Source organism: Moheibacter stercoris, from assembly GCF_040545805.1.
In the GTDB taxonomy this organism is placed as follows: Bacteria; Bacteroidota; Bacteroidia; order Flavobacteriales; family Weeksellaceae; genus Moheibacter; species Moheibacter stercoris.
Map to the genome: position 1 here is coordinate 1 of NZ_JBEPMO010000009.1, position 111,010 is coordinate 111,010.

The 111,010-nt window shown below is 35.4% G+C and carries 105 protein-coding genes, 1 tRNA gene, 1 other RNA gene and 1 riboswitch; of the genes, 69 read left to right on the forward strand and 38 right to left on the reverse strand.

Annotated features, from left to right (window positions below; translation table 11 throughout):
- Positions 1-528: 528 nt before the first annotated feature.
- Together ABID46_RS08440 and purM are read right to left on the reverse strand one after the other, a co-directional pair.
- Positions 529-1,110, reverse strand: coding sequence for a hypothetical protein (locus ABID46_RS08440; protein ID WP_354509024.1), 582 nt, complete (start codon positions 1,108-1,110; stop codon positions 529-531).
- Positions 1,107-2,096 carry a phosphoribosylformylglycinamidine cyclo-ligase gene (gene purM, locus ABID46_RS08445; RefSeq protein ID WP_354509026.1) on the reverse strand — a complete coding sequence of 330 codons (990 nt, stop codon included), beginning with the start codon at positions 2,094-2,096 and terminating at the stop codon, positions 1,107-1,109. The genes ABID46_RS08440 and purM overlap by 4 nt, the downstream gene beginning before the upstream one ends.
- A gap of 174 nt (positions 2,097-2,270) precedes the next feature.
- Between purM and ABID46_RS08450 the strand changes: the two genes are divergently transcribed.
- The 4 genes from ABID46_RS08450 to ABID46_RS08465 all read left to right on the forward strand — a co-directional run bounded on the left by ABID46_RS08450 (position 2,271) and on the right by ABID46_RS08465 (position 4,963).
- A complete protein-coding gene (locus ABID46_RS08450) occupies positions 2,271-2,783 on the forward strand; it encodes a hypothetical protein (RefSeq protein ID WP_354509028.1) in 513 nt (170 codons plus the stop codon).
- A 251-nt stretch (positions 2,784-3,034) separates the two neighbouring features.
- Entirely contained in the window at positions 3,035-3,589 is a 555-nt protein-coding gene (locus ABID46_RS08455; protein WP_354509030.1) for a hypothetical protein, read from the forward strand.
- Positions 3,590-3,698: 109 nt separating this feature from the next.
- Positions 3,699-4,229, forward strand: coding sequence for a hypothetical protein (locus ABID46_RS08460; RefSeq protein WP_354509031.1), 531 nt, complete (start codon positions 3,699-3,701; stop codon positions 4,227-4,229).
- A gap of 113 nt (positions 4,230-4,342) precedes the next feature.
- Entirely contained in the window at positions 4,343-4,963 is a 621-nt protein-coding gene (locus ABID46_RS08465) for a porin family protein (protein ID WP_354509033.1), read from the forward strand.
- Positions 4,964-5,044: 81 nt separating this feature from the next.
- Here the strand turns inward: ABID46_RS08465 and lat are convergent, their stop codons facing one another.
- Positions 5,045-6,349, reverse strand: coding sequence for an L-lysine 6-transaminase (lat, locus tag ABID46_RS08470; RefSeq protein ID WP_354509035.1), 1,305 nt, complete (start codon positions 6,347-6,349; stop codon positions 5,045-5,047).
- Between the two features lie 103 nt (positions 6,350-6,452).
- A complete protein-coding gene (locus ABID46_RS08475) occupies positions 6,453-7,388 on the reverse strand; it encodes a UDP-3-O-(3-hydroxymyristoyl)glucosamine N-acyltransferase (protein ID WP_354509037.1) in 936 nt (311 codons plus the stop codon).
- A 171-nt stretch (positions 7,389-7,559) separates the two neighbouring features.
- Here ABID46_RS08475 and ABID46_RS08480 point away from each other — a divergent pair, with 171 nt between their 5' ends.
- Positions 7,560-8,210: an OmpA family protein gene (locus ABID46_RS08480; RefSeq protein WP_354509039.1), complete on the forward strand. Its 651-nt coding sequence runs from the start codon at positions 7,560-7,562 to the stop codon at positions 8,208-8,210.
- Between the two features lie 71 nt (positions 8,211-8,281).
- On the opposite strand, the gene ABID46_RS08485 is transcribed toward ABID46_RS08480, so the two are convergent.
- Positions 8,282-8,488 (reverse strand): hypothetical protein, encoded by a 207-nt coding sequence (locus ABID46_RS08485; RefSeq protein WP_354509041.1) that lies wholly within the window; start codon positions 8,486-8,488, stop codon positions 8,282-8,284.
- 149 nt (positions 8,489-8,637) lie between these two features.
- Between ABID46_RS08485 and fumC the strand changes: the two genes are divergently transcribed.
- On the forward strand, positions 8,638-10,023 hold the full coding sequence (gene fumC / locus ABID46_RS08490) for a class II fumarate hydratase (RefSeq protein WP_354509042.1): 1,386 nt from the start codon (positions 8,638-8,640) through the stop codon (positions 10,021-10,023).
- Positions 10,024-10,092: 69 nt separating this feature from the next.
- Here fumC and ABID46_RS08495 read toward each other — a convergent pair whose 3' ends face one another.
- From ABID46_RS08495 to ABID46_RS08510, 4 genes are all read right to left on the reverse strand, one after another.
- Complete coding sequence (locus ABID46_RS08495; protein WP_354509043.1) at positions 10,093-11,424, reverse strand: dicarboxylate/amino acid:cation symporter; 1,332 nt, start codon at positions 11,422-11,424, stop codon at positions 10,093-10,095.
- Between the two features lie 120 nt (positions 11,425-11,544).
- Positions 11,545-13,194, reverse strand: coding sequence for a S8 family serine peptidase (locus ABID46_RS08500; RefSeq protein WP_354509045.1), 1,650 nt, complete (start codon positions 13,192-13,194; stop codon positions 11,545-11,547).
- A gap of 69 nt (positions 13,195-13,263) precedes the next feature.
- Positions 13,264-15,480 (reverse strand): penicillin-binding protein 1C, encoded by a 2,217-nt coding sequence (pbpC, locus tag ABID46_RS08505; RefSeq protein WP_354509047.1) that lies wholly within the window; start codon positions 15,478-15,480, stop codon positions 13,264-13,266.
- A 144-nt stretch (positions 15,481-15,624) separates the two neighbouring features.
- Entirely contained in the window at positions 15,625-15,948 is a 324-nt protein-coding gene (locus ABID46_RS08510; protein ID WP_354509049.1) for a hypothetical protein, read from the reverse strand.
- Between the two features lie 101 nt (positions 15,949-16,049).
- Between ABID46_RS08510 and ABID46_RS08515 the strand changes: the two genes are divergently transcribed.
- Both ABID46_RS08515 and ABID46_RS08520 read left to right on the forward strand, forming a co-directional pair.
- Positions 16,050-16,451, forward strand: coding sequence for a hypothetical protein (locus tag ABID46_RS08515; RefSeq protein ID WP_354509051.1), 402 nt, complete (start codon positions 16,050-16,052; stop codon positions 16,449-16,451).
- A gap of 102 nt (positions 16,452-16,553) precedes the next feature.
- Positions 16,554-17,840: an adenylosuccinate synthase gene (locus ABID46_RS08520; protein ID WP_354509053.1), complete on the forward strand. Its 1,287-nt coding sequence runs from the start codon at positions 16,554-16,556 to the stop codon at positions 17,838-17,840.
- A gap of 54 nt (positions 17,841-17,894) precedes the next feature.
- On the opposite strand, the gene ABID46_RS08525 is transcribed toward ABID46_RS08520, so the two are convergent.
- Positions 17,895-18,215, reverse strand: a complete 321-nt coding sequence (locus tag ABID46_RS08525; protein ID WP_354509055.1) for a hypothetical protein — start codon at positions 18,213-18,215, stop codon at positions 17,895-17,897.
- Between the two features lie 122 nt (positions 18,216-18,337).
- Between ABID46_RS08525 and purB the strand changes: the two genes are divergently transcribed.
- The 9 genes from purB (at position 18,338) to ABID46_RS08570 (ending at position 28,952) form a co-directional block, all read left to right on the forward strand.
- Positions 18,338-19,768: an adenylosuccinate lyase gene (gene purB / locus ABID46_RS08530; RefSeq protein WP_354509057.1), complete on the forward strand. Its 1,431-nt coding sequence runs from the start codon at positions 18,338-18,340 to the stop codon at positions 19,766-19,768.
- A gap of 88 nt (positions 19,769-19,856) precedes the next feature.
- Positions 19,857-20,246, forward strand: coding sequence for a DUF1398 domain-containing protein (locus ABID46_RS08535; RefSeq protein WP_354509059.1), 390 nt, complete (start codon positions 19,857-19,859; stop codon positions 20,244-20,246).
- 69 nt (positions 20,247-20,315) lie between these two features.
- A riboswitch (purine riboswitch) is annotated at positions 20,316-20,413 on the forward strand.
- Between the two features lie 60 nt (positions 20,414-20,473).
- The gene (locus ABID46_RS08540; protein WP_354509061.1) at positions 20,474-24,208 is read left to right on the forward strand and encodes a phosphoribosylformylglycinamidine synthase; all 3,735 of its coding nucleotides are present in this window, start codon (positions 20,474-20,476) and stop codon (positions 24,206-24,208) included.
- Positions 24,209-24,210: 2 nt separating this feature from the next.
- Entirely contained in the window at positions 24,211-25,335 is a 1,125-nt protein-coding gene (locus ABID46_RS08545) for a DUF695 domain-containing protein (RefSeq protein WP_354509063.1), read from the forward strand.
- A 53-nt stretch (positions 25,336-25,388) separates the two neighbouring features.
- Positions 25,389-26,114, forward strand: a complete 726-nt coding sequence (gene purC / locus ABID46_RS08550; protein WP_354509065.1) for a phosphoribosylaminoimidazolesuccinocarboxamide synthase — start codon at positions 25,389-25,391, stop codon at positions 26,112-26,114.
- Positions 26,115-26,176: 62 nt separating this feature from the next.
- Positions 26,177-27,667, forward strand: a complete 1,491-nt coding sequence (gene purF, locus ABID46_RS08555; protein WP_354509067.1) for an amidophosphoribosyltransferase — start codon at positions 26,177-26,179, stop codon at positions 27,665-27,667.
- 70 nt (positions 27,668-27,737) lie between these two features.
- Positions 27,738-28,295, forward strand: coding sequence for a DinB family protein (locus ABID46_RS08560; protein ID WP_354509069.1), 558 nt, complete (start codon positions 27,738-27,740; stop codon positions 28,293-28,295).
- A 134-nt stretch (positions 28,296-28,429) separates the two neighbouring features.
- Complete coding sequence (locus ABID46_RS08565) at positions 28,430-28,663, forward strand: hypothetical protein (RefSeq protein WP_354509071.1); 234 nt, start codon at positions 28,430-28,432, stop codon at positions 28,661-28,663.
- Positions 28,653-28,952 carry a type II toxin-antitoxin system RelE/ParE family toxin gene (locus tag ABID46_RS08570; protein WP_354509073.1) on the forward strand — a complete coding sequence of 100 codons (300 nt, stop codon included), beginning with the start codon at positions 28,653-28,655 and terminating at the stop codon, positions 28,950-28,952. Before ABID46_RS08565 ends, ABID46_RS08570 begins: the two co-directional genes overlap by 11 nt.
- A gap of 98 nt (positions 28,953-29,050) precedes the next feature.
- On the opposite strand, the gene gldG is transcribed toward ABID46_RS08570, so the two are convergent.
- From gldG to ABID46_RS08585, 3 genes are read right to left on the reverse strand one after another with little or no spacing between them, the layout of a single operon-like run.
- Positions 29,051-30,727: a gliding motility-associated ABC transporter substrate-binding protein GldG gene (gldG, locus tag ABID46_RS08575; protein WP_354509075.1), complete on the reverse strand. Its 1,677-nt coding sequence runs from the start codon at positions 30,725-30,727 to the stop codon at positions 29,051-29,053.
- A 19-nt stretch (positions 30,728-30,746) separates the two neighbouring features.
- The gene (locus ABID46_RS08580; protein ID WP_354509077.1) at positions 30,747-31,475 is read right to left on the reverse strand and encodes an ABC transporter permease subunit; all 729 of its coding nucleotides are present in this window, start codon (positions 31,473-31,475) and stop codon (positions 30,747-30,749) included.
- Positions 31,472-32,008 (reverse strand): CopD family protein, encoded by a 537-nt coding sequence (locus tag ABID46_RS08585; protein WP_354509079.1) that lies wholly within the window; start codon positions 32,006-32,008, stop codon positions 31,472-31,474. Before ABID46_RS08585 ends, ABID46_RS08580 begins: the two co-directional genes overlap by 4 nt.
- 80 nt (positions 32,009-32,088) lie before the next feature.
- On the opposite strand from ABID46_RS08585, the gene ABID46_RS08590 reads away from it, so the two are divergent.
- Complete coding sequence (locus tag ABID46_RS08590) at positions 32,089-32,622, forward strand: GNAT family N-acetyltransferase (RefSeq protein ID WP_354509080.1); 534 nt, start codon at positions 32,089-32,091, stop codon at positions 32,620-32,622.
- Here ABID46_RS08590 and ABID46_RS08595 read toward each other — a convergent pair.
- Complete coding sequence (locus ABID46_RS08595; protein WP_354509082.1) at positions 32,619-33,443, reverse strand: SAM hydrolase/SAM-dependent halogenase family protein; 825 nt, start codon at positions 33,441-33,443, stop codon at positions 32,619-32,621. The genes ABID46_RS08590 and ABID46_RS08595 overlap by 4 nt on opposite strands.
- A gap of 68 nt (positions 33,444-33,511) precedes the next feature.
- Here ABID46_RS08595 and ABID46_RS08600 point away from each other — a divergent pair, with 68 nt between their 5' ends.
- The 5 genes from ABID46_RS08600 to ABID46_RS08620 all read left to right on the forward strand — a co-directional run bounded on the left by ABID46_RS08600 (position 33,512) and on the right by ABID46_RS08620 (position 37,681).
- Positions 33,512-34,492: a PhoH family protein gene (locus ABID46_RS08600; protein WP_354509084.1), complete on the forward strand. Its 981-nt coding sequence runs from the start codon at positions 33,512-33,514 to the stop codon at positions 34,490-34,492.
- A 15-nt stretch (positions 34,493-34,507) separates the two neighbouring features.
- Positions 34,508-34,672: a C1orf53 family protein gene (locus tag ABID46_RS08605; RefSeq protein WP_354509086.1), complete on the forward strand. Its 165-nt coding sequence runs from the start codon at positions 34,508-34,510 to the stop codon at positions 34,670-34,672.
- Positions 34,672-35,103: an SPOR domain-containing protein gene (locus ABID46_RS08610; RefSeq protein WP_354509088.1), complete on the forward strand. Its 432-nt coding sequence runs from the start codon at positions 34,672-34,674 to the stop codon at positions 35,101-35,103. Before ABID46_RS08605 ends, ABID46_RS08610 begins: the two co-directional genes overlap by 1 nt.
- A gap of 131 nt (positions 35,104-35,234) precedes the next feature.
- Entirely contained in the window at positions 35,235-36,329 is a 1,095-nt protein-coding gene (locus ABID46_RS08615; RefSeq protein WP_354509089.1) for a DUF7452 domain-containing protein, read from the forward strand.
- 257 nt (positions 36,330-36,586) lie between these two features.
- Positions 36,587-37,681, forward strand: coding sequence for a DUF7452 domain-containing protein (locus ABID46_RS08620; RefSeq protein WP_354509091.1), 1,095 nt, complete (start codon positions 36,587-36,589; stop codon positions 37,679-37,681).
- Between the two features lie 40 nt (positions 37,682-37,721).
- On the opposite strand, the gene dnaG is transcribed toward ABID46_RS08620, so the two are convergent.
- Positions 37,722-39,656 (reverse strand): DNA primase, encoded by a 1,935-nt coding sequence (gene dnaG / locus ABID46_RS08625; RefSeq protein ID WP_354509243.1) that lies wholly within the window; start codon positions 39,654-39,656, stop codon positions 37,722-37,724.
- A gap of 159 nt (positions 39,657-39,815) precedes the next feature.
- Here dnaG and ABID46_RS08630 point away from each other — a divergent pair, with 159 nt between their 5' ends.
- Both ABID46_RS08630 and ABID46_RS08635 read left to right on the forward strand, forming a co-directional pair.
- Positions 39,816-42,557 carry a S8 family serine peptidase gene (locus tag ABID46_RS08630; RefSeq protein WP_354509093.1) on the forward strand — a complete coding sequence of 914 codons (2,742 nt, stop codon included), beginning with the start codon at positions 39,816-39,818 and terminating at the stop codon, positions 42,555-42,557.
- 23 nt (positions 42,558-42,580) lie between these two features.
- Entirely contained in the window at positions 42,581-44,335 is a 1,755-nt protein-coding gene (locus ABID46_RS08635; RefSeq protein ID WP_354509095.1) for an amidohydrolase family protein, read from the forward strand.
- Between the two features lie 4 nt (positions 44,336-44,339).
- On the opposite strand, the gene ABID46_RS08640 is transcribed toward ABID46_RS08635, so the two are convergent.
- From ABID46_RS08640 to ffs, 4 genes are all read right to left on the reverse strand, one after another.
- Positions 44,340-44,726: a DoxX family protein gene (locus tag ABID46_RS08640; protein WP_354509097.1), complete on the reverse strand. Its 387-nt coding sequence runs from the start codon at positions 44,724-44,726 to the stop codon at positions 44,340-44,342.
- A 120-nt stretch (positions 44,727-44,846) separates the two neighbouring features.
- The gene (yidC, locus tag ABID46_RS08645) at positions 44,847-46,733 is read right to left on the reverse strand and encodes a membrane protein insertase YidC (RefSeq protein WP_354509099.1); all 1,887 of its coding nucleotides are present in this window, start codon (positions 46,731-46,733) and stop codon (positions 44,847-44,849) included.
- Positions 46,711-48,360 (reverse strand): CTP synthase, encoded by a 1,650-nt coding sequence (gene pyrG / locus ABID46_RS08650; RefSeq protein WP_354509101.1) that lies wholly within the window; start codon positions 48,358-48,360, stop codon positions 46,711-46,713. The genes yidC and pyrG overlap by 23 nt, the downstream gene beginning before the upstream one ends.
- Before the next feature lie 209 nt (positions 48,361-48,569).
- Positions 48,570-48,668, reverse strand: an RNA gene (ffs, locus tag ABID46_RS08655) — signal recognition particle sRNA small type.
- 119 nt (positions 48,669-48,787) lie between these two features.
- On the opposite strand from ffs, the gene lnt reads away from it, so the two are divergent.
- The 5 genes from lnt to ftsY all read left to right on the forward strand — a co-directional run bounded on the left by lnt (position 48,788) and on the right by ftsY (position 52,272).
- A complete protein-coding gene (gene lnt / locus ABID46_RS08660) occupies positions 48,788-50,452 on the forward strand; it encodes an apolipoprotein N-acyltransferase (RefSeq protein ID WP_354509103.1) in 1,665 nt (554 codons plus the stop codon).
- 163 nt (positions 50,453-50,615) lie between these two features.
- Positions 50,616-50,852, forward strand: a complete 237-nt coding sequence (gene rpmB / locus ABID46_RS08665) for a 50S ribosomal protein L28 (protein ID WP_354509105.1) — start codon at positions 50,616-50,618, stop codon at positions 50,850-50,852.
- Positions 50,853-50,863: 11 nt separating this feature from the next.
- Positions 50,864-51,046 carry a 50S ribosomal protein L33 gene (gene rpmG / locus ABID46_RS08670; RefSeq protein WP_354509107.1) on the forward strand — a complete coding sequence of 61 codons (183 nt, stop codon included), beginning with the start codon at positions 50,864-50,866 and terminating at the stop codon, positions 51,044-51,046.
- 9 nt (positions 51,047-51,055) lie between these two features.
- Positions 51,056-51,205 carry a DUF4295 domain-containing protein gene (locus ABID46_RS08675; RefSeq protein ID WP_354509109.1) on the forward strand — a complete coding sequence of 50 codons (150 nt, stop codon included), beginning with the start codon at positions 51,056-51,058 and terminating at the stop codon, positions 51,203-51,205.
- A 110-nt stretch (positions 51,206-51,315) separates the two neighbouring features.
- A complete protein-coding gene (gene ftsY / locus ABID46_RS08680) occupies positions 51,316-52,272 on the forward strand; it encodes a signal recognition particle-docking protein FtsY (protein ID WP_354509111.1) in 957 nt (318 codons plus the stop codon).
- Positions 52,273-52,625: 353 nt separating this feature from the next.
- Here ftsY and ABID46_RS08685 read toward each other — a convergent pair whose 3' ends face one another.
- From ABID46_RS08685 to ABID46_RS08700, 4 genes are all read right to left on the reverse strand, one after another.
- Positions 52,626-53,753 carry a T9SS type A sorting domain-containing protein gene (locus ABID46_RS08685; protein WP_354509113.1) on the reverse strand — a complete coding sequence of 376 codons (1,128 nt, stop codon included), beginning with the start codon at positions 53,751-53,753 and terminating at the stop codon, positions 52,626-52,628.
- A 152-nt stretch (positions 53,754-53,905) separates the two neighbouring features.
- Positions 53,906-55,264 carry a peptidylprolyl isomerase gene (locus ABID46_RS08690; RefSeq protein ID WP_354509115.1) on the reverse strand — a complete coding sequence of 453 codons (1,359 nt, stop codon included), beginning with the start codon at positions 55,262-55,264 and terminating at the stop codon, positions 53,906-53,908.
- Entirely contained in the window at positions 55,254-56,159 is a 906-nt protein-coding gene (locus ABID46_RS08695) for a peptidylprolyl isomerase (RefSeq protein WP_354509117.1), read from the reverse strand. Before ABID46_RS08695 ends, ABID46_RS08690 begins: the two co-directional genes overlap by 11 nt.
- A gap of 3 nt (positions 56,160-56,162) precedes the next feature.
- The gene (locus tag ABID46_RS08700) at positions 56,163-57,020 is read right to left on the reverse strand and encodes a hydroxymethylglutaryl-CoA lyase-like TIM-barrel protein (RefSeq protein ID WP_354509119.1); all 858 of its coding nucleotides are present in this window, start codon (positions 57,018-57,020) and stop codon (positions 56,163-56,165) included.
- Positions 57,021-57,220: 200 nt separating this feature from the next.
- Here ABID46_RS08700 and pepT point away from each other — a divergent pair, with 200 nt between their 5' ends.
- From pepT to ABID46_RS08720, 4 genes are all read left to right on the forward strand, one after another.
- On the forward strand, positions 57,221-58,462 hold the full coding sequence (pepT, locus tag ABID46_RS08705; protein ID WP_354509121.1) for a peptidase T: 1,242 nt from the start codon (positions 57,221-57,223) through the stop codon (positions 58,460-58,462).
- Positions 58,463-58,583: 121 nt separating this feature from the next.
- The gene (locus tag ABID46_RS08710) at positions 58,584-59,246 is read left to right on the forward strand and encodes a head GIN domain-containing protein (protein WP_354509124.1); all 663 of its coding nucleotides are present in this window, start codon (positions 58,584-58,586) and stop codon (positions 59,244-59,246) included.
- A 32-nt stretch (positions 59,247-59,278) separates the two neighbouring features.
- Positions 59,279-60,013, forward strand: coding sequence for a M15 family metallopeptidase (locus ABID46_RS08715; protein WP_354509126.1), 735 nt, complete (start codon positions 59,279-59,281; stop codon positions 60,011-60,013).
- Positions 60,014-60,090: 77 nt separating this feature from the next.
- On the forward strand, positions 60,091-61,038 hold the full coding sequence (locus ABID46_RS08720; RefSeq protein WP_354509128.1) for a LysR substrate-binding domain-containing protein: 948 nt from the start codon (positions 60,091-60,093) through the stop codon (positions 61,036-61,038).
- A 305-nt stretch (positions 61,039-61,343) separates the two neighbouring features.
- Here ABID46_RS08720 and aroC read toward each other — a convergent pair whose 3' ends face one another.
- Positions 61,344-62,402: a chorismate synthase gene (aroC, locus tag ABID46_RS08725; RefSeq protein WP_354509130.1), complete on the reverse strand. Its 1,059-nt coding sequence runs from the start codon at positions 62,400-62,402 to the stop codon at positions 61,344-61,346.
- A gap of 96 nt (positions 62,403-62,498) precedes the next feature.
- Between aroC and ABID46_RS08730 the strand changes: the two genes are divergently transcribed.
- From ABID46_RS08730 to ABID46_RS08740, 3 genes are all read left to right on the forward strand, one after another.
- Complete coding sequence (locus ABID46_RS08730) at positions 62,499-64,826, forward strand: ATP-dependent helicase (RefSeq protein WP_354509132.1); 2,328 nt, start codon at positions 62,499-62,501, stop codon at positions 64,824-64,826.
- A 68-nt stretch (positions 64,827-64,894) separates the two neighbouring features.
- Positions 64,895-65,032 (forward strand): hypothetical protein, encoded by a 138-nt coding sequence (locus tag ABID46_RS08735; protein ID WP_354509135.1) that lies wholly within the window; start codon positions 64,895-64,897, stop codon positions 65,030-65,032.
- Positions 65,033-65,272: 240 nt separating this feature from the next.
- Positions 65,273-65,695, forward strand: coding sequence for a T9SS type A sorting domain-containing protein (locus ABID46_RS08740; protein WP_354509137.1), 423 nt, complete (start codon positions 65,273-65,275; stop codon positions 65,693-65,695).
- 171 nt (positions 65,696-65,866) lie between these two features.
- Here ABID46_RS08740 and ABID46_RS08745 read toward each other — a convergent pair whose 3' ends face one another.
- The 4 genes from ABID46_RS08745 to ABID46_RS08760 all read right to left on the reverse strand — a co-directional run bounded on the left by ABID46_RS08745 (position 65,867) and on the right by ABID46_RS08760 (position 70,691).
- Positions 65,867-66,622, reverse strand: coding sequence for a T9SS type A sorting domain-containing protein (locus tag ABID46_RS08745; RefSeq protein WP_354509140.1), 756 nt, complete (start codon positions 66,620-66,622; stop codon positions 65,867-65,869).
- A 58-nt stretch (positions 66,623-66,680) separates the two neighbouring features.
- Positions 66,681-68,348: a T9SS type A sorting domain-containing protein gene (locus tag ABID46_RS08750; RefSeq protein ID WP_354509142.1), complete on the reverse strand. Its 1,668-nt coding sequence runs from the start codon at positions 68,346-68,348 to the stop codon at positions 66,681-66,683.
- An 87-nt stretch (positions 68,349-68,435) separates the two neighbouring features.
- Positions 68,436-70,106: a DUF6029 family protein gene (locus ABID46_RS08755; protein ID WP_354509144.1), complete on the reverse strand. Its 1,671-nt coding sequence runs from the start codon at positions 70,104-70,106 to the stop codon at positions 68,436-68,438.
- A gap of 93 nt (positions 70,107-70,199) precedes the next feature.
- Positions 70,200-70,691 (reverse strand): TlpA family protein disulfide reductase, encoded by a 492-nt coding sequence (locus ABID46_RS08760; RefSeq protein ID WP_354509146.1) that lies wholly within the window; start codon positions 70,689-70,691, stop codon positions 70,200-70,202.
- 58 nt (positions 70,692-70,749) lie between these two features.
- Here ABID46_RS08760 and ABID46_RS08765 point away from each other — a divergent pair, with 58 nt between their 5' ends.
- Complete coding sequence (locus ABID46_RS08765; RefSeq protein WP_354509149.1) at positions 70,750-71,871, forward strand: Omp28-related outer membrane protein; 1,122 nt, start codon at positions 70,750-70,752, stop codon at positions 71,869-71,871.
- Between the two features lie 109 nt (positions 71,872-71,980).
- Positions 71,981-73,444 carry a hypothetical protein gene (locus ABID46_RS08770; RefSeq protein ID WP_354509152.1) on the forward strand — a complete coding sequence of 488 codons (1,464 nt, stop codon included), beginning with the start codon at positions 71,981-71,983 and terminating at the stop codon, positions 73,442-73,444.
- Here ABID46_RS08770 and ABID46_RS08775 read toward each other — a convergent pair.
- From ABID46_RS08775 to ABID46_RS08795, 5 genes are all read right to left on the reverse strand, one after another.
- A complete protein-coding gene (locus ABID46_RS08775; protein ID WP_354509154.1) occupies positions 73,441-74,691 on the reverse strand; it encodes a CinA family nicotinamide mononucleotide deamidase-related protein in 1,251 nt (416 codons plus the stop codon). The genes ABID46_RS08770 and ABID46_RS08775 overlap by 4 nt on opposite strands.
- A gap of 108 nt (positions 74,692-74,799) precedes the next feature.
- Positions 74,800-75,669 (reverse strand): lipoyl synthase, encoded by an 870-nt coding sequence (gene lipA / locus ABID46_RS08780; protein WP_354509156.1) that lies wholly within the window; start codon positions 75,667-75,669, stop codon positions 74,800-74,802.
- 89 nt (positions 75,670-75,758) lie between these two features.
- Positions 75,759-76,739 carry a tetratricopeptide repeat protein gene (locus tag ABID46_RS08785; protein WP_354509159.1) on the reverse strand — a complete coding sequence of 327 codons (981 nt, stop codon included), beginning with the start codon at positions 76,737-76,739 and terminating at the stop codon, positions 75,759-75,761.
- A gap of 15 nt (positions 76,740-76,754) precedes the next feature.
- Positions 76,755-77,771: a UDP-glucose 4-epimerase GalE gene (galE, locus tag ABID46_RS08790; RefSeq protein WP_354509162.1), complete on the reverse strand. Its 1,017-nt coding sequence runs from the start codon at positions 77,769-77,771 to the stop codon at positions 76,755-76,757.
- A gap of 71 nt (positions 77,772-77,842) precedes the next feature.
- A complete protein-coding gene (locus ABID46_RS08795; RefSeq protein WP_354509164.1) occupies positions 77,843-78,955 on the reverse strand; it encodes a DegT/DnrJ/EryC1/StrS family aminotransferase in 1,113 nt (370 codons plus the stop codon).
- Positions 78,956-79,111: 156 nt separating this feature from the next.
- On the opposite strand from ABID46_RS08795, the gene ABID46_RS08800 reads away from it, so the two are divergent.
- The 21 genes from ABID46_RS08800 to ABID46_RS08900 all read left to right on the forward strand — a co-directional run bounded on the left by ABID46_RS08800 (position 79,112) and on the right by ABID46_RS08900 (position 99,638).
- Positions 79,112-80,359, forward strand: coding sequence for a 3-deoxy-D-manno-octulosonic acid transferase (locus ABID46_RS08800; protein ID WP_354509166.1), 1,248 nt, complete (start codon positions 79,112-79,114; stop codon positions 80,357-80,359).
- Positions 80,360-80,414: 55 nt separating this feature from the next.
- The gene (locus tag ABID46_RS08805) at positions 80,415-83,501 is read left to right on the forward strand and encodes a UvrD-helicase domain-containing protein (RefSeq protein WP_354509169.1); all 3,087 of its coding nucleotides are present in this window, start codon (positions 80,415-80,417) and stop codon (positions 83,499-83,501) included.
- A 22-nt stretch (positions 83,502-83,523) separates the two neighbouring features.
- Entirely contained in the window at positions 83,524-83,757 is a 234-nt protein-coding gene (locus tag ABID46_RS08810; protein WP_354509171.1) for a hypothetical protein, read from the forward strand.
- Positions 83,754-83,909, forward strand: coding sequence for a hypothetical protein (locus tag ABID46_RS08815; protein ID WP_354509173.1), 156 nt, complete (start codon positions 83,754-83,756; stop codon positions 83,907-83,909). The genes ABID46_RS08810 and ABID46_RS08815 overlap by 4 nt, the downstream gene beginning before the upstream one ends.
- Positions 83,910-84,115: 206 nt before the next feature.
- Positions 84,116-85,909: an excinuclease ABC subunit UvrC gene (gene uvrC / locus ABID46_RS08820; RefSeq protein ID WP_354509177.1), complete on the forward strand. Its 1,794-nt coding sequence runs from the start codon at positions 84,116-84,118 to the stop codon at positions 85,907-85,909.
- Positions 85,910-85,944: 35 nt separating this feature from the next.
- Positions 85,945-87,033, forward strand: a complete 1,089-nt coding sequence (locus ABID46_RS08825) for a DUF3298 and DUF4163 domain-containing protein (RefSeq protein WP_354509179.1) — start codon at positions 85,945-85,947, stop codon at positions 87,031-87,033.
- Between the two features lie 105 nt (positions 87,034-87,138).
- The gene (locus tag ABID46_RS08830; protein WP_354509182.1) at positions 87,139-88,383 is read left to right on the forward strand and encodes an aminotransferase class V-fold PLP-dependent enzyme; all 1,245 of its coding nucleotides are present in this window, start codon (positions 87,139-87,141) and stop codon (positions 88,381-88,383) included.
- Positions 88,384-88,536: 153 nt separating this feature from the next.
- Entirely contained in the window at positions 88,537-89,064 is a 528-nt protein-coding gene (locus tag ABID46_RS08835) for a DUF2911 domain-containing protein (RefSeq protein WP_354509184.1), read from the forward strand.
- Positions 89,065-89,434: 370 nt separating this feature from the next.
- The gene (gene tssD, locus ABID46_RS08840; protein ID WP_354509186.1) at positions 89,435-89,821 is read left to right on the forward strand and encodes a type VI secretion system tube protein TssD; all 387 of its coding nucleotides are present in this window, start codon (positions 89,435-89,437) and stop codon (positions 89,819-89,821) included.
- A gap of 87 nt (positions 89,822-89,908) precedes the next feature.
- Positions 89,909-90,304: a type VI secretion system tube protein TssD gene (gene tssD, locus ABID46_RS08845; RefSeq protein ID WP_354509188.1), complete on the forward strand. Its 396-nt coding sequence runs from the start codon at positions 89,909-89,911 to the stop codon at positions 90,302-90,304.
- Between the two features lie 34 nt (positions 90,305-90,338).
- Entirely contained in the window at positions 90,339-92,201 is a 1,863-nt protein-coding gene (locus ABID46_RS08850; RefSeq protein WP_354509190.1) for a type VI secretion system Vgr family protein, read from the forward strand.
- Between the two features lies 1 nt (position 92,202).
- On the forward strand, positions 92,203-93,276 hold the full coding sequence (locus ABID46_RS08855) for a PAAR domain-containing protein (protein ID WP_354509192.1): 1,074 nt from the start codon (positions 92,203-92,205) through the stop codon (positions 93,274-93,276).
- 178 nt (positions 93,277-93,454) lie between these two features.
- The gene (locus tag ABID46_RS08860; RefSeq protein WP_354509194.1) at positions 93,455-93,739 is read left to right on the forward strand and encodes a hypothetical protein; all 285 of its coding nucleotides are present in this window, start codon (positions 93,455-93,457) and stop codon (positions 93,737-93,739) included.
- Positions 93,740-93,742: 3 nt separating this feature from the next.
- The gene (locus tag ABID46_RS08865; RefSeq protein ID WP_354509196.1) at positions 93,743-94,372 is read left to right on the forward strand and encodes a hypothetical protein; all 630 of its coding nucleotides are present in this window, start codon (positions 93,743-93,745) and stop codon (positions 94,370-94,372) included.
- Between the two features lie 8 nt (positions 94,373-94,380).
- Positions 94,381-94,707: a hypothetical protein gene (locus tag ABID46_RS08870; protein ID WP_354509199.1), complete on the forward strand. Its 327-nt coding sequence runs from the start codon at positions 94,381-94,383 to the stop codon at positions 94,705-94,707.
- A 3-nt stretch (positions 94,708-94,710) separates the two neighbouring features.
- Entirely contained in the window at positions 94,711-95,943 is a 1,233-nt protein-coding gene (locus ABID46_RS08875) for a hypothetical protein (protein WP_354509201.1), read from the forward strand.
- A 46-nt stretch (positions 95,944-95,989) separates the two neighbouring features.
- Positions 95,990-96,526: a hypothetical protein gene (locus tag ABID46_RS08880; protein ID WP_354509203.1), complete on the forward strand. Its 537-nt coding sequence runs from the start codon at positions 95,990-95,992 to the stop codon at positions 96,524-96,526.
- A 10-nt stretch (positions 96,527-96,536) separates the two neighbouring features.
- Entirely contained in the window at positions 96,537-97,607 is a 1,071-nt protein-coding gene (locus ABID46_RS08885) for a hypothetical protein (protein WP_354509205.1), read from the forward strand.
- A 2-nt stretch (positions 97,608-97,609) separates the two neighbouring features.
- Positions 97,610-98,137: a hypothetical protein gene (locus ABID46_RS08890; RefSeq protein ID WP_354509207.1), complete on the forward strand. Its 528-nt coding sequence runs from the start codon at positions 97,610-97,612 to the stop codon at positions 98,135-98,137.
- A gap of 376 nt (positions 98,138-98,513) precedes the next feature.
- On the forward strand, positions 98,514-99,092 hold the full coding sequence (locus ABID46_RS08895) for a hypothetical protein (RefSeq protein WP_354509209.1): 579 nt from the start codon (positions 98,514-98,516) through the stop codon (positions 99,090-99,092).
- 81 nt (positions 99,093-99,173) lie between these two features.
- A complete protein-coding gene (locus ABID46_RS08900; RefSeq protein ID WP_354509211.1) occupies positions 99,174-99,638 on the forward strand; it encodes a tetratricopeptide repeat protein in 465 nt (154 codons plus the stop codon).
- On the opposite strand, the gene ABID46_RS08905 is transcribed toward ABID46_RS08900, so the two are convergent.
- Entirely contained in the window at positions 99,616-100,047 is a 432-nt protein-coding gene (locus ABID46_RS08905; RefSeq protein WP_354509214.1) for a MarR family winged helix-turn-helix transcriptional regulator, read from the reverse strand. The two genes, ABID46_RS08900 and ABID46_RS08905, sit on opposite strands and share 23 nt — an antisense overlap.
- A 132-nt stretch (positions 100,048-100,179) precedes the next feature.
- Between ABID46_RS08905 and amaB the strand changes: the two genes are divergently transcribed.
- The 3 genes from amaB to ABID46_RS08920 all read left to right on the forward strand — a co-directional run bounded on the left by amaB (position 100,180) and on the right by ABID46_RS08920 (position 103,833).
- The gene (amaB, locus tag ABID46_RS08910) at positions 100,180-101,709 is read left to right on the forward strand and encodes an L-piperidine-6-carboxylate dehydrogenase (RefSeq protein WP_354509216.1); all 1,530 of its coding nucleotides are present in this window, start codon (positions 100,180-100,182) and stop codon (positions 101,707-101,709) included.
- 105 nt (positions 101,710-101,814) lie between these two features.
- Complete coding sequence (locus tag ABID46_RS08915; protein WP_354509218.1) at positions 101,815-102,783, forward strand: SPFH domain-containing protein; 969 nt, start codon at positions 101,815-101,817, stop codon at positions 102,781-102,783.
- 123 nt (positions 102,784-102,906) lie between these two features.
- A complete protein-coding gene (locus tag ABID46_RS08920; RefSeq protein ID WP_354509221.1) occupies positions 102,907-103,833 on the forward strand; it encodes a hypothetical protein in 927 nt (308 codons plus the stop codon).
- Here ABID46_RS08920 and ABID46_RS08925 read toward each other — a convergent pair.
- Complete coding sequence (locus ABID46_RS08925; protein ID WP_354509224.1) at positions 103,819-104,316, reverse strand: hypothetical protein; 498 nt, start codon at positions 104,314-104,316, stop codon at positions 103,819-103,821. The genes ABID46_RS08920 and ABID46_RS08925 overlap by 15 nt on opposite strands.
- A gap of 79 nt (positions 104,317-104,395) precedes the next feature.
- Between ABID46_RS08925 and ABID46_RS08930 the strand changes: the two genes are divergently transcribed.
- The 3 genes from ABID46_RS08930 to ABID46_RS08940 all read left to right on the forward strand — a co-directional run bounded on the left by ABID46_RS08930 (position 104,396) and on the right by ABID46_RS08940 (position 107,631).
- Positions 104,396-106,264: a RecQ family ATP-dependent DNA helicase gene (locus tag ABID46_RS08930; RefSeq protein ID WP_354509226.1), complete on the forward strand. Its 1,869-nt coding sequence runs from the start codon at positions 104,396-104,398 to the stop codon at positions 106,262-106,264.
- The gene (gene fmt, locus ABID46_RS08935) at positions 106,265-107,215 is read left to right on the forward strand and encodes a methionyl-tRNA formyltransferase (RefSeq protein ID WP_354509229.1); all 951 of its coding nucleotides are present in this window, start codon (positions 106,265-106,267) and stop codon (positions 107,213-107,215) included.
- A 131-nt stretch (positions 107,216-107,346) separates the two neighbouring features.
- Positions 107,347-107,631 carry an HU family DNA-binding protein gene (locus ABID46_RS08940; RefSeq protein ID WP_354509231.1) on the forward strand — a complete coding sequence of 95 codons (285 nt, stop codon included), beginning with the start codon at positions 107,347-107,349 and terminating at the stop codon, positions 107,629-107,631.
- Positions 107,632-107,696: 65 nt separating this feature from the next.
- Here the strand turns inward: ABID46_RS08940 and pdxH are convergent, their stop codons facing one another.
- Positions 107,697-108,341: a pyridoxamine 5'-phosphate oxidase gene (gene pdxH, locus ABID46_RS08945; RefSeq protein WP_354509233.1), complete on the reverse strand. Its 645-nt coding sequence runs from the start codon at positions 108,339-108,341 to the stop codon at positions 107,697-107,699.
- A 51-nt stretch (positions 108,342-108,392) separates the two neighbouring features.
- On the opposite strand from pdxH, the gene ABID46_RS08950 reads away from it, so the two are divergent.
- Complete coding sequence (locus ABID46_RS08950; protein WP_354509235.1) at positions 108,393-108,944, forward strand: YqgE/AlgH family protein; 552 nt, start codon at positions 108,393-108,395, stop codon at positions 108,942-108,944.
- Here ABID46_RS08950 and ABID46_RS08955 read toward each other — a convergent pair.
- The gene (locus ABID46_RS08955) at positions 108,941-109,777 is read right to left on the reverse strand and encodes an aminotransferase class IV (RefSeq protein ID WP_354509237.1); all 837 of its coding nucleotides are present in this window, start codon (positions 109,775-109,777) and stop codon (positions 108,941-108,943) included. The two genes, ABID46_RS08950 and ABID46_RS08955, sit on opposite strands and share 4 nt — an antisense overlap.
- A gap of 11 nt (positions 109,778-109,788) precedes the next feature.
- Entirely contained in the window at positions 109,789-110,172 is a 384-nt protein-coding gene (locus tag ABID46_RS08960; RefSeq protein ID WP_354509239.1) for an START-like domain-containing protein, read from the reverse strand.
- A gap of 319 nt (positions 110,173-110,491) precedes the next feature.
- Between ABID46_RS08960 and ABID46_RS08965 the strand changes: the two genes are divergently transcribed.
- Both ABID46_RS08965 and ABID46_RS08970 read left to right on the forward strand, forming a co-directional pair.
- A tRNA-Met gene (locus ABID46_RS08965) sits at positions 110,492-110,565 on the forward strand.
- 58 nt (positions 110,566-110,623) lie between these two features.
- Positions 110,624-110,866, forward strand: coding sequence for a GIY-YIG nuclease family protein (locus ABID46_RS08970; RefSeq protein WP_354509241.1), 243 nt, complete (start codon positions 110,624-110,626; stop codon positions 110,864-110,866).
- The last annotated feature ends 144 nt before the right edge of the window (positions 110,867-111,010 follow it).

Below are 111,010 nucleotides of genomic sequence, written 5' to 3' on the forward strand. Positions count from 1 at the left end.
TAACCGCAGAGAATTAAGAGAATTTCGCAGAGAACGCAAAAATTCATAAATTTCATCAGAAAGTGGACCGAAGAAATATTTCGCAAAAGAGCAAAGTTTCGCAAAGTTTTCATCAGAATTAATTTGGCTCCCTTTAGGGTTGGGGAAAACAAATTAATTCATCTAAAATAATCATTGTGAACCTTGTGAAAAACCTTGTGCCTTTGTGGTATAAATCTAACCGCAGAGAATTAAGAGAAACTTGCAGAGAACGCAGAAATCATAATTTTCAATGAAAAATTTTCCTATAGAAATTATACCGCAAAGTTTCGCGAAAAAGCAAAGTTTCGCAAAGTTTTCATCAGAATTAATTTGGCTCCCTTTAGGGTTGGGGCAAGCAAATTAATTCATCCAAAATAATCATTGTGAACTTTGTGAAAAACCTTGTGCCTTTGTGGTATAAATCTAACCGCATAGAATTAAGAGAAATTCGCGGAGATCGCAGAGAAATAAAAAAGCCACCTTAAATAGATGGCTTGGTATTATAATTTATTGAGAAATCAAATTATTTGGATTTCTGACCAAAGCTTCTAATTTTTCAAAATCTCCACATTGACCGAAATTTCCAGTTGAAATTTCAGTTCCTAATGTATAATCCAATCTACAACCAAAACAAACTTTACTCATCCCTATAATTTCTTCATTTTTATAAAATAAGAAAATATCACGGTATTCAGGAATGCAAGCCGCAGCATAGCCTTCATTACACTCTTTCAAGCTAAAAATTGTATTTAAATCAGATTCAAGTGAATCTTTAATTTCAAATCGGGAATAACCATATTTTATTAATTCCTCTCTAAAATTTGATACCGAATCCATTTTAATGGGATACCTTCTTTCATAGATATCCACAAATTTCAATATTGAATCAGACTTCTGTTCTTGGTTTTCACGATATTTATGAATATCTATATCAATAAAAAAGTACTCTACTTTATCAAAATCAAAATATGGTTTATTTGGCCCTGAATACGAATACACATCAAATCCATCATCAGTACTAGAATTATTTTTAGAAGAATTACAACTAAATACAATTAAAGCTAAAAATAGAAGAACTAGATTTCTCATTTCAGAACTATCTCCTCCTCGCCTTTCTCAATCTGACCAATGAACATCGACCCTTCGATCAAATTCAAAACAGTTTCTACATCTTTCTGATCACAAACAACGACCATTCCGACGCCCATATTGAACGTTCCGAACATTTCGTCTTCTGCAATTCCTCCGCGTTTCATCAATTCTTTCATCACAGTTGGAACCTTAACGTTCGATTTTTCAATAACCGCAGTTAATCCTTTTGGCAAAATTCGAGGAACGTTCTCAATCAATCCGCCACCCGTGATATGAGCAATTCCGGTTAATTTTACCTGTTCTTGAATTTTAAAAATATCGTTTTGGTACAATTTCGTCGGAACCAAAAGTGTTTCCCACAAAGGTTTTCCTTCGAATTCCTCATTGAAATCAGGGAAGATTTTTCGAACCAAGGAGAAACCATTGCTATGAAATCCGCTTGAAGGCAATCCGATGATGGCTTGACCTTCCGCAATTTGTGAACCGTCAATGATTTCGTCTTTTTCGACAACACCCACACAGAATCCGGCAACATCATAATCCCCTACTTTGTACATTCCGGGCATTTCCGCAGTTTCTCCTCCGATTAATGCCGTTCCTGTTTCTTTACAAGCTGCAGCGATTCCGCCTACGATTTCGGCCGCAACATCAGAATCCAACTTTCCACAAGCCAAATAATCCAAGAAAAACAAAGGTTTTGCACCGTGACACAAAATATCATTGGCACACATCGCAAAACAATCAACTCCAACGGTGTCGTATTTTTTAACGTCCAATGCGATGCGAAGTTTCGTCCCAACTCCATCGGTTCCCGATACCAACACCGGATTTTTATATCCAGAAAGTTGATAAAATGCACCAAAACTTCCGATTCCATTTAGAACATTGGAATTATGGGTTTCAGAAACTGCTTTTTTGATTTTGGAGACCGTTTGGTAACCTTCTTCTTTGTCTACGCCTGCCGATTTGTAGGTATTACTCATGATTTGTATAAAATTGTGTGGCACAAAAATAGGCAAATTCCCTTACAGAACAGGAAGAAATCAGATAGAAATTCCGTTAAAAAAATACCTAAGATTCGGTATTTGTAACCTGAATTTCCACAATTATATTAGCAATTTACATTCTTAATAATAAAATTTAAAACCCATTTATTTATGAAACAATTTTTATTAGTTAGCATTTTGTCTCTAATCGGATTTAATATGGTGAAAGCACAAAACAATTTTGAAATCGGAGTAATTTTTGGAACAACTGTTAATGAGGTATATGGAAGTAGAAGTGGTAACATTGGTGGAGGTGTTGCCTATTATTTTCAACCTGTCCAAAATCTACGTGTCGGACCTATGGTTTTATTTGATCATTTTTTGAGTAATGACGAATATGGTTTAGATGCGTCTTTCTTAGATATTGCGGCGTCTGCCAAATACAATTTCATTCCTGCGTTATTTGGAGGTTTGGATTTAGGATATGCGGTTGCTTTGGATGAAGGAATGGAAGGAGGATTAATGGTTCGCCCAAGATTTGGATGGAGTACAAGATTGACTGATTTATACATTGCTTACAAAGGAATTTTAGCAGAACAAAATTACTACGAGGGCAGTGAATATAATTTTTCTGCAGTGAATAGTTTATCATCAGTAACACTTGGATTGAATTTCAAATTTTAATCCTAAAAATATCTATAAAAATACTTATAACTAGGTATTTTACAAAATAAAGGAAAACATTACTTTTGGTTTTCTCATTTACTAAAACTTAAGTTCCAACCAATTAAATTAGAGGTTGGACTTAAGTTTTTATTTTTTCTATCCTTTTTATCAAATAATAGTTCAAAAACTGTTTACAAGTTCAACAGTTTAATTTCAATATCTATTTTCAATTTTTTATTTTTGATAATCAACAACTTAAAATATCAATTATGAAAAAATTTTTATTGGCTACCGCAATTGCGGTTATGGGTACAATTAGCTTAAATGCTCAAAACACTAGTATGGAAGCTGGACCTTATTTGGGAATTCCTGTTGGAGATTCAGATGGTTTTAGTTTCAACGCTGGCGCGACATTCGGCTATTATTTCAACGTAATTCCAGACCGACTTAAAGTGGGTGGTGTCGTTGGAATTGATCATTTCTTCGGAAAAGAGTATGAAATTGGAAACCTAAAAATTGATGGTGAAGATGCTACATTTATTCCCTTAGCTGCATCTGCGAAATTTAACTTTACGGAACGATTTTTTGCCGGATTGGAATTAGGCTATGCCATTGGAGTTTCTGACGGAGCTGGTGATGGTGGATTTTTGGCTCGTCCACGAATTGGGATGAGTTTACCTATGTTGGATTTATTCCTTTTCTACAAGCACATCAATTTTGCGTATTCCGATGATTATTGGAATTGGGATGATGATGGAAACTGGAATTTTGATAATAACTGGTCAGTTGGATCTATTGGAATTGGAGCAAATTTCAGGTTCTAATATTCAAGTTAATAAGAGTAAAAACCGTCTGATTGAGACGGTTTTTTTATTTTTTTTAACAAATGGCATCGTATTTGTAAAAATAATGGTCGAACTAAAAACAAAAAGTATGAAAAAGATCATTTTATCTGCTGTATTCTCGGTTATCGGGTTAGCAGGATTGAATGCGCAAAGTGGTAGTTTTGAGATTGGACCTTATTTAGGTGCTCCAGTAGGAGATGCAGATGCCTTAAGTTTCAATACTGGGGCAACATTTGCTTACTATGTAAATCTAGCGCCAAAATGGCAATTAGGAGGCTTGGTTGGAATTGATCATTTCTTCGGTAAAGATTACCGATGGGGAAATTATGAAATCGAAGGAGAAGGCGCAACATTTATTCCGTTGGCTGCATCTGCGAAATTCCAAATCAATGAAAAATTATTTGCTGGTCTTGATTTAGGTTATGCGATCGGTATTTCTGATGGCGCGGGTGATGGAGGATTTTTAGCTCGCCCAAGATTCGGCTTTAGTTTACCTATTGTTGATTTGTATGCCTATTATAAAGCTATCAACTACAAATGGGATGGTCCTGGAGATGTAGATTGGGATGATAGTTATAATGTAGGTTCTGTTGGTGTAGGAGCTGCTTTTAAACTATAAAATAAACGATAAAATAATTAAAATGCCATGTAAGTCATGGCATTTTTTTTTGCTCTAAAATGTTTTTGGCATAGCATTTGGAAACATATAGTCAAAACCATAAAAAAACGGTTATGAAAAAAGTATTTTTAGTTGCTGCATTAGCAGTATTTGGAATGAGCCAATCAGATGCTCAGGTAAAATTCGGAGTTAAAGCTGGACCTCAAATCACTAATTTAATCGGAGATGATGTAAGTGATGATAAAGAGGCCAAAGTGGGAGTAAATGTTGGAGGATACGCAAACATTCGCTTTTCAGAACAATTGGCTTTTCAACCTGAACTTTTGTTTTCTTTGCAAGGAAATAAACAAACAGAAAAAGAAGAAGTTTTAGGAACTACGACAACTTTGGAATCAAAAAACAATTTAAGTTATATCAATGTTCCTTTAATGTTAAAATGGTATGCGTATGAAGGCTTAAACTTCGAATTCGGACCTCAAGTTGGGTTTAACGTTGGTGCAAAAAATGAAACCACAATGAAAATTTCTAACAACAATGGTACAATAACAACTGAATCAGATGGAGATATCAAAAATATCGAAACTGTTGACTTTGGTTTAAACATCGGTGCTGGTTATGAATTGCCAATGGGCTTAAACTTTGGTTTACGTTACACTCATGGTTTAACTAACATCGTGAAAGATTTTGACGCCAAAAATTCAGTAATCGCTTTAGGAGTAGGTTACACATTCTAAGAGAAAAATAAAAAACACAATCCAATCCAAATAAAAATGCCCGAATCATCGGGCATTTTTTGTATCAATAAGTGAAAATATTTACGACAACATTTTGTCCATAATTTCTACTGCTTTTTCTAAATCTTCTCTTCTTACATTCAAGTGTGGACGGAAACGTACCGATTGCTCACCACATGAAAGAACGATTAATTTGTTTTCAAATGCTTTGTTGATAAATGCATTTCTATCGGCATCTGTTGGTAAATCAAACGCTAAGAACAATCCTTTTCCACGAACATTGGTGATTTGCGGATATTTAGTCGCTAATTTTTCCAATTCCGATTTCAAGAATTCTCCTTGAACACGTACATTCTCCAATAAATTTTCTTGTTCGATCACTTCCAAAATCAATTTGAAACGTACCATATCAATGTAGTTTCCACCAAAAGTAGAATTAATACGGCTAGATTCTTGGAATACGTTATTTGCTACTTGATCGATTTTTTCTTTGTTAGCCAAAATACCACAAACTTGGGTTTTCTTTCCAAATGAAATGATATCTGGAATGATGTCATAATTTTGGAATCCCCACATTTTTCCTGTCAAACCAATTCCTGTTTGAACCTCATCTAAAATCAAAAGGATTTCATTTTCATCACAAATTCTTCTCAATTCTTGGAAAAATTCATTTCTGAAATAATTATCTCCTCCTTCTGCTTGAATCGTTTCGATGATGATACAAGCGATTTCGTTTTCCTGATTTTTTAAAGCTGTTTCAATTTGGCTAATCGCTAATTTTTCTTGCTCGATTGTCACCGCTAAATTTTCCTCTGTAATTGGGAAATATAATTTCGGATTGATAATTCTTGGCCATTCGAACTTAGGGAAATACATATATTTTCTTGGATCTTTTGTATTGGTCAAGGTCAAGGTATATCCAGAACGACCATGGAAAGCTTGTTGAAAATGGATTACTCCACCAGCTTCTTTGTCAATTCCTTTGGATTTATTCAATCGAGTTTTCCAGTCAAAAGCTGTTTTCAACGCATTCTCAACTGCCAAAGCTCCTCCTTCCACAAAGAAAGTATATTGCAATTCTTGAGGAATTGCTACACGACTAAATGTATCAACGAAATCTGCATATTCTTTGGTGTAAACATCGGAAACCGTTGGTTTGTTAACGGCCATTCTCCCCAAAAATTCAAGGTTTTTGATCAAATGCGGATGATTGTATCCGATTGATGCAGAGGCAAACATGCTGAACATGTCCAAATATTCCGCTCCATTTTCATCCACGATATAAGATCCATGTGACTTTTCAATATCCATCACCAATGGATATCCATCTGCCAAAATATGTTTTCCTAATCTTTCGTGAACATTCATTACTTCTGTTGTATTCATTCTTTCTATGTGTTATTTTGATAAGATTTTTTTGCGAATTGCAAACTTAAGAAATTAAAGACAAATTCTTTCTTTCAATTCTTAATTCCTGATTATTTGATTGTTAATCTTTTTTACGATTGAGATATTCATTGATCAGAATCTGATTAGCAGCCATTTTTTTGTAAATGCTTCTCGATTCTTCTGCTGGCGATCCAAAATAAGATTTTCCCGTTTTCAAATCATGACCAACTCCAGATTGTCCCATGACCACTACTCGATCGCCAATGGTAATACCGCTTTTCACACCAACTTGCCCCCAAAGAGTTACTTCGTCGCCAATGACCACGCAACCAGCAATTCCGACTTGAGAAGCAAACAAACATTTCTTTCCAACAATCGTATCATGCCCAATCTGAATTAAATTATCCATCTTGGTTCCAGCACCAATTGTTGTAGAAGCCGTTACACCACGGTCAATCGTACAATTTGCTCCGATTTCCACATCATCTTCAATGACAACATTTCCAACCGATTTCAATTTATCGAATCCCGTTTCACGTTTTTTATAATAAAATCCGTCTCCACCCAAAACAGTTCCTGAATGGATGATTACATTGTTTCCAATTTTGGTATGGTTCCCAATCGAAACATTGGCATGAATCAAACAATTTTCTCCAATTTCCACATGTTCACCTATGAAAACATTGGGTTGAATATGCGTTCCTTGACCAATTTTGGAAGTGGAAGAAATCGCTTGATGAGCAGGTTGAAAAGCGTTGAAATATTGACCGATTTTTACAAAATCACGAAATGGATCGTCGGAAATCAACAAAGCTTTCCCTTCTGGACAATCTACTTCTTTGTTGATTAACACAATAGTAGCTGCACTTTCTAAGGCCTTATCATAATATTTTGGATGATCAACAAAGACGATATCTCCTGGTTCCACCACATGGATTTCGTTGATACCATGAACGGGAAAATTCTCATCTCCAACAAATTTTGCATGGATGATTTCGGCTATTTCTTTAACGGTATGAATTCTTGGGAATTTCATAAAACTAAAATTTGTATTTACATGGTCTTGAACAGACCAAGATGCTTTTGAAAATTTTGAACAAAGATATTTTTTTCTTTTCGGATTGTTTCTTTTAAATTCGAATTATAATTCAACTGATTGAATTTTAGAGAGAAAAATATTCAAATAAAACTTAAACAATTCATTATTATGAAATTAAACAAAGGAATTTTAGCCGTATTGGTAGGCTCGACATTGTTTTTAACCGCTTGTAAATGTGAGAAAAATCCGAACATGGCAACAGCTCCAGTTGCAGAAACCGAGAATGTTGGAGCTGCGGAAACAACGGTTGCGAAAATTGATGCAGATGGAAATTACATTTATGATTTAGGTAACAACATCGACATCAATTTACCAGATGGATCCAAAATGAATGTGGGTGAAAACAGTTCTGAAAATAAATTATTTACGATGTTAAATGACACCAATTTTGCGGTAAGTGATGACAAAACGCAAGGATGGGTTACCCTTGATCGTGTTTATTTCCCAACTGGAAAAGCTGATTTGTCTACCAATTCCGATGCGCAAGTTGCCAATTTGGTAACTTTATTGAAATTGTTCCCAACTGCAACCGTAAAAGTGGGTGGATATACCGATAGCACAGGAGATGCTGCTGTAAACAAACAAGTTTCAACAGATCGAGCAAAATCTGTGGCAGATAAAATCATAGCTGGCGGAATTGATGCTTCAAGAATAGAATCTGAAGGTTATGGTGCACAACATTTCGTTTGTGAAGCCAATGATACGGACGAATGTAAAGCACAAAACAGACGTGTAGATATTCGTATCACGAAAAAATAATGGAAAATTTATTCCAAATAAAAATCCCGACTCAAATGAATCGGGATTTTTTATATCGTTTATTTTAAATCTTAATTTTTGCTGTACAATAAAGTTACACCTTCTTGCTCTGGCAATGTTGGTCTTACTTCTAAATGCAAACCAGATTTTCTCTCTTTAGCTTTCATGCCAAACCACCCTGATAACCAAAATGGAATTATTGATGAGAAGAACAAAATTCCCCAAAATCCACAACATGCCATGAATAAGAAAAATACAAATCCGAAAAACTGTGCCATAACTTTATCTTTATTATCTGTACAAAAGTAAAAATTTTAATTCATTTTCAAAGCAAAACTGAAAATTATCAGATTTGAATTATAATAATAGAAGGTTTAGTAAATTTGTGCATTAATTATCAAACAGATAGAATTACAAAAAAATCGAGATGGAATTTAGAATAGAAAAAGATACGATGGGCGAAGTAAAAGTGCCTGCCGATAAATATTGGGGAGCACAAACAGAACGTTCAAGAAATAATTTCAAAATTGGTCCAGCTGCATCCATGCCTCGCGAAGTGGTGTATGGTTTCGCTTATTTAAAAAAAGCAGCTGCTTATGCCAACAATGAATTGGGCGTTTTACCAACCGAAAAAAGAGATGCTATCGCTCAAGTTTGTGATGAAATCTTAGCGGGAAAATTGGATGATCAATTTCCTTTGGTTATTTGGCAAACGGGTTCTGGAACGCAATCCAACATGAATGTCAACGAAGTGATTGCCAATCGTGCGCAAGTAATTGCAGGAGGAAAAATTGGTGAAGGCGAACCTGTTTTGAAAGCAAATGATGATGTAAACAAATCACAATCTTCCAACGATACGTTCCCAACCGGAATGCACATTGCATGTTACAAAGCGGTAATCGATAAAACGATTCCAGGTGTTGAGCAATTAAGAAACACCTTGCATAAAAAAGCAGAAGAATTTAAAGATGTTGTGAAAATTGGTCGTACGCACTTGATGGATGCAACTCCTTTGACATTGGGTCAAGAGATTTCAGGTTATGTTTCTCAATTGGACCATGGGTTAAGAGCTTTAAAAAATACGTTGGCGCATTTGTCTGAATTGGCTTTGGGTGGAACAGCAGTTGGAACCGGATTGAATACACCAAAAGGATACGACGTTGTAGTGGCTAAATACATTGCTGAATTTACCGGATTACCATTCATAACTGCCGAAAATAAATTCGAAGCTTTGGCTGCACACGATGCGATCGTTGAATCTCACGGAGCTTTGAAACAATTAGCAGTTTCTTTGAACAAAATTGCAAATGACATCCGAATGCTGGCTTCTGGTCCTCGTTCAGGAATCGGAGAAATTTTCATTCCAGAAAACGAGCCTGGATCTTCTATCATGCCAGGAAAAGTAAATCCTACCCAATGTGAAGCTATGACAATGGTCGCTGCGCAAGTGATGGGAAATGATGTTGCGATTACCATTGGTGGAACACAAGGTCATTACGAACTGAACGTTTTCAAACCGATGATGGCATATAATTTCTTGCAAAGTGCCGAATTAATTGGGGATGCTTGTGTTTCGTTTGACGAACACTGTGCCCAAGGAATTGAACCAAATTACAAACGAATCAAAGAATTGGTTGATAATTCCTTGATGTTGGTTACGGCTTTGAATACCAAAATCGGCTACTACAAAGCTGCTGAAATTGCTCAAACTGCACATAAAAACGGAACAACATTGAAAGAAGAAGCAGTTCGTTTAGGATATGTTTCTCCAGAAGATTTTGATGCTTGGGTACGTCCAGAAGACATGGTTTAGTCCACACTAAAATGAAGATAGAAAAAATCCCGACTCTTAAAAATCGGGATTTTTTTATTCTGTTTTTACTTATTCTTTTATCTCTTCATGAAACCGATTGAAAACCTGGCAAGTCACCAAATCTCCCATCACATTGACCGAAGTTCGGAACATTCCCAACAATCGGTCTACTCCAATAATTAAAGCAATTGCTGTAATTGGAATTCCAATAGTTCCCAAAACAGAACCTAATACAATTACACCTGCTCCGGGCGCTGAAGGTGTTCCAATGGATGCCAAAATTGTGGTTGTAATGATAATCAAAGTTGTAATTAAGTCTAATTCCAAACCATAAACTTGAGCTATAAAAATCGTGGCGATAGCTTGAAATACTGCGGTTCCATCCATATTCAATGAAACTCCAATCGGAATGATAAAACGACTTACCGATGGATTGATCCCCATTTTTTCTTCAGCTGTTTTCAAGGTCAAAGGCATAACGGCAGCGGAACTCGCTACGGAGAATGCCAACAACAAAGTGTCTTTGGCATCAATAAAAAATCGTCTGATATTAATTCTTGCAACAAACAACAAAATGCAACTATAGACAACCACCACCAATAAAAGTCCAATCAAAACGGTCACCAAGAACATAGAAAGTCCGGTGATGGTTTCCAATCCAACGGTTGAAGTCACTTGACACATCAGTCCAAAAACAGCAATCGGCGTAAGTTTCATCGCCCAACGCGTAATCGCCATGGTGATTTCTTGAACCGAATACATCAGTTTCAACAAAGGAACAGCTGTATCTGAAGGAATATTCGCCAAGGAAACTCCGATGATGACAGCAAAAATCACAATACTCAACATATCTCCCGAAACCAAAGCTTGAAGTGGATTGGCGGGCAATAAGTCAATAATCATTGTTGGAATATTTCCTAAATTGGTTTGGGCTTCGGTATTCTTAACTGCATTGGGGTCGATAGCCATATCGGGTGTAATCAAACTTGTAGCATCCATGTAGGCACCTGGATTCAGAATGTTGACCAAAATAACGGCTAAAATCAAAACGCTTGACGTAGTCATCAAATAATACAACAATAATTTCGGCCCGAATTTCTTCAAATGATCGGCACTATCGCCACCAGCAATTCCTTGTACTACTGAAGTAAACATTAGAGGAATCATAATCATTTGGACAATTCGAATGAATAAATTCCCCGGAAAAGAAATCCAACTTACTAGTGAATCTAAATTTTCTTGACTAATCCAACTGGGTTGGGTAGAAAAGTAAGCACCAAAGGCAACTCCTAAAACCATCCCAATTAAAACGCGTAACCATAATCTTCTTTGGACAAAAGATTGCAAATACTCATACAATTCTTTGGCAGGAAACACTCTACCACCTATTGTTGGAATCATTTCTAAATTTTAGTGAATTGACAAAACTACAATCGTTTAGTCGATAAAAAAATGATTCGTTAAAATAAAAATTCCCCAAAGGAAAACCTAAGGGGATTTAACTATAGAAAAAATTTTACCTTATTTCTTTTTACCGTAACGCTCGTAAGCCAAACGTACTGCTTTGTTCACGTCGATTACACCACCTGTAACAGACAAATCAGAAAATTTACGCTCGTCATTCTCCGAACCAATTTTTGAAATTTGATCTGATTTATTCACGGTTTCAAACAATACTTCTTTTACTTGCTCCGCTTTCATGTGTGGGAAATAAGCCCAAATCAAAGCCGCAGCACCTGCCGCTACTGGAGAAGCCATAGAAGTTCCTTGCGCATAACGATACGTATTGTCTTGGATAGTTGAATAAATTTCAGTTCCAGGAGCAAAAATATCTACCTTCATAGTTCCGAAATTAGAAAAACGCGCTTTCAAGTTTTTAGGGTCTCTTGTACTCGCACCAACTGTAATCCAATGTTTGAACAAATTTTTCATTTCATTGTCATTGAAATTTGTTGGATAATTGTATCCATGATCCAAATCTTTGTTGTCATTTCCTGCAGCATGGAACATCAACACACCTTTTTTATCAGCATATTTGATAGCATCCATGACAATTTTCTTGTCTGGAGAAAATCCTTTTCCGAAACTCATGTTCAAGACTTTCGCACCGTTGTCAACCGCATAACGAATACCCAAAGCAACATCCAAATCACGCTCGTCACCATTTGGAACCATACGTACAGACATTAATTTCACGACATCACCTGCAACACCATTCATCCCTAAACCATTGTTTCTTTCCGCACCAATGATACCAGCAACGTGTGTTCCGTGAAATGCGTCCGGACCTTCTACTTCATTGTTTCCAAAACCTTTTGGGGTTGAAGCAGTTCTTCCATCCGTTGGATCAAAATCCAAATTAAAAGCATAGTTGATTTCTCCTTCATAACGGTCTTTCATTGCAGCAAAACGCTTTTCAACGCGCTCAATGATTTCTCCAATTGTATGACCTTCAAAATCTACGTTTTTACTTAACAAAAGTTCGATATGCTCTCTTTCTGTTTTTCCGATTTTAGAAGAATACAAAGTTTCCTTTACGTAATCTTTTGATAATTTGGTCGATTGGAAAGTAGATTTCAAACCATTCAAAGCAGGTAAAATCTGCTTTTTGTCGTTTTCTAGATTTTCCAAATTCGCTTTCGCACCATAATATTTTTCTGCCCAATATTTTCTTGCACGCAAATACTCTTGGTACTGAGCTGGCATTTTTTGCATGTTTTCCATATTGGCCTTCTTGTTGGAAGATGCAAACAAAGGCATATAACGTTTTACTACACGTGTCGCTTCGTAAGTTTCATCGTTATAATCTTCGTTTTTGCCATTCACATTGAAATCCCAACCATGGATATCGTCAACATAACCATTTTTATCATCGTCTTTTCCGTTGTTGGCTACTTCTTTTGGATTTACCCAAATATTATTTTTTAAATCTTCATGATCGATTTCAATTCCACTATCCAAAACACCTACCACAACCGTTTTGGGTGTTAATCCTTTTGATTTTAAAAATTCAATTGCGGCATCTGTTCCAATACCATAAATTCCAGTTTCAGCAAAATTTTGATGCTGCCAATTTCTTTTTTCTAATTCCGCTTTGTCAACTTCTGTTGTTTGCGCAAAGCCTTGTAAGCTCAATGCCAGAACAAACAGTGACACGATAATTTTTTTCATAACGATGTTTACTTAATATTTGACTAATCAATTAGTTTACTAATTTCTTATTTTGTTACACAAATTAAATCATTTATTGACAATTGTGAATGTTTTTTGAACGCTATTTCCTTTTGAATCGGTTACAACGACTTTATGCGTTCCAGGTTCTGGTTGAAGGGCTAATTTATGAATGTTTTGCGTTGTACCGATATATTTTCCATCCAAATACCAAAAAAGCGGTAGTTCTGGCTGTGTATAAGCCATTTCAATTACCATGGGTTGAATTTGTCCCGTAAAGTCTTTGGGCAAATAAATCTTGGTGAAATTTTTTGGATAAATAAATTCGATTGGTCTTTCGTTTAATTCTCCTTCACATCCTTCTAAATAATTAGGAATGGTTTGATATTTGGGATGATTTTTCTGATAATAAAATCCTTCAATGGGTGGCAAAACAAACCAAGATTTCGATTGAATCTTTGCTACCGGATAACAATCACTATTCACTCGATATTGACCACTTTCATCCACATGAATTTTTTGATGATAAGGACAAACTTCAGCATTTATAGCCATTGAAGGCGCAGAAGTTCGTACGTAATGGGTACAATTTGGCCCCAATAAAAATCCAGATTCACGACAAGTTTTCACTTCTGTCCAATTTCCTTCAGGTTTCTGAAATCGTTCCGTTAACGTCAATCGATTAAATACATCAAACATAATAGGTGCCGCAGCTTTTACACCAATAATTCCTGGACGACCTTCTCCATCTGCATTTCCAACCCAAACTGCTACTACATATTCAGGTGTCATACCGACCGACCAAGCATCTCGAAATCCATGGCTCGTACCCGTTTTCCATGCGATATTTTTACCCGAATATACTTGCCAACCAATTTCAGATTCAGGCCGAACCACATTTTGTAAGGCTTCAATCGTTAGATAAGCCGATTCTGCATTGATCGGATACTTTGTTTCTTTACTCGGATTATTTTGAATCGAATGAATTTTTGGATCGAATTTTTCAACCGTTGGATGATTTATTTTATAGGCTAAATTCCGATAAGCAGCAGCCAATTCCCAAAGTGTCACTTCGCCACCGCCCACAACAAGAGAAAGTCCATAATGTTTGGGAGTTTCGGTAAACGTTGTAAAACCTAATTCTTTTAAACGATGATGAAATTTCGGAACGCTGTATTTTTCCAACATATGAACCGCTGGAATATTCAATGATTTTGCCAAGGCTTCATCCGCTGGAACAGCACCTGAATAATTCTTATCGTAATTTTCGGTAATGTCCATTGGTGTGTCCGAAAGCAACATTTTGGGCAACAACTGACCATCTTGCATCATAGCTGTGTACAAAAAAGGCTTTAAAATGCTTCCACTACTTCTTTTTGCTTGAACAATATCAACCTGATTGGAATAATTATCATGTTGATCAAACGTATTTCCTATATAGGCTTTTACATTTCCAGATTTCACTTCCACCACCAAAACGGCTATATTATGAATTTCATTGGCAGAAAGTTCCGCTTTATGTTGATTGACTAGCTGACTTAATTGCTCTTGTACATGAGAATCCAAAGTTGATTTTAAACGCTTCCCTTTGAAGGACTTAATAGATGTATGCAGTAAATGAGGTGCTAAATCTGGAAGTGCATTGGGCTTTCCTGGCAATGGTTCCAATAATGCCAATTGATAATCATCTTCACTTAGAAAACCTTCGGACCATATTTTTTTTAATAAGCGATTTCGTTTTGCTAATAATAATTCTTGGTTTTTTCCAGGAAAAATCAACGAAGGTGCATTGGGTAAAACAGCTAATGTAGCCGATTCACCCCAAGATAATTGATGCGCTTCTTTGGCATAATAACGCCATGCAGCTGCATCTAGTCCTACAACATTCCCACCAAATGGCGCATGCGAAACATAATAATTCAAAATGGTGTTTTTGGAATGCGTTAATTCCAAACGAGTCGCTTGAATCATTTCCAAAATTTTCTGTCCGTAAGTTCTTTTCGGATTTTGTTTGGCCAAACGTATGGTTTGCATCGTAATGGTGCTTCCTCCACTAACAATTTCATTGGAATTTAAATTTTGTCGAAATGCACGAAATAATGAAATCGGATTTACCCCAGGATGCTTCCGAAAATAGGCATCTTCAAATTGAGTAATGCAAATTTCAAATCGTTTGGGAACTGAATCATTGGCAGGGAAACGCCATTGTTCATCATTGGATATGGTTGCTCCCAATAATTTTTGATCTTGACTATACAACAAAGTAGAGGTTTCTTCCTTGAACAAAGGTCTAGGAAGAGAAAAAAACAAATACCATATCAAAAAAATCCCGCTTATAATCCATATGGGAATTTTAAATCTTTGATAGGTTCTTTTAAGTTGTTTTCGCATGGAGATTCCTCTCCTTCAAAAATAATTCGATTTTTTTGATTATTTAGAATTCGCTAACAAATAGGCTTGAACCAATTTTCCTTCCTCGGCACTCAAACTTGTTTTTGGAAGCATTCGATCCAAAACATTGTTCCATTTTGAGGCATCTCTTGAATTGGGTTCAAATAGTTTATGACATTGTGTACAACTTGATTCAAATAGATTTTGACCTTGTTGCAACTGATCGGAACTAAAATTAGCCAAAGCGATTTCTTTTGTTACACCATGATCTACTTTATTAACAGCACCAACAGCCTTTGTAGCACAAGCAACAAATACTAACAAAGAACAAATTAAACTAGAAGTCTGAATGAATGATCTCATAGGATTTTGATTTTTCCTTAAATTTAAAAAAGAAAAGCTAACAAATGTCATGAAATTCTAATTTTATCCCTAATTTAGAATAAACATAATTTCTCAAACAAATGAAAATCACCTCCTTAATCTTTCTCATATTTCTAAATTCTTTTCTATTTTCTCAGGAAATTCAATCAGAGTTGATAGGTAAGTTTGAAGCAGAAATGATTGAAGTAAAAAAAGAAACCGAATACTATGTACTCATTCACAGATTTGAAGACGGCTTTTTTGATTCTTTGTTGATGATTCATGAAAAAGGAAAAGGAGTTCAACACTATGCAGGAACTGGAAAATGGTGGACAAAAGGAAATCAACTATTTTTGGAGTATCATCAACCCGATTCCGAAGATATTATTCTTGAAGAATTAGAATTTGAAATCCTAAACGATCAAGAAATCCGCATCATTTCAAAAGATAAAGAAAGACCGAAAATTTTACGGGATTATATCGAACATAAAATAGAGCCCTAAATTCTTAATAACTTCCAAAATATTGTTGACTTTTTTATTTGTGCCTCCCATCTTTAAGGCCTATTTTTGTTGCACAATATTCACACAAATTAGTATACAATAATGTCAACATACGTTGTAGTAGGTCTTCAGTTTGGAGACGAAGGAAAAGGAAAAATCACCGATGTACTTTCAGCAAAATCAGACTATGTCGTTCGCTACCAAGGAGGTAACAATGCAGGTCATACGGTTTATGTAGGCGAAGACAAATTCGTTTTGCACCTTTTACCATCGGGAGTTTTACAATCCCAAGGAAAATGCATCATCGGGAGCGGTGTTGTCGTGAATCCGCAAAGCTTTTTGGACGAAGTTTCTTCTTTGGAAAGTCGCGGAATTACCAGCGATCATATTTTTATCGATCGTCGCGCGCACATCATTATGCCGTACCATATTTTACTTGACACCTATCGCGAAGAAGCGGCAGGAAAAGATTCCATCGGAACAACGAAAAGAGGAATCGGACCTTGTTACGAAGACAAAGTGGCCCGTGTGGGAATTCGTGCGATCGACTTATTGAATCCAGAAGTTTTAAGAGAAAAATTAGAAATAGCTTTACCTGTAAAAAATGCTTTGTTTGAGAAATTATTTGACAAACCAGCATTGGATTTAGAGGAAATTTTGCAAAACTATTTGGAGTACGGAGAAAAAATCAAACACAGAATCATCGATGCAGTTGTCGAAGTAAACGATGCCATTGATGATAATAAAACGGTTTTGTTTGAAGGAGCTCAAGCTTTGATGTTGGATATTGATTATGGAACTTATCCGTATGTAACTTCCTCTTCACCTTCAACTGGTGGTGTTTGTGTAGGCGCTGGAGTTCCACCAACAAAATTGCAAAACTTAATTGGAGTTTCGAAAGCCTATTGCACACGCGTTGGAAATGGACCATTCCCAACCGAATTGGACAACGAAGTTGGAGAACATATCCGTAAAGTCGGACACGAATTTGGTGCTTCAACTGGGCGTCCTCGTAGAACAGGATGGTTAGATTTAGTAGCTTTACGTCACGCTTGCCGCATCAACGGAATCACGCATTTGGTGATTACGAAATTGGATGTTCTGACCGGATTTGACAAAATCAAAGTTTGTACAGCCTATGAAACAGAAGATGGTGAAATCAAACAAAACTTCACTGCTTCAACTACGAAATTGGAACAATATAATCCAGTTTATGAAGAATTAGACGGATGGAAAGAAGACATTTGTGGAATTAATTCCTTCAACGAACTTCCAGAAAAAGCTCAAGATTACATTCATTTTATTGAAAAATATTTAGGAATCGAAATTTATTTGGTTTCAGTTGGACCCGATCGTTCACAGAACATCATCAGAAAAGAATTATTTTAATTCCAAAAAAATACAATTGAAAAAGGTGGCTTGAAATTCAAACCACCTTTTTTTTTATTGATCCAATTCTTCTTGTCTTCCCTTGATTTCCAATTGCAACAAAACTTTTGCCGCATCGTCTTCATTGAAACTTAAATTTCCTGCAACGAAAACACCTTTGTTACAAGTTTGGGTATTTTGAATGCCATACACCGTTGATTCATCATCGGGATTGGTCATTCCTTCGTATCGATAAATGTAAATGATTTCAAAAATTTCCGGATTATGAATGATTTCTGCCGATTCAAGATTGTAATCGGTTTCAAATCCTTCTCTTTTTAATTCTTCCAAAGCTTGTTCGGCTCCAGCGTATCGGTATTGTCTTTTGGCTTTCATAATTATTAGATTAGAGTTTTAAATTACAAAAATATAACTAGCTAAACCACAAAATCTGTGCTAAATACTTTTGAACCTCTTTTTGAAATGCTACTTTTGCATTCACAAATCACACAATCATTATGCACAACAAATACCAAAATCCGCTCGAATCTCGTTACAGTAGCGACGAAATGCTTTATACTTTTTCTCCTGGTATGAAATTTTCAACTTGGAGAAAATTATGGTTGGCATTGGCTGAAATCCAAAAAGATTTGGGCCTGGATATTTCGGAAGAACAATTACAAGAAATTCGCGACAACATTCACAATATCGATTATGAAGTAGCCGCGAAATACGAAAAGCAATTCCGTCACGACGTCATGGCGCACGTTCATACCTTGGGCGATGTCGCTCCGAAAGCAAAAGCTATCATTCACCTTGGCGCAACTTCTGCATTTGTGGGTGACAATACCGATTTGATTCAAATCAGAGAAGGTTTGTTGATCGTGAAAAAGAAATTGGTCAATGTCATCAAAGGATTGAACGATTTCGCGATGGAATACAAAGATTTACCAACTCTTGGTTTTACGCATTTCCAACCTGCTCAGCTAACAACTGTTGGAAAACGTGCGACTTTATGGTTGCAATCGGTTTTATTGGATTTTGAAGAATTGGAATTCAGAATTGATACCTTACGTTTCCGTGGAGTGAAAGGTACAACTGGAACAGCAGCGAGTTTCAAAGAATTATTTGACGGCGATTATACCAAAGTGAAAGAATTGGACAAACGACTTTCTGAACAATTCGGATTCAAAAAAGTATTGGGTGTGACAGGTCAAACTTACGATCGTAAAATCGATGCAGAAGTTTTGGCAACTTTGTCCAATATTGCGCAATCAGCACATAAATTCACCAATGATTTGCGTTTGTTGCAAAACTTAAAAGAATTGGAAGAACCATTTGAAAAATCCCAAATCGGATCTTCTGCAATGGCCTACAAACGTAATCCGATGCGAAGTGAACGAATCTCTGCTTTGGCGAAATTTGTGATCTCTTTGGCTTCAAGTCCAGCGATGGTGGCTGCAACGCAATGGTTTGAAAGAACCTTGGATGATTCTGCCAACAAACGTTTGAGCATTCCGCAAGCATTTTTAGCGATTGATGCGATTTTAATTATTTGGAACAACATTTTGGACGGAATGGTAGTTTATCCGAAAATCATCGAAAAACACATCAACGAAGAACTTCCGTTTATGGCAACCGAATACATCATTATGGAAGGTGTGAAAAATGGCGGAGACCGTCAAGAATTACACGAATTAATCCGTGAACACAGTATGGAAGCTGCCAAACAAGTGAAACAAGAAGGAAAACAAAATGATTTGGTAGAACGAATTTTGGCGGACGAACGTTTCAACATTGACAAAGAAAAATTGCAACAAGTCTTGGACCCGATGAATTTCATTGGTTTCGCTCCGATTCAAACCGAAGAATTTTTAGCGGAACACGTGCAACCGATTTTGGATGCCAACAAGGATTTAATTGGACTTCAAACGGATTTGAAAGTATAATTCGATAGAATAATCAATTGATACAAAGGATGATTTCACAAGAAGTCATCCTTTTTTAGTATCTTTCTATCCTTAAAATCCCCGAACTATGTTTACCCTAGAGGAAATTCAATCGGCTCATCAAAAAATAAAATCAGGCAGTGATTTTCCCCAATACATCCAAGACTTAAAAACGATTGGCGTTAAAATCTATGAAACTTTTGTGCGCGATGGTCACACCGAATATTTCGGAAAAGATGGAAATCGAATTTCCTCATTGCCCAAATATGACCCTATAGAGATTGCGGAAAATTGTCAATATACCAAATTTCGTGAGATTCTTCGTTTTCATCAAGAAGGAAAATCCGATTATTTCACCTTTTGCAAAGAAGTAGCCGAAGCTGGAATTGCTAAATGGATGGTAGATGTAGATAAATTAAACTGCATTTATTTCGATTCCAACAACACCTTGATTTATGAGGAAGAAATTCCTGAATAAATTAACTAAAAATGATGTTTTTAAATTTCTTTTACCCAAAAATATATTGTACTTTTGCCAAGTATAATTTTGTGTGAATTCACTTTCATTTGTATAAGCTCGAGATAAGGTCGAGCGTTTCTACAACAGGCCGTAAATCTGTTTCTACAAGTGGAGTGTATGTAATTCGTTTTTCATACTCTTCATTTGTAATGTAACTTAAAAAGAATAAGTTTTTTAACAAGAATATGAATAAACGAATTTTTATTCAAAAGAAATCCCAGTTTGACGTTCATAGTAAGAAAGTCACGAAAGAAATACAAAACCTTGTCACCGATATTGAGTGCAAGGTTTTTGTCATTTATGACCTTTTCGAAATCACTGACAGTCAACTAGAAGAAACACTTTTTCAAGTGTTTGCAGATCCCGTAACAGACATCGTTCATCATGACTTAAATAGCATTTGTCATCCTGAGCTTGTCGAAGGGAAGGCTCAGCATTATTTCGCTGTAGAACCACTTCCAGGTCAGTTTGACCAACGTGCCGATTCGGCCGATCAATGCTTGCATTTATTGGGCGTTGCCGAAGCCAAAGTGAAATCGGGTTATCTCTATATGTTCGAAAATGTGTCAGAATCCGATTTGGAAAAAGTCAAAAATTATTTGATAAATCCAATTGAATCTCGCGAAAAAGATTTGAACGAATTATCTTTCAACGAATCTACCGAAATCAAACCAGTTCCAACGGTTCAAGGCTTCATCGATTTCGATTCGAATCAATTGGAAAACCTCCACAAAGAATTTGGTTTCTCAATGGGAATGGACGATTTAGAATTCATTCAAGATCATTTCAAATCCATTCAACGAAATCCAACCGAAACCGAACTAAAAGTTTTGGATACTTATTGGTCAGACCATTGTCGTCATACCACTTTTGAAACCGAAATCACCGAAGTGAAATTCGAAAATCAGTTTCAAGAAACTTTACAAAGAACTTTTGACTATTACCTGAATTTGCGTCAAGAACTCGGCATCACCAAACCCATCCGATTGATGGATATGGCAACGATAATGGGAAAATATTTGAGCAAAACAGGGAAAGTAAACAATATCGACGTTTCAGAAGAAATCAATGCTTGTTCCATCGTTGTCCCGATTGATGTGGACGGTGTGGAAGAAGAATGGTTGCTTCAATTCAAAAACGAAACCCATAATCACCCTACCGAAGTGGAACCGTTTGGTGGTGCTTCGACTTGCGTTGGTGGAGCGATTCGCGATCCTTTGTCGGGTCGAGCCTACGTTTTCCAAGCGATGCGTGTAACAGGTTCTGCTAATCCTTTGGAGAAAATCGAAGATACCCTTCCCGGGAAATTGCCGCAACGTAAAATCACCAAAGAAGCTGCGAACGGATACAGTTCCTACGGAAATCAAATCGGTTTGGCAACGACTTTTGTCAAAGAAATTTATGACGAAGGCTACAAAGCCAAGCGTATGGAAGTCGGATTTGTCGCAGGTGCGGTGAAAAAAGATTGGGTACGTCGTGAAGAACCTTTAGCGGGTGACAAAGTCATCTTATTGGGTGGTAGAACCGGACGTGATGGTGTAGGTGGAGCAACGGGTTCCTCCAAAACGCACGACGGACAAAAAATAGAAGAATTAAGTTCGGAAGTACAAAAAGGAAATGCCATCGTGGAACGAAAAATCCAACGATTGTTCCGCAACAAAGAAGTTTTGGCTTTGATTAAAAAGTGTAATGACTTCGGTGCGGGCGGTGTTTCGGTTGCCATTGGCGAAATTGCGCGTGGCGTAAACGTCAATTTAGACACACTTCCGTTGAAATATTTGGGCTTAAACGGAACCGAAATCGCTTTGTCTGAATCGCAAGAGCGTATGGCGGTTGTGGTGGAAGCCAAAGATGTGGAGAAATTCATCCAATTCGCAGAAGTAGAAAACTTGGAAGCTACAATGGTGGCCGAAGTTACGTCTGACGATGTGATGACCATGTGGTGGAAAGGAACCAAAATTGTTGAATTAGACAGAAAATTCTTGGATACCAACGGCGTTCGCAAACAAGCGAAAGCAAGAGTTGAAAAAGGTGAAACTCTAAACCCATTTGAAGCCAAAGAATTCAACAAAGAAAATTTCATCCAATTATTAAAAGAATTGAACCACGCTTCCCAAAAAGGAATGGTGGAAATGTTTGACAATAATGTTGGTAGAAGTACGATTTTAAATGCTTACGGAGGAAAAACAATGAGTTCTCCCGAAGACATCAGCGTTCAGAAATTCCCAACTGATGGATTTACCCATGCGGTTTCGATGGCGAGTTTTGGATACAATCCCGTAATCAGCCGATGGTCTCCGTACCACGGTGCTTATTTCGCGGTTTTGGATTCGGTAGCGAAAATCGTTGCAGGTGGTGGAAATTACCAAGAAATCCGATTGACCTTCCAAGAATATTTTGAGCGTTTGCGTGAAGATGCAGACCGTTGGGGAAAACCATTTGCGGCTTTGTTGGGTTCGATTGAAGCACAAAGACAATTGGAAATTCCAGCAATTGGAGGAAAAGATAGTATGAGCGGAAGTTACCAAGATATTGACGTCCCTCCTACTTTGATTTCCTTTGCGGTTAGTCCGAATCATTCTAGCAAAATCAAATCGGCTACTTTGCAAAAACAAGGTTCGAAACTATCTGTTTTGATTCCCAATTTGACGGAAGATCATTTGGTTGAGGAATCGAATATGAAATCTGTTTTCAATTTCATCTATTCGAATAATGCTAAAATCCATTCGGCAGCGACGGTAAAATTCGGCGGAATTGCAGAAACATTGGCCAATATGGCGTTTGGAAACGAAATCGGATTCACTTCGACTCCGCTCAGTGACCAAATTGAGTTGATGAAATTCTATCCGGCAGCGATTATTCTCGAACATTCAGAAGAACTAAATATTCCAACAGAACTTCAAGCAAATTATCAATTCTTAGGAACTACGAATTCCTCATCCGAATTGAACTTCAACGGAATTTCGGTATCGATTTCTGAAGCAAAAAATGCTTGGAATGGAACGTTTGAGGAGTTATTCCCCACCAATGTACGAAGTACGAAGAACGATAGAAAGAATTTAGAAATTTTGACTTCTGATGTTAAAAATCCTAAATCCAAAATCGTATATCAAAAATCGAAAATCGTAAATCCAAAGGTTTTCATTCCTTCTTTCCCTGGAACGAATTCCGAATACGATTCCGCCAAAGCATTCCGAAAAGAAGGCGCAAACACGGAAATCATCGTATTCAAAAATTTATCAGAAAAAGATATTGAAGAAACGGTAGATGCTTACGCAAAAGCCATCGACAATGCACAAATAATGTTCATCCCAGGTGGATTCTCAGCAGCCGACGAACCGGACGGATCGGGGAAATTCATCGCCACCGTTTTGCGAAACGAAAAAATCAAAGACAGCGTACATCGTTTGTTGGATCGCGGTGGATTGGTTTTGGGAATTTGTAATGGATTCCAAGGTTTGATCAAATCGGGCTTATTGCCGTACGGAGAAATTCGTGAATTGGAAGAAGACACACCGACCTTGACGTTCAATGAAATTGGGCGACATATTACGCAGATTGCAAGAATTCGCGTAGCAGATTCGCATTCGCCTTGGTTAAAAGGAATGGCTGGACAAGAATATTGGATTCCATTCTCGCACGGCGAAGGTCGATTTGTAGCCGATGAACCGAATTTGCGTAAATTGTATGAACAAAATCAAATTGCTACGCAATACATTGATTTGGATGGAAATATTTCATTGGAAAGACCTTACAACCCAAATGGTTCTGTTAATGGAATCGAAGGAATTGTGAGTCCTTGCGGAAAGGTTTTCGGCCGTATGGGGCATCCGGAGCGTTTTGAAGAAGGATTATTCCAAAACATTCCCGATATGGAAGTGATGAATATTTTTAAGAACGGCGTAGAATATTTTAAATAAAATTGAAACTAACTTTAACCATCATACAAATTCTTATGTTTAGTTCACTATTTGGGCAAAAAGACGATTCAATTCGTAATTATGAAGACTTTTGGAATTGGTTTCAAAAGAATGAAAAAACCTTTTTCAATGTTGTCAAAAACAACGGCGATATTGAAGGGGACTTTTTAAATGTGATTGCTCCAAAATTAGATGAATTAAAAGATGGATATTGGTACTTAACCGGAATGTATGATGATAATACAGTCGAATTAATTATCACGGTTGATGGCTATCCAAAAAATGTAGTTTTTGCTGAAGAACTGATTGAAAAAGCACCTAAACTAAATGGATGGAAGTTCACTGCATTGAAACCTGCATTAGATATTTCGAATGTAGGAATTCAAATGGGAGATTATAAATTCAGTGGAGAGAATATATTTTTTTATGATACCCTTGATCCTAATTATCCTGATGAAATAAATCTAACATTTGTTCATAACGAACTTACAAATGATAACAGATCGGAAATTTCTAATGGCATTTATATTTTTCTCGATAATTATTTAGGTGAACTGGATTTTTTAAATTCGATAGATGTTCTTGAATTTGTTCGAAAAGAAGATGCTACGAAAGAAATAATACCTGTTTCTAAATTAAAAGATTACTTGAATTGGAGGAAGAAAGAATTCATCGAAAAATACAATTCGACAAGACATAATACCGAAAATGACACTTATGCCACCTTGGAAGCCCAATTAAAAAGTGGCAACAAATTGATAGCACTAGTGAATTTAGATTTATTAAGATGGGATGAAAAGCCTTCTCATCCTTGGCTTTCAGTGATTACAATTCAATATGATGGTTCACAAACAAATGGTTTACCAAATACAGATGATTATGAACTATTAAATCAAATTGAAGACGATATTCTAGACGAATTAAAAGATATTGATGGATACTTAAATATTGGTAGACAATCCGCAGATGGAGAACGTGAGATTTATATAGCTTGTAAAGACTTTAGAAAACCATCAAAAGTTTTGTTAGCTATACAAAAAAAATATGCTGATAAATTTGAAATAGAATACGATATCTATTTAGACAAATATTGGAAAAGTTTAGAAAGATTAAATCCTAATAATTAAAATAGCGAAAATCGAGTTTCGAAATTCGACAATCGAAAAAACACCTTAGAACAATGAGCCACACAAAAAAAGACTTTATTTACGAAGGAAAAGCCAAACAGGTTTATTCAACTGAAGATCCAAATTTGGTTATCGTATATTACAAAGATGATGCAACAGCTTTTAACGCTCAAAAGCGCGGAACGGTTGCCGACAAAGGAGAAATGAACAACAAGATTTCGACTTTAATTTTCAATTATTTGATTGAAAAAGGAATCGCAACGCACTATATTGAAACCTTGAATGAGCGTGAACAATTGGTGAAAAAAGTGGACATCATCCCGTTGGAAATGGTCGTTCGCAATTATGTTGCAGGTTCTATGGCACAACGTTTGGGATTGGAAGAAGGAGCGAAATCTCCTGTGACCATCTTTGACATTTGTTACAAAAAAGACGAATTGGGCGATCCATTGATCAATGATCATCACGCAGTTTTGTTGGGTGCAGCAACCTATGAGGAATTGAAATTTATGTACGAATTGACCGATAAAATCAACGAAGCTTTGAAAGAATTGTTCTTAAAAGCGAATTTGATCTTAATCGATTTCAAAATAGAATTCGGAAAAGATTCCGAAGGAAACATCATTTTAGCAGACGAAATCAGTCCAGATACTTGTCGTTTGTGGGACAAAGATACGTTGAAGAAATTGGACAAAGACCGTTTCAGAAGAGATTTGGGAGAAGTTTCAGAAGCTTATCACGAAGTTTATAATCGTTTGTTAGAAGCTTTAGGGAAATAGAAACTTAAACACGAAGTTCACAAGGAAAACACAAAGACCAGTTTCTGGTTAATAAAAACAAAATGAAAACGCAAAACATAACATCTAACCACCAAAATAATTTCTACCAAAGAAATATCCTCAAAAAAACTTTCCAAGATAGCTTGGACAGTATGGAAGAAGAATGCGGTGTATTTGGGATTTATTCGCCCAACAATATCGACACCTTTTCCTTGGCGCAATTTGGGATGTTTGCTTTGCAGCACCGCGGACAAGAAGCGGCGGGCGTTTCGGTTTTGAAAGATAGTGTCATCAAAACTTTCAAATCGACTGGTTTGGTATTGGATGTTTTCAAACAAATCGAAGAAATCGAGGATTTCCAAGGAAATGCAGCCATCGGTCATACGCGCTATACAACTGCTGGCGGTGGAAGCAAGAAAAACATTCAACCTTTGTATGCGGTGAATTATTTTGGAAAACCGCATTTTTCGATTGTACACAATGGAAATGTTATCGAAACAGACGAATTAAAAGAAGAATTGATCCAGGAAGGACTTCCATTTTTGGCAACTTCTGACACTGAAGTCATTTTGCGTTCGATTCAAAAATATTCCGATTTAAGTGTTCAAGAAGCGATTCAGAAAGGATTGGCAAAAATAAAAGGAGCTTATTCGGTTTTATTATTGACCAAAAATTCTTTGGCAGCTTTTCGTGATCCGAATGGAATTCGTCCGTTGGTGATTGGGAAAATTGGGGATGACACCTATGTTTTCAGTTCGGAATCTTGTGCTTTGGACGCTGTGGGAGCCGAATTCATTCGTGATGTAGAACCAGGAGAAATTGTAGTCGCTGACGAAAATGGTTTGCATTCTTATCCGCTGAATCAACCTTCCAAAAATCGAATTTGTGCGTTTGAATACATCTATTTCGCACGTCCTGATTCCACCATTCAAGGAACCGATGTTTATGATTTGAGAGTGGAAAGCGGCCGAAAATTATACGAACAATCGCCAATTGATGCCGATGTGGTGATTGGTGTTCCCGATTCTGGAGTTCCTTCAGCTATCGGATATTCAGAAGCTTCGGGTATTCCATTTGAGCCGATTTTGGTTAAAAACCGCTATATGAGCCGTTCGTTTATCGTTCCTTCGCAAGAAATGCGGGAACGAATTGTGAACTTAAAATTGAATCCGATTGCCAACAAAATCAAAGGAAAACGTTTGGTGATTTTGGATGATTCGATTGTTCGTGGAACAACGAGTAAATTACTGATCAAAATTTTAAAAGAAGCAGGAGCAAAGGAAATTCACTTCCGTTCGGCTTCACCGCCGATTATCGCACCTTGTTTCTTGGGAATCGATATGCCAACGAAAGCCGATTTAATTTCGGCAAATATGACCCAAAAAGAATTGGTGAATTATTTAGGAGTAGATAGTTTGGATTTCTTAACAGTCGAAAATCTAATTGACATTCTAGGTTCTACCGATCATTGTTTTGGTTGTTTTACAGAAAAATATCCGGTGGAACGAAACCATAAATCAGAGGATTATTATCAATCCAAGATTGAATATTAATTTAACACATTATTATACAACACATTCTTTTAAAAAGGTTTAAATTCAATTGAGTTTAAACCTTTTTGCTATGAAATACATTTTTATAATTTTTATTTCTCTATCCATTTTTAGTCAGGCACAATTCACACTTGAACCAAAAGAAGGATTTTCGCCAGAGATTGGAATTTTGGTTTCGATGATGGAAGATTTGAAAAATCGAATAACCATCAATGTTCAACATTTAAACCAAGAAGAAACCGATTTTTTATTGGATGATAAAGCTAATCGCATTGGTGCGTTGATTATGCATTTAGCTGCAACTGAAAAATATTACCAAGTGAAATCTTTTGAAAATCGAAATTTCAACAAAGAAGAACGTAAAATTTGGCAATCTGCATTGGATTTAGGAAAACCTGCTCAGAAAGAATTTCAAAACAAACCTATCTCCTACTATTTGGACATTTGGAATGAAGTCAGAGCAGAATCTTCGCGACTTTTGGCGACCAAAAACGATGCTTGGTTGAAAGAAATGATGGGAACGACTACGATGAATAACTATTGGGCTTGGTTTCACGTGATGGAGCACCAAGCAAACCATATGGGTCAAATTGCGATGATAGCGAGTCGACTTCCGAAACGGAAATGATTAATTTGTTTGCCTAGAAAACCTCCTCTTCCGCCACCAAACCCCATCATAAATTATTGACTATCACTATCGAGTTTTATAAAAACTATCATTTCCCATAAATTCCTTACATTAGCGTAGCCAAATATTTTATTATGGATGCTGTCAGACAATTTGTTGAAGTTAAAAACAATACTTTTCAGATTACGTTACCGGAAGGATTTAATGCCAAAAGGGTGGAAGTTATCATTTTACCGTCTGACGATAAAGATTCGTTAAGCGATGATTTGAAAAGTTTGCTTGATACCCGTTTAGAAGATTATCAAAATAATCCGGATGATGTGATGGATTTCGATGAACTTTTGAATCAATTGGAAAGTGAAATATAAAATCGTCAATCGGCCTTTTGTAAAGCAAGACATTTCTGACGCAATAAATTATTACAAAAAGATTTCTCCAAGATTAGCCAAAGCTTTTCTAATAAGAATACGGGAAGCCAGAAATTTTATAGCTGAAAATCCTCTTGCAAATGATGTGATATACAAAGATGTGCGTGTCCGGCTTATACGACAATTTCCTTATCAAATTCATTATCTGGTAGATGAAGACAAAATGAGAATTATTGTTTTAGCCGTAGTTTTTGCCAAAAGAGAGGATTTGGATTTTCGTAAAAGATAATTTTATGTCTGATGAAACTATTTTGAATCTTAAAATTTTACTACAAAGAACACGAACACCAAGTTTCACTATGGGCACAAGGAAAATGCTAATCAATCCTAAGCTGAAAACCTCTTCTTTCTCCACCAAATCATACCAATTCCAAGAATCCAAATTCCCAAAACAGGAATAATCAAATTGGTCATTTGCCAAGACGATTTCTCCAATTTTACTTTGGTTTCATTTAAGGTTGGAATCTCTAATTTACGGTTTTTCAGATTTAGGAAATCCGTTTCCCCTAATAAATAATCAATCGAATTCGTCAAGAAATTCTGGTTATCATAGGAAACAGGACGTTGTTTAGGATTGTCGGGACGAAGCGAATATTTGTCTTCTCCCAAACGCATTGGTCTTCCCATTAACACATGGTTTTTGGCCACATCACCGTCAGAAATTACCAATAATTTCCCTTCGGTTGTTTCCGATTTAAAATTGGGAAATTCTTCGCGTTCATAACGCGCTGCAAAAGCCGATTTTAAGTTTCCTTGCGCCAAAACAGCCAATGGAATTCTTCCCATTTCATATTCTTGCGGATTGATTTCGTCAACCTCAGCTAACTCAATAAAACTCATGGAAGGCTGCAAACTCGTATAAGGAGAAGTGGCCAACAAGACTTCATGTTGTACATTGGGATTTTCCAAAAGTTCGATTGGATTGGCAAATTCAAACTTCACCGAATTGATGGATTGGGTAATCGGGTTTTCGTCTGCTTTGAATCCACGAACAAAATAAGGCCAAGTATAGGAATTGTAACTGATGTTTCCAGCAGTCGTTTCACCGTCGGCCAAGACAATTTTGGAAGCTTCTAAATCTTTTACAATGGCAGGGATGATTCGAATTCCATAGTTAAAAAAGAATTCATTCAACTTCATATCGCGAGGAAAAGCCACGATTTTTCCACTTCGAAAGATACTGTCCATTTCGGCATCGACCATTTCGGTTAAGAACATCATTTTCCCACCGTTCATGATGTATTGATCCATCACCAATTTGTCCATATCCGTAAACGGCAAAGTCGGTTTAGCCACCACCAAAGCATCATAATTCAATAAATCCTTTAAATCTTCTTGCTGCAAAGAATAGGTGGAATCTTGTACAGGCTTTAAGAACACATCGACATTATAATTGTCTGCCAATGCACGACCCAATCCGTCCATATGCAATTGACCTAATTCGTCATGATGAACAAGAAATCCAATATTTTTACGATTGACTTGCGTGATTTTACGCAAATCTTCCATGAACAAATATTCCAATTTTTCAGTGGAAGCCAAGGCTAATTGCTCAAAAGGTAAGGCTGGATCATTGACCAAAGTTTCCATCCATGATTCTTTTCCGTCAAAACTTATTTGCGCATACGGATATACATTCAAAATACCTTTATCGGTACGAACTGGCGCTGGTGCCAATCCATTTTCTTGCAAAGTTTCCATCGAAAAATCTTTGGACGGATCTAAAAATTGATAGGATATTTTGGGATTGATGGTTCGAAATTCATCCAACAAAAAGGAAATTTCATTTTTTAAAGTTCGGTAATCACCTGAAAGTTCACCACCCAACAAGACATTAATTTTCAAAGGCTTTTCAATTCCTTCCAAAATTTCATGTGTAGTTTCGCTCAAACTATATCGCTGGTCATAGGTCATATCGAATCGTTTAAAAACGAATTCCGATAGAACCAAAATTCCAATTAGTATCGTGATAAGCAAAGCTATATTTCGTGTTGTCTTTTTCATAATTTTCCTACTGAAAACTTTATTTTTTTCTAATCAAATTAGCATTCGTCAACGCCAAAAAAACACCAATTAAAACGAAGAAATAAATCAAATCTCTCGTATCCAGAATTCCTTTTAGCATTTGTTGGTAATGTTGATACATTCCAATTTTTTGCACATAATAATCAGCCGTTCCCAATAAATTGTAGGAAGCCAAACTTTCAAATGCATAGAAAAAGAAAAAACATAAGAAGATCGCGGAAACATAAGCTGCAACCTGATTTTTGGTCAAGGAAGAAGTGAAAATCCCAATCGCTGCAAAGCTAGAACCCAATAAAAACAATCCTAAATAACCGCTCAATAATGCACCATAATCCAAAATTTGATCGGATACGATGAATTGCTCCATGGTATAGACAAATAAATATGTTGGTAAGATTGCGAACAACAATACGACCAAGATCGGTAAAAATTTCCCCCAAACGATTCCACAAATTTTAATGGGTTGGGTAAATAACCATTGCAAAGTTCCGTTGTTTTCTTCCTCGGAAATAGTTCTCATCGTCAATGCTGGAATAAGAAAAAACAATACCCAAGGAGCAATAAAGAAAAAACTACTCAATGTAGCGGTTCCGATGTTGAAAATGTTGAATTCATTGTCGAAAAACCAAAGAAATAACGTACAAATTAACACAAATGCCGAAGCAGATATGTAGGCCATATAGCCCATGAAATAATTTGCCAGTTCTTTTTTAAATATTTTGATCATTTCTTTCGATTTACTAAACGAACAATTAGCATAATTAGTACACCAACTGTCACAAAACTAATTAAAATCCAATACCAATTTGTGATGATTCCACCTTTTAGGATTACCGCAAAAATAATGATGAACAACAATAATGTTGCTACTTCATTCATCATTCTCAATTTCACAGACTTCATTTTGTACACATCTGCCTGAATTTCTTTCAATGTTTTCCAACTCCAAAGATGGTAACCGATTAACAACAAAATAGCCGTTAACTTGATATGCATCCAGGCTTGTGACAACAAAGTTTGATTAAGAAATAACATGGTAATTCCCGTTACCAAAACCAAAATTCCTGCTGGAACCGTAATGATGTTCCATAATTTTTGTTCCATCACTCGAAATTGTTTCCGCAAGACAGATTGTTCCACATCTTCTTTGTCTTGGGTTTCGGTATGATAGATAAACAATCGTACAATGTAAAACAATCCGGCAAAATAACTCACAACGAAAATGAGATGAATTGCTTTGATGATTGGGTAAAATTCCATTCTGATTTGCTTAAAATGCCTGACAAAAATACAATTAGTTGTTCGTTAATTTCCATTAAATTTGGTAGAAAATAAGATTCATGAATTTTTCTATCCAACCACAACTTGAAAATGAATTGGCGAAATTAATTCCACTAAAGGATACCGATTTTGAAGAAGTTTACCAAGTTGCTTCAGATCCCAAAGTTTGGGAACAGCATCCCAATAAAAATCGATACGAACGAGAAGTCTTCCAAACCTTCTTTCAAGGAGCACTGGAAAGCGGCGGAGCTTTTAAAATTTTGGACAAAAAAACCAATGAAATCGCTGGTTCGTCAAGGTTTTACGATTACAATCCAGAAGAAAATTCCATCTATATCGGATACACTTTTTACGGAACGAAATTTTGGGGAACAGGAATTAATCATTCCGTTAAAAGATTGATGTTGAACTATATTTTTCAGTATGTAGACCATGTTTTGTTTCATGTAGGCGCAGCCAACGAACGTTCAAGAATTGCCATGGCACGTTTGGGTGCAGAATTAATTGATGAACTTGATGTTGCCTATTTTGGTGAACCTACCAGAAGAAATGTAGTCTTTCGAATCAAAAAATCGGATTGGGTGAAATCTTAAGAAAATTCCACATAGATTTCCGTTCCTTTTTTCAATCCGTACAAACTACTTGCTGCACCACTTGTGTTGGGATTTCCTTTGTACATGGAGATTTCCAAGAAACCAGATGAACCAAAGATGGCCATTCCTTTGCCCATATCATCCATTTCTTTGTCGAAATCTTTTACAATTTCGCGGTAATTTTTATAAATCGTGGTGAATTCATTGTTTCGATAACGAACCACGAAATTTCTCATTTTTCCAATTTTATCGAAAAACTTTTGGGAAATATTGGTGATTGCATTGCCGTAATTATCAATATAAATTACCGTTCCAATGATGGTTTTATCATCTTTCACCACTGCTTTCAAACGATACAATTCATTGAATTGTTTCATACGATTTCCGACAACCGATAATTTTCCACCTCTTGCCAAATGACAGGCAATCGGCACAAAAACATCACGCGTAGGGAAAATGGAATCGACCTGAAGTTGTGGAATGTTAATTTCAACAATTTCATGTGGCGTAATTTCTGCACTGATCAAAGACAATATACCGTTGTCACTCGCAATGAAATAATGATCATCTATAAAGGCAGCAATCGGTTTTTTTTGAGGAGTAATAATATCGTCTACGCCTACAATATGAATGGTTCCTTCTGGAAAATCTTTGTATGAATTTTTGACAATAAATGCTCCTTCACCAATATCAAAAGGTTCGACTTCGTGAGAAATATCGACGATGACTACCTCTTCCAATTCTTTGTAAATTCTTCCTTTGACAGAAGCTACAAAGGGATCTTTGTTTCCAAAATCGGTTGTTAAAGTGATGATTGGCATGAAATTCAGTTCGAAGGAACAAATATATTACGTATTTTTGTCATATATCGAATTTAAACAAAAGACATTTGACAGAAATAAATTTAGAATTAGCTGATGTAAACATTCAAGAGTTTTATGGAGCTAATAATGTGAATTTTAAACACCTCAAAACCCGTTTTCCGAAATTAAAAATTGTTGGAAGGGGAAAAAATATATCTGCTGTTGGAAATGAGCAATATTTACTAGAGTTTTCAGACAAACTTTCTCAAATCGTTCAACATCTTCAACACTATAACCGACTAAACGAAAAACAAATCGAAGAAATTTTGGATACAGATTCTCCTAAAAATGGAACACGTATAAAAGTAGACGAAGTGATTGTCCATGGTGTGAATGGGAAATTAATCAAAGCTCAAACGCCAGGACAACGCGAATTGGTCGAAAAAGTTCAACGAAACGATATGGTTTTTGCCATTGGTCCAGCCGGAACAGGGAAGACTTATACAGGAGTTGCTTTGGCGGTTCAAGCTTTGAAAAATAAAGAAGTCCGCCGAATCATTTTGACTCGTCCTGCTGTGGAAGCAGGTGAAAGTTTGGGTTTTTTGCCAGGTGATTTGAAAGAAAAGTTGGATCCGTATTTACAACCACTTTACGATGCGCTTCGAGACATGATACATTTTGAGAAGCTCAATGCGTATTATGAAAAAGGTGTGATCGAAGTTGCGCCATTGGCGTTTATGCGTGGACGAACCTTGGACGAAGCCTTTGTGATTTTGGATGAAGCACAAAATACCACCTATTCGCAGATGAAAATGTTTTTGACTCGTATGGGTAAAAATGCGAAATTCATCATCACAGGAGATCCAGAACAAGTCGATCTACCCGCAAAACAAAAATCGGGATTGAAAGAAGCCATGCGCATTTTGAAAGATGTGGATGATATTGGCATGGTTCAATTGACTGAAAAAGATGTGGTTCGACATAAATTGGTGGGGAAAATTCTTCAGGCTTATAAAAAGGTGGAACAAGAACAGGAAAAAGAGAATGATCCTAAGCAATCTAATTAACGTTTCATTTTCAATATGAATCCAAAACTTCAAGAAGGCGACTTTTACAAAACACCAGAAGGATACATTGTTTTTACCGAACAATACCATCTAAGACGAGGCTATTGCTGCAAAAGTGGCTGCCGACATTGTCCGTATGGATATGATAAAAAGACTGATTCATTCAAAAAGAAAGATTAATGATGAAATATTTTGTTTTATTTCTAGTAGTTGGAATGTTCTGTTTCGGACAAGAAACCATCAAAGTTCAAGAAAATGATAATTTCACGGTGGAATTACCCGAATCCTTGAATAATATTTTAGAATCCAAAGAAAAATCAGAGGATACAAAAAACGATCCACCGAAACCTGAACCTGAATTCTGCAAGGGTGCAAGTATTCAAATTTTTTATTCCAAAAATCGACAAGAAGCAGAGAAAATTGTCAATGATTTCAATGGTAAATTCCCTCAACTAAAAGCATCTTTGTCCTATGTTTCTCCTGATTATAAAGTCAAAGTTGGAAGATATAAAACAAGAGAAGAAGCTAGTTCGGATTTGAATAAGATTAAAAAAGATTTTCCACTAAGTCTAATTTCTGACGAGAAATTCAGGTGTTCTGTATTCAAATAAAGTTTAACAAACATTCATCCAAAGGCTACTTTAATTTCCTCAGGGAAAACCCTTATTCATATTTTGGAGGTATACCCATATACCTAAAAATTAGGGCCATCATAGTTTTGTAGAAATTAAAAACAATTTCTATGAAAAACCTTATTACCCTATTAACTTTCTTATTCTTTGCCCAAATAATGGTAGCGCAAGAAAAGATTATCATTCACAAAACTTCTACATCCAACATTTCGGGCCACAAAACCATTTTGGATCACCCTTCTTTGAATAATAATCCAGATGCTATCCTATTTTCTTCGCATTGTTATTCTTGCCTAAATACCAATAAAAATAACTTAAGTAACAATGCGCTCATCTACGATGATTATATTCAAAGATGGATTATTTTCAATGTAGATATAAGCCAAATGCAAGAAGATTTAACCTTCTTTGTTTATATTGTTCAAGATCCTAATTATGGTTTTACCAGATTAAGTCAGACCAACTCCCCTTATTTTAATCTTAGTCACCCATTAATTAATAATATTGAAGATGAAGAAGTTGCAGCTATACATTTGAGTAAAGGAGAAGTATTTCCGCATCGAATTGGAATTTCTTTTGATTATGATGTCAATAGACATCGTGTTATCACAGAAAATCAAGAAAACTTTCTAGAATTAGAAACCAATGTCATGGTTATTATCGACGGTGAAGAAGGTATAGCTGGATTTAAACACATTTCAAGACAAAATAACACAGACTATGTGACGTATCTTGACCATCCTTTATTGAACTTAAGACCCAACGCAAGATTTGTCTTTACACATTACAAATTAAATATCCCGACGTCAGAATACAATCAGTATTATGATAAAACATTAACTGCAGTTTACGATACGTTTCATGAAAAATGGGCAATTGCTGCAGAGGATTCATCACCTGTTCCGATTAATATGATTTTTAATGTGTTTGTTGATGAATATGTTCACATGGATACAGATGAATCCTTATCCAAGAATACAATTAGCGTATCTCCCAATCCAGCATCTCAATTTGTACGAATTGATTCCAAAGATCCTGTCCAAAAGATTTCCTTTATCAACAGCGCTGGACAAATTTTGAAAGAAGTTAATGCTGGGGCAAATTTATCCAATAACATATCCATTGCTGACTTGCCAAAAGGAGTCTACATTCTAAAAATCCAAACCGATCGAACAATATCCACTGAGAAATTAATCATACAATAATCAGAATCTCTCGTGCAATTTTAATCCAATGGATTCTATCCTATTTATGTGTGTGTGTATTGAGTAGTCAAGGTTCGGATTTTTAAATCCGAGCTTTTTTTTTAATAATTAAAAGCATAATGTTGATGTAAGTAGGTTTCAAAACTAACACATTTAAACCCAATCAGGGAAAACCCTTACCTCTAATTTGGAGGAATACCCATAATCTTAAAGTAGTACGCTAAAGTAGCTTTGTGGGAAAATTAAAAACAATTTCTATGAAATACTTTTTTACCCTATTAATTTGCTTGTTATGTACAAAATCACTTTTAGCACTAGAGAGAATATTCATTCACAAAACTTCTGTTGATAATATTCAAGATTTCAAAACTATTTTGGATCACCCGGACTTGAATTACAATCCAGATGCCAATATTTTCGTATCACATTGTTGGTCTTGCCTAAATGCAAACCAAGCAAATCTAAACACAAACGGAGTTTATTTCAGCGAAGATCTACAACGTTGGCTGATTTACAATGCAGACCAAAGCCCTATGCCAACTGATGTTAGTTTTTTCGTTTATCTAAGTTCTGGCAATTATGGAACGGTTCGAACTTGTGACTCCAATGCCAATTTTTTCAATATCATTGATGATCCTTGGATTGATAATTCAGAGAATAAAATTACGGCAGCAATTCATGTGAGCAGTGGAGAACTTTTCCCTCATCGAATTGGCGTTACCTATGATTACATCAATAATCGTCATCAAGTTTATACAGAAAATCAGCAAAATTTTCAAGCTCATCAAACAAGAATTATGTTTATGACCGATGGACCAGAGGATGTAACTGCATTTAGACATTATACAAATTCAGGAAACACACCAAACGATATCACCTTTATTGACCATCCCTTATTAAACAACAAACCCAACGCAAGATTTGTATTTACCCATTACAAATTAAATTACGAATCCCCTCATTATCAATATTATAATAAAGCATTAACAGCATTCTATAGTCCTTTTCAAAACAAATGGGGAATTGCAACCGAAGATTTTTCGCAAATGCCTCACGACTTAATTTTTAATGTATTTGTCGATGAAAAAGATTATATGAATACAGAAGAAATAATCGCCGAAAACAAAATTAGCATTTCGCCCAATCCAGCTACTCAATTTGTACGAATTGATTCCAAAGAACCAACTCAAAAGATTTCTTTTATCAATATAGCTGGACAAATAGTAAAAGAAGTAGACGTAAATGATAAATTGTCAAACAAAATTTCAATTTCAGACTTACCAAAAGGAACTTATATTGTAAGAGTTCAAACCAATCGAAATCTATATACCGAAAAATTATTGGTAAACTAGTTGACTAAATTTGAGCCTCTTGAAAATCAAGGGGCTTTTTTTACACCACTCGATTCAAGGCTTTGAAAATTCTGGCGCGAGTTTGAGTCAAAATCATAATTTTTTCCAATTGTTCATTGCGAACTTCACCCGATAAATCTTCGCCATTGAGAAGTTTTGCATATTCCTTTATTTTATCTTCAATGTATAAAGTCTTGTAGCGCAATATTGTATCGGTAATGTTTTTAGAAATATGTTCTTCTTTGGGTGCGATGAAAATATTCAATTTCTTTTCCCAGTTCTCACTGATGAAATACTTTTCCATCAAGGCTTCAGAAGCAACTTGGGTTTTATTTTCGTCGAACATTTTCACGAAAAAATCACCCGTTCTCAATTCATCATTTTCATAACCCAATTTGACATCTTCCAAAATCGTTTGGTATAATTGATTTTCTAGCGAAAGTTCATTGGTATCAAATTGACGGATGATCTCCTCAATAACGGTTGTTTCATATTTTTCACCTTCATCATTTTCCAATTCAACAATCAGATTCCCAAATTGCATAATTAGACGAATGATTTCTTCTTCCACCACTTCACGCGGACGAATCGTTACCTCTTGGGTTTTGACAACTTCCAGTGGTCGATTGGGTGAATCCTGAACTGGTTTTGGAGAATTATCTTTTGACTTTCGTTGTATCGTTTGTTCCAATTCCTTGAACAAAACCTCCTCGCGAACATCCATCAACTTGGACGTTTCCTGAATGTACAATTCTCGCTGAATAACACTTGGAATCAACCCAATACTCTGAATGATATCTCTTATTAATTCTGCCTTTTTAACCGGATTATCCTTGGCTTCCTCAAGCAAAATTTTTGCTTTGAATTGAATGAAATCGGTAGCATTTTGGTTGATATACTCCAAAATTTCATCCGAATTATGTTTGCGCGCAAACGAATCCGGATCATCGCCTTCTGGGAACAACAAGACTTTCACGTTCAATTCCTGCTCCAAAATCAAATCAATTCCACGGAAAGAAGCTTTGATTCCAGCTGGATCACCATCATACAAAATCGTGACATTGGGCGTCAAACGTTTGATCAAACGAATTTGATCTGGCGTCAATGCCGTACCCGAACTCGCCACCACGTTTTCAATTCCAGCTTGATGCAAAGAAATCACATCGGTATAACCTTCCACCAACAAACATTCGTTGTTTTTCAGGATGGCTTGTTTGGCTTGGAAAACACCATAAAGAATTTTACTCTTATGATAAATTTCGGATTCTGGAGAATTGAGATATTTCGCAGCCTTAACATCACTTCGAAGAATTCGTCCACCAAATCCTAAAGTTCTTCCCGAGAAGCTATGAATTGGGAAAATTATACGCTCACGAAAACGATCGATTCCATGCTCAGTTTCCTTATAAATGGATAAACCCGAAGCTTCCAAAATATTTTTGCCATATCCCTTTTTTTCGGCAGCTTCGGTAAACGCATTTCTTTTTGCAGGCGAATAACCAAGTTCAAATTTCTCAATGGTCGCTTTTGTAAAACCACGTTCCTTGAAATAGGACAAACCGATGGATTGTCCTTCTTCGGTTTCCGTAAGCTGTTCAATAAAATATTTTTTGGCAAATTCTGAAACGATGTACAAACTTTCGCGAAATTGAGTTTCCTCTTTTTGCTGATCTGTTTGTTCACGATCTTCCTCAATCTCAATATTGTATCGTTTTGCTAACCATTTCAAGGCTTCCGGATACGTAAATTGTTCATGTTCCATCAAGAAGGTAACCACGTTTCCTCCTTTTCCAGTTGAGAAATCCTTCCAAATTTGCTTAGCAGGTGAAACCATAAAAGAAGGAGACTTTTCGTCCACAAAAGGAGAAAGCCCTTTCAAGTTGCTTCCTGCTCTTTTTAAACTGACGAAATCTCCGATTACTTCCTCTACTCTTGCAGTAGAAAAAATAGTATCTATGGTTTGACGACTTATCACGAAGTAAAAATACAATTAATTAGGAATTTTCCTTCTTTGACCCAATGAATTACCTAATGAATTTTCAGGTAAAATCCTGAATGCAAATCTTCTATCTACCAAAAAATAATCGTAATTTCATTTTCACTTTTGTTCCAAACAAAACTTAATAAATCTACCATGAGCAACTTACCTAGAAAAATCATTGCAGAAGGAGCATTCCAAAGATTTTCAAAAAATAGCGAGCATATTGAAGATGTAAAAGAAGGGATTGAAAAAACGCGTTCGGGCGAATCAACGCTTGTAGAAATTCAAAGCAATCCCGATATTTTGAAAAAAAGAATTGATCGTGAACCTATGCCAGTTGCGATGGCTGTGGAACGTATCAATGGAACTCCTAACTTTCAAGACATTTTGGTGTTGCGGAAAATTTTCAAATTGGCCGATTCAGTTGGGAAAATCGTCATCAGAACAAGTCCAAGCAAATCGGTTGGATTTGGAACGGGTTTCTTGATTGCTCCTGGTATTGTGATTACCAATCACCATGTTTTCCCCAATTCGAAATCCGTCGAGCATTCTTTTATTCAATTTAACTACGAACTAAATGATCAAGGTCTACCCAGAACGGTTAAAACCTATCATTTTGATCCCGATAAATTATTTGTCACGTCCTCTTTGGAAAAAGACGAAAAAGATCCAACATCTGGACTTGATTTTTCCATTATCGCCTTGAAAGAAAAATCCATTGAAAACGAAATACCCATCACCGAAATTCCTCATGCCACTTTGGATGAATCTTTGGGAAAAATTGTGGAAGGAGAAAATTGTGTGGTCATTCAACATCCACAAGGAGATTATAAAAAAATTGTCTTGAAAGACATCAGAATGTTGACACTCTCTGAAGACTTTTTAATCTATGAATCTGACACACTTCCAGGCTCTTCTGGCGCCATGGTCCTTGGATTGGGAACTGGGGAAGTTGTAGCATTGCATCATAGTGGTGTTCCTCGCAAAAATGAAAAAGGTGAATGGCTACGAAAAGATGGTGACATTGTCCGTGCTGGCGATCCCGATGATGCTATTGATTGGATTGGGAATGAAGGAATTCGGGTAAGTAGCATTCTGAAGACGCTTAAAGCCATGAAAGTGCCGCGAAAAATGCAGGCTTCCTTGAATAAAGTACTTCGAATAAGTACTACAATTGATGAAAAAGACGATACCAACAAGCCAAAAGAACCAACACCAGATCCTTTGATTGTCGTGGATGACCAAACGAAAATAAAACCAAATGAACCTCTTCAGCATTTGCATTTTTTCGAAATTGAATTGGCAGATAATGAATTTCTTCAACTTGATTGGAAAGAAAATTACAAGAAACTAATTCCTGAAATTGTTTCCAATGAAGCTTTATTTCCGATGTCAACCGATTCGGAACAAAGAAAATTATTCTACATCGGCATAAGATCCAATAAAAATCCATGGGAAATTGCAGCGTATTTAGAGGATTTGCCACAAATTGAAATCGCGACGCCAGATCTTCCTGTGGTAACCGATATTGCAAAAGAAAACCTGATAGGAATCCAAAATTCAGATGTTGAAAGTACCAAAAATCGATTTGCTCAATGGAATGAATCGGAATTTCTTGGTAATTGGAAAACTTCGCATTATACCAAAGATTTCATTTCCAAAAAAGATCATGAATCCATTCGAAAATGGAACCGAAAAGCTGTCAACCTTCCAGATTCTCTAGAGGAATTAAAAGATTGGAACAAAATTTCTGAACATTTATCAGAAATCAAACTTATTCAATTGGATACCGGTTATACAACTCATTCCAAAGTTTTGAATGGCTATAATTTGATAGAAGATGAGGATTTTATGGATGGAAATGATGCCAAAGACGAAATGAATGATGGTGTCTTACAATTTCCTGGACATGGCGCCCGAACGGCTAGTATTGTCATTGGCAATCAAAAATCCTCTTTTGAAAATGATGGGAATTTTGGCGTTTTGTACTCAGAAGGACCTCAACGATTTCAATTGATTCCCTATCGAATTGCACAATCTGTGGTGCTAATTGGACGTGGAAAAAACTTGGTAGATGCTGCCAATCACGCCATCAATTCGGGAGCAGACGTGATGTTTATGTGCATGGGAAGTTATCCGAGACCGATGATTTACGAAGTAGCGAAATCAGCCTATGATCGAGGTGTTATTTGGGTTTGTGCTGCTGGCAATGAAGTGGAAATGGTCGTTGCTCCTGCTCTTTATCCGGGAACTATCGCCGTTGCTGCCTTCAATCCCAATCAGCGTCCATGGAAAGGAAGCAGTTATGGAAATACTGTCGATATTGCAGCTCCAGGCGAAGATGTCTATGTACCCTTTGAAGACGAAAGTCTCAAAGAAATTATGGCCTATGGAAGCGGAACGAGTTATGCTACACCTCATGTCGCTTCGGCAGCTGTGTTATGGAAAGCCAAACATCAATCCAAATTGACGCAATACAATTATCCTTGGCAAATTGTGGAAGCTTTTCGCTATTGTTTGAAACAATCTGCCTCTAAAAACAAACCAGCACATTGGGATTCAAAAAATTATGGCGCTGGGATTTTGGACATTCAAGCCTTGTTGGACGAACCTTTGCCGAAAAAAGAAAGTTTGGAATATGCCTATGCTAACAACAAAGGAAAACCAAGTTGGGATTTAGGACTTCGCGAAGGTGTTCATTATTTATGGCAAACTTTGGTTCGAAAAATTAAACCCGGACCAGAATCCTATATGCCGGAAATGATGTTAAGTCCAAGAGCTCAAACTGCTCTTTCATCTTTGTCAACGCAACCGATTCAAACTGTTTTTGAACGAACCTCGGAAGGTTCCTTGGATTCCCCTATTTTAAAAATGTATTTTGAAAGCTACGAATAACCTTATACTAAAACGTTTACTTTATGTCTACCCAATTTTTTGATTTTCATTTTCATCCCTTATTTAAAAAATTCATCACACAATATGAAGCGCATTTTCCTACGCAAAGAAAGACGTATGAATTAGAAGCCAGAATCGAATTAAAAAATTTCATAGCAGACAAAGTGGATGATTGGTTTTTACACATCCTTCAAAGTCAATCAGCCTTGAATGATTGTGTGCGTGGTGGAACCAAATTGGGCGTAGCGGCTTTGGCAAATTTGGAATTTGGTTTTGCCGATAGTAAAGGAATGTTTGCTTCCATTTTAAAAAGCAATTTCACCAAACCCATGGATCGAAAATATTTCGACATGGTTCAAAAAGGGGAAATTTCGTATTATCGGATGATGTTGAAAGAGTTGGACTTGTATCGAGCTGTTTCTAAGCAAAATCCGGAAATACAAATGTTAACTAGAAAGAAACATCAAACTATTTACGATTCAAAAGCAAAATTGAATTTATTGGTTTCCTTGGAAGGTGCACATAATTTGTTTCGATTGAAAATTGGGCAAACCATTCAACATGATTCTGCAGCTGTATTTTCGGCGTATGACCAAAAAGATTCCTTTACCAAAAGCATGAATGAAGGCCCAAAAATTGGCATCAATCCCGTTCAAAGTCTGCAAAATTTCATGCAATTGCTTTGGGACAATGATATGGATATGTTGTATATGACCGTTACCCATTTGACCCATGTTTCGGAACAAAATTTGGCAACGCATGGATTTGGGATGAAAATGCTGAAACATCCTTCTTTTTATCCGGCTGGAAATGGATTAACTTCTTTAGGAAAAGAATTCATCAAAGCCTTGGGAGATTTGAAATTAACCAATGAAAAGGGAGAGAAAATTTCAGCTCCTGTTTTGGTAGATCTTAAACATTTGGGATTGAAATCTCGGCAAGATTTGTATCAATTCCGAAAAGACAACAAGATTGAATTACCACTGGTCGCTTCGCATATCGGTGTGACCGGATATTCCACGAACGAATGGAAGCAAGAACTCAAACCCAATTCAGCCAAAATTTACAATTACCAAGGAGTACGTTCGGTTGAAATTGAAATGGAGCGCAAATCTTGCGGAAAATGGGGTTCGTTTGTCAACCAAAATTTTAGTTTCAATCCTTGGTCGATCAATTTGATGGATGATGATATTGTCAAAGTTTTGGAAAGCAACGGACTTATTGGGGTAAGTTTGGACGTAAGAATTTTAGGGTTTCAAGCCCAAATCGGGTTGAATACAGGTGATGCAAGTGAATATATTTCCACTGCAGATTTCCAAACTCATTTTCCACATATCAATCTTCAAAATTTACCAGTAGAAAAATTAGAAACCATGGCGATTCAGGAAGAAAGTTGGCTGATTCCAACCAAGGAAGATCGTCATCCGCTATGTTTTTGTTTCAATATTATCCATATCGTAACCGTTGGTTATTTACGTGGCCCAGAGGGAATCAATCCTTGGAATCATATTTCAGTAGGATCGGATTATGATGGACTGATCGAACCGATGAAAATTTGTCACAACATTCAATCCATTGACGATTTGGAATACAATTTATTGAAATGGTTGCCAACCGCTGCCAAAGCCTATTACGATGAAAATGGCGGAGTTGAATTCCTTCAACATGAATTAAAAAATCTCACCTATTTGAAATCGATTGTCAAGAAAATTATGTACGAAAACGGAGAACGTTTTGTCAACAATTGGTTAAAAGGACAACCCGGCGCGAGCGAATAAGATTTTATCCTTGCAATAAATACAAAAGAAATACAGTCGGAATCAAATAAATCACAATGGTTTGAGCTCCCGGATAATCTTTTGCCAAACGCTGACCAAGAAATAACATCAAGAAAGTGATGGCCGATAAAATTCCGCTTATTAAAGCCCAACAGGTATTTCCACTGGTACAAAGCATGAAAATTCCAATAATTGCCGTAACACCCGAAGCAATTTCCAACAAAGTAATCAATCCCAAAGAAATAGGAACCATGTTTCTGATGGGCGTATTGGCAAAATGACCTTTCAGCCATCCTAAATTTCCTTTCCAATCCAGTATTTTGTCAATTCCAGATTGTAAGAAAACAATTGCTAATAAGACTAAAATAATACTTTCAACTAAATGTTCCATGGCTATACTTCTAAGTTTAGTCAAATTTAGGGGAATTTTCACGAAAGGCAAATTCGTTTCAAAGCAAAAAATATCGGACTCCTTTTGAGAGTCCGATGGTATGGTTAAAAAAGTTCAGAATTATTTTTTCTTGTTCTTTTTCATTGCTTCTTGTTGTTTTTGGGCTTCTTGCGCTTGTTCCATTAACTTTTGCATTTTAGAACCCCATTTGCTTGGCTTTTTAGGCTTTGCTTTGTTTTCTTGAATTTTCTCATGAATTTTCTTGTCATCGATCATCACATTTTTGATGAATAAAACAATACCAATGTTGATCACGTTCGATACCAAATAATACCAAGATAAACCAGATGCATAGCTATTCAAGAATACGAAGAAGAATACTGGCATCAAGTACATCACGTATTTCATCATACGCATATCTGGCATTCCTTCTTGTGGTGGTTGATTGAAACTATCCATAGATCCAGAAACCTTGAAGTAAATCACCATCGCAATGATATAAGACAAAGCCAAGATACTGATGTGTCCATCCATTAATGGAACCCAATCTGGTAAACTAATTGGCGAGTCATATGCCGTTAAATCTTCTGCCCAAAGGAAAGATTGTCCACGTAAATCAATGACGTTGGGGAAGAAACGGAACAAGGCATAGAAAATTGGAATTTGAATCAAGGCTGGTAAACATCCAGAAAGCGGATTTACACCTGCTTTTCGATACAGTTCCATAGTTGCTTGTTGACGCTTCATCGCGTTTTCTTGTCCTTTATGTTTTTCATTGATTTCGTTTAATTCAGGACGTAAAATACGCATCATCGCACTTTGACGATATTGTTTGTACATGATTGGGGATAAAACCAATTTCACAACAATGGTCATCAACAAAATAACCCACCCGTAATTCATTCCTGTTTTGGCTAACCATTGGAAAATGTTTAGGAAGAAATGCTTGTTGATCCATCCTAAGAATCCCCATCCAAATGGAATAATTTCGTCGAAATTTTTCCCTTCATATTTGTCTGAAGCCAATAATCGATAATCCAATGGAACAAAATCCCATTGCATTTTATAGTTCAATTCGCTACCAGAAATTGGCAAAAATGCTGCGAAATTATATTCTTTGCTGTGTTCAGGATCGATTTCATAATCAATTCCAACGGATCCACCTTTTGGGGTTTGGAAACCTTCGTCAAATGATAAGATTGTGGAAAAGAATTGTTGTTTGAATGCAATCCAATCAACGCTTTCTTTTTCTGACCATTCGTCAGCTCCAAATAATTCATATTCGACATCAGAAGTTCCTTTGAAACGGAAGTAAGTTTGAGCCCAATAGCCTTCTTGTTGTTTTCCTTTTTCGGTAGAAGAAGCTTTTAAATTCCAATCAACACCAATGTTTTTTTCAGAGGTAATGTTATGAATTCCTTGCGATTTGATTTCAAATCCAACGGTATAATCTTTCCCAATTGTATACACATACTCCAACTTCCCTTGATCAATTGGCGCGGTCATGGTTACAATGGTCACATCTCCTGTTTTCTGAACAGAAGGAGAGAAAGACAATTCAGAGGTATTGATATCTCTACCTGCTTTGTCTTTGATACGTAAATTGAATTTGTTGTTATTTTCACCGATTAGATACATCGGTTTTTTATGGTCTGCTGCATTTTTATCAAAAGCAGAAAAGTCTTTCAATAACAATTCGGAAATATATCCACCTTTTCCAGAAAACTTCACTTTGAAATGTTCGTTTTCTGTCTCAAAATCTTCTGCTTTTACAACCACAGGAGCTGTTGCAGTAGAATCAACTTGTACAGTTGGAGTTTGAGATTGCAATTGAGCAACTGCTTCTTGTGCTTCTTTTTCTTTTTGTGCTGCAAGTTGTTCTTGTCTCGCTTTTTCTTTTAATTCTTCCTCGGAAGGTTGATTAAAATACATGAAACCAAACATGAAAACTCCCATCAAAATGATGGCAATCAGCGTGTTTTTATCAAATTTTCTTTCTTGTTGCATGAATGTTTTCGTTTTGTTTATGCATAAATGCTGCTTCAATAAATTTCACAAACACAGGATGCGGATTGGCTACCGTACTTCTGTATTCTGGGTGAAATTGTACCCCTATATAAAAAGGCAAATCTTTGTATTCTAAAATTTCGACAAGTCCTGTATCTGGATTTTTCCCAACTGGCATGAATCCTTCTTTTTCAAAACTTTCTAAATATTCATTATTAAATTCGTAACGGTGTCGATGACGTTCTTCAATCAATTCTTCTCCATACATTTCAAATACTTTGGATGATGGTTCCAATTGACATTTCCAATTCCCTAAACGCATCGTTCCACCTTTGTGGGTAACATTTTTCTGACCTTCCATCAAATTAATGACTGGATGTGTCGTATGTGCATTAACTTCCGAAGAATCTGCATCTTCTAAACCTAATACATTTCTAGCAAATTCGATGGTCATAATCTGCATACCCAAACAAATACCAAAGGTTGGAATCTTGTTTCGTCTTGCATAATTTGCCGCCAAAATTTTCCCTTCGATTCCTCTATCTCCAAATCCTGGAGCGATTAAAATTCCATCAACACCCGATAATTTTGAGTCGATGTTCTCTGGTGTTAAATCACCTGAATAAACCCATCGAACTTTCACGCCTGTATCGGCTTCAGCACCTGCGTGAGTCAAGGCTTCAGAAATGGATTTATAGGAATCTTGCAAAGAAGTATATTTTCCTACTAGAGCAATTTCAATTTGATTGGACGGATTTTTATGACGCGTCAAGAAATTTTTCCAACGATCTAAATCGGGTTGGGTTTCGGTAGACAATCCCAAAGTTTCCAACACAACATCGTCAAATTTTTGCTCGTGCAACAACAAAGGAACATCGTAAATCGATTCAGCATCTACGCTTTCAATGACATGTCCTTTTTTCACATTGCAGAACAAAGCTAATTTTTCTTTGACATCTTTTGGTAAGTTATGTTCGGTACGAGTCACCAAAACGTCAGCGCGAATTCCGCTTTCCATCAATTGACGAACAGAGTGCTGCGTAGGTTTTGTTTTCAATTCCCCACTTGCTGCCAAGAATGGAACCAGAGTCAAATGAATCACCATGGATTCTTTTTCTCCTAAATCCCAAATCATTTGACGCACACTTTCAATATATGGTAAGGATTCAATATCACCTACAGTTCCACCAATTTCGGTGATGATGATATCGTATTTGCCTGAACTACCAAGAAGTTTGATTCGTCTTTTGATTTCGTTCGTAACGTGAGGTACAATCTGAACGGTTTTCCCTAAATAATCACCTCTTCTCTCCTTTTCAATAACCGTTTGGTAGATTCTACCCGTTGTAACATTATTGGCTTGAGAAGTAGCACGATTTAAGAAACGTTCGTAGTGACCTAAATCCAAATCGGTTTCCGCACCATCTTCCGTCACATAACATTCGCCATGTTCATACGGATTTAAGGTTCCTGGATCGACATTTAAATAAGGGTCAAACTTTTGAATGGTGACTGAATACCCTCTTGCCTGCAATAACATACCAAGCGAAGAAGCGACAATACCTTTACCAAGTGAAGATGTTACACCACCTGTAACGAAGATAAATTTTGGTGAATTTGATTTCATTGAGATTATTAATTCAATGGCTGCAAAATTACGACAAATTATTGAGTTTTAGTTGGCGAAATTGGAATAAGAATAAAACATGAGTGAAATCAGGAAACTTAGAAGCAATTTGGAATTAATTTGAAAATTCAAATTCAAAATTTAGTTGGAAATAGAGAGGAAACACAAATAGAAAAATACCTTTTGAAGAAGAAAATGTAAGGCACAAAAAAAGGCAAGCTTACTACATCACACCGCTACGACCGGATACCCTTGCTGTGTTCCCACCCTGGGGGATTGACCAGGAGCTGGTTGTGTAGGACTTGCCCGGCGCAAAGGTACAATATTTTTAGAATCTCAAAAATTTAAAACAGCTTTCTGTTATGAAAAAAATCAGCTTATTGGAAAACCTATGTTCATCCCATTGATTTCCTTTAACTTTGCTCCTATGTTAAAATTTGTCATTTACGCAATTCTATCAGGGCTTATTCTGGCATTGGGTTGGCCTACACATGGATTTCCTTTATTATTGTTTTTTGGATTGGTGCCTTTATTGTTTGCCGAGAACAAAATTGTCCAAATGGAAAATCTTAAAAGGAAAGGATGGAAAATCTTTGGTATTTCCTATTTGACATTTTTCGTTTGGAATGCCATAGGGATTTGGTGGCTGCATTATGCCCAAGAAGTAAATAGTAACGGAGAATTACAGAACTCTTGGATTTCGTATTTGTTCCCCGTTATTGCTAATTCCCTTTTAATGTCTATTGTTTTCCAATTGTACCATTGGGTGAAAAAGAAAGCAGGATATACCTATGGACTTCCTTTTCTTCCTGCAATTTGGATGAGTTTTGAGAAATTTCATTTGAATTGGGAAATGACATGGCCTTGGTTCAATTTTGGAAACGGATTTGCCAATTATCCAAAATGGATACAATGGTACGAATACACTGGAACCTTTGGCGGAACACTTTGGATTTTGGTTGGAAACCTAATTATTTTCTACTTTTTATATGCCTATATTAATTTAAAGGAGAAAAAATACCTTCGAAAATTAATCCTATATAGTGTTTTATGGATTGGCGTTCCGATTGGGATTTCTTATGCCATTTATTATTCCTACGAAGAAAAAGGAGAGGAAATCACTGCCTTGGCTTTACAACCAAAATTGGATCCATATACCGAAAAGTATTCCAAAGAATCTGTTCAAATTGTCCACGAATTAATTGAATTAGCGCATACCAAATTAACGCCTGAAGTTCAATTTGTGGTAGCTCCCGAAACAGCCTTCCCAGGATCTGGACCAGGATTGAACATCGATAAATTGGAAGAAGATTATTTAATTCAAAACATCAGAAGAGGCTTTTCAGCATTTCCAAACACAACGTTTGTATCAGGTGTTGAATTGATGCGTTTTTATCCGTACGAGAAATTCGCTACCAAAACTGCTTCGAAATACGGTAGATCAGATGTTTGGTATGATGTGATGAATTCGGGCATTCAATTGAATACGCAAGATCCTATTCAATATTACCACAAATCGAAATTGGTTGTTGGTGTAGAACATTTCCCTTATATGTCAGTATTGAAGCCTTTGATGGGTGATATCATGTTGAATTTTGGAGGAACCGTTCGAACGCATTTGACGCAAGAAGATCGTACGGTGTTTAAAAATTCTTTTAATAATGCGGTAATTGCTCCGATTATTTGTTATGAATCTGTCTATGGTGAATTCGTAACGGGATATGTCAAAAATGGAGCGAATGTTTTGTTCATCATGACCAATGACTCTTGGTGGGGAAATTCAGATGGTCATCGCGAATTATTAGCATTTGGAAACGTTCGAGCCATTGAAACTCGAAGAGATATTGTTCGTGCAGCGAATTCGGGAGTTTCCGCTTTTATTAATCAAAAAGGCGAAATCACTTCCAACCTTCCCTACGAAACCAAAGGAGCCTTGTTAGGTAAAGCAAAATTGAATAATGAACTTACTTTTTACAGCCAACATGGTGATTATTTAGCGAGAATCGGCTTATTGATTGCCGGAATTCTTTTGGGGTATGTCATTTCATTGGAAATTTTGCAATTTCTCAAAAAGAAAAAGATTAGAAAATAATATTAACAAAAACTGCAAATAATAGGAATAGTTTTGCCTAATTTTGAATAGGAATTTGAAGTATTTCTGAGAAGAATAAAAATTCTACAAAAAAATAGAGGTAAACTTTTGTTTTTCTAAAAATTAAATTCCTATCTTTGCAGACCGAAAAAATCAGGAACAAATGTCGAAAGTTTGTCAAATCACAGGAAAGAAAAGAATGGTGGGAAACAATGTTTCTCATGCTAACAATAAAACAAAACGCACATTTGATGTGAATTTGTTTAAAAAGAAGTTTTTTATGCCAGAAACTGGTGAGTGGATTACTTTGAAAGTTTCTGCTCGTGGGCTTAAAACCATCAATAAAATTGGTGTTGAAGAAGCAGTTAAACGTGGTCGTAAAAACGGATTAATCGATTAATATCATTCATCATGGCAAAGAAAGGAAATAGAGTACAAGTAATTTTGGAATGTACCGAGCACAAAGAAAGCGGAATGCCGGGAATGTCTCGATACATCACGACTAAGAATAAGAAAAATACTCCAGACAGAATTGAATTGAAAAAATTCAACCCTGTATTGAGAAGATATACGTTACACAAAGAAATCAAATAATAGCGAACCATGGCAAAGAAGACCGTAGCAACCTTGCAAACAGGTGCATCTAAGAAAATGACTAAGGCTATCAAAATGGTTAAGTCACCGAAAACTGGCGCATATATTTTTGAAGAAAAAATTGTGAACGCTGACGATGTAGAAAGCTTTTTCAAATAAGTCTTAGATTTAAGATAAATTTGTAAAATAATTTTAAAGGTTTTAAGGTCGCTAATAGTGGCCTTTTTTTATTGGAACAAATCGTATCTTTACGAGCAAAATAAATTGTTGTGAGCTGGTTTAAAAAAATTTTAGGAAAAGAAAGTAAAGAAAAACTAGATGAAGGTCTAGAAAAGTCAAAACAATCCTTTTTCGACAAATTAAGTCGTTCTGTCGCTGGAAAGTCCAAAGTTGACGATGATGTATTGGACAATTTGGAAGAAGTATTGATCACTTCAGATGTTGGAGTTGAAACTACTTTGAAAATCATCAAACGTATTGAAGAACGAGTAGCGCGAGATAAATATTTAAACACAAGCGAACTCAACGTTATTCTTCGTGAAGAAATTGCTGGTTTATTGTCTGAAAACAATACCCAATCTCAAAGAGGATATGAAATTCCTGCCATGGACGAACCTTATGTCATCATGGTTGTAGGAGTCAATGGTGTTGGAAAGACAACGACTATTGGAAAATTGGCCAATCAATTCAAATTAAACGGAAAAAAAGTAGTTCTTGGTGCTGCAGACACCTTCCGCGCAGCAGCTGTTGATCAATTGGTCATTTGGTCAGAAAGAGTGGGCGTTCCTATTGTGAAACAAGCCATGGGTTCAGATCCTGCCTCTGTTGCATTTGACACTTTACAATCTGCCAAAGCTCAAGGTGCAGATGTTGTCATTATCGATACCGCTGGTCGTTTGCATAATAAAATCAATTTGATGAACGAATTGTCCAAAATCAAACGTGTTATGCAAAAGGTTTCTCCCAATGCTCCTCACGAAGTATTATTGGTTTTAGATGGTTCCACGGGTCAAAATGCATTTGAACAAGCCAAACAATTCACTCAAGCTACAGAAGTTTCTTCTCTTGCTGTGACCAAATTAGATGGTACAGCAAAAGGAGGTGTAGTCATTGGAATTTCAGATCAATTTCAAATTCCGGTGAAATACATTGGAGTTGGTGAAGGAATCAACGATCTTCAAGCATTTGATAAATTTGAATTTGTCGATAGTTTCTTTAGTAAATAAACACTTCCCATAAAAGTTCATTAGAAGTTATACACCCAAATTAGGACTTGTAATATTGGGTGCTTCATTTTCTGCATCTAGTTTTAGAGCATAAAAAAATCCTTCCAATATAAGGGGCTATGGAAGGATTTAGATAGGTCTAAAATTAGCATCTAATTTTTCTTACAACTAAACACACAGTTTATAAGAATCACCTATACATTTAAATTAAATCTCTTGCTACAAAGATAGGATGACCTTCCTAAAAATTTATAAGGGTATTTCCTGAAAAAAAACAGGAAAAATCCTGTATAAAAATCCCTTCCATGTGGAAAGGATTTTTTATAGAAAGTCAAATAGAGAGGTAATGATTTTTATTTTTTAATTAACTTAATGGATTCAGTTCCTTTATCTGTTTTGACTTGAGCTAAATAAACTCCAGGAGACAAACTACTTACGGATAATGAAACGGATTTTTCATCAAAGGAATTTTCTAACAGAATTTGACCTGCCATATTCATTATTTTCACTTCTTGAATCAATTGATCTGAAGTCAAAGTCACCAAATCTTTCATTGGGTTTGGAAATGATTTTAAACTATTCTGGCTATTCACATCTTCAACCGACATCGACTCATCCAAAACAAAAACATCAAATACATTTCCCAAAGGAATATCTGCACTATCCTCACTGCAAATGACCCATTTGACAATAGTCGGATTAAAATAAAGATAAGTGACATGGTCTAAATAGTCTCCATCCCACATATGCGAATACACCAATTTTGCATTGGGATTATTGTTTAATAAGGGATGGTCCAATCGTACACAGTCAAATGGAGTATTGATTGCGTCACTCTTTATACGGAAAGTTTGAATACCTGATTCTCCAGCAACAGCTACATGATAGGTACTTGGGTGAATAAAAGCTGTTAAATCCTCAAAAAACACGCCTCGGTTGGAACCGCCATAATTGAATAGACCAATGTTTTTATTGATTCTCTCGTTAACAAAGACATGGGTAACAACTGCATTTCTATTTGGCTGATTATCTAATAATGGATTCGTAATAATAGAGGCTGCATTGATTACATTGGTACTAGTTGCAAGATGTTGAATAGAATAATTGGAATCTGGTACATAGACCATATATTTTGCATCTTGAGTATGTACACTACTATCCTCATTATAAATCAACCATCTTCCAGCGGCCGCATCATAATATACACCAGATATTTTGTTGTTTACTACTCCATTCCAAACATGTGAAACAATAGGTCGAGCATTTGGGTTATTATTTAACAAAGGATGATCCATTATAGTTCCATCACCACCTGACGAATTAACAGGATCTGATGTATGAATGAAGATTTTCCCATCATTTCCACCTTCTGTATTATAAGTTACAGTTTGATTATGGTTAAATTGAAATTGGGAACGATCACTCTGGGCATGTAAGCTGATTACACAAAAAGCTAGTAAGGTTGTAAATATTGTTTTCATTGTAATAATATTAATTTGAAAACAAAATTATCATGCGAACTCCATCTCTATTCCTAGAAATTCACCAACTGCGAAATCTAATTGATCAATGGTAAATGGACATAAAAAAAGGAGCAATTTCTTGCTCCTTCTTTCTTATTATAATCCTTGCTTTAATTTTCTTTTCTCCAATCCAATCGGAAATCACAATCGTCGTTTTCGCTATGAATTTTCACAAATGTGTCGCTAATTTGTTCACCAACCCATTTCATCACCGTTTCTTGACGTTTCGTATTGATCGTCAAATTTTTCAAACGTGCATAATCTGTTTCCAAATTAATTTTGTGCGCAGGGATGGTTTGATTCAATTTCACAAATCGTAAAACTGGTTGACGATTGAATTCATCTTCAAAAGGTTCTGAAATTCCTCCATCTTCCATTCCAGCAATAGCCATAAGCAATTTGGTTGGCAATTTGGAACGATCCATTCTATCTTCTCCTGTGTTGTCGTCTGATAAAACTCCAGCGTTGTATTTCGTATATTTATCTACCGAATATTTCAAAGCTGCTTCTTTGAACGTCAATTCTCCTTTGTCAATATCTTGGATAATCTTCTGAATTTTCTCTTTGGTTACGGCAATTTCTTCTGGCGTTGGTTTCAATTGAATTAAGATATGACGGATGTCCAATTCTTGTCCTCTTCTTTTTTCCAACATCGCAATATGGTACCCAAAATCTGTTTTGAATGGTTCGGAAACTTCCCCTTCTTGCAAATTGAACACAACCGCATCAAATTCTGGAACCATTTGACCTCTTTTTACATTTTTGATCAAACCTCCGTTGGAAGCCGATCCCGGATCATTGGAATACAAAATCGCTTTGGTTGAAAAACTAGCTCCATCCAAAACTTCTTGTCTGTATTGCGACAATTGATCAATTACATTTTGTTCATTTTCTGGAAATATCTCTGGATAGACAACAATATGACTCAAGCTAACTTCTTCAGGAATGTCTGGCAATTCATCTTTGTATTGGTTGTAAAAATTACGAACCTCTTCTGGTGTCGCATCCAATCCTTTGGTAATTAAATTTTGTTTTTCGTTGGCATAGGCTTGATCCTTGATAATTCCACGAAGTTCCAACTTCATTTCAGCCATCGTATTCATCCCAAAGTAAGCCAAGATTTCTTGTTCACTTCCTTGCGTTAAGAAATGTTGAATTCTCGCATCTACCTGACGGTCAACTTGATCGTTGGTAATATTAATCAAGGTATCTTCTTTTGCTTTTGATAAAAGTAGCTTCTCAATTAAAATATTCTCCAAGAATTCGCATTGGTTTTCTACTTGATACCCTTGCATTTTGGCCTGAATATAATCTCGTTCGATGTCAGAATTTAAAATAATTTCGTCTCCAACAACGGCTGCAACACCATCAAGTTTAAGTTGATTCATCGGATTATTAGCCTTTTGAGCAAATCCTTCCAGAGAAATCAAACTCAGGATAAGTGTTAAAAAATATGCTTTAATTTTCATTGATCTTAATTTCATTTTTATTGATAGCTTCTTTATATAATTGATTCTGCAATTCGCTGAGCAAATTTAACTTTCTTTTGTTTAGTAAAAGATTTTTTATGGTAGGTTTAACAAATTCGTAAGGAGCCGTACTTCCTTTTGGCTTTAGATTAAGAATTTTGATCAATGTAACCGTATTTTCATCGGATATTTTGACCTTTCTTCGAGAAATTAGTTGACTCAATTGATCATTTTGGTTCAATTCTGGAAATTGCGCGGCAATGTATTCAGGAGAATACCAAATGCTATCCTTATCATGATAAGCATTTCCGGCTTGCAAAACCATTTTCATCACCTCATCAAAATCTTCATCTTTGCTAGAATTGAACAATCTTTCTGCCTGATTTTCTTCTGATTTATCCACCGTAATGGCACGAAATTGAACAACTTCTTTCACCAAAGGAAAACTGTCCTTGTGCTTCTCGTAGTATTGAAACAATTCTTCATCGGTGACCGAATCCTTGATATTTTTCTCAATCAGGTAATTATTATAGGCATTGATCAATAAATCCTGACGATACTCTACGATTTTATTTTCAATTTCTTTCAAGGTTAATTCATCGATGTTTTCTTCTGCTTTGTCGACAATGGCTTTTTTCTTTACCCATTCCTCGATATAGGTTTTGACCCAATTGACACTATCTTCTTTTGTATAATCTTTGGGAAGAATCAATTTCAAATCACGATCGGTAAGAAAATGTTCTCCATATTGAACAACAATTTTCTCATTTTCGGCTTTTTGTTTGGAGAAATTGAATTTGCCTTTGCAACTCAAAAACAAAATCGGACTAACCAAAATGAGAAGAGATATATACGTAAACTTCATTGTATCTAAACGCAAAATAGGAGATTTCATTATTTAACCTAAAATTCTCATCGCAGAATTATAAGCCGATTCAAAAGCGAAAAGGTTCAAACCATGATCGGCATTGACACTTTCTGCATAGGTTATTAGTTTTTCGGTTGGCATATTTCCCACCATTTCACTTTTGGCCATAGGACAACCACCAAATCCCTTGATTGCTCCATCAAATTTACGACAACCATTCTGGTAAGCGGCATCTACTTTGGTAAACCATTCCAAATATTCAGTATGAAAATGTGCGCCAAATTCAATTTCCGGATATTTCGGCACCAAAGTTTTGAATAATTCTTCGACATCTTCTTTATGAGCCACCGAAGTGGTATCGGACAAATTGATCATTTTAATTCCAATATCAGAAAAACGAGCTGCCCATTCTTTCACCAAGTTAACATTCCATTCTTCCTGATATGGATTTCCAAACGCCATTGAAAAGTACAAAAGCAATTCTTTGCTTGTTCCTTCCAATAAATTCACAATATTTTGAACCGATTGAAAGGCCTCTTCCCTACTTTTATTGGTGTTGTCAAATTGGAATTGTTCCGAAATAGAAAAAGGAAATCCTAAAAAATCTACATTTTCATGCAACAAAGCTCTTTCTGCTCCTCCTTCACTTGCCACAATGACCGATAATTTGGATTCTGTTTGGACAGTTTTCACTGCCTGCAAAACTTCATTTGTGTCAGCCATTTGAGGAATAATTTTGGGCGAAACAAAACTACCACAGTCAATTGTATCAAATCCAACTTTCATTAATTTGGTTAAATGATCAATTTTATCTTCAGTTTTGATGAAATCATGAATGCCTTGCATCGCATCGCGCGGACAATCCACAATTTTAATTTTTTCGCTCATTTCGTAACAATTAGAAATTTTCAAGTACGAATAACGGAAAAATCTCGCAAATACGAAACTGCTAACAAGTTTTGTAAGCAAAAAGATTGTAATTTTACGCAGTATTAATCAATAAAATTCAATTGTTTGATGCTTCAGATGAAGTGATTTGAATGTATCCAATTGAAATCTCAATTAGTAAAAAATTAAAAGATTATAAAATGGACAAAATTTGGAGTGAAAAACTGAAGAATCGATTTTTAAAATATGTAAGTTTTTATTCAGAAAGTATACCTTTCGTTGATGCATTTCCAAGTTCAGAAAGGCAGTGGGACATTGCAAAATATCTATTTGAAGAATTGAAATCAATCGGTTTAGAAGATGTTTCGATTGATGACAATGCCTATGTTATGGGATATTTACCCTCCAATATTGACAAAGAAGTCCCAACCATTGGATTCATTTCGCACTTTGATACATCACCAGATTATTCAGGAGAAAATGTAAAACCTCAAATCATTGAAAATTATGATGGAGGAGAAATCCTTTTAAACGAGGCGTTGAAAATGAAATTAAATCCGGAAGAATTTCCAGAATTAAAACAATACAAAGGTCAAACCATCATTACCACAGACGGAACGACCCTTTTGGGAGCTGACGATAAAGCAGGTGTTGCTGAAATTGTTACTGCGATGGAATATTTGGTTGCGCATCCTGAAATCAAGCATGGCCGCATCGCGGTTGGATTTACACCAGACGAAGAAGTAGGTCGTGGTGCTGATTTCTTTGACGTAGAAAAATTTGGTGCAGAATGGGCGTATACAATGGATGGTAGCGAAATTGGTGAATTGGAATATGAAAATTTCAACGCTGCTTATGCGCACATCACCTTCAAAGGAAAAAGTGTTCACCCTGGATATGCCAAAAACCAAATGGTCAATGCGATTTCAATGGCAAGACAATTTGCAGATCAATTGCCAAACGATGAAGTTCCAGAATTGACAACTGGCCGTGAAGGTTTCTTCCATTTGAATGATTTCGAAGGAAATGTTTCGGAAACAACCATTAAATACATCATTCGTGATCACGATATGACGCAATTTGAAGCAAGAAAAGCTTTGATTCAAGAAATTGTTGCAGAAATGAGTGAAGAATTCGGAGAGGATAATGTTATTTTGGATATGAAAGACCAATATTACAACATGGTCGAAAAAGTTCAAGAGAAATTCCAATCAGTTGAAATTGCTGAACAAGCATTAAAAGATGTAGGAATTACGCCAAACATCAAACCAATTCGTGGAGGAACAGATGGATCAAGATTGAGCTTTATGGGATTGCCTTGCCCGAACATTTTTGCGGGTGGACATAATTTTCATGGACCTTACGAATATGTTCCATTGCAATCCATGGAAAAAGCGGTTGAAGTAATTGTACGAATTGGAGAATTGGTTGCTGAAAAATAACAGAATTCTTTTAATTTGAAACTCAATAGTTCCTGAAAGATTTATTAAAAATCTTTCAGGATCTTTTTATTTATGCGGGATTGGAACAATCTTTGTCTAGTCAAAACAAAATTTATTCTATATGAAATCTTTCATGACCATGTTCCTTCTAGGAATTTTTAGCATCTCTTTTTCTCAAGTGAAATTGGAAGTAGGAGAATTTAACAAATTGGAAACCTTTGATAAATTAAATGTGAAATTGGTTCAATCCGATTCTCAATACATTGAAGTGACAGGACCCAAAGCTGAAAATGTGGAATTTGTCAATAAAAACAAAGTGTTAAAAGTTCGCATGAACACCAAAGAATTTTTACAAGGTGAAACCACACAAGTTATCGTATATTATAAAGATTTACAATCCATTTCAGCCAATGAAGGATCCTTCGTAACTTCTGACGAAACGATTGACAGAAATGATTTTTTGATCAATGCAAAAGAAGGTTCTTTTGTTGCGTTGGATTTAGAAGTTGAAAATCTTGAAATCAAAACCCATACAGGAGCCAATATTGAAGTATCTGGAAATGCAGAAAATCAATCTGTTGTTTCCAATTCAGGTGGAAAATACAACGGTGAAACTTTGATTACTTCAACTACAGAGGTAACAGTAAATGCAGGTGGTGAAGCAAAAGTTTACGCATTGAATCAAGTTGAAGCCAAAACCAGAGCTGGGGGCAACATTCATATTTATGGTGGAGCAAAAGTTTCTCAAAAAACCATTGTAGGAGGTTCTGTCCATATTCATTAATTTTACCTTCTTAATAATCTAAATCCTTAACTATGCAAAGACGCGATTTCCTAAAAAAAACAGCCCTAATGGGTGGACTTTGGGTGGTAAACCCAAGCATCTCATTGGATTTTCTCCAAGATTTTCCCCAAGATGAATTGATAGGCAAAGGAAAACCAGCCCTTTTTGGTGAGGATTTTAAATTACGCGAAGAAGCCAGATTGAATTTCAATCTGATGAAAAAAGCAGCCAAGGAAAAAGGATTCAACATTCACGTCGTTTCGAGTTATCGTTCTTATTCTCATCAAAATGGAATTTGGGAAAGAAAATATACCAATTTCCGTAATCAAGGATTTTCGCATGAAAAAACAATTCAAAAAATCATTGAGTACAGTACAATTCCAGGAACTTCGAGACACCACTGGGGAACCGATTTGGACATCATCGATAGTACCAAAGGAATTCCCGCCAATCCATTGAGTGAATCACACTTCAACAAAGGAGGACGTATGCACAATTTCAAGCTGTGGTTGGATGAAAATTCAGAAAAATATGGTTTCTATTTGGTCTATACCAATGCACCTGGAAGAAAAGGATTTGCGTATGAACCTTGGCATTTTTCCTACAAACCACTTTCATTAAAAATGTTAGAATCCTACAAAAAAATGGATTTGAAAAAAATGCTACAAACCAACAAATTAATGGGTAGTGAACACTTCACTAATGAATTTATTTCGAAATACATACAAGAAAATATTTTGGACATCAACCCAAGTTTGTTGCCCTAATTCCTTAACGTTATTTTAACCTTTACACGATAATCAAAACTGATTACAATTCGTAATTTTATCAAAATTTCTTATCCATGACATTAATTCAATTAGAGTATGTTTTAGCTGTAGCTGAATTTAAGAATTTTACTTTGGCTGCAGATAAATGTTTTGTGACACAACCCACGCTAAGTATGCAAATTCAAAAATTGGAAAAAGAATTGGAAATTGAAATTTTCGATCGCAGTTCTCATCCAATAAAGTTGACAAAAATTGGTGAAAAAGTTGTGGATCAAGCCAAAATCATTTTGAAAGAATCCTACAAAATGAGTCAATTGGTGAGTGAAGAAAGAGGCATGATTGAAGGTGATTTTAGCATTGGGGTGATTCCAACCATTCTACCTACTTTGGTTCCCATGTTTTATCGCTCATTTCAAAAGGCTCACCCCAAAACCAATTTGATTATCAAAGAGATGCAAACAGAAGAAATAATGTTGCATCTTCAACAAGGAAACTTGGATTTCGGAATTGTTGTTACTCCTTTATTTGAAGATCAAATCGTCGAAAAAGTTCTGTATTATGAACCGATGGTCGGTTATATTCCTGCTTCCCATAAATTGCATTCAAAAAAATTAATCGAACGAGAAGATTTAGACATTGAAGATATTTTACTTTTAAAAGAAGGTCATTGTTTCCGAAACAATGTTTTAAATTTCTGTGATCCTAAAAAATTGAAAGACATTCCAATACAATTAGATAGTGGAAATTTAGATACTTTGGTAAAATTAGCCAATGAAGGATATGGCATGACTTTTTTACCAGCTTTGCAAGCAGAAGATCTACCAAAAGAATTCCAAAAAAATGTTCGATTTTTCAAAGATCCTGTTCCCACAAGGGAAGTCAGTTTGGTTTATCATCAATCAAATCTGAGAAAATCCTTTGAAAATAGTTTGGTGAAAATCATTCAAAGTGTACTTCGCGGAAAAATATTTTTGGATAAAAATGAAAATGTTTCTTCGCCACTTTTAAGTCTGCCTAAATAAAAAAGGGGATTTTTCCTGTATGAAAATAAGGAAATACACTTTGTTTGTTCAAGTAGAAGAATCTAATTTTGGCTTATAGAAAGTTTGTATTGGTAACTTTTTAAGATAGGGAAAATGACTAATAATCAACTTATGTTCTCTTAACGAAACTATTTATTTATGAATTTTACACTCTCACTAAAGGATCCTCTCTCATTCCTAAACTAAAACAAAACTCATACTAAAATAGAGAACAACTACCACGTTTCCCCCAATCGTTTTTATTTTAATAAAGACTCCTTCCTATCGGGGTCTTTTTTTTGCGATTAGATTTTGCGACTAGCATCTTGCAATACAAAATCCAACAAAGTCATAGCAGCTAAAGCTTCTACGATTGGCACTGCACGCGGAACAACACAAGGATCATGTCTACCTTTACCATGCATTTTCACCATTTCACCTTCAGAATTTATCGTTTCTTGCTCTTTCATCAAAGTTGCAACGGGTTTAAATGCCACACGGAAATAAATGTCCATCCCATTGGAAATTCCTCCTTGAATACCGCCCGATAAATTTGTCTTTGTCGTTCCATCTTGATTGAACAAATCATTATGTTCCGAACCTTTCATTCGAGCGCCACAAAATCCACTTCCGTATTCAAAACCTTTTACCGCATTGATTGATAGCATGGCCTGTCCCAATCTTGCATGAAGCTTATCAAAAATAGGTTCGCCCAAACCAATGGGCACATTTTGAATAACACAAGTTACTGTACCTCCAATAGTGTCGCCTTGCTTTCGGATTTCTTGAATACGTTCAATCATTTTCTCGGCTGTTTCAGCATCGGGACAACGAACGATATTGGAATCTGTTTGGGAAAAATCAAGTGCCTGATAGGGTTTTTCTAAAAATAAATCTCCAACTGAGGAAACGTAGGCATTGATTTTAATGTTTGGAATAATTTGTTTGGCTATTGCTCCTGCAACTACCCAATTGGCTGTTTCGCGTGCAGAAGTCCTTCCTCCTCCTCGCACATCACGAATTCCATATTTTTTGGAATAGGTAAAATCGGCATGAGAAGGTCGATAAACCTCTTCAATATGTTCATAATCTTTGGAGCGTTGGTTTTCATTCGGAATCAGAAATCCAATGGATGTTCCAGTTGTTTTTCCGTCTAAAATCCCTGATAGAAACTTTACCGTGTCGGATTCTTTTCGTTGGGTAACAATTTTGGATTGCCCTGGTTTTCTACGATCGAGTTCATCTTGAATTTGTTCAAAATCCAATTCGATTCCAGAAGGAACTCCGTCAATAATTCCGCCGATCGCTTCTCCGTGACTTTCCCCAAAGGTTGTCAATCTATAAAGTTTTCCTATTGTATTCAATGCAAGTGATTATCCAACAAAATTACTCAAAACAATTCAACTTATCGGTCAAACTAATGGATAGAATCTATAGAGATTATGTAATTTTGCGAAACGATGATGAAGTATTTAGACGAATTGAACGAACCACAGCGTGAAGCTGTTATTACCACAGAAGGGCCATTGATGGTCATTGCAGGAGCTGGATCTGGTAAAACACGTGTTCTTACCTATCGAATTGCTCATTTGATTAACAAGGGAGTCGATCCTTTCAATATTTTGGCGTTGACCTTTACCAATAAGGCAGCACGCGAAATGAAAGAAAGGATTTCAAAGGTTGTGGGTGATCAAGAAGCCAAAAATCTTTGGATGGGTACTTTTCACTCTATTTTTGCTCGAATTCTACGAGTGGAAGCTCCTCTTTTGGGCTATCCTTCTGATTTCACGATTTACGATACACAAGATGCGCAAAGTGTCATGAAAAAGGTGATTGAGGAAATGAACCTAGACAAAGACATCTACAAAGTCAAACAAGTTCTCGGTAGAATTTCCCAATTCAAAAATAATTTGATTACCGTCAGAGCCTATCAAAACACGCCAGAATTAATTGAAGCAGATGCCGCAGCCATGCGTCCTAGAATGGGAGAATTGTATCGTGCGTATGTAGAGAAATGCTTCAAATCGGGTGCGATGGATTTTGACGATTTATTGCTTCGAACCAACGAAGTTTTGACACGCTTTCCAGAAGTTTTGCACAAATACCAAGAACGTTTCAAATACATTTTGGTCGATGAGTATCAGGATACGAATCATTCCCAATATCTGATTGTAAAAGCTTTGGCTTCTCGCTATGAGAATTTATGTGTGGTGGGAGATGATGCGCAAAGTATCTATGCGTTTCGTGGAGCAAACATCCGAAATATATTATCATTCCAACAAGACTATCCCGATGCCAAAGCCATTTCGTTGGAACAAAATTACCGTTCAACCAAAACAATTGTAGGCGCTGCCAATGTGATTATTTCGCATAACAAAGAACAATTGGACAAGACGGTTTGGACAGCAAACGAACAAGGAACTACCATTCCCGTTTATCGTGCCTTAACCGATGCAGATGAAGCGCGCTACGTGGCTTCCCAAATTTTTGAATTGCAAATGAATGAGCAATTGAAAAACAGTGAAATCGCCATTTTGTATCGAACCAATGCTCAATCACGTGCCATTGAGGAAGCTTTACGAAAAAGAGGAATTCCCTATCGAGTGTATGGCGGAATGTCTTTCTATCAACGAAAAGAGATCAAAGATTTCATCGCCTATTTACGCTTGTTGATCAATCAAAACGATGAAGAAGCTTTATTGAGAGTAATTAATTATCCGGCGAGAGGAATTGGTCAAACTACTTTGAACAAATTGGTAGTAGCTTCCAATCAGATGGACAAAAGTATATTCAATCTATTGGAAGAAATTCCACAATATGCTGGTAAATTAGGAATCAACGGACCTACATCCGCCAAATTATATGATTTCATCATGATGATCAAAAGTTTCCAGGTGATGCTTCAGAATCATGATGTGTATGAAGTTTCCATGCATGTTGCCAAAACAACTGGATTGATTAAAGTTTTAAAAGAAGACGATACGCCAGAAGGAATTTCAAGATTGGAAAACCTGCAGGAGATTTTGAATAGTATCCAAGGATATGTAGACGAACAAAAACAATTGGATGAAGGCGATCCTTCTCTTTCTGGATTTTTGGAAAATGTGGCACTTTCGACCGATGCCGACAATGAAGATGATGATGGAGACAAAGTTTCCATGATGACCGTTCACTTGGCAAAAGGATTGGAATTCCCTGCGGTTTTCATTGTAGGTATGGAGGAAAATTTATTTCCTTCCATGATGAATTTGAATACCCGACAAGAATTGGAAGAAGAGAGAAGGTTGTTTTACGTAGCGCTTACACGTGCGGAAAAATTTGCTCAATTGACGTATTCGGTTTCCCGATTCCGTTGGGGAAAAATTGTGGATAGTGAACCAAGCCGATTCTTGGAAGAAATCGACGACAAATATTTGGATTGGAAAAATCTAAACGTCGGAATGCCATTGAATCGAAGTGGTTTGGATGCGAATTTGTTTGATGATTTTTCACAAGTCCCAAGATTTGAACCCAAGAAAAAAGTGGAAAAGAAAACATTGTCTCGTCCAGAACCTGTCAAACCAAAACCTGGATTGAAACCGATTGGGGAAGCAAAAATTACCAATCAAAATAATGGCGAACATGTGAATTTAGTTGCTGGTAAAACAGTCGTTCATGATCGTTTTGGGAAAGGAAAAGTTGTCGGTTTAGAAGGAGATCCAAACAACATCAAAGCGATTATTCAGTTTGAAACCGCTGGAGAAAAGAAATTATTATTGAATTTCGCCAAGTTGCGTGTGTTGGATTAAAATCAACTTAACTAGTTAATAATTAAGAAGTTTTCATTATATTCGTGTAAATAAATTAACACATAATTATGAAAAAACTTTTATTATTGGCTTTAACAGCAACCGGATTTGCTGTAAGCGCACAAATTGGAAATTATGCAATAGGTGAAACTGTTGATGATTTTACGGGAACAGACACCAAAGGTGTAGAACACACTTTATATTGAGCAACTTCAGAGGGAAAATATGTTTTTTTAGATTTCTTCTTCACAACCTGCCCTCCATGTCAAGCAACACAGAAATACTTCAATGAATTATATGACAAATACGGTTGCAACGATGGAGATATTTATACCTTATCTATTACAGGATATCCAGGTGATACGGATGTAAAGGTAGATAATTTCGAAGCTACTTATGGTGGACCAACTGCTCATTCACCAGCGATTAGTATTGAGGGTAACGGTGTGGCGATTACGAGTCAATTTGCGCCAGCTGCATATCCTACCTATATTTTGATTGGTCCAGACAACAAATTAATCAAAAACGATATTTGGCCAATTTCCAATGTTACCACATTTGAAAATGCTTTACCTAACGGAGCTGATCCAGAGCCAATGGAATGTGCAGCTATGGGAGCAACAGATTTGAATGCAAATCAAATTAGTGTTTATCCAACGGTTTCCAATGGTAACTTTACAATTGCTTTTGGAAAAAACACCGATAGCAATATTGGAATTTTTGATATGGCAGGAAAGCAAGTTTATTCGAATTCTTACAAAGGAAAACAAACCGTTTCGGTTGATGTGAAATTAGCTTCAGGAATTTATTTCTTACGAGTAAATACAGCTGATAATAAATCATCCATGAAAAAGATTATCATTAAATAAAACAAATCAATTCAAGAATAAGAAAGCACATTTCAAGGATGTGCTTTTTCTTTATCTATACATTTCCAATTTGGAGTTTAATATTCTTTATTAGTAGAACAGATTTAATTTCAACCAAAAAAAAATCCGAAGAATTTCTTCTTCGGATTTATATTGATAAGCTTTTACATCTTATTTTACGACCATTTTAATAGAATGAGTTTTTCCTGATTGACCTTTGAAAGAAACCCAGTAAACACCAGCAGCAAATCCAGATAAGTCTAACTTATGTGTTCCTGCGTTGAAAGATGTTGTTTTTACGGTTTTCCCTAATGCATTCACAACTTGAACTTGAGCGTCCTCTGATAAATTTACATTGGTAAAACCTTTTGCAACCGTTGGGTAAACCTCAGCTATTGCTTTTGTGTTTAAATCAGACACACCCATTTGACCAGCGTAAACATAGGTAATAAAGAAGTTCGTATTTGGAACATCAGCTCCAGAAACTTCTTTTTGAGTGAATCGAACTTTATAAGAAGATCCAACAGCAGGATCTAGATTGATGATATAGTCAAAATTTCCCCAACTTGTTCCAGCATTTAATTGTCCTCCATTATTACTTGGATAATATCCTCCAACTACTAATGGGAAAAAGCAATTTCCTGCTGGCCCACCGATACAAAATTGACCCATTTCTCCATCAGTATTAATGATTTCAACGATTTCACCAGCTAATCTGATGTCTTCCGTACTATCATTATGAGCTACTAAAAATAATTTTGCATCTTCTCTTGGATCATCAAAGGTTCCATGAACATTAAAAGAGTGAACTGAATTGTTTTCATATTCTACTCCATTTTTATCTGTGATACGATACACCTGCTCTTGGGCAAAAGTCTGAGTAAATGTTCCTATTAATAAAGCCCCAGTTAAAATAAAATTTTTCATATTGTTAAAATTTAAGTATTAAGTAGCTTGACGAATCAAGCTACTTTTGTGTTGTTATTTATTTGATAATTACCTTTCTTGTTGTTGTATTTTTACCCTCTTGGATTTTCACAACAAAGACACCTTTTCCTTTTCCGGTTAAATTCACAGTATTCAAACCGGATTGTCCTTCTACTGATTGAATTAATTTTCCAGTAACATCAAAAACCTGAATGTTTGCTTTTTTGTCTAATTCAATATTGATAATTCCGGTAGATGGATTTGGATACAATTTCACCGCATTCAAAGATTGATCAGCTAATCCCATTGTTCCGTCTGTTGAGAATTGAGCGTTGGCATACGAAGTATAAGAGTTTCCTAAAATATTAAAAATGGTTTGTCCATTGTGATCTTTTAGAGTTGCTCTTCCTCCACCATCACCCCATTCATCTACTAAATGGAATGTATAACAGTCAATATTTTCTAAATTGAAGTCAATATAGGTTGATTGATTGTTTGGATAACTAGCTCCTTCTTTTACAGTTTCCCCAGCTGAATTGGTGATATACCAAGAAGTTTCTGAACCGTAAGCATCAGTTCTAATCTCCAATCTCAAAGTTGAAGAAGATTCTGGAGCTTTGTTGAATTGAACAGACGCTGTATTGTTGTCATTATTTTCATCTGAAGGAACAGAGAATGTAATGGTATTTACTTGATCAACAAATGCAATTTCTGGTAATTGAACATCGGCAAACTGCCATCCTCCCATATTTCCAGTCCAAGTATAGGTTTGGCTTTCACCTCCGTTGATTGAATATTGGATATTCACAGAAGTTTGAACATTGTTTCCGTTGTTTTTGATTTTAATTTTCGGAGCTACAGTTCCATCACATGTAGGTGCAATTGCATAGGCTTCCAAAATTTCAACGTCGTTGTTAATTGGTAAATTGGTATAAGCTGGATAAGCTCCATTACCGCTAATGATTTCCTGATTTCCTTCAGCAACAAATGCTACCAATTCCAATTCACCCAAAACTACAGGTACATTGTTATGCATTTCTGGAATTTGATAAGTATAAGACCTAGAAACAAAAGTTCCTTGAGTAGTAGTTGTGATTTCATCACCCCATTGACCCGTAATCATATGAATCAAACGATGCATATGGTTGTAATTGTTCCCTTGACCTCCACCTGATTGCGGACCTTTGGTATTGTTTTGCAACAAGGCAACATTCAATTTATTGGTACTAACAGGGCTGTTTCCCGTATAATAAACTTCAACCGTTACGGTCATTTCGCGCGTTTCGTAATTTACGGAAGATTGAACCGCAGCGTTGACATAGGAATTCTGAGCCAAAATTATATCAGATGCAGCTGCCCATTTATCTCTACCCATGGCTGTTGTTCCTGCTGCAGACATTTCCATTCCTGGAAATACATGTCGATTTACAGTTGCAGATGGATATCCAAAACCTGAACCCGAATAAGACTGGTTCACAATTCCATTTCCAAAAGGAGTTCGAAAATCGGGTGCATTTCCTTGTGGATTGGCAAATCCACCTTGGTGTACATTGATAACAAATACGTTTCCAGGATTGGAGGTTTGAATTTCATTTGCTATAGCGTGTCCAGAAGGACAATATTGACAATAAATTCCAGTAAATTCCTCTAAAATAATCTTTTTATTTTCAGGATTGGTGTTCACAAAAGTTTGCCCGTAAGCAGCTAATGGTAATGCGGATACCATTAGAATTCTAGTAAAAGTTGTTCTCATTTCTTGTGTTATGTGTGTTAAATGTTGTAAAATAAGCCTAACTAGCTTACCTCAAATGTATTAAAAAGTTTTCACTAATGAAAGTGTAAATCCCGTATTTTCTGGCACATATCGACATACACCTCCAACACAGATTAAACCTCCTCTCTGACGACCATAGTTTACAGCTACACGAGTCGATTCTTTTGCATAGCTTCCACCAACCATAAAGTAATGATGTCTAGCGTCTTTGTCATCATTTCCGTAGTTATAGCTATCACCTAAATAAAAATTCCAACGTTGGTTTAAGTTGTACTCAACCAAAGCCGCACCCCAGTTTTTCTTGTCGCGTTTTGTTTGCAAATGTTGCAATTCAAATCGAACTGAATTGTTTTGGTTGAATTTGTACAAGAAATCCCCAACTACAACATTGGCGATGATATGGCTATAATTTCCTCCCTCAACAATAGCTTTGTCATAATATTGGTGCATATAGGTGATGATCGATGAGAATTTTTCTGTCCATCTTTTGGTTACTTCGAAATTTACATCGTGGAAGAATTTACGTCCAAAATCGAAAAATTCTGTTTCATAGTTGAATCCAGATTCATCAAATTCTGCGTTCAATCCATTCCAATACGATCCGTTCACTCCTAATTTAGTTCCGTACTTCCCTCCTAACAAAGTTCCTTTTGGGAAATTGTAGTAAATATCTACTTGTCCACCAATTTCACCCACTTCTTTAAAATTAGGATTAAAATTTGGTTGTGCTTGATACACATAAATATTGGTCAATAAATAGTCATGTTGTCTTGTCAAGGCAGGTAAAAAATTAATGTTTCCTTCATTGAATGGATTTTCTGCAATTTCTGACAAACTTCTTTGGGCAAACATTCCCATATTTTCCATACGACGGAACGTAGTATTGATCCCAAATCCTTTGGTTGAATATCCTAAATTGAACAACAAAGCATTTCCATCGTAATATCTTTCAGATGGCATTCCACTTGTGTACCATGCGTTCTCACCTTTGTGAACATACTCAATATTGGTATAAATCCCTGAATTCCCAGAATACCCTAAACGTGCAGAATAATTGCTTACGTTTACTGGAAAGTTATCTACTCCTCCGGTGTACTCTTCATGTTGTCCCACATAACTAAATCCAGCCGTAATTGAATTACTGAAATTATCTTTGTTGAACAAACGTAAAATATTGGTTTCAATATCAATTCCACCAATCATACCTTTGGTTGTCTCAAAACCAACTCTCGGCTTTCCAACCAAACCTTTGATGGTTGTGAAATCATTGGGTGTATAAGCTACGCGAACCCCACGAATGGAATTATTGATACCAATTTGGCGATCTTCCCAACTTCTCAGAATCATACCACTACCAAATTGCTCATAGAAATTACCCGCAGTAATGTCTAATTGCTCTCCTTTGTAGTTGACATAATAGCTGGCAATTTTATTGTCGTTGAATTTATCGGAATATCCCAATAAAGCAGTAGGCAAGTACGCTTCATACTGGATTCCAGCAGAGAATTTGCCATGGTTATAATCTAAATTAATATAGTTGTTGGAACGAAATGGGTCATTGGGTTGTTCAAATCCTATATCCTCATCATCTTGATACCATTGCGAAGTTGACTCAATCCCTCCAGAAAAGGTTCCACCCAAAACATCAATTTGAGCCATAACATTTGACGAAGCAAACGCTACAACCAAAAGAACGTAAATTTTTTTCATGTGTTAATATTAAAATTGTGTGTTAAAGTAAGCAATAAAAAAGAAAGCAAAAAATGAATTGATTTTTTGCCTTCCGAGTTTTGTAACCTTCGATTAATTCGAAAATTCTTTTATTTTTTCGTACAAATTCAATTCGGCGCCAGGTTGGTAACCCAAATGTCTGTACATAATGTTTCCATCTTTAATAATTACCGTAAAAGGAGGCGTTGAAAAGTTCAATTGTCTTTTCAATTCATTGTTGGTATCCAATAAAATTTCGAAATCCCAACCTTTTCCATTTACTAAGGGTTGAACTCTTCCTACTGATTTCGAATCATCAATCGAAACTGCATAAAAGGCAAATTCTGTTTCCCCTCTCCAATCTTCAATTAAATCGTTGATGGCGTTTAATTCTTGCATACAAGGTCCACACCAAGTAGCCCAAAATGCTAAAACGACAGGTTTTCCTTCTGTAGAAAGTGATTTAATGTTCACTTTATTACCTTTTAGGTCTGGGAGTGTTAAATCAGGAAAAGCAGATTCTTGGGCAAATGAAGTAGAAAAAAGTAGTAAGAATGCAAAAATTGACATGATTTTTTTTGACATAATTTTTTTTATTTGTGTGTTAATAAGGCTAAATTAGCAAAAATATAATTACACACATATGAAAAAATTTATTAATCTATCAAAGGTATTTTCCTTTTTGCTATTTTCTTTTGCGTTTTTGATAAGCTGTGGTACTGAGGAAGATCCGGCTAGTCAAACTATCCAAGTTAATTTGAGTGAAACATCTGTATCAATTGGTACCCCAATTAGCTTTACCGCTTCTTCTTCTTTAGCGGGAGATATCACTACACAGGCTACATTTTTTGTCAACGATACCCAAATTGAAGGAAATACATTTACGCCAACTGCCGTAAATCCATCCAATCAAGTGTATGCTGTTTACGAAGGGATCCAAAGTCCAAGTTTAACGTTTGCTTCGATTGAGGAAATTCCAAGTGAATACACCCAAAAGGTTTTGGTTGAAGACTATACAGGAACATGGTGTGTTTACTGTCCGAGAATGGCTTCAATCCTAGAGTATTTATCAGATTATAGTGAGAATATAATTCCTGTAGGTATTCACGCTCCTGGTGCACCAACGGACCCTTGGGCTTACGAATATGCTTTGGATATGATGGTGAAATATTCTGCACAGGGTGCTCCTAAAGGTAAATTCAATAGAATCCATGTGGTTAATCAATATGAAGATACTTCATTATGTCCATTTGACCCAGAACTATACAAACCTCAAGCTGATCCATTTTTGAATCAAACAGCAAAATTAGGTTTGGCAATCAACTCCAATTTAAGTGGTTCTAATTTAACCATTGATGTAAAAGTTGGATTTGCTGTTGATGCACTTGAAGAAGCTCGTTTAGTGGTCTATTTAATTGAAGACGGATTAACCTATAATCAGCACAATGGATTTTCAGGTTCTGGCTTAACTTGTGATCCAAATTATAATTATTCCGCAATGCCTCATCCAATTCCTAATTTCCCACAAAAACATGTCTTATTAAAATCCTATACAGATGTTTACGGAGATGTGATTCCACAAAGTGCTATTGCGAACGGTGCAATTTGGTCAAGACAATTGAATGTTCAATTGCCAAGTAACGTTACCAATGCTCAAAATTTATCGATTGTAGCGTTTGTGTTAGGGGAAGGATCAACCATCCAAACTCGTCCTGTAATCAATGTACAATCTGCGAAAATCAATACCAATCAACCATTTGATTAAACAAATTTAAACGTTCAATATAATTTTAATGCCCGATTCTTCGGGCATTTTTTATGCAATTAAATGGCAATAATTGACTTTACTTTTTCGTTGATATAATAAATTTCCTTTGAAAAATATCGCACGAATAGTCTTCTATTTTTTCATCTTTCTTTTTCAAGGAAACACTACACATGCCCAAGATCCATATATCTTCAACCATGATCGTTATAGTGGAATCAGTACAGTAGGAATATCTCCCACACAATCTTATTTTAACCCCAATCGATGGGATTTCCATTTGTTCTCTAATGGAATTTTTGTTCAAAATCGATATGGTTATATTTCCAAATCGAGTTTATTTGGTTTGACCAAAGGTGAGATTAGGGAATCGGATATCGAACAAAACATTACGGGAGAAAACACCAAAAAGGTTTGGGATTATTTCAATTTTGATGAAACAGGCTATCATTTTAGCAACGAATTGATGGGACCTTCTTTTTCTTATAATTTTGAAATTGGAGATCGATTTTTTACAGCAGGTTTTTTCACCAAACTCCGAACCCAAAGTTCCATCATTGAAGTAGATAATTATTTGCAATTCACCAATCAGGAAATAGACGAACCCATTTTGTATAATCTTGATCCGTTCAAAGCCAATTTTATGAATTGGACCGAATTGGGATTTAATTTCGCAACTCGTATTTTCCCTTACGCACCTCAACAATGGATCATTGGTGCTAATTTTAAATACTTAATGGGAAATGATGCTTTTTATGTGAACAATCGTCAACCTGCACTATTAAGAAGAGAACAACATGAAATTTTAGACCCAACCAATCCAGGTCAAACGCGAAAAGTTTTATTTGCTTCGGATTTTGATGTGGAAGTTGGGTATGCTACCGGATATAATTTCGAAAAAGAAGCCTATGAATACCAGACAATGGGTACTGGATTTGGTGCTGATGTTGGAATTTCCATGGTGAATTACAACGGAAATGATGAAGATTATGATTTTAAATTAAGTGCGAATATTTTGGATATTGGATCTGTAAAATTTGATGGATTTGTTCATGAATTTATCGGAAATAATTTTCAGTACACACATAATCCAGCTTTGGAAGACATCGATTTCGAAAGCGTTGAACAATATGCGCAAATCATTAGTCAAGAAATTTATGGCGATGAAAATCGTTCGTTGATTTCCAATGATTTTACGATTGGCTTACCGACAAGCCTTCATGTAAATGCCAGTAAAAACATAGCAGAAAACACCTATATCAATGCAGACATCATTCAGCGAACGCCTGTTTTTCAAAATAGTTTAAAAAGAAGCAACATTCTGCATCTGTCTTATTTGTTCAACACACACAAATGGGCTTATGGAGGAGCTTTGTCATTGGTTGAGTACAAATATTTACGTGCAGGAGCTTTTCTGCGATATGGTCCATTGGTGATTGGAAGTGAAAATTTCTTACCGATTTTCATTCCGCATCAAAAATTAAAAGGAGCCGATTTTTATATTGGTTTGAAGATTTATCCATTCCGAAATCGGGATATGGAAAGAAGAAGTCGAAAACCTTGTAAATGTTAAGAATAATGTTCTTTGACAAATTCAAAGACATTCTGTAACGCCAATCTAGCAACTTGCGCAATAAAATCTTCGCGTTCCAAATATGGAAAAAAATAGGATTTGGTTTGAACAATTTCTTGATTTCCAAATGCAACCCAAACCGTTCCCACTTCTTTTCCATCTTCCCCTTTGGCAGGTCCTGCAACTCCAGTAGTGGAAACGGAAAGTTCCGTTTTGAGTAAATTTCTAACACCTTCTGCCATTTCTTTGGCAACTTCTTCGCTTACGACGGTATGCGTTTCAATCGTCTTTTCTGAAACATTCAAAACATTCTTTTTGACTTCAGTTGCATAGCTAACCACAGATCCATAAAAATATTCGGAACTACCTGAAACCGAAGTTAGCATACTAGCTATTTCTCCGCCCGTACAACTTTCGGCAGTAGAAATGGTCAATTTTAATTCGCGAAGCAAATCACCCAAAATAACCGCAATCGAATCTTTTGTCGTACTATCCAAACGCTCACCCAAAAGTGGAATCAACTTTTGAACTTCTTGTTCTAATTGCGCTTTAATTTGTTCTTTGTTTTCACCCTTTCCCGTCAAACGTAATTTGACTTTGCTTCTTTCAGGTAAATAAGCCACCGAAATATTATTGGGCAAATGATCTTCCCAATCGTTAAGGGTTATCGCCAGTTCACTTTCTGGAAAGTGTGAGACCGATAAAAATCGATGAATGACAAAGGGAAGCGAAAATTTCTGTTGAAGGCGCGGAATGACTTCCGTTTTCAACAAATTTTTCATTTCAAAAGGAACGCCTTGAAGATTGATGATCAATTTCCCATCAAATTCCGTCCAGATTCCAGGAGCCGTTCCCAAAGGGTTAGGCAAAGCAATGGATCCTTTTGGGAGCAAAGCTTGATTTCGATTTAACTCATTTAATGGTCGATTGAGCTTTTGGTAACGTTCTTCCAAAAAATTCAAAACAGCTTCATCCATGACCAATTCGGTCTGTAGAAATTCACATAACGCATGTTTGGTTTTGTCATCTTTGGTCGGACCTAATCCGCCTGTCGTAATGATGATATCGGATTCTTTGGAAATTCGCTCAAAGGTTTCGACGATGGTTTGAAAATCATCTTTAATTGAAAGAATTTCGTCTACTTCTAACCCAATTTTATTGAGGTGTTGTGCAATATATGCCGAATTGGTATCGACAATTTGACCAATTAAAATTTCATCTCCAATAGTAATCAACCGAACTTTCATGCATCAGGAGTTTGAGGTTTCAAGTTTAAGGTTTAAAGTTATGTATTTCAAATAGTAAATGGAAATAATAAAAACCTTTCAACCTAGAAATCATGAAAGAAATTTCATTTAATGAATATGTTTCTCAGCATGATATGAAGAACGAACCAATGGTCCACTTTCCACATGACGAAAACCTAAACTTCTTGCAAAATCTTCGTATTCTTTGAATTGTTCTGGCGTGATGAAACTTCTTACGGGCAAATGCTTTTTCGTCGGTTGCAAATACTGACCGATCGTGATAATATCCACTTTGGCATCGGCAATATCTTGAATGGTTTCAAAAACCTCTTCATGGGTTTCTCCCAATCCTAGCATCAATCCAGTTTTGGTACGAGGTTGTCCTTGATCTTTCAAATAACGTAAAACTTCAAGGCTACGTTCGTATTTCGCTTGGATGCGCACTTCACGTGTCAAACGTTTTACCGTTTCCATATTATGCGAAATTACTTCGGGAGCCGCTTCCAATATACGATCGAGCATCTTGGTATTTCCTTGAAAGTCGGGAATTAAAGTTTCCATGGTAGTACCAGGACTAATTCTTCGAACGGCACCAATGGTTTCGGCCCAAATGATGGAACCCATGTCTTTTAAATCATCACGGTCAACAGATGTTAAAACCGCGTGTTTGATTTTCATCAATTTGATGGAACGAGCGACTTTCTCTGGTTCTTCCCAATCGACTTGGTCAGGACGACCTGTTTTCACGCCACAGAATCCACAAGAACGCGTACAAATATTCCCCAAAATCATGAAGGTAGCAGTTCCTTCACCCCAACATTCGCCCATATTGGGACAGCTTCCACTTTGACAAATGGTGTTGAGTTTGTATTTATCGACCAATCCACGAAGTTCACGGTGCTTTTGACCTGTAGGTAATTTCACACGTAACCATTGTGGTTTCTGTACTCTTCCGTCTTCTTTAATAACTGGCTCCATAGAAGCGTCAAATTTACGAATTTATTTTAGGAATGATTGCTTTTTGAGAACTGACCAAAACAATCTATAACTCATTAATTAATGGAGAATTAATTTTGACAAAAATCCAAAAGATAATTCCTTACGGTAAAGTTAGTCAAATCGCCAACTCTTCTAAAAGATTCACAAGCCTTCAGCTGATCACCCATGACTAAATAGGAAACACCCAAATAAAGATTTGCATTTTCAACTAAAGAATTGAAGCGGTTTTCACCTATTTTTAAATCATTTATAGGTGCTAAATACTTGATCGCTTCATCAAATTTATTATTGCGATAGGCAATATTTCCTTTGTAGTGAAGATCATGTAATTTCTTTTCCTCTTTGTCTTTCAAATCTTTTGTCCATTTAAGATATTCATTATCCAATGTAATCAAAACATCTTTGTCGGTAAGATTGATTAAAAATGGTTCAGCTTTCATCAAAGAAAAAATAAAATCATTATCATGTCTATTATCAATTGAATTTAAAACTTTAATGTACTTTATCTTGTTATCGGTGGTCAATACAAACTCTATTTTGAAATACAAATTCTCAAAAGTCTTAGAATCTCTATCATTATCTTTTTGATTATCATTAATAAATCCCCTTAAGCCTTCAACCTTCTCAAATGCGTATGCATTTATTTTATTATCTACATACAAAGTTTTCCCATTTCTTTCAATTGTTCCCATAGTAAACTCTGGAAATTTCGAAACAAAATCGTCTCGTTTTAAATAAAAATTTCTTCTATCTAAACCATCCTCCTCGGTTACTAAATACCCCTCTTTAAGTTGATATTGAATTGTTCGAATTGGCATTTCCATTGTATTCTTTTTGAATTTAGTAGAAAAACTTTGACCCAAAACTATATACTCATTCTTTTTGATTTCAATAGAACCATAATTTGAATAATAAGGACTATTAATTTCTAGTCTTGAGTTATCTAGTTTTAGAGTTCTGACCAAAATCCATTCTCCCAATAATTCTTTTTCTTGCGAAAACAATGGAGTGGAAAAAAAGCACAAAAGCAACAATGCTATTCTATTCATTGAATTCTAGTTTAATCAGAAATCTAGTCCTTTTTGCCATTTCCAAGCGGTACGCATGCATTCGTCCAAATCTGTAGTAGGTTTCCATCCCAATTCCTTTTCGGCTTTGGCATTGTCTGCAAAAGCTTCTACGATATCTCCTGCTCGTCTGTCGACCAATTTGTATTTCAATTTCAAATTATTGACTCTTTCAAATGCCTGAACGACTTCTAAAACCGTAGAGCCTATTCCAGTTCCTAAGTTGAAAACTTCTAAACCTTCTTGGTTTTTCTTTTCAATCAATCGGGTTAATCCTTTCACATGCGCATCTGCTAAATCGCAAACATAGATATAGTCACGAATTGCAGTTCCATCACGCGTCGGATAATCACTTCCAAAAACGGATAAAAAATCTCGCATTCCAGCCGCTGTTTGGGTCACAAAAGGAACTAGGTTGTTGGGAACGCCTTTGGGTAATTCGCCAATTAAACCAGTCGGATGCGCTCCAACGGGATTGAAATAGCGTAAAGAGATTACATTCTTATCAAAGGATTGAACGAAATCTTCTAAAATCTCCTCACCCATTTGTTTGGTTTTGGCGTAAGGTGATTCTGCTTTTTTGATCGGAGCTGACTCGTCAATCGGCATTTTGTCGGCTTGTCCATATACCGTACAAGAGGAACTAAACAAGAAATGATCGACTTTGTTTTCGTTCATGGCTTCCAAGACATTGATCAATCCCAACAAATTATTTTTGTGGTACATCAAAGGTTTTTGAACACTTTCTCCAACAGCTTTATGCGCTGCGAAATGAATCACACCATCAACTTTTTGGTTTTGGAAAAATTCATGAACCAATTTTTCATCCTTTAAATCGATTTGATGAAATGCGGGTTTTATGCCTGTAATTTGCTCAATTCGATCCAAAACAAAGAGTTCCGAATTGGATAAATCATCAATGATGATCACATCGTATCCGGCTTCTTGCAAAGCAACTACGGTATGCGAGCCAATGTATCCTAAACCTCCTGTGACTAGTATGTTTTTGTTCAAATTCGTATGATTTAAAAAACTTTGTCAAAGTAAGAAACCTTGACAAAGTTTAAATATTCAAAAAATTATTTCTAATTAAAAAATTCCTTCACCGAAGAAACAATGAAATCCAATTGTTCTTTGTCCAATTCCGTATGCATTGGCAAAGAAATCACTTCTTCAATTAATTTGTTGGTATTTGGGAAATCTGCATCTTGATATCCACCTGTATCGTAAGCTTTTTGCTTTCTCAATGGAACCGGATAATAAATCATCGCTGGAATTCCTTTGGATTCTAAGAAATCACGTAATTCATTACGTTTCCCATTGGTTACACGCATGGTATACTGATGAAAAACGTGGGTTGTATCCTCTGCAAATTTCGGTGTCAACAAAGCATCAACATCGGCAAATGCCTCATTGTAAAAATCAGCAGCTTTCTTTCTTGCTTTGCTATAATCGTCCAAATGAGGCAATTTCACTCGTAAAATAGCCGCTTGAACGCTATCCAAACGTGAATTCACGCCGATTTCGTCATGGTAATAACGTTGGTACATACCATGGTTGCAAATTCCGCGCATTTTGTGTGCCAAAGCGTCATCATTGGTAAAAATAGCTCCACCATCACCATAACATCCTAAATTTTTGGAAGGGAAAAATGAAGTCGTTCCGATGGTTCCAATGGTTCCTGCTTTTTGACCTTTGTATTCAGCACCAATTGCTTGAGCCGTATCTTCGACAACGTACAAATTATGTTCTTTCGCAATTTTCATGATTTCGTCCATATTGGCACATTGACCAAATAAATGAACGGGAATAATTGCTTTTGTTTTCGGTGTAATTGCAGCACGAATTTTTTCTGGATCAATCAAATACGTATCATAATCCACATCAACCAAAACCGATTTCAATCCCAACAAATGAATTACCTCAACCGTTGCTGCAAAGGTAAAATCTGCAGTAATCACCTCATCACCTGGCTGTAAATCCAACGCCATCAAAGCAATTTGCAAAGCATCTGTACCGTTTCCACAAGGGATGACATGCTTTACGTTTAAATAAGATTCTAGTTCTGATTGAAAGTTTTTTACTTCTGGTCCGTTTATAAAAGCAGAAGAATCAATAACTCCTTGAATTGCTTGGTCTATATCTTTTTTGATTTTTTGGTATTGTGCCCCTAAATCAACCATTTGAAGTTTGCGCATGCTTGTAAAATTTTGATAGCAAACCTACATAAAAATTAGGTCTTTTGAGCTAAAATCCGTCATGAAATTAAACGATTAAGACAATCGGAATCATGAAATGAATTCTTAGATTCACACCGGAAACAAATAGTTGGATTTTGTATATTCGTCCGCTGTATGAATTTAATTTATAATCTCTTTATCAAACTTTACGGTCTAGCCGTTTCAATCGCCGCCAATTTCAATCCCAAAGCCAAACTTTGGATAGATGGAAGAAAGCAATGGAATTTGAAAATGAAAGAAGCAATTTCTGAATCTGACAAAGTGATTTGGGTGCATTGTTCTTCTTTGGGCGAATTTGAACAAGGCCGTCCCGTCATGGAAAAAATTAAAACCGAATTTCCTACGCATAAATTAGCGGTGAGTTTCTTTTCTCCTTCTGGATTTGAAATTCGAAAAAATGATCCGATTGCAGATTATATTTTCTACTTGCCACTTGACACCAAACGAAATGCAAAAAAACTCATCAAACTACTCCATCCAGAAGTGCTGATTTTGGTGAAATACGAATATTGGTACAATCTTTTGAATCGCATGAAACAAAAGAAAATTCCAGTCATTGTTATTTCGGCAGTTATCAAAGAAAATAGTTTGTTTTTTAGAAGTTTTGGCGGATGGTTTCGACGAACTTTGGCTTCAATCAACCATTTTTTTGTTCAGAATTCCGATTCCGAAAATTTATTGAATGCCATTCAAATTTCTCAAGTGACCATTTCGGGCGATACGCGATTTGATCGTGTAAAAGAAATAAGGAATTCGATACCGAAAGTGGATTTCGTAGAAAATTTCAAAGGAAATTCTAATTTGATTGTTGCGGGAAGCACCTGGAAAGATGATGAAGAAATTTTGGTCAAATACATTGAAGAAAAACTTCCAGAGGATTGGAAAATGATCATTGCGCCTCATAATATTGATGCCAAACAAATTCAATCTTTGGCTCAACAAATCACCAAAAAAGTGGCAATCTATATGAAGTCCAATGAATCAGAAATTCAAGAAGCGCAGATTCTGATTTTGGATACCATCGGAATTTTGACCAAAGTTTATGCGTATTCCGATGTTTCTTATGTGGGCGGAGGATTTACCAAAACTGGGGTTCATAATACCTTGGAACCAGCTGTGTTTGGAGTTCCGATTATTTTTGGACCGAATTATGAAAATTATTTCGAAGCCATTGATTTGATTGATTGCAAGGCAGCCGTTCGTTTCAAAGATTATTATGATTTTGAGGTGAAAATGGATGAATTAGTTCAAAATGAAGAATTGCGTGCAATCAGAGGAAATGCTGGATTTGAGTACATTCAAGAAAAACCCAATTCGACCAAATTGATTATGGAATATTTACAAGGTTTACTTAAACCTTAATTCATTCTCTAATTCTCAATTAAAATTCTTATTTTTTCATTTAAATTTTATTTAAGTGCTACAACCCAACGAATTCAAAATATACAATGCATCGGCTGGAGCGGGAAAAACCTATACCTTGGTCAAAGAATATTTGTCCATTTTATTGTCGAGCAACACGCCCAATCGTTTCGAATCCATCTTGGCCATCACCTTTACCAATAAGGCTGCCAACGAAATGAAACAACGAATTTTGGAGCAATTGGTAAAATTTACGCAAGAAGATTATGCAGATAATTTTGAATTGTTGATCCTATCAAAAGAACTCAATCTTTCGGTAGATGAATTGCACCAACGAGCAAAAAATTCTTTGACCAAAATTCTTCATAATTATTCGCGTTTTTCAGTTAGTACCATTGATAAATTCAATTTGAGACTGATGAAATCCTTTGCGCAAGATTTAGGATTATCGTCCAATTTCAATGTGGAAATGGATTTGAATTCGCTTTTGGAAGAATCGGTCAATCAATTGTTTTCAAAAATTGGTGATGATGAAGTATTGACTTCCGTTTTGATTGAAATTGCCCTCGATAATTTATTGGAAAATAAATCTTGGGATTTGACGCGAGAAATCACCAAACAATCGTCCAATCTCTATTCTGAAGCACATTTAGAAAAAATTGCACAACTTCAACAATACAGTTTGGAAGCGTTCAACCAGTTCCGAAAAATTGTTTACCAAAAGGTTTCAGAAAAGAAAAAAACCTTGAAAACAATTGCTCAACAAGCATTGGATTTGGTGAAACAACATGGAATTTCCATTGATGATTTCTCTTATGGTTCCGGTGGATTTATGGGGTTCTTCCTCAAATTCACGAATGATAAATTTGAATTCCCAACCTCCAGACATTTTGCTTTTGTTGACAATGAAGATCCGAAAAAATATAGCTCTGGAAAAGCTTCAGCCCTAGCCAAAGCAGAAATTCCTGCAATCGCTCCGCAATTAAAGGAACTATTTCATCAAGCATATGAAATTTTAGGCGATTTACCCATTTGGGAAGGAATTCAAAAAACCATAGCTTCTTTAAGTGTCATCAACGAAGTGGAAAAAGTGGTTGAATCCATCAAAGATGATAACAATGTGATGCTGATTTCGGAATTCAACAAAATCATCAGTACGCATTTGCAGCGGCAACCTTCGGGTTTTATTTACGAACGAATTGGCAACCGATTTCATCATTATTTCATCGATGAATTTCAAGACACGTCTACCCTACAATGGAAAAATTTATGGCCGTTGATTGAAAATGCGCGTGCTGGTTCGGACACGGTGATGTTGGTTGGAGATGCCAAACAATCGATTTATCGTTGGCGTGGAGGAAACCCTGAACAAATGATTGACCTCGTCGATCACAAAGATGTGTATGATATCAATGTGGAGAATCTTCCTAAAAATTGGCGTAGTTATGATCAAATCATTCAATTCAACAATGAATTTTACACATCCATTGCAGATCATCTCAACATTGAATCTTATCAGGAATTGTATCGAACTGGAAATAACCAAGAAACCAATTCCAAACTTGGCGGATATGTGCAATTGAATTTCATTCCCAAATCAAGACCCATCACTGAATACCAAGTGAACACCTTGGAACAATTGGAACGAAACATTGAATCGATCATCGAACAAGGATTTGACTACAAAGAAATCGTCATATTGCATAGAACGGGAAACCAAGGAAAAATGATTGCGGAATACCTTTCAGAAAAACAAATTCCTATCATTTCTGCGGAATCTCTTTTGTTAGCAAATTCACCTGAAGTTCAGTTATTGGAATTGTTTTTCAAAACCATTTCCAATGAAGAAGATAAAATTTCCAAAGCCGATTTTTTATTGAAACTTCATGAATTAAATTTAATTCAGTCAGAAGATATTACCAAAGAAATCCTTTCGGTTTTACATGGAAATACTCATCAACTCATAGCCTATTTACAGTCATTTGACATGGATTTGACTTTCTTGGTGCAACCCTCAATTTCATTGTATGACTTAACCGAAAAGTCCATTTCAGCTTTTCAATTAGGAAAAATGGGCGATGCTTATTTGCAATTTTTCTCGGATTATGTATTGGAATTCTCTTCTCAAAACGAATATAGCCTAAACCGATTTTTGGAAAATTGGGAAATTCAAAAGGAGAAATTGAGCCTTTCGTCTCCAGAAAACATCAATGCAATCAATTTGATGACCATTCATAAATCCAAAGGATTGGAATTTCCGGTGGTCATTTTACCTTTTGCAGATTGGGGCGATCGTACGCAGCCACCCAATTTCTGGATTCCAATTGAAAGTGAAGATTTACCATTTTCGGAATTCATGGTGAGTTCATTTGGCGAATTGGAACAAACTTCTGAAGAAATTAAAGCCTTGATTCAAAAAGAAAAAGACGAATTCCTTTTTGATAATCTGAATATGTTATACGTTGCCACGACGCGAGCTGTGGAACAATTGTACATCATCACACAAAAATTGGACAAAGAAAATACGAGCGTCGCTTCCTATTTCAACCTTCTATTCGCAGGTGAAAACGAACAGATTTTAAACGGTGAAAAAGGTAGAATCTCTCAAAAAGAATCAACTCAAATTTTGGTAGATGAAATTCCCTTGGTAATTGAAAACTGGGAAGACCGAATTCTCATCAGTAAAGAATCTTCCAAGCGTTGGAAAAAAAGAGCCGAAATCGTTTATGGAGAATTGGTGCATGATCTCATGAAAAATATTTCAACCGAATCCGACATTGACCATGTGTTGAACCAATCCATCATTGCGGGAGAAATCACGACTGAGGATGTAACCAAAATGGAAAAATTAATCCAAAATATTTTACAACATCCTTCTTTGCAACCGTATTATCAAACCAATGTCAAAGTGCTCAACGAACGTGCCTTTCTCGATGATGAAGGAAATATTTACAGACCCGATCGTTTGGTTATCGAAGGAAATCAATTGACCATCATTGACTACAAAACGGGTTACAAAAAAGAAAAAGACGAAATACAAGTTCGAACCTATGCCAAAAATTTGGAGAAGTTAGGATATGAAATCTCCAATCTATTTGTGGTGTACCTTCATGAAGAAATTGAGGTAGAAAAGATTTTGTAAATTTGAAAGAAATGCTAGCATTATGGAAGTAACAATCAAAGACATAGAAAAGAATTTAGAAAAACTTCCAAAGGAATATTTAACACAAGTAAATGATTTCATCAATTATTTAAAGGAACAAAAAAGTCTTGATGAAGAAATTCCTCAATGGCATATTTATGAAGTTCAAAAAAGAAGAAAAGAACTTTTGGATCATCCTGAAAACATAGTTTCAGAAGAAGATATGGACTATTTCCTCAAGAATTTTGATCAATGAATTATCAAATCCAATATTCTTCCTATGTAAAAGATGATTTGATTGACATCAAAAATTGGTACTCCAAAATAAATTCAACTTTACCTAAGCATTTCATTTCAGAATTCAAAAGCATTATTGATTACATCAAATTGTATCCAAACTTCTTTTAAATTCGTTATCAGAACGTTCGCATTGCCTATCTGAATAGATTTCCCTTTTGGATTCATTTCGAATTAAAAGAAGAAATCATAATTGTTTTTGGAGTTTTTCATACGTCTAGAAATCCAAAAATCTGGAAAAAGAGAAATTAATAGGTGGTTTGCAGAAATCTCCCGAAATTTGAATTTCAAATCAAACAGATTAGGGAAATACATTCATGCAAGACCATTTAAAACTTATACTTCAAACTTTACCTGGAAAACCCGGCGTTTATCAGTATTTCGATAAAAACGGGAAAATCTTGTATGTAGGAAAAGCCAAAAATTTAAAAAAACGCGTTTCCTCCTATTTTACCAAAACCCATGATTCGGGAAAAACGCGAGTTTTGGTTGGGAAAATTGCCGATATCCAAACCATTATAGTCGATACCGAATTTGATGCGCTTTTATTGGAAAACAACCTCATCAAAAAGTATCAACCTCGTTACAATGTGATGTTGCGTGACGACAAAACCTATCCTTGGATTTGCATTAAAAACGAACCTTTTCCTCGTGTGTTCAAAACAAGAACCATGATCAAAGATGGTTCAGAATATTTTGGACCCTATGCTTCTGTTGGCATTTTACATGCCTTGCTGGAATTGATTCGAGAGATTTATCCGCTTCGAACCTGCAAATATGATTTGCATGAAAAAAACATTGAATCGGGCAAATACAAAGTGTGTCTGGAATATCATTTGGGAAATTGTTTAGGTCCCTGTGAAGGTTTGCAAGAAAAAGAAGATTACGATCAAAACATCCAATCCATCCGACAAATCATCAAAGGAAATTACAACGATGCTTTGCGCTACATGGCCGACATGATGCAGGAATATGCCAAAAATCTTGATTTTGAAATGGCTCAAATGGTCAAAATCAAAATGGATAAAATCAAAAATTACCAAGTCAAATCAACGGTTGTGAGTCCAACGATAGGAAATGTGGATGTGTTCAGTATTGTTTCGGACGAAACTGCGGGATTTGTCAATTTTCTTCGCGTCAACAATGGCGCCATCATCCAATCGCATACCTTGGAAATGAAAAAGAAGTTGGATGAATCGGATGATGAATTATTAGAAGAAGGAATCATTGAGATTTTCGATCGATTTGGTTCACCTTCTCATGAATTAATCCTTCCGATTGATTTGAAATTGGAAATTCCTAACAAGAAAATTACAATTCCGCAAATTGGTGATAAAAAACGTTTAATTGATTTATCTGAACGAAATGCCAAATATTATCGTTTGGAACAATTGAAACAAATCAAAATTGTTGATCCAGATCGACATACAACGCGCATCATGGCGCAAATGAAAAAAGATTTGCGTATGCCTGTGGAACCTCGACATATTGAGGGATTTGACAACTCCAACATTCAAGGAACCAATCCTGTTTCGGCTTGTGTGGTGTTCAAAGATGGAAAACCTTCCAAGAAAGATTACCGAATTTTCAATGTAAAAACCGTTGAAGGTCCGGATGATTTTGCGACAATGGAAGAAGTGATTTACCGTCGATACAAACGAGTTTTGGAAGAAGAAGGCGAACTTCCTCAATTGATTTTGATCGATGGTGGGAAAGGACAATTGGGTGCGGCCTTGAAAAGTATCGACAAATTGGGACTTCGAGGAAAAATTACGGTGATAGGTATTGCAAAAAAATTGGAAGAAATTTTTTTCCCAGGCGATTCCATTCCTTTGTATTTGGACAAAACTTCTGAAACCTTGAAAGTTTTGCAACATGTTCGAAATGAATCACATCGATTTGGAATTTCCAAACACCGAAACCGTCGAAGCAACAATAGTTTCAATTCTGAATTGGAAGGAATTCCTGGAATCGGAGATAAAACAATTCAAGATTTGCTCAGCAAATTCAAATCAGTGAAACGAATTAAATCCGCTACCAAAGAAGAATTAGCAGAAGTCGTTGGATTGTCAAGAGCTCAAAAAATAATTCAATATTTCGCATCAGTTTAGCATAGATTTTGATTTTGGTGTAGTTTTACAGAACTATGAAAAACATCTTACTTATCCTAGCATTTCTAGGGTCATTCGCTACTTCTTGGGCACAAGAAAAATCTTATATTATTTTAGAAGGTACCGTTGGTAAATATCCGATTGTCATGAATCTTCATCAAGAAGATTGGCATATTGATTCTGACGAAACCAAAACAAGAGTTTGGGTTGGAGATTATTATTACAAAACACAAGAAAAACCCATTGCTTTAGGTGAGTCAGATCGAAATGGTAACCAAATAACTTTGAATACATGGGAATTTGAAAAGGAAGAGGAAATCGAAACCTTTCAAGGCGTTTTAGAAAATGGAAAGTTTAAAGGAACTTGGCAAAAAGGAAAAACGAAATTAGATTTTGATTTAAAAGAATCCAATTCTTCTGATTACACGCCTATTGTTCACTACCAAGCAGAAAGAAAAGTTTCGTCTGGTTTCAAAAACACCGATTATCCGATTGAAGGAAAATTCTCGCTCGATTTTTATTTGCCAAAAGATGCAAAACTCCAGAAAGAATTGGTGGAACAACTATTTTCAACTTATACCAATTTTGATCAATTCTCGAAATTTCAACTAGATTCCTTGGAGTCAGATTACAAAGAAATTTTAAAGGAATATGAAAATGAAGACGAAATGGTTCATTTCCTTAATTTCGAAACCATGCATTTTTTCGCTCCTTATTTGAACACCAAGAATTATTTAGTGATGAATTATTTCGGATACGAATATACGGGTGGCGCTCATGGTATGTCATGGGAAAAATATTTAACCTATGACAAACAACGCAAACAATGGTTGGAAATTCAAGATATTTTGGAGGTAAGCAAAGCCAAAGAAATCAACCAAGTCTTGGACAAAGTTCTACGAAAAGAATTCAATATACCCAACGGCCAATTGTATACAGAAGCCGAAGTAGGAATCTTTTTGGTAGATGAAATTAGTTATTCAGAAAATTTCAAACTATCCAAAAACGGCATCACCTTTTGTTATGGATTGTACGAAATGACGCCATATGCCTATGGTTTCTTTGAATTATTTGTTCCATTTGAGGATTTAAAACCCTATTTGAAGAAAGGATTTTCGTATTAAATCCAAATAATATACAACAAGCCCTGTCAGAATCCCAAATCTTACAGGGCTTTTAATTTGACATCAATCATTTCTTAACCTAGTGCTTTTGACTAACTTTGCCATATGATTTCAGAAGATTCAACATTCCATTTCGATATAAATAAAATCCGTCAACAATTTCCGATTCTAGATCGTGAAATCAATGGCAAACCATTGATCTATTTTGACAATGGCGCTAGCTCACAAAAACCTCAAATGGTTTTGGACGCGATCGATAATTATTATGGAAAATTCAATGCCAATGTTCATAGAGGCATCCATACGCTAAGTCAAGAAGCTACGGTGATGATGGAGAATTCACGTGAAAAAATTCAAAAATTCATCCATGCTGAACATCCTCATGAAATCATTTTTACGAGAGGAACAACCGAAGGAATCAACTTAGTGGCACGCGGAATTCAAAATTTGATTAATTCAAATGATGAAATTTTAATAAGTGAAATCGAGCATCATTCCAACATTGTTCCTTGGCAAATGCTTTGTCAAAAAACAGGAGCCAAATTGAAGTACATTCCTTTATTGGACGATGGCACTTTGGATATTTCCCAATTGGACGAATTGATAACCGAGAAAACCAAATTGGTTGCTGTCAATCAGATTTCCAATGCCTTGGGAACCATCAATCCGATTGAAAAAATTATCAAAAAAGCGCATCAAGCTGGAGCTTGGGTTTTGATTGACGCTGCACAATCAGCTCCTCACACACCGATCGATGTACAAAAGTTGGACGCAGATTTCCTCGTATTTTCTGGTCATAAAATGTATGCACCAACTGGTGTTGGAATTTTGTATGGTAAGGAAACTATTTTGGACCAATTAGATCCATTTCATGGCGGCGGAGAAATGATCAAAGAAGTTTTTATGGATCATTCGACTTATGCTGGATTGCCTTTTAAATTCGAAGCAGGGACACCCAATATTGAAGGAAATATTGTGTTAGGAACAGCCATTGACTTCATGGAATCTATTGGAATTCAAACCATTCATAATTACGAACATGAATTATTGGACTATGCAACCAACCAATTAAGCGAATTGGAAGAAGTTCAAATTTACGCCAAAGATGCACCTAGATCTGGAGCTATTTCCTTTAACTTAAATTTGGATGGTGTTCACCCATCTGATGTGGGAATGATTCTCGACAAAAAAGGAATTGCTGTAAGAACTGGTCATCATTGCGCTCAACCAATTATGCGAAAATTTGAAATTCCTGGAACCGTACGTGCATCTTTTGCCATTTTCAACACCAAGGAAGAAATCGATCAATTAATTGAAGGTGTAAAACTTTCCATCAAAATGCTTGGATAATCAGAAATCAATCACCTAATAATCTAACCATAAGAATTTTAGAAAATAATTTGTAATTTTAACAAATTAAAGGATTCGGAATATTTTGACTGGCATAATCCTTGTAAAATAATTGCCGATTTATTTTTTTATTACTATTTAAACAAACCACTTATGAAATCACGTATTTTCTTCATCGCATTTTTGATTTTCAGTTTAAGTTTTTCCACGGCACAAACCTCAACCAATAATCGTGTAAGCCCTTTGGATTCGATTGAAACAAAAATTCATGATGTGGAAATCGATGTGATTTATAGTCGTCCATTCTTAAAAGGACGTGAATTTGGAAAGGACATTGTTCCATTTGGTAAAGTATGGAGAACCGGTGCCAACGAAGCAACGATTTTTGAAAACAGTAAAGACATCTTGATTGAAGGAAAAGTCCTTCCAGCAGGAAAATACAGTTTGTACACCATTCCAAATGAAGACCAAACCATTGTGATTTTCAACAAAGAATGGAACCAATGGGGAACAAAATACAACGAAGCTCAAGATGCTCTTCGCGTGAGTGTCCCTACTCATTTTGTAGATGATTACCGCGATCAATTCACCATTGACATTGACGAAGCAGGAGCTGCATGTTTGGCTTGGGGTAAAGCTATTTTTACATTCCATATTTTGCCTACGGATTTTAGGTCTTAATTTTTGTTAAAATTTTAGGTTGGAATCATTATAATATGTAATTTAGAAGCTGTTATTACATATTTATTATTTGGTATATTTGTTATTCTAACCCTAAAACTTTAACCGAATGCTGTATGCTTCAAATCATTTCTTGATTCAGCAGAAATCTTTTTGGATTCCGAAATTTGAATCAATCATTCATCTCAAACCAATCGATCAAAAACCGATTAGATACAATCTGGAGATGAATGACAAACAACCCATAAGTAGTCAAATCTCGAATTTCTCAGTTGAACATTCAATTGAGTAAATTTCTTGTACCCGAAATTGAAGTCAATTTCAATTGAATTACTTATTCCACTCAGCATAATCACTAAAACTATAAAGTATGTCATTTAAAGCAAAACTCTTTGTCGGCGGAAAAGAATACAACATTATTCATGTGAGCTTTGGTATGTTTCAAGAAACCGATGCGACAGGTCGTCCATCAACCGTTTCAAGAGGAGGAAAAATCGAAGTGATCATTGAAGGTTCTGGTGGAACAGAATTATTTGAATGGATGACCAATTCATTTGAGCGTAAAGACGGAAGCATTCGTTTTTACAAACGTGATTCTGATGCTACCTTAAAAGAATTGAAATTTACAGAAGGATACCTTGTCAAGCACAAAGAAAATTTTGACGCGATGGGGAGAAATCCTTTGACCGAAGCCTTTACCATTTCGGCTCGAAAAATTGAAATGGGAACGGGCGTATATGAGAATGAATGGGTGTAGAATCCCAAAAAAATAGTATAAACCTAAAATTGGGAACATCTAGATTACCCCTCAAGATGTTCTTTAAAACTTAAATTACTAAACGTTATGTCTTTTTTAGCGAAATTAAAAATTGACGGAGACACATTTAATGTGTTGGAATGCAAACTTTCTCTAAGTCAAGCCATTGACAATAGCGGCAAACCTTCTGCTGAACCGCAAGGAGGTATTGTTAGTCTAACGCTTGAATCTACAGCAAGTTCCGATTTTTTCAGATGGATGATTTCCAATACGGAAACCCGTGATGGGGAAATTATCTTTTACAGACGAGATGCCATTTCCAAAATGAGAGATTTAAAATTTGAAAAAGCCTATTGCATCGGTTACAATGAAACTTTTCTAAGTGCTCATAGTACCCCAATGCGAATTGAATTGGTTCTTTCTGCCAAATCACTCTCCATGAATGGTGTAGAATTTAAACGAAATTGGCCTATGGAAATCTAAACTTACCAAAATCTAACAACTTAAAAACTTAATTATGCCCATCCATACAACTATTTCCATTGAAATAAATGGAAATGCAATACCTAAATTTTCGCGTTTTGTTTTAGAACAAAAAGTCAACGCACATCATAAGTTTTCCATTGTGATTCCCATTTCTTTTGAATGGTTGAATTCAGCCATGGACAAAGCCCAATCCTATGTAGGTCAAAAAACTTTGGTGACCATTGCTCCTTCGCATTTCTCAACAGGTGAAACCTTACAATTTAGAGGAATTGTTTCGGAAGCTCAACTAATCAAAGGCGACGGATCTTCTGGCGCAATTCTCATCAATGGATTTAGCACCACTTTTCAGATGGAAGGATTGCCCGATACAAAATCTTTTAACGAGAAGAAATTATCGGAAATCGCCAATGAAATCATCAGTCGCTATCCACAAGATCGACTCGAACCTAAAGTAAATTTGGAGGACGATTCTACCCTTCCGTACACCGTTCAGTACAATGAATCGGATTTTCAATTTTTGGCACGAATGGCTGCTAAAAAAGCGGTTTGGTTTTATTACAATGGTCGCGAATTAATTTTCGGAAAACCCGAATCCAAACAAATCAATTTGACGTATGGTTCAGGTTTGAGCAGTTTCAATTTTGAAATGCGTACCAAACCCGTAAAATTCAGCTATTATGGCTATGATCCAAGTGAAACGCAAAATGAAGTTGTAAGTTCAGAAGAGGTTACTCCTGCTTTGAATACGGTTACAGAAGCATTGTTCAGCAATAGCCGCAGTATGTTTCCATCGAGCGCCAATGTTTTGTACAATCAACCGATCAAAGAAGGAGAACTGAGAAACCATTTGTCAAGCCGAATCAAAGCCCAAACTTTGGCACAAGTTTCCGATTTGTTGACGATTTCGGGAAGTTCAGATAATCCAGCAATCAGAATTGGGGATATTGTCACCATCAACGATCCAGGATTTTCGGTTAGTGCATTGGAAAACGGATTGCAAGCACCCAAAAATTACGGAAGTTTTTACATTACCGATATTTTGCATGCTTGTGACGAATCGGGAAATTATTACAATGAATTCCGAGGAATCACATCAGACGCGCAAAGTCCACCGTATGGTAATGTTCATAGTATATCCCAAGCCGAAATTCAATCGGGAATTGTGGTCGACAACAACGACCCGAAAGGCTTAAGCAGAATTCAGGTTCAGTTTCCTTGGCAAAAATCCAATGGATCAACCACGCCTTGGGTTCGTGTGACAACACCTTATGCCGGAAACGGAAAAGGATTTCATGTCATCCCTGAAATCGGCGAAGAAGTATTGGTGGAATTTGAAGGAGGTAATCCCGAGAAACCAGTCGTCATTGGAGCGATGTTTCATGGAAAGGGAAAATCAGGACATGGAGGTGCAGGAAACTATATGAAAGGATTTCAAACAGCTAGTGGAAATAAAATCACTTTAAACGATAAAGATGGGAGTGTTTTTGTCAGTAATGGAAATGGATGTGGTTCCATAACTATAGATAGTGCTGGAAATATTACGATAAATTCTTGTGAAAATATTTATCTAAAAGCAGGAAAAAATATTCAATTAGATGCTAAAGAAAATGTCGACATTGTTGCAGGGAAAAATATTTATCAAACTGCACTTGAAAATGATATTTTTTCAATAGCATCTAAAAATATTTTGCAATTTGCAATGGAAGAAAAAATTTCAATGGCAGCATTTACTAGTGATGTTGAGATATCAGTATTTGCTGGAAAGTTGAGTCAATTAGCTATGGATTTTGCTATTGATGCTGTGTTGTCGGGTAAAATAGGTACAGGAGTGAGTCTAAATGTAAATGGAGGCTCAATGACAGACGTAAAAGGTGCAGTCGTAAAAATAAATTAATATGGGAAAGCCTGCTGCAAGGATGTTGATTGATACAGGAGCACATACAGGCCCCATCATGATGGGGAGTTTTAATGTTTTAATTGGTGGAGGATTAGCTGCTAGAAAGGGAGATCCTGTGATATGTACTGCACATGGTCAAAGTTCAATTATAGAAGGTTCTTCAACTGTTTTTATAAATGGAAAACCTGTTGCTAGAATGGGAGATAAAACTAGCTGCGGAACTCCCCCAGCAACTCCTGAAGTAGGCCCTAAACCCGCTGAAAAAGAACATAACTTTATATCAATTGTTCCTCGAAATCAATCAAATGAAGATGGTACTATTGACCATGAATTAGATAAAAATTTGTCACTAAAAACTGCAAATGCTTATGCAAACTTTAGTGACAAGACTAAAGACGGATCAAGAGATTACATGGAAGCTGGGGTGGTTATTCTAGAAATGGGAATTAAGGGTGACTGGGAACCTCTGGATGGCAAATACGGAGGTATTGGAGGTAATGCTGGATTTTCAAAATATAAGGCAGAAGTTAAAGCTGGAGCTTATGGAAGCAATGGAGTTTATGGCGCTGAAGCTGAGGGGAAAGCATCAATGATGTCAGGGAATGCAGAAGGACATATTGGTAAAGAAGGAACATTATACCATAAATCTGAAGTGAAGGCTGATGTTGCCTATGCTGAAGCTAAAGGTGAAGCAGTTCTCTATACAGGAGGAAGTGAGAATAAATATGGACTTCAAGTCGAAGGATCTGCAGATGCCGGTGCCGTAAAAGCAGATTATGAAGGTCAATCTGATATTTTTGGGATAATTAAAGGAAAAGCCAAAGTGGGATTAAAAGGAGGATCAGCTGCAATTGGAGGAAAGGCAGGAGTTTATTTAGATACGGATGACTTTGAAGTAGGAGTCAATGTTGGTGGGAAAATTGCAGCATTTCTAGGGTTGGATTTAGACTTAGAGGTTGCTGTCAGCATAAAGCCAATTGTTGAGGGAGTTTCCCAAATATATAATTATTTCTTCCCATCTTTGGTGGAAGGTACCATAATTTCAGGTTGTCCAAATGTTTTAATTGGTTAATTTTTCTAATATGAATCTTATATTTTATATTTTATTTGTTTTACTATTTTATTTGTGCCTGTTTAGATTTCCGAATTTTACATCAACTAAAAAATTAATTATTATATATGGTGTTTCGTTAATTTTGTCTTTTATTTTTTATATAATTACTCCTTTCATAGCTCTTATTTATTCAAAGATGACAGGGAATGGTATAGATGGAGTTTTTTTAAAAGAAATTACAACCAAATTGCTGATGTCATTTTTAACTGTGCTTTTTATAAATCTTTTTATACTACTTTTCGTAGACAATATGATTGATTATTTGATAAATTTCCATAAAACATATAATACTGATAACATAAATAAAAACCCAATAAAATTTTTAGTTGAAAATCAAATAAAAATAAAAAAAGGCTATAGAATATTTTTCGCCTTAGGCTCTATGGTAATGCTATACGGTGTTTGGTTTGGAAAAAATTAATTTATGAAAAAAATATGTATGGTTATTACAGCAATGATTATCGTTTCAAGCTGTGAAATTAAAGTAAGCAATAATGAGGAAATCAAAAAAGAACAGATGAAAGAAAAAAATGAAAATTTTCCTTTTCCAGTAGAAAATAATTTCACGGAAGAGTATTTAGTAAATAATTTTTGGAAATGCAATTATGATACAGCTGGAGCAGATAAGGCTTATTGGGTAATCTTACCAAACTATGTAAAACCAACAAAGTTAGACCCACAGCCAATAAATGGCATGGATTTAACCAATATAGGAATTTACAATACAATAGATGAAAACCCATATATGGAGATATGGGTGGCTTATTCAAATGTCTCCAATGATATTCAGCCTAGCGAATGGCTTGAAAGCATCTTAACAAAAACAGGTGAAAATATTCTAAATAAAAATGAAATTATAACCAAATCGGGTGAAAAGTTTTTAGATGTTTTAAGTTCAAAAAATATATCTGAAAATGAGCGAGTTATAAGTCGCTGTACGGTACTGAAGAATAACCAAAATTATTTTGTAATCAAAGTTACTACAAATGAAAAACTATATCCTGAATTAGCCCAAACCATTCAACACATAGCAACTAGTTGGGGATTAAAATAATGAATTTGATGAAATATAAATTAATTATTTGCATCATTTCATTTGTAATGGTTCTGTTAACGGGGCTTTTTATTTTCATTGAAAACCAACAAGACAGCTTATTAAACATACAAATCCCCTTGCTGATTGCCTTTATTTATCTTTCAACTTCCTTTGGAGCATCTTATTTTTTTGATAGAATAAAACTAAGAGCCATTGAAAAAAACAAACAAAATATAAATCCATATAAGCCTTTGATACAATTTATGCCTGCCATAAATATTTTCATATTTGGCTTTTTTGGTTTAATGACTTTAATTGAAATTATCACATTGATTGTACTATTTAGTCCATAAAACATGCAAAATCTGAATAAAGAATTAGAAAAATCTTTTCACTTTCCCATAGAACAAAGATTAGATGATTTGTTTTTGAAAGAGAACTTTTGGAAATGTTTATATACTTCAGCTGAAGAACAATTGCATTATTGGATTATACTCCCTAATAGTTTAAAACCCACTTCGCTTCATAAAAAAGAAATCAAAGGTTTAGACCTCACCATTATCGGTGAATATACAAGAATAGATGATAGTCCATATTTAGAAGTATCAGTTGGTTATGAGTTTTGCAAGTATGAGATGAACACATCTGATTGGTTACTGAAAAAACTTTATATAATGGGAGAGCAGATATTGAATTATAGAGTAATTGAAGGGAAAACAACAGGAGAATATTTAGATGTACTTACATATAAAAAAATGCCAAGTGGAGATGAAGTAATTTCAAGATTCACATGTTTGAAAGACTTTGACAAAGAAAGAAATGGAGCTAATCATTTCTGTGTGAAAGCCAGTTGTTTGAAAAAAGACTATGATAATTTGGCATTGAATATTTTTCAAATTGTTAGTAATTGGGATTTAACAAATAAATCAGATTGGCAAATGGCTGAGGTTTTAGTTCCATTTGATTTTGATTTTACTGAGAAGGTCCTTTTTTATTATCCAGCTTCTTGGCAAGGTGGCTTTGATAAGACATCAAATGAAGATTGTGTTAGAGTTGTATTGACTCATACTATAGATGAAGAGAATAAGGGAATTATTAATCTTTTTATGTATCCTGAGAATTTATTCACATCTGCAAATCAAGTTCAAAAAAATGCTTTGAGAAATATATACAATTTAGAAGGAGTAAGTCTGGATATTAGTGAAATGGTTAAGATTGAGACAGCTAATCCATTTATAAAATCATTATTTCAAATGGAAGGAGAAATTGATTATAGTCTTGAGAATTTTTCAGCAAATATTAGAGTTTATGTTATCCAAACCAATTCAGGATGGTACTGTATTAATTTAGTCGGCCCAAAACCAAATTTGCAAAACTACTTTTGGGAAGTAAATAAAAGGACACTTGAGATTATCATTAATTCATTTAATAATCTTAAAATGGAGCACTCTCAAGAGTATAGTAGAATTGAAATTCCAAATTCGAAAGAACAATCTTACAAAGTCTTCAAGGGAAAAAATTATACTAAAGAAGAATGGATACGATATGAGGAACAACAATGGTTGAAAAACAATAATAAACGCAAATAAGTAAATATTTTTTTCGATAACCTATTCAAGAAAATGCGAAGAAGTATTGGTCGAATTTGAAGGCGGAAATCCCGAAAAACCGGTTGTCATCGGAGCGATGTTTCATGGTCAAGGAAAATCGGGTCATGGAGGTGCAGGAAACTTTATGAAAGGATTTCAAACGCCGAGTGGAAACCGTCTGCAATTGAATGACCAAGATGGGAGTGTTTTGCTAACCGACCAAGGAACTTGTGACTGGAAAATGGACGGATCTGGGAATATGTCCGCATCAGCCAATGCCTCAATTGCTCTAACAGTTGGTGGCTCAAAAGAATCTCCCGATGGAAATTCAAAACTTGGAATGGTTGGAAACATCGTCGATTTGACTTCCAAAAATGAAATCAACCTTACAGCAGATACAAAAATAACGTTAACTGTTGGAGATAGTACAATTGTAATGACAACTGATACTATTACAATTCAATCTGAAACAGTAAAAGTGATTGGAACAAGTCTTACGGAATTAGGAAAAGATGGCGCAGATGCTGGTGTGAAAATCGACTCAAACGTGACCATCAAAGGAAGTCAGGTTGATATTAATTAAAAGAAGAAAATTGAAAACATATAGAATAGAACCAGGAGATACGCTTCAAAGCATGTCAGAAAAATTTGGAATTACACCCGTTGAATTAAAAGCCTTTCATAATACCCGTTGTGAGTTAAAAGATTTAATTGGTGGAAATGATTTCCCAAAACATCTAAATGAAATTTTAATCGATGAAAATTGGAAGGAGGTTTCAATAGAATTAATAAAATCTGATGATGATAAAGAAGTTGAAAAAATTGAATTTGAACATCAAGCAAGGTATAGATGTGAGCAAAATAATTTAATATTAATCGATGGTAAACCCTCATTTTCAGCTCAAATTAAAACACAATACCTACTTTCAAAAAACAAAAGTGCTAGTAATTATAAATTGAATGTACAATTAGAAGATTATGTAACATCAATACAGCCTCAAAATATGGAAGAAGCGTTTGACTTAATTAAACATATCGAACTAATTAGGGACAACATTTCTTTCGTCTATCATAACGGAAAAATCGAAAAAATACTAAATTTCAATGATTTAAATAAAAAATGGAACATCTTTATAAATGAAACTTCTACCTCAGTTCCTTTTTTTAATGAATTAAAAAGTAAGTCTCCCGAAATAATAAATGATTTTATAGAAAATGGGAAAAAAGAGTTTTCTAATGAAAATATTTTTTGTGACGTAATAAGTAAAAATTTATTTTTTCACTTGTTATTAGATATATATAACAAAGAAAAAAAAGACGAATATTCTTTTAGTCAAATGTCACAGATTTTTCCAGAAGTGTTATTGAAAATAAATGTAGTAAAAACCTTAGTTTGTGATAATGAAAATTCTACAACTTATAGATTAGTAGGTAATTTAAATAAGGATAGCGTTAAAATGAATGCAATCAAGAATCTTTACGAACAATTATATCAACCAATTATAAAGTTTTCTTTTACAGAGTTTGATTTCATCTATCGCATAACTTATGAATTAGAAAAAGAAACTAATGTTCTATTAAATGCTTCTGTTTCCATAAAAGAATCTGTGAAAAATAATTATGATGTTATTACTAAATATGAACTTAGAAAAGTAGAATTATAAAGATGAATGTTCAGAGGCAAAATATAGGAAAAGCATATTATCATCAGCAAATGATTAAAATAGCATATGCTTATCTACCCATATTTTCAATTATTGTTTTAGTGTGTTCCGCTTTTGAAAAATTAAGATTTTTTTTATATCTCACAGTGGTAGGAGCATCTTATGGATATATTCTCAATCAAATGAAGAAAAAACATATCATGATTGAGTTTAGAGAAAATGATATAATGGTAGATAAGTCTTCCTACAATTTTAAGGATATAGAAAGTTATTATCTCTCTTTACCTTTAAATGAGTTATTAATGTTAAGAATAAGAACCCAAGGTCAAGAGGATTTAGCTATTTATGTTGATAAAGATTTAAGGGAAACAATTGAAATATTTTTTAATAAACATTCTATAAAATCTCAGAAAATTAGTTACGATAATTATTTACAATACGGACATTTAATTTTCGCAGTTCTATGTATTTGTTTATGTGGATTAATGTTAACAATATATAATTTTTTTTATTATAAAATTTTAAATTAAGAAAAGTAGAATTATAAAGATGAATGTTCAGAGACAAAATATAGGAAAAGCATATTATCATCAGCAAATGATTAAAATGGCATATGCTTATCTACCCATATTTTCAATTATTGTTTTAGTGTGTTCTGCTTTTGATAAATTAAGATTTTTTTTATATCTCACAGTGATGTAAATCCATTTCAACCATCTGAAAATTACTGGGAATCAATTTCTTTTTTTGAAAATGAATTATTAAAAGAACTTCCTATGAAAGACAAGTTCACAAAAATGGATTCAATCATAAACTTTTCAGCAACTCGTTTTCCTTACCTATTGCTTTTAATTTTTGCTAGTTTTATTATTGGTTAAATTCTGTACATTCTGAATTAAAAATATTATGTTAATACTTAAAGTTAGATCACTAGGATGGAAAACACTACTACTAAATATCGTAGCGGTATCCATTCCTTTATTCTTTATCGTTTATTTTGGAAATTCAATTTCTTCCACAACAAATCAAACTTATTTTGTAATTACAAGCTTGTCCATTCTAGGAATTTTGAATTACCTAATTGTAAAAAATGGATCAAAACCAACAGAAATAAAGATCACCAATGATTCTATACATATCACAAACAACAACAACAAAGATATTATCCATTGTAGTTTTGATGAAATTAGCGAATACAATATATACAGATTCATCAATAATAGAGCTGGATATATAGTAAGATTAAAAACTGATAAGTTCCATTATCATTCGCTATTAACTTGGGAAAGCTTTGATAAATCAACGAGTAAAGAAATTTCAAATTTTCAGGAGTTACAATCAATTTTAAATTCGAAACTTTCAGTTAAAAAAAAGACATCTAAAATAGATTTAATCTATAAATTTTTGTCAGTATCTCCCTATATTATTTTGGGACTTTCACTGATACTATTGATTAGTTTATTCATTTACATATTTAATACATAAAACTTTGAAAGGGAGAGCAAATAGTACTTAAAAATTTATAGAAAATTATTTTATTTAACATCAACCTTAATTTACTAACCAATGAAGAAGACAATCACATTTATAATAGGAATCATCGCTTTGGGTTTCTTCATCTTAATCATCAAAAATAATTTTTTCAATGAATCAAATGATCCATTTTTAGAGAAGGGATTTCAAGCTTATGAAAATAAAAATTATAATGAAGCAATTCTTTATTTTGAAAAAGTTGATATCAATAAAAATAAAATAATTTCAGGATATTTAGGTGATTCTTATTTACAGATAGAAGAATATGTTCCAGCTCAAAAATATTTACTAAAAGCCTATACCGAAAAAACAGACGAGCCGCAATATTTCAAAAATACCGTCAACAACCTAGCGTTATCTTATCTCATGCTAAACGATACGATAAATGCTTTAAAATACTTTAAAGAAGGCGCAGATTTAGGGAATCCTTCTAGTATTCAAAACCTAGAATTACTTGAACAAACTATGCATCCAATCACCCCTGTGAGTTCGCAATAATTTGATTTAAAACTTTACTCGCAATCTCCAAGTCTTTCTCCGCTATACCCTCTAAAGCCATTGCTCTATTCTCGATGACAATTTTTTGAACATCTTGAATGATTCGCTCTCCAGTAGGGGTTATTTTAAGGATAAATTTTCGACGATCTTGCGGATTGACTTTCTTTTTGACGTATTTAGATTTCTCCAAAATATCAATAATTCGAGTTACAGAGGCATTATCTTTGAAAACCATTTCCGCGATTTCTTGTTGCATAGCGCCCGGATGATCCATCAACACCTTTAAAATCAACCATTGATCAATCGTAATACTATATCCCTTTTCTCTTAGTCTCTTTTGAGCAAATACGCGGTAACTTCTGATGGACTTATCCATCGTATAAAATAGTATGTTTTCAAGTTTTTCCATGGTATGTTTGATTTCTAACAAAAATAGGAATTCTTAGTTGTCCTATCAAATAATTTAAAATCGATGGTTTTGAAGATTTCATCAATTCTATGAAATTGACTACCTTTGCAAACGTTAAAAATCAGCATAAAAATGATACAAGAAGAACTAAAACGATTAGGTTTAAACGAGATAAATGAAGGTACGTCAACTGGGCAAAATTGGTTTTCAAATGGAGAAATCCTTGAATCCTATTCACCTGCAGACGGACAATTAATTGGAAAAGTAAAAGCTTCGACAAAAGAAGATTATGAAAAAGCGATTGCCTCTGCGCAAGAAGCCTTCAAAACTTGGAGAGCTACTCCTGCTCCACTTCGCGGCGAAATTGTACGTCAATTCGGAGAGAAATTAAGAGCCTACAAAGCAGACTTAGGGAAATTGGTTTCGTATGAAATGGGGAAATCTTACCAAGAAGGTTTGGGAGAAGTTCAAGAGATGATCGACATCTGTGATTTCGCAGTAGGTCAATCTCGCCAATTATATGGATTAACCATGCACTCTGAGCGCCCTGGTCACAGAATGTACGAACAATACCATCCACTTGGAATCGTTGGAGTTATTTCGGCTTTCAACTTCCCAGTTGCGGTATGGTCTTGGAACGCAGCTTTGGCTTGGGTTTGTGGTGACGTTGTCGTTTGGAAACCAAGTGAAAAAACACCTTTGTGTGGAGTTGCTTGTCAAAAAATCATTCAAGAAGTTTTAAAAGAAAACAATTTACCAGAAGGAATATCTGTTTTGATTAACGGAGATTACAAAATTGGCGAATTGATGTCAAAAGATACAAGAGTTCCATTGGTTTCTGCAACGGGTTCAACTCGTATGGGTAAAATAGTTGCGCAAGAAGTGGCAGCTCGTTTAGGAAAATCTTTGTTGGAATTAGGAGGAAACAATGCCATCATCGTTACACCTGACTCTGATTTGAAAATGACCGTAATCGGTGCAGTATTTGGAGCAGTTGGGACTGCTGGACAAAGATGTACTTCTACTCGTCGTTTGATTATTCACGAATCGATTTATGACAAAGTAAAAGATGCTATTGTTGCAGCTTATGGTCAATTGAGAATTGGAAATCCATTGGATCAAAACAATCACGTTGGACCATTGATTGATAAAGATGCCGTAAATACGTATTTAGCGGCTTTGGATAAAGTAAAAGAACAAGGTGGAAATATTGTTGTAGAAGGAGGAGTTTTGGAAGGTGCCGGATACGAAAGCGGATGTTACGTTAAACCTGCCATTGCCGAAGTGAAAAATGAATTGGAAATTGTTCAGCATGAAACCTTTGCTCCTATTTTGTATTTGATTAAATATTCTGGCGATGTTGAAAATGCAATCGAACTTCAAAATGGTGTAGCACAAGGATTGTCTTCTGCCATTATGACCAATAATTTACGCGAAGCAGAAAAATTCTTAAGTGCTGCTGGTTCAGATTGTGGAATTGCCAACGTAAACATCGGTACTTCAGGTGCTGAAATTGGAGGTGCTTTTGGAGGTGAAAAAGAAACTGGAGGTGGACGTGAGTCTGGATCTGATGCTTGGAAAATCTATATGCGTAGACAAACCAATACCATCAATTACACAACCAATTTACCATTGGCACAAGGAATTAAATTTGATTTATAATATTTCAAATAGATAAATAGAAAAGCGAGATTCATTGATTTCGCTTTTTTTTTGATTATAATCCAACTGAAAATACTATTTTTATTACAACCTAAAAACTTAAACATGGCAGTATTTAATTTTTTCAAAAATGAATTTATTGAAGTAATTGAATGGGTTGACAGTACTTCTGACACTGTTATTTGGAAATTCCCTGACTATAAAAATGATATAAAAGATGGAGCCAAATTGATCGTCAGAGAAAGTCAAGTTGCAGTTTTAATCCATGAAGGACAATTTGGCGATTTATATAAAAGTGGCAATTATGAGTTAAACACTCAAAATATGCCTATTCTAACCACTTTAAAATCTTGGAAATATGCTTTTAATTCTCCTTTTAAAGTAGATGTTTACTTCATCAACACAAAACAATTTACAAATTTGAAATGGGGCACTTCCTCTCCAATATTCTTTAAAGACAATGAATTAGGAAAAATCAGACTGAAATCTTTTGGTAACTATTCAATACGAGTTACAGATCCAAAAAAGTTCATCCTTGAATTTTCAGGAACCAATCCATTTGTAAAAATAAATTTTATTGAAAATACAGTTTCCAAGATGATTGCAAGCCAGTTTGCTGATGAAATTTCCGAAGCGCAGATTTCCCTATTTGATTTGGCTCAAAATTTCAATGAATTGGGAACTAAATTCAAAGACAATTTTCAAGACGAATTTGCCAATTTCGGATTGGAATTAGAAAAATTTTATATTGAAAGCGTATCTCTTCCGGAAGAAGTAGAACAAATGATTGACAAAAGTTCTCAACTAAACATACTGAAAGATAAACTACAAGATTTCAGCAAATTACAAACTGGAGTTGCCATTGAAAAAATTTCAGAGAACCAAGGCGCAGGTGCACTTGGTGCGAGTGTGCTACTTAACGCAATGCCAAAACTCAATTCACAAATAAATGAAAGTTCTAATTCCAATGATCTACTCGATTTATTGAAAAAACTCAAAGATTTTAAAAATCAAGGAATTATTTCAGAAAAAGAATTTGAATCAAAAAAAGCAGAAATTTTAAAAAAGCTTTAGATGAGTCATTTTAGAGAATACAAATGTAAAAATTGTGGATCTGAACTCAATTTTGATGCAGATGCTGGATCCTTAAAATGTCTTCATTGTGCAAATCAAATTGAAATTTTCACCGATATTCCTTTGGCTTGTGAAGAAAATATTTCCCGTTTTAAGAATATTGCGGAAAATTTTGAAGCCAAAACCCCGCATGTACATAATCTAAACTGTACAAAATGCGGTTCAACTATTGAACTAAGCGAAAATATTGCATTTGTAGAATGTTCCAATTGCAAAGCGAATTTAGTTAATCTTAATGCTTACAAATTTCAAGAAATTCAACCAACAGGTATCGTCCCATTTCAAATTTCGAAAGCAAAAGCGATTCAAATTTTTCAAAATTGGATTGTTGAAGGAATTTGGTACGATGCAGACCTAAAAAAAGTTTCAATCATCCATAATTTAAGCGCGTATTATGTTCCTTTTTGGTCATTTAACGCACAAACCGATTCAGTTTGGACTGGATATTCAGGAAAATATGTCAAAAAAAAATTAGATAAAAGTGAACTCCACAACATGGATGTAGTGTGGAAATTAAAAATTGGCACCTATTCTCATAATTTTAAAAATTTATTGATTTGTGCCAGTACACATTTTCTTGGCAAAATAAATCACCTAGGTCCGTATAATTTAGATAATTTGAAACCATTTAATTTCGATTATATAGTAGGCTGGGATTCTTCCGCATTTGATCGCGATATGAATGAATCATTTGAAGAATTTAAAAAAAATATGAATCAATACATTCAAACAAAATGTGAAGCAAAATTAAAAGATGATACTTTCAAAGATTTAGCTATTCAAACTTTTTATAGCAACGAAACCTTCTATCTTATATTAGTTCCTATTTGGGAATGTAATTATTTCTATAAAGGCAAACTTTATAATTTTGTAATAAATGGTCAATCTGGTGAAATTCAAGGCACGAAACCAATATCTAAATCTTGTCTATTATTTTTGATAATCATCTTTTTGTTACTTTTTGGACTTTTTTTATTAATTCTTCTTTAGTAACAAATCAGCATTTAATTTATTCATAACGCGTTCCAATTCCTCATCCTTCTGCGTTCCAATGAGTAATCCATCTCCATTTTTCAGTAAGAGTTGTAAACCTTTATTTCCTTTCACATTATAAGCTTTTCCATTTCGCCCAAGACGTATTCCCCATCCGCCATAATCCATCAATGGAGAATATTTTTTCACTTCGATCTGAGAAATAGAATCCCAAGAATAGAATTTTGGCTTCCAATGAACTGGAAAATACTTTACCCAAACACCCTTCTCATCAATTTTCGTTTCCAATCGAAGAATGAGAAACAGCAAAATCACCAATGAAAGAATGACAAATCCCCAAAGTTGACTAGAACTCAAACTAATGCCAGATTGATAAGTTTCCCAAATCGGTTGAACGGTAAAACCAAAAATCACAATCAATAAAATCCATACCCACCATTGATTGAATCTTTGGGTTTCTTGAAATTGAATTTTGTTCATTACATGCAAATTTCCTTTAATATACGAAATAATTGGCAAAAATTAACATCATTTTGTATTTTTACAAAAAACCTATTTCTTGCTAACACCCTTAGAAATACTTCATAAAAATTGGGGTTATCAAACATTTAAGGAACCTCAACAGAATATTATTGAGTCTATCTTAGACAATCAACATACATTGGCAATCTTGCCAACTGGCGGTGGAAAATCGATTTGTTATCAAGTTCCAGCTCTTTTAAAACCAGGTTTAACATTGGTTATATCACCCCTTATTGCGCTGATGCAGGATCAAGTTTTACAACTTCAAAATCGTGAAATTGGAGCAGAATTGATCAATTCCCAATTGACTCCAGAAGAAATTGCTGTCGTTTTGGCAAAAGCATCTTTGGGACAAATTAAGTTGTTGTATGTCGCACCAGAACGTTTGCAGAAACGCTCTTTTGTTCAAAGCTTAATGAATTTACCCATTGATTTAATAGCAGTGGATGAAGCTCATTGCATTGCACAATGGGGACACGACTTTAGACCATCCTATTTAAAAATTAATTCGATTCGAAGTCTTTTTCCCAATACCCCAATATTGGCTTTAACCGCTACGGCAACACCCAAAATTCAAGAGGAAATTTTGACAAGTCTGGCCATTCCAGATGCCAAAGTTTTCAAACAAACCTTGAAACGAACCAATCTTGTGTACAAGGTCGTTCCTTCCCAAAATGAATTGGATGATTTGCTGTATTATCTAAAGAAAAATCCGGGACCTGGAATTGTTTTTACACGTACAAGGAAACAAACATTTGAAGTCGCCACCTATTTGCAAGAAAAAGGAATGAATGCCGACTTTTTCCATGCGAAATTACCCATCGAAGAAAAAAAAGCCAAACAAGATATTTGGACCAAAAGTTCCAACCAAATCATGGTTTCGACCAATGCATTTGGAATGGGAATTGACAAATCCAATGTTCGGATTGTGGTCCATATGGATTTACCCACAAGCTTGGAAGCCTATGTTCAAGAAGCGGGTCGTGCTGGACGGGATTTGGAACCTTCAGAAGCTATTTTGTTGCTCAAACCTTCTGCGCAAGAAGAAATCGAGAAAATTTTCAAGTCTAGTTTGCCTACCAAAGAAGAATTTGAATGGACAGAACGACTTTTTTATAATTACTTCGAAATTGGGGAAAACGAACGTCCAGAAAATAAAATGGAATTTCTATTTCAAGAATTTATTCAGAAATTTTCCTTGAATAAAAATAAAACCTTAAAAATACTTGATTTCCTCGAGCGAAAAGAAGTTATTACCATACAACCTTCTTCTAGTTATAGCAGTGTTCAAGTATTTGTCAATCCCAAAAACATTCAATTCACAAAATCATTGCATTATGGTGTCATTGAATATTTGGTGAGAAAACATCCAGGTATACAAAATAATTGGAAGGGAATCTCTGAATTTGCTCTTGCGCGTGAGCTCAACAAACCCTTAAAGAAAATCAAAAAAGCTTTACGAAAACTGAGTGATTCGGGGTACATCCAATACAAAAGTCAGGAAGTACAATGGGTGAGTTTTAACCGCCCTAGAGAATCCAATTTTATCAAAAATACGTTGTGGCGTGAATTTGAATCCTTGCAAGTTTCGCAATGGAAGAAACTTCAAGACATGATTTATTACGCTCAACAAGATGAGCATTGTCGTGAAAAAATGATTTTGCGTTATTTTGGTGAGAAACCAATCCAATCTTGTGGAAAATGCGATGTTTGTCTTCAAGTTCAGCCTAGTCTAAATCCAGAAATGATCTTGAATTATCTTTCAGATTCTCCCAAAACCATTCAAGAAGTCCTATTACATTTCCTAAATTTGCCAAAAGAATCAGTGCTTGAGATTTTATCGCAATTAGCAGATGAAAATCTGATTGAAAAAACAGGAATTGATTCATTTCAAAAAAAGCAATAAATGAAAGTAGTTTTTATGGGTACGCCGGAATTTGCGGCGATATGTTTGGATAGAATTATTGAAAGTGAACATCAAGTTGTGGGCGTAGTGACCGTTCCCGATAAACCAGCGGGAAGAGGACAAAAATTGACTCAATCTGCCGTAGCAAAATTGGCAATCGAGAAAAACATTCCTTTGCTGCAACCCGAAAAACTGAGAAATCCTGAATTCATTGAAAATTTAAAAAAACTAGATGCTGATGCTTTTGTCGTTGTGGCGTTTCGTATGCTACCAAAAGATGTTTGGCAAATTCCAGAAAAGGGAACCTTTAATCTACATGCATCCTTATTGCCTCAATACCGTGGAGCTGCTCCTATCAATTGGGCTATTATCAATGGAGAAACGGAAACAGGTGTAACTACTTTTTTAATTGACGAAAAAATTGATACAGGAAATATTCTTTTGAAAGAAACAACTCCGATTACGGATGAGGACAATGTCGGAACCTTGCATGATCGTTTAGCAGAAATTGGGAAAGAATTAATCATCAAAACGCTAGATGGATTAGAAAAAAACGAATTAACACCTCAACCTCAAGAAAATCCATCCGAATTGAAATCGGCTTATAAAATTTTCAAGGAAGATTGTCAAATTGATTGGAACGAATCCTTAATTCAAATACATAATAAAATTCGAGGACTATCACCTTATCCAGCAGCCTGGACATTCATTCAAAAAGATGAGGAAATCAAATCCATGAAAATTTTCAAAGGTCATTTTAAATATGCAGCCACCTCAGAATCTGAATGGAATAAGATTGAATTTATTCAAAATCAAATCCGAATTACGTTGAAAGAGGGCTATTATTTCCTAGATGAATTACAACCAGAAGGTAAAAAAAGAATGAGTTCAAAGGATTTTATCAATGGTTTACAAGATAAAACGGGCTGGAAAATCCCGCTATCTACATGATTTTAAGCCATTTTATTAACAAATAGGCGCATTTTTCAACAAAAACATGATTTTTTTCAGCTCAAAAGTTGCATGAATAAAGGATTCTTATATATTTGCTTATAAATAAATCAATTAAAAATCTTCAAATTATGAACAAATCAGAATTAATCGACGCAATGGCAGCTGACGCTGGCATCTCAAAAGCAGCAGCAAAAAAAGCATTGGATTCATTTACAGACAATGTAACGAAATCTTTGAAAAAAGGAGATAAAGTTTCATTAGTTGGATTTGGAACATTCTCAACTTCAAAAAGAAGTGCAAGAAATGGTATCAATCCACAAACGAAAAAAACGATTAAAATCGCTGCAAAAACAGTAGCTAAGTTTAAAGCTGGATCTGAATTATCTGCAGCAGTCGATGGAAAGAAAAAATAATCTTTTCCAATAGATTACAAAAAATCCCTTTTTTAACGAAAAAGGGATTTTTTTATAGTAAATAATTAAGGTGCCAAACGCTCTTTGACCCATTTACCATCTTCTAGAAGATATCGTAATCGATCATGTAAACGACTAGGTCTTCCTTGCCAAAATTCTATTTCAACAGGCTTCACCAAATAACCACCCCAATAAGCTGGACGAGGAATCTCTTTGCCTTCATAGTTGCTCAAAATTTTCTCCACTTCTTCTTCCAAATTCACATCGAAATCTAGAATCGAACTTTGTTGAGAAACCAAGGCTCCAGCTTGACTTTCTCTTGGTCGTTTTTGAAAATATTCGTCGGAGTTTTTTCCATCTAACTTTTCTGCAATTCCCTTGATGATAATTTGTTGTTCCAAATTTTCCCAAAAAAATGACAAACAAACCTTTGAATTACCCGAAATACCTTTCCCCTTTTCGCTTTCATAATTAGTGTAAAAACTAAATCCTTCATTGCTAGCTTCTCGCAATAAAACAATTCTAGATTTAGGAAAACCATTTACACCTATGGTAGCTAAATTCATAGCATAAGGTTCGGAAATTTTGGATGATTCCATTGCATTTGCAAACCAAATGTTAAATAATTCCATCGGATTATCAGATACTTGGGTGAAATTTATAAAGTTTTGTGAATAATCTTTTCTTTTATCTCTAAGGTCTTGCTTCATGTTATTTTTTTTTTATCTTTATCAAACCGACGTTAATAAAAATCAAAATTAGTGCAAATTAAAACGATTACAAAAGGCAATATTCTTCTTGCGCAACCAGCATTAAATGATAGCACATTTAATAGAACTGTCGTTTTAATTACAGATCATTGCGAAAAAGGATCTATTGGTTTTATCTTAAACAAACCTATGATTCATTCGGTGAATTTATTTGTTGATGAATTAGAATCGCACAACACAGTTTACGAAGGTGGTCCCGTGGAAACCGAAAACCTCTATTATCTTCATAGCAGACCCGATTTAATTGCGAACAGTGAACATATTTGCAAAAATCTTTATTGGTCTGGTGATTACCAAGATGTCAAAAAAGCCATCAATTCTGGTTTGATTTCAGAAAGTGAAATTCGCTTTTATTTGGGTTATAGCGGTTGGGGTAAACAACAATTGGAGAACGAAGTGGAAGACAATGCTTGGATAATTGTTAACGAAGATGTCGATATATTTCAAGATTGGGACAACAATTTGTGGAAACTTCAAATGAAAAAATTGGGTGGCGAGCATTTGCTTTGGCTAAATACACCCGCCGACCCTTCTATGAATTAAACCAAATTGGAATTTAACAACTTAAAAATTTCCTCGGTTTTTCTTGTATCGTATGTTTTCTTACGATTTTGATGGATGGATTGGATGCCTTCACTTTCCACTAGAATAAACATTTCATCCGATTTTTGAAGCTCAAACGGAAAAATTTCAGATTCTTCAAATGTAAATTCATCGGATTTCTCCAACAATTGTCCCAAATAATTACGCGTTATACTTCGAATTCCACCTTCTGATAGTTTGGGCGTTTTTACTTGGTTACCCTGAATGATGAAAGGCGTACCCAAAAGGGTTCTTGCAATTCTTTTTTCCGGATTTAGCAAAACCAAATCTTGGTATTCGTTTTCCTGGCTATAAGCAACTGCAATTATTTCTTCTGGTTTATGAGAATTTACTTGGGTGTAGAAACTAGGGTTGATTGTGTAATCCTTGAAAACATCAATTTCTGCTTGATTTCTATTCCAATAATATTCAGAATTTTGATTTTCTTGAACGATTTCAATTAAATAAGAAATGGAAGCTTTGGTCAAAAGCTCGTCCTGATCTGCATTTCTATAAACCGAAATTCGAATTTTTGCTTGTTGAATTGAATTTTCCTTTAGAACTCTTTGAATTTCCTCTGCTAAAAATTCTTGGGTAAAAGACAAAGGAATTTTCATTCTAAAAATACGCATGGAAGCCATTAAATTAAAATAATGTTCTTCCCAAAGAAGAATTTTCCCGTCGGATACTTTGGCGTATTCCGCCAAATAATCACCATAAAGAAATGCGCGATTGAGTGAACCAAAAAGCGCATTTTTATCTTCGAAAAAACTTCCGTTGAATATAAATTTCACGAAATTATTTTTTATTGTGATCCTAAAATTTTCTTCAAATCTTCAATTTGACTTTCCCATAATTGCTTTGCCTCTTCGACTTCATCTGAATCGGCAAAATCAGTAATCATCAAAGAAACATCACCGGTTAAATCGTCTTCAATAATGTTCAATTCAAAGAAATATTTGGTGTCTTCGTCTTCCTCCCATTGAAATCTCACATAGGTATCTTGCTTACTTTTCATCAAAAAAGCAGATTGTTCATCTCCGTCCCAAATAAAAGAATATTTTTCTCCACGTGAATTTACATTATCTGCGAACCATTCCGAAAGCCCAGAAGGGTTTGATATATAATTGTAAAGTAATGAAGGTGATGCTTTTATAACAAATTCTGCTTGAAATTTTTCTTTCGCCATTTTCTTTAAAATTGGGTTGCAATATATAAAATACCCTAGTTACTCCAAACATTTTTTTAGATATGTTTTGAAGATTTGTCAGAACATCCTATATTTGCAGTCCTTTTAAGAGAGGAATTAGCAATTGAAAAGGTTTTCAAATCCGCTAATAGCTTCAAAAAATAAGAGTTATGACTTATTTTCTTAAAAGAATTCGCAAGAAAAGAATGTTTATCATTCGAAATTAAAAATTGCGAGATTGCTCAAAAGGTTAGAGCGCAGGATTCATATCCGCCGCGGCGGACGGGGATTCAAAACTCAAACTTTTGAAATAATATACGGCGAGATAGCTCAGATGGTTAGAGCGCAGGATTCATAACCCTGAGGTCGGGGGTTCAATTCCCCCTTTCGCTACTACAAAGGGATTCAGATATGAGTCCCTTTTTTTTGTGTAAAACTTAACCTAACCTTTATGCCATTTACAGTATACGTTCTATTTTCTGAACAATATTCCAAGCATTACACCGGATTTACGTCTGATTTGGAAAATCGATTAAATTCTCACAATGAATTTGGGAAAGATTGGACTGCTCGATATAGACCTTGGAAACTGATTTACACGAAAATATTTGATTCCAAAAAAGAAGCATTAGAGCATGAAAAATGGTTGAAGTCAGGGGTCGGTAGAGATTTCATCAAATCAATTCCCCACTAAATACGCAGGATTCATATCCGCCGCGGCGGACGGGGGTTCAATTCCCCCTTTCGCTACTACAAAGGGATTCAGATATGAGTCCCTTTTTTTTGTGTAAAACTTAACCTAACCTTTATGCCATTTACAGTATACGTTCTATTTTCT

Coding starts and splice junctions, on each gene's coding strand:
- ABID46_RS08970 (WP_354509241.1), top strand. CDS start 110,624: ATGCCATTTACAGTATACGTTCTATTTTCTGAACAATATTCCAAGCAT.
- ABID46_RS08590 (WP_354509080.1), top strand. CDS start 32,089: ATGAATTTTTCTATCCAACCACAACTTGAAAATGAATTGGCGAAATTA.
- rpmB (WP_354509105.1), top strand. CDS start 50,616: ATGTCGAAAGTTTGTCAAATCACAGGAAAGAAAAGAATGGTGGGAAAC.
- ABID46_RS08480 (WP_354509039.1), top strand. CDS start 7,560: ATGAAATTAAACAAAGGAATTTTAGCCGTATTGGTAGGCTCGACATTG.
- ABID46_RS08440 (WP_354509024.1), bottom strand. CDS start 1,110: ATGAGAAATCTAGTTCTTCTATTTTTAGCTTTAATTGTATTTAGTTGT.
- ABID46_RS08565 (WP_354509071.1), top strand. CDS start 28,430: ATGGATGCTGTCAGACAATTTGTTGAAGTTAAAAACAATACTTTTCAG.
- ABID46_RS08750 (WP_354509142.1), bottom strand. CDS start 68,348: ATGGTATCCGCATTACCATTAGCTGCTTACGGGCAAACTTTTGTGAAC.
- amaB (WP_354509216.1), top strand. CDS start 100,180: ATGATACAAGAAGAACTAAAACGATTAGGTTTAAACGAGATAAATGAA.
- ABID46_RS08525 (WP_354509055.1), bottom strand. CDS start 18,215: ATGAAAGCCAAAAGACAATACCGATACGCTGGAGCCGAACAAGCTTTG.
- ABID46_RS08710 (WP_354509124.1), top strand. CDS start 58,584: ATGAAATCTTTCATGACCATGTTCCTTCTAGGAATTTTTAGCATCTCT.
- pdxH (WP_354509233.1), bottom strand. CDS start 108,341: ATGAAGCAAGACCTTAGAGATAAAAGAAAAGATTATTCACAAAACTTT.
- ABID46_RS08900 (WP_354509211.1), top strand. CDS start 99,174: ATGAAGAAGACAATCACATTTATAATAGGAATCATCGCTTTGGGTTTC.
- ABID46_RS08870 (WP_354509199.1), top strand. CDS start 94,381: ATGAAATATAAATTAATTATTTGCATCATTTCATTTGTAATGGTTCTG.
- ABID46_RS08755 (WP_354509144.1), bottom strand. CDS start 70,106: ATGAAAAAAATTTACGTTCTTTTGGTTGTAGCGTTTGCTTCGTCAAAT.
- ABID46_RS08630 (WP_354509093.1), top strand. CDS start 39,816: ATGAGCAACTTACCTAGAAAAATCATTGCAGAAGGAGCATTCCAAAGA.
- lat (WP_354509035.1), bottom strand. CDS start 6,349: ATGAATACAACAGAAGTAATGAATGTTCACGAAAGATTAGGAAAACAT.
- purM (WP_354509026.1), bottom strand. CDS start 2,096: ATGAGTAATACCTACAAATCGGCAGGCGTAGACAAAGAAGAAGGTTAC.
- ABID46_RS08460 (WP_354509031.1), top strand. CDS start 3,699: ATGAAAAAGATCATTTTATCTGCTGTATTCTCGGTTATCGGGTTAGCA.
- ABID46_RS08450 (WP_354509028.1), top strand. CDS start 2,271: ATGAAACAATTTTTATTAGTTAGCATTTTGTCTCTAATCGGATTTAAT.
- uvrC (WP_354509177.1), top strand. CDS start 84,116: ATGCAAGACCATTTAAAACTTATACTTCAAACTTTACCTGGAAAACCC.
- ABID46_RS08465 (WP_354509033.1), top strand. CDS start 4,343: ATGAAAAAAGTATTTTTAGTTGCTGCATTAGCAGTATTTGGAATGAGC.
- ABID46_RS08455 (WP_354509030.1), top strand. CDS start 3,035: ATGAAAAAATTTTTATTGGCTACCGCAATTGCGGTTATGGGTACAATT.
- ABID46_RS08860 (WP_354509194.1), top strand. CDS start 93,455: ATGACAGGGAATGGTATAGATGGAGTTTTTTTAAAAGAAATTACAACC.
- ABID46_RS08890 (WP_354509207.1), top strand. CDS start 97,610: ATGAATGTTCAGAGGCAAAATATAGGAAAAGCATATTATCATCAGCAA.
- purB (WP_354509057.1), top strand. CDS start 18,338: ATGCACAACAAATACCAAAATCCGCTCGAATCTCGTTACAGTAGCGAC.
- lipA (WP_354509156.1), bottom strand. CDS start 75,669: ATGGAGCCAGTTATTAAAGAAGACGGAAGAGTACAGAAACCACAATGG.
- pepT (WP_354509121.1), top strand. CDS start 57,221: ATGGACAAAATTTGGAGTGAAAAACTGAAGAATCGATTTTTAAAATAT.
- ABID46_RS08635 (WP_354509095.1), top strand. CDS start 42,581: ATGTCTACCCAATTTTTTGATTTTCATTTTCATCCCTTATTTAAAAAA.
- ABID46_RS08835 (WP_354509184.1), top strand. CDS start 88,537: ATGAAATCACGTATTTTCTTCATCGCATTTTTGATTTTCAGTTTAAGT.
- ABID46_RS08510 (WP_354509049.1), bottom strand. CDS start 15,948: ATGAGATCATTCATTCAGACTTCTAGTTTAATTTGTTCTTTGTTAGTA.
- purC (WP_354509065.1), top strand. CDS start 25,389: ATGAGCCACACAAAAAAAGACTTTATTTACGAAGGAAAAGCCAAACAG.
- ABID46_RS08925 (WP_354509224.1), bottom strand. CDS start 104,316: ATGAACAAAATTCAATTTCAAGAAACCCAAAGATTCAATCAATGGTGG.
- ABID46_RS08875 (WP_354509201.1), top strand. CDS start 94,711: ATGCAAAATCTGAATAAAGAATTAGAAAAATCTTTTCACTTTCCCATA.
- ABID46_RS08690 (WP_354509115.1), bottom strand. CDS start 55,264: ATGAAAATTAAAGCATATTTTTTAACACTTATCCTGAGTTTGATTTCT.
- ABID46_RS08695 (WP_354509117.1), bottom strand. CDS start 56,159: ATGAAATCTCCTATTTTGCGTTTAGATACAATGAAGTTTACGTATATA.
- ABID46_RS08640 (WP_354509097.1), bottom strand. CDS start 44,726: ATGGAACATTTAGTTGAAAGTATTATTTTAGTCTTATTAGCAATTGTT.
- ABID46_RS08815 (WP_354509173.1), top strand. CDS start 83,754: ATGAATTATCAAATCCAATATTCTTCCTATGTAAAAGATGATTTGATT.
- ABID46_RS08940 (WP_354509231.1), top strand. CDS start 107,347: ATGAACAAATCAGAATTAATCGACGCAATGGCAGCTGACGCTGGCATC.
- ABID46_RS08825 (WP_354509179.1), top strand. CDS start 85,945: ATGAAAAACATCTTACTTATCCTAGCATTTCTAGGGTCATTCGCTACT.
- rpmG (WP_354509107.1), top strand. CDS start 50,864: ATGGCAAAGAAAGGAAATAGAGTACAAGTAATTTTGGAATGTACCGAG.
- ABID46_RS08730 (WP_354509132.1), top strand. CDS start 62,499: ATGATGAAGTATTTAGACGAATTGAACGAACCACAGCGTGAAGCTGTT.
- ABID46_RS08580 (WP_354509077.1), bottom strand. CDS start 31,475: ATGATCAAAATATTTAAAAAAGAACTGGCAAATTATTTCATGGGCTAT.
- ABID46_RS08605 (WP_354509086.1), top strand. CDS start 34,508: ATGAATCCAAAACTTCAAGAAGGCGACTTTTACAAAACACCAGAAGGA.
- ABID46_RS08620 (WP_354509091.1), top strand. CDS start 36,587: ATGAAATACTTTTTTACCCTATTAATTTGCTTGTTATGTACAAAATCA.
- ABID46_RS08675 (WP_354509109.1), top strand. CDS start 51,056: ATGGCAAAGAAGACCGTAGCAACCTTGCAAACAGGTGCATCTAAGAAA.
- ABID46_RS08500 (WP_354509045.1), bottom strand. CDS start 13,194: ATGAAAAAAATTATCGTGTCACTGTTTGTTCTGGCATTGAGCTTACAA.
- ABID46_RS08715 (WP_354509126.1), top strand. CDS start 59,279: ATGCAAAGACGCGATTTCCTAAAAAAAACAGCCCTAATGGGTGGACTT.
- ABID46_RS08765 (WP_354509149.1), top strand. CDS start 70,750: ATGAAAAAATTTATTAATCTATCAAAGGTATTTTCCTTTTTGCTATTT.
- ABID46_RS08775 (WP_354509154.1), bottom strand. CDS start 74,691: ATGAAAGTTCGGTTGATTACTATTGGAGATGAAATTTTAATTGGTCAA.
- ABID46_RS08810 (WP_354509171.1), top strand. CDS start 83,524: ATGGAAGTAACAATCAAAGACATAGAAAAGAATTTAGAAAAACTTCCA.
- ABID46_RS08745 (WP_354509140.1), bottom strand. CDS start 66,622: ATGAAAAATTTTATTTTAACTGGGGCTTTATTAATAGGAACATTTACT.
- ABID46_RS08760 (WP_354509146.1), bottom strand. CDS start 70,691: ATGTCAAAAAAAATCATGTCAATTTTTGCATTCTTACTACTTTTTTCT.
- ABID46_RS08475 (WP_354509037.1), bottom strand. CDS start 7,388: ATGAAATTCCCAAGAATTCATACCGTTAAAGAAATAGCCGAAATCATC.
- ABID46_RS08915 (WP_354509218.1), top strand. CDS start 101,815: ATGGCAGTATTTAATTTTTTCAAAAATGAATTTATTGAAGTAATTGAA.
- ABID46_RS08720 (WP_354509128.1), top strand. CDS start 60,091: ATGACATTAATTCAATTAGAGTATGTTTTAGCTGTAGCTGAATTTAAG.
- purF (WP_354509067.1), top strand. CDS start 26,177: ATGAAAACGCAAAACATAACATCTAACCACCAAAATAATTTCTACCAA.
- pyrG (WP_354509101.1), bottom strand. CDS start 48,360: ATGAAATCAAATTCACCAAAATTTATCTTCGTTACAGGTGGTGTAACA.
- yidC (WP_354509099.1), bottom strand. CDS start 46,733: ATGCAACAAGAAAGAAAATTTGATAAAAACACGCTGATTGCCATCATT.
- ABID46_RS08905 (WP_354509214.1), bottom strand. CDS start 100,047: ATGGAAAAACTTGAAAACATACTATTTTATACGATGGATAAGTCCATC.
- tssD (WP_354509186.1), top strand. CDS start 89,435: ATGTCATTTAAAGCAAAACTCTTTGTCGGCGGAAAAGAATACAACATT.
- fmt (WP_354509229.1), top strand. CDS start 106,265: ATGAAAGTAGTTTTTATGGGTACGCCGGAATTTGCGGCGATATGTTTG.
- ABID46_RS08495 (WP_354509043.1), bottom strand. CDS start 11,424: ATGATTCCAACAATAGGTGGTAGAGTGTTTCCTGCCAAAGAATTGTAT.
- ABID46_RS08610 (WP_354509088.1), top strand. CDS start 34,672: ATGATGAAATATTTTGTTTTATTTCTAGTAGTTGGAATGTTCTGTTTC.
- ABID46_RS08795 (WP_354509164.1), bottom strand. CDS start 78,955: ATGCGCAAACTTCAAATGGTTGATTTAGGGGCACAATACCAAAAAATC.
- ABID46_RS08615 (WP_354509089.1), top strand. CDS start 35,235: ATGAAAAACCTTATTACCCTATTAACTTTCTTATTCTTTGCCCAAATA.
- ABID46_RS08700 (WP_354509119.1), bottom strand. CDS start 57,020: ATGAGCGAAAAAATTAAAATTGTGGATTGTCCGCGCGATGCGATGCAA.
- ABID46_RS08485 (WP_354509041.1), bottom strand. CDS start 8,488: ATGGCACAGTTTTTCGGATTTGTATTTTTCTTATTCATGGCATGTTGT.
- ABID46_RS08585 (WP_354509079.1), bottom strand. CDS start 32,008: ATGGAATTTTACCCAATCATCAAAGCAATTCATCTCATTTTCGTTGTG.
- ABID46_RS08865 (WP_354509196.1), top strand. CDS start 93,743: ATGAAAAAAATATGTATGGTTATTACAGCAATGATTATCGTTTCAAGC.
- ABID46_RS08520 (WP_354509053.1), top strand. CDS start 16,554: ATGTCAACATACGTTGTAGTAGGTCTTCAGTTTGGAGACGAAGGAAAA.
- lnt (WP_354509103.1), top strand. CDS start 48,788: ATGTTAAAATTTGTCATTTACGCAATTCTATCAGGGCTTATTCTGGCA.
- gldG (WP_354509075.1), bottom strand. CDS start 30,727: ATGAAAAAGACAACACGAAATATAGCTTTGCTTATCACGATACTAATT.
- ABID46_RS08850 (WP_354509190.1), top strand. CDS start 90,339: ATGCCCATCCATACAACTATTTCCATTGAAATAAATGGAAATGCAATA.
- ABID46_RS08735 (WP_354509135.1), top strand. CDS start 64,895: ATGAAAAAACTTTTATTATTGGCTTTAACAGCAACCGGATTTGCTGTA.
- ABID46_RS08535 (WP_354509059.1), top strand. CDS start 19,857: ATGTTTACCCTAGAGGAAATTCAATCGGCTCATCAAAAAATAAAATCA.
- ABID46_RS08515 (WP_354509051.1), top strand. CDS start 16,050: ATGAAAATCACCTCCTTAATCTTTCTCATATTTCTAAATTCTTTTCTA.
- tssD (WP_354509188.1), top strand. CDS start 89,909: ATGTCTTTTTTAGCGAAATTAAAAATTGACGGAGACACATTTAATGTG.
- ABID46_RS08595 (WP_354509082.1), bottom strand. CDS start 33,443: ATGCCAATCATCACTTTAACAACCGATTTTGGAAACAAAGATCCCTTT.
- ABID46_RS08685 (WP_354509113.1), bottom strand. CDS start 53,753: ATGAAAACAATATTTACAACCTTACTAGCTTTTTGTGTAATCAGCTTA.
- ABID46_RS08560 (WP_354509069.1), top strand. CDS start 27,738: ATGAAATACATTTTTATAATTTTTATTTCTCTATCCATTTTTAGTCAG.
- ABID46_RS08830 (WP_354509182.1), top strand. CDS start 87,139: ATGATTTCAGAAGATTCAACATTCCATTTCGATATAAATAAAATCCGT.
- ABID46_RS08960 (WP_354509239.1), bottom strand. CDS start 110,172: ATGGCGAAAGAAAAATTTCAAGCAGAATTTGTTATAAAAGCATCACCT.
- ABID46_RS08785 (WP_354509159.1), bottom strand. CDS start 76,739: ATGAATAGAATAGCATTGTTGCTTTTGTGCTTTTTTTCCACTCCATTG.
- fumC (WP_354509042.1), top strand. CDS start 8,638: ATGGAATTTAGAATAGAAAAAGATACGATGGGCGAAGTAAAAGTGCCT.
- ABID46_RS08895 (WP_354509209.1), top strand. CDS start 98,514: ATGTTAATACTTAAAGTTAGATCACTAGGATGGAAAACACTACTACTA.
- ABID46_RS08800 (WP_354509166.1), top strand. CDS start 79,112: ATGAATTTAATTTATAATCTCTTTATCAAACTTTACGGTCTAGCCGTT.
- ABID46_RS08540 (WP_354509061.1), top strand. CDS start 20,474: ATGAATAAACGAATTTTTATTCAAAAGAAATCCCAGTTTGACGTTCAT.
- ABID46_RS08855 (WP_354509192.1), top strand. CDS start 92,203: ATGGGAAAGCCTGCTGCAAGGATGTTGATTGATACAGGAGCACATACA.